This is a genomic window from Paenibacillus sp. 23TSA30-6 (assembly GCF_014858585.1).
In the GTDB taxonomy this organism is placed as follows: domain Bacteria; phylum Bacillota; class Bacilli; order Paenibacillales; family Paenibacillaceae; genus Paenibacillus.
In genome coordinates this window covers 57,672-173,014 of sequence record NZ_SLTL01000006.1, presented here as the reverse complement: position 1 = coordinate 173,014, position 115,343 = coordinate 57,672, and the positions used below count along the sequence as shown (strand labels likewise).

General features: G+C 46.6%; 93 protein-coding genes, 1 pseudogene and 3 riboswitches (2 of these 97 cut by a window edge). Of the genes and pseudogenes, 79 read left to right on the top strand and 15 right to left on the bottom strand.

All coding sequences use genetic code 11. The features are described 5' to 3' along the window. The 25 genes from rnz to E0698_RS07530 all read left to right on the top strand — a co-directional run. Window positions 1-167, top strand: the end of a protein-coding gene (gene rnz / locus E0698_RS07650) for a ribonuclease Z (RefSeq protein WP_192511155.1). It extends 766 nt beyond the left edge of the window; 167 of the gene's 933 nt are visible here — the last part of the coding sequence; the start codon falls outside the window, past its left edge; its stop codon occupies window positions 165-167. Between the two features lie 508 nt (window positions 168-675). Further along, a complete protein-coding gene (locus E0698_RS07645) occupies window positions 676-1,482 on the top strand; it encodes a TIGR01457 family HAD-type hydrolase (RefSeq protein ID WP_192511154.1) in 807 nt (268 codons plus the stop codon). 73 nt (window positions 1,483-1,555) lie between these two features. Further along, the gene (locus E0698_RS07640; RefSeq protein WP_192511153.1) at window positions 1,556-2,374 is read left to right on the top strand and encodes an Fpg/Nei family DNA glycosylase; all 819 of its coding nucleotides are present in this window, start codon (window positions 1,556-1,558) and stop codon (window positions 2,372-2,374) included. After that, window positions 2,364-3,212, top strand: a complete 849-nt coding sequence (locus tag E0698_RS07635; protein WP_192511190.1) for a deoxyribonuclease IV — start codon at window positions 2,364-2,366, stop codon at window positions 3,210-3,212. The genes E0698_RS07640 and E0698_RS07635 overlap by 11 nt, the downstream gene beginning before the upstream one ends. A 74-nt stretch (window positions 3,213-3,286) precedes the next feature. Further along, window positions 3,287-3,625 (top strand): cyclic-phosphate processing receiver domain-containing protein, encoded by a 339-nt coding sequence (locus E0698_RS07630; RefSeq protein ID WP_025685273.1) that lies wholly within the window; start codon window positions 3,287-3,289, stop codon window positions 3,623-3,625. Continuing rightward, window positions 3,622-3,936: a thioredoxin family protein gene (locus tag E0698_RS07625; protein WP_149095112.1), complete on the top strand. Its 315-nt coding sequence runs from the start codon at window positions 3,622-3,624 to the stop codon at window positions 3,934-3,936. Before E0698_RS07630 ends, E0698_RS07625 begins: the two co-directional genes overlap by 4 nt. Beyond that, window positions 3,933-4,706, top strand: coding sequence for an ABC transporter ATP-binding protein (locus tag E0698_RS07620; RefSeq protein WP_134914747.1), 774 nt, complete (start codon window positions 3,933-3,935; stop codon window positions 4,704-4,706). The genes E0698_RS07625 and E0698_RS07620 overlap by 4 nt, the downstream gene beginning before the upstream one ends. Window positions 4,707-4,728: 22 nt before the next feature. After that, window positions 4,729-5,787, top strand: a complete 1,059-nt coding sequence (locus tag E0698_RS07615) for an SAM-dependent methyltransferase (protein WP_192511152.1) — start codon at window positions 4,729-4,731, stop codon at window positions 5,785-5,787. Window positions 5,788-5,973: 186 nt separating this feature from the next. After that, complete coding sequence (locus E0698_RS07610; protein WP_192511151.1) at window positions 5,974-7,467, top strand: serine/threonine protein kinase; 1,494 nt, start codon at window positions 5,974-5,976, stop codon at window positions 7,465-7,467. A gap of 38 nt (window positions 7,468-7,505) precedes the next feature. After that, the gene (locus E0698_RS07605; RefSeq protein WP_192511150.1) at window positions 7,506-8,492 is read left to right on the top strand and encodes an SAF domain-containing protein; all 987 of its coding nucleotides are present in this window, start codon (window positions 7,506-7,508) and stop codon (window positions 8,490-8,492) included. Between the two features lie 22 nt (window positions 8,493-8,514). Next, window positions 8,515-9,228, top strand: coding sequence for a hypothetical protein (locus E0698_RS07600; RefSeq protein ID WP_192511149.1), 714 nt, complete (start codon window positions 8,515-8,517; stop codon window positions 9,226-9,228). Continuing rightward, window positions 9,225-10,082 (top strand): hypothetical protein, encoded by an 858-nt coding sequence (locus E0698_RS07595; RefSeq protein WP_192511148.1) that lies wholly within the window; start codon window positions 9,225-9,227, stop codon window positions 10,080-10,082. Before E0698_RS07600 ends, E0698_RS07595 begins: the two co-directional genes overlap by 4 nt. After that, entirely contained in the window at window positions 10,083-11,918 is a 1,836-nt protein-coding gene (locus E0698_RS07590; protein WP_192511147.1) for an ATPase, T2SS/T4P/T4SS family, read from the top strand. Next, window positions 11,908-13,992, top strand: a complete 2,085-nt coding sequence (locus E0698_RS07585) for a hypothetical protein (protein ID WP_192511146.1) — start codon at window positions 11,908-11,910, stop codon at window positions 13,990-13,992. Before E0698_RS07590 ends, E0698_RS07585 begins: the two co-directional genes overlap by 11 nt. A gap of 49 nt (window positions 13,993-14,041) precedes the next feature. Then, complete coding sequence (locus tag E0698_RS07580; protein WP_023988985.1) at window positions 14,042-14,521, top strand: hypothetical protein; 480 nt, start codon at window positions 14,042-14,044, stop codon at window positions 14,519-14,521. A 41-nt stretch (window positions 14,522-14,562) separates the two neighbouring features. Beyond that, complete coding sequence (locus tag E0698_RS07575; RefSeq protein ID WP_192511145.1) at window positions 14,563-14,958, top strand: hypothetical protein; 396 nt, start codon at window positions 14,563-14,565, stop codon at window positions 14,956-14,958. A gap of 1 nt (window position 14,959) precedes the next feature. Next, window positions 14,960-15,514 carry a hypothetical protein gene (locus E0698_RS07570; protein ID WP_192511144.1) on the top strand — a complete coding sequence of 185 codons (555 nt, stop codon included), beginning with the start codon at window positions 14,960-14,962 and terminating at the stop codon, window positions 15,512-15,514. Then, window positions 15,501-16,490, top strand: a complete 990-nt coding sequence (locus tag E0698_RS07565; protein ID WP_192511143.1) for a hypothetical protein — start codon at window positions 15,501-15,503, stop codon at window positions 16,488-16,490. Before E0698_RS07570 ends, E0698_RS07565 begins: the two co-directional genes overlap by 14 nt. Before the next feature lie 204 nt (window positions 16,491-16,694). Further along, window positions 16,695-18,248 (top strand): ribosomal protection-like ABC-F family protein, encoded by a 1,554-nt coding sequence (gene abc-f, locus E0698_RS07560; protein ID WP_149095101.1) that lies wholly within the window; start codon window positions 16,695-16,697, stop codon window positions 18,246-18,248. An 88-nt stretch (window positions 18,249-18,336) separates the two neighbouring features. Beyond that, window positions 18,337-18,445: riboswitch (TPP riboswitch) on the top strand. Between the two features lie 282 nt (window positions 18,446-18,727). Continuing rightward, on the top strand, window positions 18,728-19,342 hold the full coding sequence (locus tag E0698_RS07555) for a thiamine phosphate synthase (protein ID WP_273041444.1): 615 nt from the start codon (window positions 18,728-18,730) through the stop codon (window positions 19,340-19,342). 65 nt (window positions 19,343-19,407) lie between these two features. Beyond that, on the top strand, window positions 19,408-20,556 hold the full coding sequence (gene thiO / locus E0698_RS07550; protein WP_192511142.1) for a glycine oxidase ThiO: 1,149 nt from the start codon (window positions 19,408-19,410) through the stop codon (window positions 20,554-20,556). Then, window positions 20,553-20,756: a sulfur carrier protein ThiS gene (gene thiS / locus E0698_RS07545; protein WP_014281483.1), complete on the top strand. Its 204-nt coding sequence runs from the start codon at window positions 20,553-20,555 to the stop codon at window positions 20,754-20,756. The genes thiO and thiS overlap by 4 nt, the downstream gene beginning before the upstream one ends. 2 nt (window positions 20,757-20,758) lie before the next feature. Next, entirely contained in the window at window positions 20,759-21,526 is a 768-nt protein-coding gene (locus E0698_RS07540) for a thiazole synthase (RefSeq protein WP_134914788.1), read from the top strand. Beyond that, complete coding sequence (locus E0698_RS07535; RefSeq protein WP_192511141.1) at window positions 21,523-22,581, top strand: thiazole biosynthesis adenylyltransferase ThiF; 1,059 nt, start codon at window positions 21,523-21,525, stop codon at window positions 22,579-22,581. The genes E0698_RS07540 and E0698_RS07535 overlap by 4 nt, the downstream gene beginning before the upstream one ends. A gap of 144 nt (window positions 22,582-22,725) precedes the next feature. Continuing rightward, window positions 22,726-23,421 carry a response regulator transcription factor gene (locus E0698_RS07530; RefSeq protein ID WP_192511140.1) on the top strand — a complete coding sequence of 232 codons (696 nt, stop codon included), beginning with the start codon at window positions 22,726-22,728 and terminating at the stop codon, window positions 23,419-23,421. Between the two features lie 70 nt (window positions 23,422-23,491). Here E0698_RS07530 and E0698_RS07525 read toward each other — a convergent pair whose 3' ends face one another. Beyond that, complete coding sequence (locus tag E0698_RS07525; RefSeq protein WP_149095096.1) at window positions 23,492-23,989, bottom strand: C40 family peptidase; 498 nt, start codon at window positions 23,987-23,989, stop codon at window positions 23,492-23,494. 280 nt (window positions 23,990-24,269) lie between these two features. Further along, entirely contained in the window at window positions 24,270-24,911 is a 642-nt protein-coding gene (locus tag E0698_RS07520; protein ID WP_134914784.1) for a thiamine diphosphokinase, read from the bottom strand. 149 nt (window positions 24,912-25,060) lie between these two features. Here E0698_RS07520 and E0698_RS07515 point away from each other — a divergent pair, with 149 nt between their 5' ends. Beyond that, window positions 25,061-25,525 carry a low molecular weight protein-tyrosine-phosphatase gene (locus tag E0698_RS07515; protein WP_134914791.1) on the top strand — a complete coding sequence of 155 codons (465 nt, stop codon included), beginning with the start codon at window positions 25,061-25,063 and terminating at the stop codon, window positions 25,523-25,525. Window positions 25,526-25,679: 154 nt separating this feature from the next. On the opposite strand, the gene E0698_RS07510 is transcribed toward E0698_RS07515, so the two are convergent. Beyond that, a complete protein-coding gene (locus E0698_RS07510; RefSeq protein WP_134914783.1) occupies window positions 25,680-26,414 on the bottom strand; it encodes an alpha/beta hydrolase in 735 nt (244 codons plus the stop codon). A gap of 255 nt (window positions 26,415-26,669) precedes the next feature. On the opposite strand from E0698_RS07510, the gene pdhA reads away from it, so the two are divergent. The 11 genes from pdhA to E0698_RS07455 all read left to right on the top strand — a co-directional run bounded on the left by pdhA (window position 26,670) and on the right by E0698_RS07455 (window position 51,021). Continuing rightward, window positions 26,670-27,737, top strand: coding sequence for a pyruvate dehydrogenase (acetyl-transferring) E1 component subunit alpha (pdhA, locus tag E0698_RS07505; protein ID WP_134914782.1), 1,068 nt, complete (start codon window positions 26,670-26,672; stop codon window positions 27,735-27,737). A 110-nt stretch (window positions 27,738-27,847) separates the two neighbouring features. Further along, window positions 27,848-28,828 (top strand): alpha-ketoacid dehydrogenase subunit beta, encoded by a 981-nt coding sequence (locus tag E0698_RS07500; protein ID WP_014281492.1) that lies wholly within the window; start codon window positions 27,848-27,850, stop codon window positions 28,826-28,828. Window positions 28,829-28,862: 34 nt separating this feature from the next. Then, window positions 28,863-30,476, top strand: a complete 1,614-nt coding sequence (locus E0698_RS07495) for a 2-oxo acid dehydrogenase subunit E2 (RefSeq protein WP_192511139.1) — start codon at window positions 28,863-28,865, stop codon at window positions 30,474-30,476. A gap of 3 nt (window positions 30,477-30,479) precedes the next feature. After that, window positions 30,480-31,901 carry a dihydrolipoyl dehydrogenase gene (lpdA, locus tag E0698_RS07490; RefSeq protein WP_134914780.1) on the top strand — a complete coding sequence of 474 codons (1,422 nt, stop codon included), beginning with the start codon at window positions 30,480-30,482 and terminating at the stop codon, window positions 31,899-31,901. Window positions 31,902-32,229: 328 nt separating this feature from the next. After that, a complete protein-coding gene (gene thyA, locus E0698_RS07485) occupies window positions 32,230-33,024 on the top strand; it encodes a thymidylate synthase (RefSeq protein ID WP_134914779.1) in 795 nt (264 codons plus the stop codon). A 19-nt stretch (window positions 33,025-33,043) separates the two neighbouring features. Then, complete coding sequence (locus E0698_RS07480) at window positions 33,044-33,532, top strand: dihydrofolate reductase (RefSeq protein ID WP_044648484.1); 489 nt, start codon at window positions 33,044-33,046, stop codon at window positions 33,530-33,532. Between the two features lie 237 nt (window positions 33,533-33,769). After that, complete coding sequence (locus E0698_RS07475; RefSeq protein WP_192511138.1) at window positions 33,770-35,257, top strand: glutamate synthase subunit beta; 1,488 nt, start codon at window positions 33,770-33,772, stop codon at window positions 35,255-35,257. Between the two features lie 794 nt (window positions 35,258-36,051). Continuing rightward, window positions 36,052-38,439 carry a type IA DNA topoisomerase gene (locus E0698_RS07470; protein ID WP_192511137.1) on the top strand — a complete coding sequence of 796 codons (2,388 nt, stop codon included), beginning with the start codon at window positions 36,052-36,054 and terminating at the stop codon, window positions 38,437-38,439. Between the two features lie 362 nt (window positions 38,440-38,801). Further along, complete coding sequence (locus tag E0698_RS07465; protein WP_192511188.1) at window positions 38,802-39,812, top strand: aldo/keto reductase; 1,011 nt, start codon at window positions 38,802-38,804, stop codon at window positions 39,810-39,812. Between the two features lie 743 nt (window positions 39,813-40,555). Next, a riboswitch (cyclic di-GMP riboswitch) is annotated at window positions 40,556-40,645 on the top strand. A 131-nt stretch (window positions 40,646-40,776) separates the two neighbouring features. Then, on the top strand, window positions 40,777-49,695 hold the full coding sequence (locus E0698_RS07460) for a non-ribosomal peptide synthetase (protein WP_192511136.1): 8,919 nt from the start codon (window positions 40,777-40,779) through the stop codon (window positions 49,693-49,695). Window positions 49,696-49,722: 27 nt separating this feature from the next. Then, the gene (locus tag E0698_RS07455) at window positions 49,723-51,021 is read left to right on the top strand and encodes a hypothetical protein (protein ID WP_192511135.1); all 1,299 of its coding nucleotides are present in this window, start codon (window positions 49,723-49,725) and stop codon (window positions 51,019-51,021) included. Between the two features lie 190 nt (window positions 51,022-51,211). Here E0698_RS07455 and E0698_RS07450 read toward each other — a convergent pair whose 3' ends face one another. Both E0698_RS07450 and E0698_RS07445 read right to left on the bottom strand, forming a co-directional pair. Next, a complete protein-coding gene (locus E0698_RS07450) occupies window positions 51,212-51,976 on the bottom strand; it encodes an HAD family hydrolase (RefSeq protein WP_192511134.1) in 765 nt (254 codons plus the stop codon). Between the two features lie 64 nt (window positions 51,977-52,040). Then, entirely contained in the window at window positions 52,041-52,958 is a 918-nt protein-coding gene (locus tag E0698_RS07445) for an ArsR family transcriptional regulator (protein WP_134914773.1), read from the bottom strand. A 440-nt stretch (window positions 52,959-53,398) separates the two neighbouring features. Here E0698_RS07445 and E0698_RS07440 point away from each other — a divergent pair, with 440 nt between their 5' ends. From E0698_RS07440 to E0698_RS07420, 5 genes are all read left to right on the top strand, one after another. Further along, window positions 53,399-54,556 (top strand): MFS transporter, encoded by a 1,158-nt coding sequence (locus E0698_RS07440; RefSeq protein WP_192511133.1) that lies wholly within the window; start codon window positions 53,399-53,401, stop codon window positions 54,554-54,556. A gap of 82 nt (window positions 54,557-54,638) precedes the next feature. Beyond that, a complete protein-coding gene (locus E0698_RS07435) occupies window positions 54,639-55,364 on the top strand; it encodes a phosphonate ABC transporter ATP-binding protein (protein ID WP_134914771.1) in 726 nt (241 codons plus the stop codon). Continuing rightward, complete coding sequence (locus E0698_RS07430) at window positions 55,361-56,695, top strand: hypothetical protein (RefSeq protein ID WP_134914770.1); 1,335 nt, start codon at window positions 55,361-55,363, stop codon at window positions 56,693-56,695. Before E0698_RS07435 ends, E0698_RS07430 begins: the two co-directional genes overlap by 4 nt. 1 nt (window position 56,696) lies before the next feature. Continuing rightward, on the top strand, window positions 56,697-57,395 hold the full coding sequence (locus E0698_RS07425) for a response regulator transcription factor (RefSeq protein WP_025682710.1): 699 nt from the start codon (window positions 56,697-56,699) through the stop codon (window positions 57,393-57,395). Beyond that, window positions 57,392-58,816, top strand: a complete 1,425-nt coding sequence (locus E0698_RS07420) for a sensor histidine kinase (protein WP_192511132.1) — start codon at window positions 57,392-57,394, stop codon at window positions 58,814-58,816. Before E0698_RS07425 ends, E0698_RS07420 begins: the two co-directional genes overlap by 4 nt. Window positions 58,817-58,913: 97 nt before the next feature. On the opposite strand, the gene E0698_RS07415 is transcribed toward E0698_RS07420, so the two are convergent. Then, window positions 58,914-60,140 (bottom strand): glucose-1-phosphate adenylyltransferase, encoded by a 1,227-nt coding sequence (locus tag E0698_RS07415; protein WP_192511131.1) that lies wholly within the window; start codon window positions 60,138-60,140, stop codon window positions 58,914-58,916. Between the two features lie 238 nt (window positions 60,141-60,378). Here E0698_RS07415 and glgB point away from each other — a divergent pair, with 238 nt between their 5' ends. Continuing rightward, window positions 60,379-62,301: a 1,4-alpha-glucan branching protein GlgB gene (gene glgB / locus E0698_RS07410; protein ID WP_192511130.1), complete on the top strand. Its 1,923-nt coding sequence runs from the start codon at window positions 60,379-60,381 to the stop codon at window positions 62,299-62,301. 54 nt (window positions 62,302-62,355) lie between these two features. Next, a complete protein-coding gene (glgA, locus tag E0698_RS07405; protein WP_192511129.1) occupies window positions 62,356-63,798 on the top strand; it encodes a glycogen synthase GlgA in 1,443 nt (480 codons plus the stop codon). 115 nt (window positions 63,799-63,913) lie between these two features. Here glgA and E0698_RS07400 read toward each other — a convergent pair whose 3' ends face one another. Next, entirely contained in the window at window positions 63,914-64,990 is a 1,077-nt protein-coding gene (locus E0698_RS07400) for a hypothetical protein (protein ID WP_192511128.1), read from the bottom strand. A gap of 42 nt (window positions 64,991-65,032) precedes the next feature. Next, complete coding sequence (locus E0698_RS07395; protein ID WP_192511127.1) at window positions 65,033-66,211, bottom strand: M20 family metallopeptidase; 1,179 nt, start codon at window positions 66,209-66,211, stop codon at window positions 65,033-65,035. A gap of 147 nt (window positions 66,212-66,358) precedes the next feature. On the opposite strand from E0698_RS07395, the gene E0698_RS07390 reads away from it, so the two are divergent. The 3 genes from E0698_RS07390 (at window position 66,359) to E0698_RS07380 (ending at window position 69,626) form a co-directional block, all read left to right on the top strand. Next, window positions 66,359-67,822: an ABC transporter substrate-binding protein/permease gene (locus E0698_RS07390; protein WP_192511126.1), complete on the top strand. Its 1,464-nt coding sequence runs from the start codon at window positions 66,359-66,361 to the stop codon at window positions 67,820-67,822. Continuing rightward, window positions 67,809-68,531 (top strand): ATP-binding cassette domain-containing protein, encoded by a 723-nt coding sequence (locus tag E0698_RS07385; RefSeq protein ID WP_192511125.1) that lies wholly within the window; start codon window positions 67,809-67,811, stop codon window positions 68,529-68,531. The genes E0698_RS07390 and E0698_RS07385 overlap by 14 nt, the downstream gene beginning before the upstream one ends. Window positions 68,532-68,777: 246 nt before the next feature. Beyond that, window positions 68,778-68,950: riboswitch (cyclic di-AMP (ydaO/yuaA leader) on the top strand. A 7-nt stretch (window positions 68,951-68,957) separates the two neighbouring features. After that, window positions 68,958-69,626: a 3D domain-containing protein gene (locus E0698_RS07380; protein ID WP_192511124.1), complete on the top strand. Its 669-nt coding sequence runs from the start codon at window positions 68,958-68,960 to the stop codon at window positions 69,624-69,626. Window positions 69,627-69,783: 157 nt separating this feature from the next. Here the strand turns inward: E0698_RS07380 and E0698_RS07375 are convergent, their stop codons facing one another. Then, a complete protein-coding gene (locus E0698_RS07375) occupies window positions 69,784-70,590 on the bottom strand; it encodes a polysaccharide deacetylase family protein (RefSeq protein WP_134914761.1) in 807 nt (268 codons plus the stop codon). Window positions 70,591-70,892: 302 nt separating this feature from the next. Here E0698_RS07375 and E0698_RS07370 point away from each other — a divergent pair, with 302 nt between their 5' ends. From E0698_RS07370 to mobB, 7 genes are all read left to right on the top strand, one after another. Next, window positions 70,893-71,915: an NADH:flavin oxidoreductase/NADH oxidase gene (locus E0698_RS07370; RefSeq protein ID WP_149095077.1), complete on the top strand. Its 1,023-nt coding sequence runs from the start codon at window positions 70,893-70,895 to the stop codon at window positions 71,913-71,915. A 116-nt stretch (window positions 71,916-72,031) separates the two neighbouring features. After that, on the top strand, window positions 72,032-72,700 hold the full coding sequence (locus E0698_RS07365; protein ID WP_192511123.1) for a PspA/IM30 family protein: 669 nt from the start codon (window positions 72,032-72,034) through the stop codon (window positions 72,698-72,700). Window positions 72,701-72,830: 130 nt separating this feature from the next. Further along, a complete protein-coding gene (locus E0698_RS07360) occupies window positions 72,831-73,238 on the top strand; it encodes a DUF350 domain-containing protein (protein WP_025682698.1) in 408 nt (135 codons plus the stop codon). 26 nt (window positions 73,239-73,264) lie between these two features. Then, window positions 73,265-73,771: a DUF4178 domain-containing protein gene (locus E0698_RS07355; protein WP_134914759.1), complete on the top strand. Its 507-nt coding sequence runs from the start codon at window positions 73,265-73,267 to the stop codon at window positions 73,769-73,771. 13 nt (window positions 73,772-73,784) lie between these two features. Beyond that, window positions 73,785-74,543, top strand: a complete 759-nt coding sequence (locus E0698_RS07350; protein ID WP_192511122.1) for a DUF4247 domain-containing protein — start codon at window positions 73,785-73,787, stop codon at window positions 74,541-74,543. A gap of 193 nt (window positions 74,544-74,736) precedes the next feature. After that, window positions 74,737-76,014, top strand: a complete 1,278-nt coding sequence (locus E0698_RS07345) for a molybdopterin molybdotransferase MoeA (protein ID WP_192511121.1) — start codon at window positions 74,737-74,739, stop codon at window positions 76,012-76,014. Next, window positions 76,011-76,553, top strand: a complete 543-nt coding sequence (gene mobB, locus E0698_RS07340; RefSeq protein WP_192511120.1) for a molybdopterin-guanine dinucleotide biosynthesis protein B — start codon at window positions 76,011-76,013, stop codon at window positions 76,551-76,553. The genes E0698_RS07345 and mobB overlap by 4 nt, the downstream gene beginning before the upstream one ends. A 10-nt stretch (window positions 76,554-76,563) precedes the next feature. On the opposite strand, the gene xerS is transcribed toward mobB, so the two are convergent. After that, window positions 76,564-77,664, bottom strand: a complete 1,101-nt coding sequence (gene xerS / locus E0698_RS07335) for a tyrosine recombinase XerS (protein ID WP_192511119.1) — start codon at window positions 77,662-77,664, stop codon at window positions 76,564-76,566. Window positions 77,665-77,789: 125 nt separating this feature from the next. Here xerS and E0698_RS07330 point away from each other — a divergent pair, with 125 nt between their 5' ends. The 7 genes from E0698_RS07330 (at window position 77,790) to E0698_RS07300 (ending at window position 89,126) form a co-directional block, all read left to right on the top strand. Continuing rightward, window positions 77,790-78,299, top strand: a complete 510-nt coding sequence (locus E0698_RS07330) for a GNAT family N-acetyltransferase (protein WP_134914640.1) — start codon at window positions 77,790-77,792, stop codon at window positions 78,297-78,299. Window positions 78,300-78,586: 287 nt separating this feature from the next. Next, window positions 78,587-80,203 carry an ABC transporter substrate-binding protein gene (locus E0698_RS07325; RefSeq protein ID WP_202894818.1) on the top strand — a complete coding sequence of 539 codons (1,617 nt, stop codon included), beginning with the start codon at window positions 78,587-78,589 and terminating at the stop codon, window positions 80,201-80,203. Window positions 80,204-80,254: 51 nt separating this feature from the next. Further along, window positions 80,255-81,181 carry an ABC transporter permease gene (locus E0698_RS07320; protein WP_134914641.1) on the top strand — a complete coding sequence of 309 codons (927 nt, stop codon included), beginning with the start codon at window positions 80,255-80,257 and terminating at the stop codon, window positions 81,179-81,181. A gap of 30 nt (window positions 81,182-81,211) precedes the next feature. Further along, entirely contained in the window at window positions 81,212-82,108 is an 897-nt protein-coding gene (locus E0698_RS07315) for an ABC transporter permease (protein WP_192511117.1), read from the top strand. A 46-nt stretch (window positions 82,109-82,154) separates the two neighbouring features. Beyond that, entirely contained in the window at window positions 82,155-84,287 is a 2,133-nt protein-coding gene (locus E0698_RS07310; RefSeq protein WP_192511116.1) for an ABC transporter ATP-binding protein, read from the top strand. A gap of 111 nt (window positions 84,288-84,398) precedes the next feature. After that, on the top strand, window positions 84,399-85,571 hold the full coding sequence (locus E0698_RS07305) for a M20 metallopeptidase family protein (protein ID WP_192511115.1): 1,173 nt from the start codon (window positions 84,399-84,401) through the stop codon (window positions 85,569-85,571). A 483-nt stretch (window positions 85,572-86,054) separates the two neighbouring features. Further along, window positions 86,055-89,126 (top strand): X2-like carbohydrate binding domain-containing protein, encoded by a 3,072-nt coding sequence (locus E0698_RS07300; RefSeq protein ID WP_192511114.1) that lies wholly within the window; start codon window positions 86,055-86,057, stop codon window positions 89,124-89,126. Window positions 89,127-89,637: 511 nt separating this feature from the next. Here E0698_RS07300 and E0698_RS07295 read toward each other — a convergent pair. Then, complete coding sequence (locus E0698_RS07295; protein WP_134914645.1) at window positions 89,638-90,555, bottom strand: AEC family transporter; 918 nt, start codon at window positions 90,553-90,555, stop codon at window positions 89,638-89,640. Between the two features lie 248 nt (window positions 90,556-90,803). Here E0698_RS07295 and E0698_RS07290 point away from each other — a divergent pair, with 248 nt between their 5' ends. Together E0698_RS07290 and E0698_RS07285 are read left to right on the top strand one after the other, a co-directional pair. After that, entirely contained in the window at window positions 90,804-91,805 is a 1,002-nt protein-coding gene (locus E0698_RS07290; RefSeq protein ID WP_192511113.1) for a copper amine oxidase N-terminal domain-containing protein, read from the top strand. Between the two features lie 125 nt (window positions 91,806-91,930). Continuing rightward, window positions 91,931-92,719 carry an SDR family oxidoreductase gene (locus E0698_RS07285; RefSeq protein ID WP_192511112.1) on the top strand — a complete coding sequence of 263 codons (789 nt, stop codon included), beginning with the start codon at window positions 91,931-91,933 and terminating at the stop codon, window positions 92,717-92,719. 102 nt (window positions 92,720-92,821) lie between these two features. Here the strand turns inward: E0698_RS07285 and E0698_RS07280 are convergent, their stop codons facing one another. Then, window positions 92,822-93,550: a DsbA family oxidoreductase gene (locus E0698_RS07280; protein ID WP_134914647.1), complete on the bottom strand. Its 729-nt coding sequence runs from the start codon at window positions 93,548-93,550 to the stop codon at window positions 92,822-92,824. 208 nt (window positions 93,551-93,758) lie between these two features. On the opposite strand from E0698_RS07280, the gene E0698_RS07275 reads away from it, so the two are divergent. From E0698_RS07275 to E0698_RS07225, 11 genes are all read left to right on the top strand, one after another. After that, on the top strand, window positions 93,759-94,787 hold the full coding sequence (locus E0698_RS07275) for a LacI family DNA-binding transcriptional regulator (protein WP_192511111.1): 1,029 nt from the start codon (window positions 93,759-93,761) through the stop codon (window positions 94,785-94,787). Then, entirely contained in the window at window positions 94,780-95,658 is an 879-nt protein-coding gene (gene rbsK / locus E0698_RS07270; protein ID WP_192511110.1) for a ribokinase, read from the top strand. Before E0698_RS07275 ends, rbsK begins: the two co-directional genes overlap by 8 nt. A gap of 1 nt (window position 95,659) precedes the next feature. Then, entirely contained in the window at window positions 95,660-96,094 is a 435-nt protein-coding gene (gene rbsD / locus E0698_RS07265) for a D-ribose pyranase (RefSeq protein WP_192511109.1), read from the top strand. A gap of 53 nt (window positions 96,095-96,147) precedes the next feature. After that, the gene (locus tag E0698_RS07260) at window positions 96,148-97,629 is read left to right on the top strand and encodes a sugar ABC transporter ATP-binding protein (protein ID WP_192511108.1); all 1,482 of its coding nucleotides are present in this window, start codon (window positions 96,148-96,150) and stop codon (window positions 97,627-97,629) included. Between the two features lies 1 nt (window position 97,630). Beyond that, window positions 97,631-98,599, top strand: coding sequence for a ribose ABC transporter permease RbsC (gene rbsC / locus E0698_RS07255; protein WP_192511107.1), 969 nt, complete (start codon window positions 97,631-97,633; stop codon window positions 98,597-98,599). A 33-nt stretch (window positions 98,600-98,632) separates the two neighbouring features. Beyond that, window positions 98,633-99,553 (top strand): ribose ABC transporter substrate-binding protein RbsB, encoded by a 921-nt coding sequence (rbsB, locus tag E0698_RS07250; protein ID WP_192511106.1) that lies wholly within the window; start codon window positions 98,633-98,635, stop codon window positions 99,551-99,553. Window positions 99,554-99,769: 216 nt separating this feature from the next. Next, window positions 99,770-100,777 (top strand): ABC transporter substrate-binding protein, encoded by a 1,008-nt coding sequence (locus E0698_RS07245; RefSeq protein WP_192511105.1) that lies wholly within the window; start codon window positions 99,770-99,772, stop codon window positions 100,775-100,777. Window positions 100,778-100,809: 32 nt separating this feature from the next. Further along, window positions 100,810-102,525 (top strand): ABC transporter ATP-binding protein, encoded by a 1,716-nt coding sequence (locus E0698_RS07240; RefSeq protein WP_192511104.1) that lies wholly within the window; start codon window positions 100,810-100,812, stop codon window positions 102,523-102,525. Between the two features lie 33 nt (window positions 102,526-102,558). Beyond that, a complete protein-coding gene (locus E0698_RS07235) occupies window positions 102,559-103,542 on the top strand; it encodes an ABC transporter substrate-binding protein (RefSeq protein WP_443146903.1) in 984 nt (327 codons plus the stop codon). A 233-nt stretch (window positions 103,543-103,775) separates the two neighbouring features. After that, window positions 103,776-104,840, top strand: coding sequence for a FecCD family ABC transporter permease (locus tag E0698_RS07230; protein WP_134914654.1), 1,065 nt, complete (start codon window positions 103,776-103,778; stop codon window positions 104,838-104,840). Between the two features lies 1 nt (window position 104,841). Further along, entirely contained in the window at window positions 104,842-105,888 is a 1,047-nt protein-coding gene (locus E0698_RS07225; RefSeq protein ID WP_192511103.1) for a FecCD family ABC transporter permease, read from the top strand. A 126-nt stretch (window positions 105,889-106,014) separates the two neighbouring features. Here E0698_RS07225 and E0698_RS07220 read toward each other — a convergent pair whose 3' ends face one another. Beyond that, window positions 106,015-106,182, bottom strand: a complete 168-nt coding sequence (locus E0698_RS07220; RefSeq protein ID WP_007432475.1) for a hypothetical protein — start codon at window positions 106,180-106,182, stop codon at window positions 106,015-106,017. Window positions 106,183-106,598: 416 nt separating this feature from the next. Here E0698_RS07220 and E0698_RS07215 point away from each other — a divergent pair, with 416 nt between their 5' ends. Then, window positions 106,599-107,504 (top strand): ROK family protein, encoded by a 906-nt coding sequence (locus tag E0698_RS07215; protein WP_134914657.1) that lies wholly within the window; start codon window positions 106,599-106,601, stop codon window positions 107,502-107,504. Between the two features lie 222 nt (window positions 107,505-107,726). After that, entirely contained in the window at window positions 107,727-108,689 is a 963-nt protein-coding gene (locus tag E0698_RS07210) for a tyrosine-type recombinase/integrase (protein WP_192511102.1), read from the top strand. Window positions 108,690-109,010: 321 nt separating this feature from the next. Here the strand turns inward: E0698_RS07210 and E0698_RS07205 are convergent, their stop codons facing one another. Further along, window positions 109,011-109,460 (bottom strand): DinB family protein, encoded by a 450-nt coding sequence (locus E0698_RS07205; RefSeq protein ID WP_202894810.1) that lies wholly within the window; start codon window positions 109,458-109,460, stop codon window positions 109,011-109,013. Window positions 109,461-109,860: 400 nt separating this feature from the next. Beyond that, the gene (locus E0698_RS07200) at window positions 109,861-111,819 is read right to left on the bottom strand and encodes an endonuclease MutS2 (protein WP_192511101.1); all 1,959 of its coding nucleotides are present in this window, start codon (window positions 111,817-111,819) and stop codon (window positions 109,861-109,863) included. A 722-nt stretch (window positions 111,820-112,541) separates the two neighbouring features. On the opposite strand from E0698_RS07200, the gene E0698_RS07195 reads away from it, so the two are divergent. The 3 genes and pseudogenes from E0698_RS07195 to E0698_RS07185 form a co-directional block, all read left to right on the top strand. Further along, window positions 112,542-113,333, top strand: coding sequence for a hypothetical protein (locus E0698_RS07195; RefSeq protein ID WP_238353901.1), 792 nt, complete (start codon window positions 112,542-112,544; stop codon window positions 113,331-113,333). 67 nt (window positions 113,334-113,400) lie between these two features. Beyond that, a pseudogene (locus E0698_RS07190) lies at window positions 113,401-114,225 on the top strand (ABC transporter ATP-binding protein); the annotation flags it as partial. A gap of 253 nt (window positions 114,226-114,478) precedes the next feature. Beyond that, a protein-coding gene (locus E0698_RS07185; protein ID WP_025684297.1) for a DUF3900 domain-containing protein crosses the window boundary here: on the top strand, window positions 114,479-115,343 show its 5' portion. Its footprint extends 239 nt past the window's final position; only the first 865 of its 1,104 coding nucleotides appear in the window; it begins with the start codon at window positions 114,479-114,481; its stop codon lies off the right edge, out of view.

The window sequence follows — 115,343 nt, the reverse complement described above, 5'->3', positions numbered from 1 at the left end:
CAGCTAAAGCGGCAGGTGCGGGCCAATTGATCATGACGCATTTTAGTTCCAGATATAAAGATCAGGAGCAGCTTCAGCCGTTGCTGGAGGAAGCACGGAGTATATTCCCCAATTCATTGCTGGCGGAGCAGCATGTGCTGTTACCGGTACCCGATATCGGTTCATAAACGGTAGTTATAAAAGATAGACGTGTATGGGTGCCGGGGCTTGCTCCGGTGCCTTTGTTTTTCCTGCAAAATTATTTTCCGGGAAAGCGCAGGATGCGACAAGAGATGAGGACGACATATGGGCGGGGTCGAATGAATTTGTACTACCACATATGGAGGCGTGTCATATTCGGTTTTCTATATATCGAATTTTAAGCATTTTATATTTTGAGCAGGGCCAGGAAATACAGGAAATTTTCCTTGTAGAAAAGGCATCTTCGATGGATTTCGACGGAGATGCAAGCTTATTCCCTGGGAAAGCGACGGCTTTTAGCGAGGAATGGCATTATTTTGAACGGTTTATCAGCAATTCATGGACTTCATACGTATTTTTGACTTAAGATAGATAAGATGAAATGGGGAGGCCAACTTATTTTATGACCTGAATGATTAAGGTGATTAAATAAGAGGGTGAACATCATTCATGGGATGAATTATAATTTCAATGTTTATGATGAATTGATTTGAAGTGCGGGAGGGAATTACGATAAAATCGTTACTAATTGATCTGGATGGAACATTGTACCATGGGAACCGGATGATCAAGGGTGCGGATCTGCTCATATCCCAATTGCGCACGAACCAGATACCTTATGCTTATGTTACGAACAATGCTTCACGCACACCTGAGTCGGTGGCGGAGCATTTGGTCGGTATGGGAATTGATGCAGTTAGCGATGAAGTATGTACTTCGGCGCTGGCGGCTGCACAATATGTTGCACAGCAAAGCCCTGGAGCACGTGTATATTGTATTGGTGAAACGGGATTACGTCAGGCGCTTACGGATGCCGGATTGCAGCTTGTGGAGGATCACCCTGATTATGTGGTGCAGGGGATAGATCGCCAATTTACATATGATAAGCTGGTTGCTGCCATGCGCTGGATTCGGGAAGGGGCCATTTTTGTTTTGACAAACCCGGATCTACAATTGCCTTCACAGGATGGACTCACGCCGGGGGCTGGAACGATTGGAGCTGCGATTGAAGCGGCATCACAGGTAAAACCGGTAGTCATTGGCAAGCCTTCAAGTGTGTTAATGAACTATGCGCTGGATCGCTTGAACATTAGAGCGGATGAAGCTCTGGTTGTGGGCGATAATATGCTTACCGATATTGCGGCAGGTGCGGCGGCAGGTTGCAAAACAGCTCTCATACTATCGGGTGTTTCGACCCGCATTAACATGGACGAACATATACGTGTCGTTGGAGTAAAGCCTGACCTGATTTTTGACAATCTGGATGAATTGTGGGATTGGCTCCAGGAAGAGTGTAAGTAATAGTAAATATACATTTTAAAATAATCTGCAAGAATCAAAAGTGATTTGCAGCTACGAAAGGAAAGATATTGACATGCCGGAACTTCCTGAGATGGAGAATTATAGAACGCTATTGTCAAAACAAATTTTGGACATTCCGATTACTGGGGTGACGGTTAACCGTGTAAAGTCCATTAATACCGATGTGGAAACGTTTGAGAAGCAATTGTTGGGAACTACCGTTGTATATATGGAGCGTCGAGGCAAGCACTTGATTTTTCATCTGAACACGGGCGGGCGGCTTGTGCTGCATCTGATGCTGGGAGGACTGCTGTATCTGGGAACGGAGGAGCAGCGTCCTGACCGTACGGTTCAGATTGAACTGGATTTCAGTGGAGTAAAGCTTTATTTTATCGGGCTGCGCTTGGGTTACCTGCACCTGCTGACGGCTAAAGAAACAGAAGAGGCGATGTCTGAACTCGGACCTGACCCGCTGGATCGTCGTATGACACTGGAAAAGTTCACTGCACGTTTGAAGGGACGTCGGGGTATTTTGAAAACAACGCTGGTAAACCAGCATGTTTTTTCCGGTATCGGGAATTGTTATTCAGACGAAATTGCTTATATCGCTGGATTTACACCAGGTTCCAAAGTACAAAACATTGTACAGTCGCCAGAAAAAGTGGAAAAGCTGTATCATGCTATGCAATCCGTGCTTCGTGAAGCTACTGCGGAAGGCGGTTATATGGAAATGCCTTTGATGGAGGGGGATACACTAACGGGCGGTTTTGACCATCAGTGCCGGGTGTATGACCGTGAAGGAGAAGAATCGCCAAGTGGCGGGAAAATTGTACGGGTGGAGCTGGCGGGAAAAAAAGCATTTTATTGCCCGGTACAGCAGCATGATGCCTAAATTGCTGATCGGTTCTCATGTTAGTACGCGTGGCGGTTTTTCCAAAGCAGCTGCGCGTGCACGAGAGCAGGGAGGGCGTTCTTTTCAATATTTTCCGAAAAACCCGCGTAGTCTCAGGCTAAAGGAATGGAATGAGGCTGATGCAGCCGCTTGCAAAGCTTACTGTGTAAAGCACGAACTCCAATCTATTGCCCACTCGCCATATCCCGTTAATCCAGCCCACGGACGCGAACGCGGTCAGGAGCTTTATGATCTGACAGTTGCTTCGTTGCGGAATGATCTGGATATTGCTGAAGCCTGTGGCTCCAAGGGGATTGTCGTTCATTTTGGCCACACTCATACGTCTGATCCGCTGGAGGGCTACCGGAATATCATTGGTTGCCTTGATGATGTGCTGGAAGGATGGAAAGGAAATGCTAAAATATTGATTGAAAATCAGGCGGGGGATCACGGTTTGATGGGAACGACGCTGGAGGAATTGGTGCAAATTCGCCAGTTGTGTCAATACCCTGACAGCATCGGCTTTTGTCTGGATACCTGTCATGCCTATGCAGCAGGATTGTGGAACGGTGGAAGTGATGAGGCGTTGATCGAAAAAGGGGATCGTCTTGGCTATTGGCCAGCCCTGTGCGGAGTTCATCTGAACGATTCCAAATACCCGTATGGCTCAAGAAAAGACAGACATGCGCGTGTTGCGCAGGGATGTATTGGTCTGGAGGGCATGCGTTGGATGACGGAACAGGAGCCTGTAAGGGGCATTCCAGTCGTTTTGGAAAGTGAAACGGGACCTGATGGGACCCATCGCGAAGATATTCAATTAATCCTAAGCTGGCAGTAAATACAGTTTGGCGGATGTTCTTCATCTTTAAGGCTTAGGAAGCTTGCATCCTTGGGAAAAAGGAGGAGACGTTAATGCATTTGTTTATGGACGATTATCGGCCTTGTCCTCCGGGCTTTAAGCTGGCAAGGGATGCGGAGGAGTGTTTGTTATTGCTTCATGAATACCCGATTTCGGTGTTATCGCTGGATTATGATTTGGGGCCGGGTCAGCCAACGGGGAAAGATGTGGCTGCTGCTATTGCAGGGAAGCAGTTGTATCCGCGTGAAATTTATTTGCATTCCTCCAGTGCCGAGGGCAGACGCGCCATGTATGAGCTGCTGTATGCCAACAAGCCGGAAGGAGTCACCGTGTATAACGGCCCGGTACCAGAGGAACGTATGCGTGAGATCAGAAAAGAGTTGGAACGATGAAGGAACTGGGACAAAAGGAGGTACGTCGTGCCATATGGGAGGGATGCAAGCTGGCTTTGTTTGTGTACACTCCCATGTGCGGAACCTGCGCGGCGACCCGGCGGATGCTGGAGGTGGCAGAGCATTTGCTCCCCGAAGGAGTCGTAGTGCAGAGCAACATTAACTATATTCCCGAACTGGTACAGGAGTACCGAATTTCCAGTGTCCCTGCGCTGCTTTTATATAACGGTGAGAACGAAATTCCTGAGATTATCTACAAAATGGAATCTGTGGAACGCTTGCTGAGCAGGATAAGGAGCGTGGTGGAATGATATCCATGAAGAACATCACATTGCAGCGGGAAGAAAGCCGAATATTGGACGATGTGAATCTTGAAATACGGGAAAATGAGCATTGGGCCATTCTGGGGCGTAACGGCTCTGGTAAAACGACATTGCTGGAAATGATGACAGGCTATATGTTTCCAAGTCGCGGAACGGTCAAAGTGCTTGGGCAAACATATGGTCAATGTGACGTACGGGAAGTGCGCAAGCAGATTGGATATATCAGCCAGACGTTGCTGGAAAAATTGGCTTTAAAAGATCCGGTATGGGAAGTAGTTGCTACTGGAGCGTATGCTTTTTTGCGTTTTTATCAGGAGATTCCGACAGAGACAAAGGAAAAAGCCGTATCTCTGCTGGAGGGGATGAATTTAGGTTCGCTGATGAATCATCCGTTGGGTACTTTATCTCAGGGGGAACGCAAAAAGGTAATGCTCGCCCGTTCGTTGATGGCGGAGCCTCGTTTGCTGATTATGGATGAGCCTTGCGCCGGGCTGGATCTATTTGAGCGGGAAAAAATGCTGGTTGAAATTGATCGGCTTCGCAAAAGGGATTTGTCAGTGGTCTATGTAACCCACCATATTGAGGAGATTGTTCCCCTCTTTACCCATGTGGCACTTATCCGTGATGGCAAGGTGGCAGCAGCCGGACCGAAAAAAGAGGTTTTAACGAAAGAATTGATTATGCATACCTATGAAGTTCCAGTTGAGCTGGATTGGGATGGAGACCGTCCCTGGATTCGGGTGTGCACTGGAGGGTAACGTTATTTTGGAGGAAACATATATGAGTACAGATGAACAGGGCGGAACCGCTTTGTCATCATCAAGATTTGTTTGCACGGCTAACCATGGGTTTGCACCTTATGCCCAGGAAGAGCTTAGAAGAATGTTTGGCTCGGTGAAAAGCACAATACTTTTACCTGGTGAAATTTTTCTGGCTACATTACCTGCGGATGCAAGTGAGGTTGTGGGAACGATTACGGGTCAGCCGCCAATGTTTTTGCGTCACTTATTTCCTGTGCATTTTCAGGAGGAAGGAACGAACTTGGCTCAGGTGCTGGAACGTTTGGTTTCTTTTATCCGTAACCGCCGAGAACTGATAGATCAGCGCGTTTCTTTGCAGGTGCGCAAAGGAGCTGACAGTAGTTGGGCTGAAAGCGCAGGTGCGCTCAAGCAGGCTTTAAGTGAGCAATTAAGTGATCTTCCTATGGAGCTTACGGTGCAGGGAGCAGAGGTTATTGTGTCCGTTTTTGCGGATACGGATACATGGTATGCAGGTGTGTCGCATCCTCAGGATAATCTATCGGATTGGAGCGGAGGCGCAGTTCGTTTTCAAAAAGAGGACGGGCAAATCTCTCGTGCCAAATTCAAGCTGCTGGAAGCAGAAGCGACGTTTGGCATTGATTTTAGCGCTTTTCATCAAGGACTGGATATCGGGGCGGCGCCGGGTGGATGGACTTCCTTTTTGCTGGAGCGTGGACTCAAAGTAACGGCGGTTGATCCGGCAAAGATGGAGCCTTCGTTGATGAAGTATGCCAATCTGACTTTTTTGCGTAAAAATGCGAGTGAGGTCAAATTCAAAGAAAATACATTTGATCTGCTGGTCTGTGATATGAGTTGGAGTCCAAAGCAGATGGCAAGGCTTGTCACTGATTTGCTGTATAGTTTACGCAGCGGCGGTACTGCCATCGTAACGGTCAAGCTAATGCATAAAAAGCCTTTGGCGCTTATTCATGATGTGATCGCTTCGTTCGAGCAGTCCGGCATGCAGATCCAGCGGGCCAAGCAGCTATTCCATAACCGGGATGAGATTACATTGTATATGATCAAGTATGGAAAATAATGCTTTACAATCGGTATAGGTGTGCTATATAATAAACCCAAATTGTTCCTTAAAAATACAATAACCACGTTTAAATAAAGGGAAAGCATCCCGCGAACATCGTTTTCATGGTGACATGAAGATTGTGTTTTTGCGGTAGGCTTTCCCTTTTTTGCGTTGTTTGCTTATAGAAAGGAGGCAAGAGAGATGAAAAAACAATCGCATTTGGAATACGGTTCGGTTGTGGGTGAGCGTTACCGGATTGTCCGCACGTTGGGTACGGGAGGGATGAGTAGCGTGTTTATGGCAGAGGATCTGAAGCTGCCAGGTAAGCAATGGGCTGTGAAGGAGTCCGTTGCCAACCCGCAAATGATGAAGATTGTACGCGCGGAGGCTGAGATGCTGATTTCGCTGAGCCACCCACGATTACCGAGAATTGTTGACTTCTTCGAGCATCTGCCATCCGGGGCGGTATATCTGGTTATGGACTATATTGAAGGAATTACGCTGGAAGCGTACATGAAGGGTTACCAAGGCCATATTCCGCAGGAGCAAATTGTTCCATTAGCTTTGCAGTTGCTGGATGTGCTGGATTACTTGCACACTCGCCAGTCCCCTGTCATCTACCGGGATCTGAAACCAACGAATATTATGCTGACACCGGAAATGGAATTTAAGCTGATTGATTTTGGCATAGCGCGGAGCTATAAGGCTGAGATGAATCAGGATACGGTAAAGCTGGGCACAGTGGGCTTCGCAGCCCCGGAGCAATATGGAGCAGGCCAAACGGATGCCCGTTCGGACTTGTACAGTTTGGGAGCGTTGTTGTTGTATCTCTGTACTGGTGGCAAATATAGCGAGTGGACGGCCGGAGTAGAAGGATATATTCGTGGAGAATTACCTCGTCATTTGATCCCGGTGATTCGTAAGCTGCTGCGTCATCATCCAGGGGAGCGATTTCAGTCTGCCGGAGAGGTGATTGGGGAGCTTCGACGCAGTGCAGATTTTCAGCCTGCTCAACAAGGAGTGTTCGTTGGCGATGCTTCTATCGAATATGGAGGTACAAGGGTTGTAGCTGTACTGGGCGTGTCTTCTGGTTCCGGTGCAACGCACACAGCGATTGCGGTGAGCCACTATCTGGCCCGAAGGTCCCGTTCAGTGGCATTGGTCGAACTGCATAGTACAGCCAAAGCATTTGCCCGGCTTCAAGAAGTGGTAGACGGAGTACCCGATGGGCGAGCGAGTTCAAGCCGGCGCTTTGAGGTAGACGGAGTACACTATTGGCGCCAAACATCCCGTGCCGATGTCATTGCGTTACTGGGGGGCTCTTACCAATTTATTGTGCTGGATTTGGGGAGCGGGCAGGATAATGAGCGCTTGGAAGAATTTTTGAGAGCCGATTACCCGTTAGTGGTCGGTTCTGGAGCTGAGTGGAGAATTCAAGATATAGCAGGACTGGCTCGTTCTCTCCAGCGCCATCCGCAGCATAAATGGAATTACTGTTTGCCGCTGGCAGCAACGGAGGCTATACGCAGGCTGCGTAAGGAATTGGATCACGACAAAGTGTTTGCTTTACCATTCCATTCCGATCCATTTGAGCAAGAGGACGAGATGGATCAAGTGCTGGATGAACTGTTTCGTGGGGCCATTCCCGATACGCGAAAGAAACGCTTTGGATTCCTCAAACGCAGTCAGCGCTAGATAAAAGGTATATATCAAAAAGGCAGGGGAGAAGTTGTGTGTCCAAGCTAAGAAAAAGCAGTAAGCAAAAGCTTTACGCCGGTTTTATTGGTGCGGGTATTGTTGGCGTTGTCTTCGCGAGCTACCTTATAATTAACACCCATCAATTGAATGATGTCAGGAAGCAGGCCGAAGCAGAGGCAGCACAAAAATGGAAAGGCTATGAGCAAGAACAACGAACGGCGAAAAAAGGATGGGTTGTCGTTCGTGATATTTCTCCGGGTGAGCAGATTACACCTAGTGATTTGAAGGGAATTACGGTCCCTGGCTCTCAGGCTCCAGCCAATTTGGTTGCGGGTAAAAATGAAGCTTCCGGCAGCACGGCTAAAATTGAGCTGAAAAAAGGGTCCGTGCTTACATCAGCTATGATTACTGCCGAAGAACCTACATCTAAAGACTTACGTAATCGGGAGCTGAAGGTGGTGGTCCTCCCAAACAGCCTCAAAGCCGGAGACGAAGTAGATATTCGTATTCAATTTCCAACGGGTCAGGATTATATTCTGCTAGCCAAAAAGAAAATTTCCAAGCTGGAAGGTCCGGTCATCTGGGTTACGTTGAATGAGCAGGAAATATTATCGCTTTCGAGTGGGATTGTTGACGCCTATCTGCATAAAGCATCGATCTATGCATTAACGTATGTCGATCCGCAATTCCAGCCGAAGGCGATTCCAACCTATCCACCCAATTCGAAGGTGATAGAGTTAATGAATAGTGATCCTAATTTGATCCGCGTTGCTGAACAAAAGCTGTCCAAGCAGTTGCGTGGTTCTCTTGAAAATGCACTTAGTGCGTCAAACAATGTCATATCGACACCTATAGAAAGGAGCCTGAGTGAGGAAGTTGCGGCACAGCATGCGGGAACGAATGCTGGTGGAGCTTTGAATGAGAGTACAGGTACAGGGGACGGATATGAAAACGGGCAGGATGCCAAAGAACAAGCAGACATCTTGACGCAGAGCGGAAGCTCTGATCCATATGGTAAATAAATCAGAGAAAAGGGACAAACGTATGAAAACTTGGATATTTGCCGGGCTATGTGATAAAAGCGATACCTTGTTATACATCAGCAGTATATTGGCAGCATCCGGTCAACAGGTATTACTTGTGGATGCTACGCTGCGAGGACAGTATCGATACAGCATAGGGATGCTCGACAAACCACTTCCCATTGTGCAGTTTGGCGATTTTGATGTCGCCACGGGTTTTACATCTTGGGATGATCTGCATATCGCTATGATGGCAGATCGGAAAGCAGGTTTGACTTATGACATTGTTCTTCTGGATGTAGAGTCACCTGATTTCTGCCCCGTATCTGTTTGGCAAGAGGCAGAACAGCGGGTTTGGGTCAGTGACTATAGCCGGATGTTAATGGACAACGGACAGGTGTGGCTTGAGCGTTTGTTTAGTCAACCTGAATTTCCGAAGAATCTTGTATTTCTCAAGTTATTTATACAGGCTGTAGATTGTGGCGTGGAGGAGCCGTATTTATGGGAATACATGAACCGCTTTCCGGCCTCTTGGCAGCAGGAGCCGTATATACTGCCATGGGATGAAGGGCATCTTGCCCTGAAGCTGGAAAATGAGCACAAACAACAGCTCAAGCTTAAGCCATTGTCCAGAATGTATAAGAAAGAACTGAGTCGTTGCATTGGAGAATTAATGGGTTGGGAACCCAGAGAGAGCCGTCATGCGTTAAAGCGTGCGGAAAGGAGGAAAGCATGAGTACTATTTTGTTTTGGAGCCCGGTTAAGGGAGCGAGTGGAAGCAGTTCTTTGGCGGCATCCATAGCTGTTACTATAGGTAATCTTTATAGAGGGCGACTGCTGCTGACCCATTTGGGGCGCAGACATAGCGGGATTGAGTCGGGATTTCCCATACAAGAACATCGGATGGACGATCCAAGCTTACAGCTTCAGGAGGGAGGTTGGGATGCTCTTGCACGATTAGCTCTGCGAGGGACATTATCCAGAGAAAATATTCGCAATTATACGACGCCTATACTGGAGCAGACTCTCGATGTGCTTGAGGGAACCTCAAGCTTTGGAGCCGCGCCGCCATTGTTATCCTCTGCTCTTGTACGAGCAGTTATGGATACGGCAGATCAGTATTATGATTTGACGCTGGTCGATGCAGGGAGCGGGGCAGGATGGGGAGCTGTACAGCATGAAGCATGTGTGCGAGCCAAGCTGGCAGTCCTTTCGCTGACTCAAAATATGAGAGAACTGGATGCCTACTTTGAATCTGTGTCTCCATTATCCACTTACTTAGAATTGCCGCTATTGATCGTACTTGGAAAATATGATGTGCACTCTCAAGCAAATGTGGCTAATATTCGCAGGAGATATGGCTACAAGGGAGCACTCCATACCGTTCCTTATAGCACCGAATTTATGGATGCGTGGAACCGCAGAGACGTGATAGGTCATGTGCAGCGGGATGTACGAAGCGGGAAAGAGAAGGACCGTAAGCTTTTTATGCCAGTGGGATGGGCACAGAGCATACGGCAGATTAGCAAGGCTATTCTGGAGGCGGCAGAGTCCGATCTTCGGCTCAAGGCTTTGGAGAGGGGCGCTTAAATGCTCTCCCCTCAAATGATCAACGGGCTAATTCTTACTTGCATCATTCTGTTGTGTATCATACTGGTTATCGTTAAATACCGAGGGAGCCTTCGCTTGCGGCATTCAACTATTCGAGTAGCTCCAGAGAGTGAAGATGCCACATTGGAGGTGCTGATGGAGTATATCAAAAATGCGCTGCACGAGCTAAGTCATAGTCAGATGGCGGATGCCGGATTACATGAGGAGGAATACAGGCGGCGTATCCATCAAAGGGCCGAACTGCGCAGGGCGTTAAAGGACTGTGCCAATGGCAGCAGTGGAGACAAACGTTTTGTTAAAAATTTGATGGCTGAGCTGCTGATTAACGGTTATGGCTTGAATGAAAAGATCGTTGATACCGTTATGCCATTCTCCAGACCAGAGCTGTTTAGCGTACAGGACCAATTCGAAATTGTATTTTACCAATATCAGCAAAAGTTTGGTGTCGATGCCCTGTCTCGCTTGCTGGATACTTATGATTTGGCGGAAATGAGATATTCGCAGCAAGATGAAGAGGATGGAAGCTATCATATCACGGCAGAGGATATCCGCTATATCTATGACTGTGAGCATCGCCCTCTCTCCTTTCTGGAGAAGGTAGATATTATTGTGCAGCGGATTTATCAGCACTATAAAGGCTTTTCCGTTACTGATGATATTCGTGACCAGCGGATCGACGGTGTCAGTGGGGGCGTTAGCGGTGTGCCGGAAGGCGGAATCCCTGTATCGGCCGATTGGCCTCAGGATCAATATGCATTCGAACCAACATCTGAACCGATAGCGAATGGTTATGAGAGTGTGTGGATTTTTTATAAAGGTAAGACCATCCACCTTTCGTTCCTTTCCTTCGGTTCAGAGCGGGAGCTTAAAAGGGTGTGCCAAAATATTTACAAATACAATTACCCGGGGCAGCTTTCCGAAGCCAATGGTTATAAGGTGAACGAAATGAAGGATGGGTCACGGGTTGTTGTGGTACGACCTCCTTTTTCAGAATCGTGGGCTTTCTTTGTCCGTAAATTCGATATTCAAAGCGCATCGCTTGAGCAATTAATTAAGGGAGAAAATGCCGAGTTTCCGATACAGTTACTTTCTTATTTAATGAAAGGCAGTCGCATCACAGCAATCACCGGAGCGCAAGGTTCAGGTAAAACGACGTTGCTGATGGCGATGGTCAAGCATATTTACGCTTCGTATACGCTTCGTGTGCAGGAAATGGCCTTTGAGCTGCATCTGCGAAGCATTTACAGCCGCCGTAACATTCTGACCTTTCGGGAAACGGATCATATTTCAGGGCAACAAGGGCTCGATTTGCAGAAAAAGACAGATGGAACCGTCAATATCCTTGGTGAAGTAGCCAGTGACGAGGTAGCCGCATGGATGATTCAAATGTCGCAGGTCGCCAGTCTGTTCACCATTTTTACCCATCACGCCAAAACCTTTCGTGATCTTGTGTTCTCCCTTCGTAATTCACTGCTCAAAACAGGAGTGTTTCAGCATGAAGGTATTGCTGAGGAACAGGTCGTTCATGTCATTAACTTTGATGTGCATCTCAAGCGTGATGCTGAGGGACGGCGATTTATTGAACGGATTACGGAATGTGTGCCGCGCGATCCCGATCATACAGGTTCAGGCTCCAGCTCTGCATCGAGTTATAGCTACCGTCATGTTATGGAATATCGGAATGGGAGATATATGGCGATGGAGCCCCTGACTGTCAAAAGTACAGAAGAAATGTGTGAACAGATGAACGTCAAGGATGCCGGAGATTTTCGCAGATTCCTGACTCGCTATTGGGAGGAAGCCTATGAGTCTTAAAGAAATTTCACTGTGGGTTTTGCTCATTTCGGGTGGGTGCTTCGCGCTTCTCTATGTGACTTTGTGGTGGCTGCGCAAGCGTAATGGTCATGCAATCCGAAGAGGGCGAATTCATTCTGTGCGAGAGGGACGGAAGGGAAAGGCAGTACTGCAACGGCAAATGCAATCTGCAATGCACAGGTTGTACACGATAGGCATGAGATTTCCTGTTACATCCGGGTATATCACGAGTGTACGTAAACGATTATCCGGTTTGCACGCCTACGATGAATATAAGCTTCGCCTTGAGACGATGAAGATGACGTTGTTCATTTGGGGGGCTTTTGCTTGCAGCGGCGTTGTGTTGCTTATGATGAAACCGGGGATAGAGTTTGCCATACTGGCTCTGTTATGCGGAGTGGTGATTAACAGTCTCATCTTGGATATGGCGATTAGCCGGATGGAAAAAAGGCTGCATGCACAGATGATCGAATTGTTCGCCAATGTACGCCATCATTATCATCAGCACGGCATGGTGGAGGAGGCAATATCCGAGGCGGCCGATTTGGCAGGGGCTGAGGCTGGAAGGCATGCGCGACTTATTCATGAGGCGCTGACGGACGCTGATCCGCACGAAGCGCTGGAAAGATACTATGAGTCCGCTCCTAATCGGTTTTTAAAAGCATTTGCCGGTATTTCATATATGGTAATGGAGTTTGGTGACCGGATTGAAGAGGGAGGCTCCATTTATTTAAAGGGACTTGGCAGTCTTGCGCGCGAAATCCAACTGGAACTGCTGCGGAGAAATAAACTGGACTACCTGCTCAAAAGTTTAAATGTGATCGCACTTGCACCTGTTTTCTTTACAATGCCAATCGAAAGATGGGCAAGGTCCAGCTTTCCATCTATGGATGAGTTTTATCAGGGGAAATGGGGCTTTATCACGAAATTGTCCGTCTATATTGTAATTATAGTATCTTACTTCCTGCTCCAAAAGCTGCAACAGACCGACGAGACTGGATATCGTGCGGGCAAAGGAAAACGGGTCTGGGAGCAAAAGCTGTATCGTTTCCCCATTATTCGTAATGTGGTGGATGCTTTAATTCCGCGACAGCATATGCCCTCTTATTTCCAACTGACCCGGCTGCTTAAGGAAAGCGGTGCAGAGGTCAAGCTGGAGTGGCTGTACATACGCAGAATCACTCTTTTTATCGCAGGATTGGTGTTCAGCATCAGTACGGTATTTATTTTACATCAAGCTGAGAAAACACATATCCTTCACGCTCCGGTTCAATCGGGACAAATGTTTGGGCGTTTGGGTCCAGCGGAGAAAAAAGAAGCTTTCAAGCAGAGTGAGATTGACCGCAAAATGATGCATGCGCTAAACATGAGGGCAGACAGCACCTATGAGCAGACGTATGCAGCATTGAAGCAGGTTTCTGGTGGCAGATATACTCCAGAGCAGCTTTCCGAAAATACGCGTCGTATCCTGCAAAAGCTGGAAGCGTGGAACGAGGAATACATCAAGTGGTGGGAAGTGCTGATCAGTTTGGTTGCCGGGTATGTAGCCTATCAGATGCCTATGCTTTTATTGTACTTGCAGCGAAAAATGCGGCGCTTGGATATGAGGCATGAGGTTTACCAGTTTCAGACGGTTATTTCGATTTTGCGAGCCATGGAACGAATGTCTGTTGAGGAAATATTGGAATGGCTAAACCGTTTTTCGGTTATTTTCAAAAGACCTTTACAAAAATGCTTGCTTCATTATGAGCACGGGCCTGAGGCAGCACTTGACTTGTTGAAAGAAGAAGCGCCACTGCCCGAATTTCAACGCTTGGTGGACAAGCTGCATCTGTCTTTGGGCAAAATTACGATTCGAGAGGCTTTCGACGATTTGGATTCCCATATGTCCTACTATTTTGAACAAAGAAAACAGGAGTATGAAAAAATTATAGATAGCAAGGCCATTTGGGGAAGGTTGATCGGTTTTGCTCCGATGTACGGTCTTATCTTTTTGTATTTGGTCATTCCTTTGATCGGTATGAGCTTTGTCCAAATGGATAGCTATTACGAGCAAATACAAAAGATTCAATAGCAGTTCTAATACGAATATTACGATATTACAAGCTAAGGAGAGAAAAATAATGAATAACGCATCAACAGCCTTAAAAGTAGCTGCTGGCATATTTTTGACCATTGCACTGATCACAATTGTAGTTATTTTGTTTATTTCAGCACAGGAGGCAACCAAAACGGCACAAAACAATTTTGCCGATATCCAGACCGAGTTGTCTCAAGCCTCTTTTACGGTGTATGACGGTACAACGATCAGCGGGTCCCAGGTGACCAATGCACTGCGGAAATTTCAGGGCAAGGACCAATTCGGGATTCAGATTAAAACTGGAAAAAACATGGCAGGTCAGTGGTATGGAAATGCGCTGAACATTAGCCCTGACAGTGAACAGTATGGAGCGGTGAACGGTGGAAGTGATAAGACCGGAAAAATAACGAATACGCTGAATGAGAAAGAAAACGAATACGTAAATCCAAGTGGTAAATTCAAGGCTGAAATCGTCAAGGATAAATCGAATGTTGTACGCGGGCTATTGTTCACTCAATCCTAAGCACCACAGTAAGGATATCAATTGTAAGGGAGATGGGTAGCATGTCTGATCACGCTTCAAGTATGCTGCGGCTTGGTGTGTCAGTTACGCTGTTTATAACCGCATGTGTAGCGGCAGCAGAGTTGTCCAGTCAGATGGGTACTACACTGGAATTAAGATCGCAGCAGGAGGAACATTCCGAGGGCCGTATCAATCGTATTTTAGAGGTGAGTATGCCAGAACGGATCAAAGGCACTCAAGTTATGCAGGCAATCCGTATGAACTTGCAGGACGGCATTCCTGTCCAGGTCGATGGTACAGTGTACGATATGTATTCTGAACCGTTTGAGCCCGATGTAATAGCCCTTGATGCTTCCTCTTTATATTCCATGCATCCACAGCGTGATCAGTATGGAGATATACAATCCATACGTTTTGAGAAATTGGGGGAGGATTGAAGTGGTTCAATCAATATCCAAGCTGTTGGGGGCATTGCTCGCTGTCCTGCTCTTGTATATAGTGCCCGCAGCCCAAGCCGCTGAACGGCAGGACGATATATCCGGGTTAAATACATATCATTCAACCGTACGTTTTGTTGATATGGTGAGGACCAAGGGATATATTACACCAACGATGTACGACGATTTTATGCGCGAGCTGGATCTGACGGGAAATACGTATGAGGTTGAATTGGAGCATATGCACAAAAAATATGTACCTGACTATGCAGATTATGCGAAGCCGGACACCTTTCTTGGCTACTATTCCTCCGTATATGATGGATACTATAACCCGCAAATCTTGCCTGTACTGTTTCCTGACAATCAGCAGCCAAAGTCAGATCAAACACGTCGGTATACCATGATGTCAGGAGATTATTTTACAGTGCGGGTGCACAATACGAATCGCACCCCTGCGGATTTGTACAAATCATGGCTTCTTGGTGGGGCAGATAGCGGCAAACCGGCGGTTACAGCTTCTTACGGGGGCATGGTACTGAATGAAGATTACTGATTTTGCAGTTATATTTATCCTGCTGTTTTTGCCCTTTGGCGTAGTTAGTGACCTGCGGGTGCAGAATCAGCGCGAAGTACAACAACTGGAAATGAAATATACCTCGGCCCTCCGTACCGCAGTTCAGGATGCTGGTGTCGTGCTTTCACAGAATGAACGTCAGGAACGAGAGGCTGGGTATGGCTCGGACAAGTTTTTTCGTGTAGATAAAGAAGAAGCGCTGCACACCTTTCTGCGTAGCCTTTTTCTTAACATGGGAATTGATGGGGATACAGTGGCACAACGTGCACTATTGGATTATATGCCTGCTCTTATGGTTCTGGACTATGACGGCTATTATGCGTTTGCTTCCGTATCTTACACAGATGAGCATGGACAAGCTGTCCAAGGACCCAAATGGAGTGAAAAAAAACCTTATGCCTATGTTGATTCAGTAGGTAACAGTGTTGGATTTACTTTGGACAATTATGTACACGCCTATGATGCTCGGAATCACAGGTGGGTAGAGGGCTTTCAAAAGGAACTTCAGGGACAGACAACGATCTCGTTGCTTAATGACCCGGAAGCTTTTGAGCAAGTACGACGTTCCACCATTGTCCACAGCATTCAGGAGGATCTGGGCCGACTTATTAATCTCCATAACGAAAAGGCAGCACATAATGGTGTATCCTATACTTTCACGCTACCGCTCATCTCACAAGAGGAATGGTATAACACGGTAGATGATGTGGGGCTGATGGCGTTTATCCAGGGAATCCCGGTTGGAGACAGGTACTATAATAACTATGGGTTTGGTGGCGGAAGAGTCGTGAGGAAGCAAGCCATTATCGGCGGCGTAGAGCCGGATACCGGAATGAAATATTTTTACAGAGATTCTTGTCCAGCTCCATTTAAAGCGACAGAGCGTTTTACGGATGAAAAATCTGCGGCGGCCGCAGGGTATTTTGAATATAAATGTTATAATGAATATAAATAAATCTTTAAACAATCTTTAAATAAATCACTCCTACGAGTGGTTTTTCTTTTTTTATAAGCAGACAATATCAAAATCCTTCAAATTCACCCATTTTCAATATTCCGATAAGGCTGCTGAATGTGCTACAATAAGGCTTTGAAAGAAATGCATATGAAATAAGAACAGTCGGCATTGCCGATGACAATAAGGAGCCAAAAACAGCTTATGAGTTTATTGACTGTAGAAAATGTATCCCATAACTTTGGGGACCGCGCATTGTTTAAAAATGTATCCTTCCGATTGCTCGGAGGGGAACGTGTAGGTTTGGTGGGAGCCAATGGTGTTGGTAAATCGACACTGATGAACATTCTGACCGGAAAATTGCTTAAGGATGAAGGCAAAGTGGAATGGACTCCACGTGTACGTTATGGGTATCTGGATCAGCACACCAAGCTGACACCTGGCAAAACAGTGCGGGATGTACTGAAGGATGCCTTTCTCCCGTTGTTGGAATTGGAAAAGGAAATGATGCAGATCACTGACAAGATGGGTGAAGCTTCTCCCGAAGAACTGGAAGTGCTGCTGGAAGAGATGGGTGAAATTCAGGAACAACTGGATATGGGGGATTTTTACCTCATCGATGTGAAAGTTGAAGAAATGGCGAATGGATTGGGCCTTTCCGCGATAGGACTGGATCGGGATGTATCCGCACTTAGCGGTGGACAACGGACCAAGGTGCTCCTTGCCAAGCTGCTGCTGGAAAAGCCGAATGTGCTGCTGCTGGATGAGCCTACCAACTATTTGGATGTAGAGCATATTGAATGGCTTACACGTTATCTGAAGGATTATCCATATGCATTTATTCTTATTTCTCATGATACTGAGTTTATGAATCAGGTCGTTAATGTCATCTATCATCTTGAATTTGCCAAAATGACCCGTTATTCAGCCAACTATGAAAAGTTCCTTGAAATGGCGGACCTGAACAAAAGCCAGCATATTGAAGCTTATGAGAAGCAGCAGGATTTTATTAAGAAACAGGAAGATTTCATTCAACGCAATAAGGCTCGCGCCTCTACGTCAGGTCGGGCGAAGAGTCGTGAGAAGCAGCTTGATCGAATCGAGCGCATCGATAAACCGGAAGAAGCGGCTAAGCCAACATTCCAATTTAAAGAAGCGCGTGCGAGTGGGAAAACGGTATTTGAGGGTATTGATTTTGAAATTGGCTACACCCATGCCCTGTTGCCTAAAATGTCCATGACGATTGAACGTGGCGATAAAATTGCGATTGTGGGCTACAATGGTGTCGGTAAATCGACATTGCTCAAAACCATTCTGGGAAAAATTCCGCCGATCAGCGGCAAGACCTATCAAGGGGATTTCTTGCAGCCGGCTTATTTTGAGCAAGAAGTACGCGCAGAGAAAGTTACACCGATTGAGGATGTGTGGAATGAATTCCCGCACTTGAACCAGCATGAGGTACGGGCGCATTTGGCGCGTTGCGGTTTGAAAAATGAGCATATCACCCGTCCGCTATCCGCGCTCAGTGGTGGTGAGCAGGCCAAAGTCCGCCTATGCAAACTGCTAATGCGGGAAAGCAATTGGGTGCTTTTCGATGAGCCTACTAATCACTTGGACATCAAAGCGAAGGATGAGCTGAAACGTGCCTTGAAGGAATACAAAGGAACGGTATTGCTCGTATCTCACGAACCGGACTTTTACGAGGATTGGGTAACCAAAACGTGGAATGTGGAAGAATGGTCAAGTAAAGTCAACTAAATATCCAGTTCTGTACCAAGCTTCACAAGAAGCGGGGTTTGCAGGATTAGGAAAATATGCTAAGCTATCTTTAGCTGATACAATAAAATAGTTACACTAGGGGAGCCGCCCATGCGGCTGAGACGGAATAAACGGATTTCGGACCCTTTGCACCTGATCTGGGTTATGCCAGCGTAGGGAAGTGAGCGCCGTACAAACGAGGTAACGAAAATCATTACTTTGTTTGTTCGTGGGACAATATACGTATACGGATATGATGGTCCGTTCGGTTATTGGACGTACGTTAAACCACTTCCTTTGGGAAGTGGTTTTTTTGCGTTTTCGTTTGTGTTCATATGTTCGTATTCATATATCGTACCCCTTCATTTTTTTGCTGGTAAACGTGGCTAGTCCATACCGTATAGCACGATATGAGACTGTAAAGATACAGGGTCAGCTTACAACCATTTAGTCCATTGTGAGGTGAGAATGAGATCGAATTGCACGTAATTACGATGGAAGGCGATTCCAGTGCACATGCACATACTGCCCAAGTGGCTGCTGCTATTCATCCGTATGTTCATTATGTACACGTGCGCTTGAAGCAGAAGGGCGCATTTGAATTGCTTGCTTTAACCCGCAGTATGGTGAATCGAGGAGTTCCTTTACAGCAAATTGCAGTAAATGACCGAGTGGATGTTGCTTTGCTTACCTCCGTTGGAGCTATCCAGCTACCGGCTAACGGATTACCTGTTGAGGATGTCAAAAGTATACTTCCAGAGGGTACGCACTGCGGGGTGTCGGTGCATTCTTTGGAGGAGGCACAGGCTGCCGAACAGGCAGGAGCGGATTATGTACTCTATGGTCATGTGTATGAGACTCACTGCAAGCCGGGGGTCACTCCGCGAGGTATAGTACAGCTTGAGCGCATATGCAGGCTGCTGAGCATCCCTGTAATTGCTCTAGGCGGCATACAACCACGCCATATTCACGAGCTGTATACTGTGGGTGCAAGCGGAATTGCGGTGATGTCTGGCATCTGGGAGGCTGAGTCCCCCGTTGCGGCTGCGATGGCGTACAAGCGAATGGCGGATCGGGTAGTGCACAGCCTGTAGTGGTGAAACGAAAGTAGGAGATCGCTGCAAGCAGAATCGTTTAGGGGAGAGGAGAGATGGAACATATGCCAGAGATAAAAACAGAGGCACAAGCTATTGGACACGCTGAATGCTTGGTGATTGGTGGAGGTGTCATCGGTAGCTCCATTGCTTATCATGTGGCCAAGGAGGGTCGCAGTACGATATTGGTGGAACGATTCATTCCGGGCGGGGGAGCCTCAGGGGCTGCGGTAGGGATGCTGGCAGCAGAGAGTGAAGAATTCACCGACCCGGAGTTGGCACAGTTCGCCCGCACAAGCCGGGATGCACTTCCCGAGCTGGTTCGTGACCTGGAGCGTTTGTCTGGTGTTGCGGTGGAATTCCGAACAGAAGGATTTGTGACTCCCTTCCGTTCGGAAGCAGAGGGGCAAAAACGCTGGAATGCGGCTATTGCGCGAGAGGGTGATCATCCTGTGTGGTGGGATGCCAGAGAATTGGCCTGCCGAATTCCAGGTTTGGATGGTCAAGTGATCGGGGCTATATACCGATCAAAGGAGACACAGATTTCTCCTGCCCAGCTTTGTCGTGCTTATACGGGGGCAGCTGTCGTACTGGGAGCAACAATATGCTCTGGTACACAGGCGGAGCAACTCGTAATACAGAATGGGCGAGTTTGTGGCGTACAAACAGACAGTGGTTTTTTTTCCTGCGAACAGGTCATTATTGCTGGAGGCTTGGATAGTATGAGACTGCTGGAGCAGGTTGGTTTTGAATATCCGCTTAATCCGGTCAAGGGTGAGGCTGTTGCAGTCTCCTTGAAGGATCATCCATTGGAATATACTGTTTACGCCGATGATATTTACCTGGTGCCCAAGCGGAATAACGAGCTTTGGATTGGGGCGACGAGTCTGCCACATCTGTATGACAAAGAGGTCACCATTGGGAGCCTGGAGGGGCTGCTGGCCCGTGCTTCTGCCTGGCTGCCTCGCGTCCGTGAAGCTTCTTTTATACGCACTTGGGCAGGCTTGCGTCCGCAGGCAGCGGCGGGGCGTCCTTGTATTGGAGCTGTTCCCGGCGTGGACGGAGTATATACTGCGGTCGGACACTACCGGAACGGTGTGCTGCTGAGCGAAGCTACCGGGCGTGCGATTGCAGCGCTGTTAAAAGGGGCTGGTGTGGCTGAGCTTGGAATAAGCAGCTTTTCTCCTGAACGTATAAAGGAGGCGAGCAAATGAAGCTGACGATTAACGGTCAGAACATGACCTTTTCCAATCGGATCATTCATGTGGATCAACTGCTGAAAGAGCTGGATTTGAAAGTGAAAACTGTAGTGGTGGAGCTGAATCGTCACATATTGACTCGTGAAGATCATGATGAAGCGGTACTGAAGGATGGAGATAGCTTGGAAATTGTACATTTTGTGGGAGGCGGTTAATCATGTTAACGATTGGCAAAGCATCTTTTACGTCAAGGCTGCTATTGGGTACAGGAAAATTCCCCGATCTGGATATTCAATCCAAAGCTGTGGAAGCTGCGGAGACCGAAATATTGACGTTTGCCGTGCGGAGATTAAATTTGGAGGAACGGGATAAGCAACATTTTCTGGATACGCTGGATTTGAGTTGTTATACGTTGCTGCCTAATACGGCAGGAGCGACGACAGCGGATGAGGCAGTGCGTATCGCTCAGCTGGCGAGAGCCTCAGGTCTGTGCGATATGATTAAGGTGGAGGTCATTGGGGATAGCAAGACCTTGCTGCCTGATCCTTTTGAAACGCTCAAGGCTAGCGAAAAACTGCTGGAGGAAGGCTTTATCGTGCTGCCTTACATATCGGATGATGTGATTCTTGCCAAAAGGCTGCAAAAGCTTGGTGTACATGCCGTTATGCCTGGAGCTTCACCCATTGGTACCGGACGCGGCTTGCTAAACCCGTTCTCATTGGAGCTCATTATTGAACAAGCGGAGGTTCCGGTTATCGTCGATGCCGGTATTCGCTCACCTGGAGATGCAGCAATGGCGATGCAACTGGGGGCAGATGCCGTGCTGTTGAATACAGCTGTCTCAGGAGCTCAGGACCCTGTAAAAATGGCTGAAGCGATGAAGCTGGCTGTTCGCGCGGGCAGATACGGTTTTGAGGCGGGCATGATTCCTGTAAAACGTTATGCCTCGGCAAGCAGCCCGACAGAAGGCTTGGTTCAGGCATGAAGGCGACTGAAAAAACTGGTGTGCAAGTACAACAAAATGATCGTTATTCCAGACAGGAAAGATTCGCCCCTTTCGGGCCGGAAGGACAACGTCGTCTGGCTTCATCCCACGTACTGATCATAGGTGCTGGAGCGCTGGGTACCGGGATTGCGGAAACGCTCGTTCGTGGAGGCGTAGGCACTGTGACCATTGCAGACCGGGATTATGTGGAATGGAGTAACTTGCAGCGCCAGCAGCTTTTTCAGGAGAGTGACGCCGCAGAGAGGTGCCCCAAAGCAGTAGCTGCCCAGCGAAGACTAAAGGAAATCAATTCGGAAACGATCATACATGCACATGTACTGGATGTTGGGGTAGAGGAATTGGAAGAGCTGATTCAGGGAGTGGACCTCATTATGGATGCCACCGACAACTTTGATACCCGGCTACTTATGAACGATATGGCACAAAAGCATCGCATTCCTTGGATTTATGGGGGATGTGTTGGCAGTTATGGTGTAACCTATACCATTTTACCAGGGAAAACACCTTGTCTTCATTGTCTGCTTGGAGCTGTACCGTTCGGCGGAGAAACCTGTGATACCGCGGGAATTATAGCACAGGCGGTGCAGATGGTCACGGCCAACCAAACCACGGAAGCCTTCAAGCTACTTGGTGGATACCCGGAGGATCTTAGGGGGAAGCTGCTTTCGTTTGATCTGTGGCAAAATGAGTATGTAGCGATAGCAGTAGACAGTATCAAAAAAGCGGATTGTCCTTCTTGTGGCACTCATCCGACCTACCCTTATTTGTCGGCAGCCCATCGCCAGAAAACAGATGTACTGTGCGGCCGGGATACCGTTCAAATTAGACCAGCGAAGCCGATACAGGTGAATCTTAAAGAAACAGCAGACAGACTGGCTTCTTTGGGAGAGGGAAGAGTGGAGCAAAATCCGTTTCTGGTTTCTTTCAGTCAGGGAGCGCACCGTTTAGTTATTTTTGCAGATGGAAGAGCCTTGATACACGGAACGAAGGACGTAACAGAAGCAAGGAAAATCTATCACCGCTATTTAGGCTAAACCGTAAAAGCAGGAAGTCTTCCCCCGGGGAATGATTTCTCTGCTTTTTTGTTACAATATAATAAATAATGCTTAAATCATTTGTATCAAATACGTCTGTATCCATATCGCAGTCCTATGTCCAAACACAGGTGGGTGAGAAGAATGAACCCGTTAATTTTACTCGTGAATGGGAATGAAGCATCTGCTACTACGTACGTGCATCAGTTGAAGCAGGAAGGCTATCAGGTTGTTTACGCCCGCAATGTAGCGGAGGGAGAGTCCTATTTAGACGAAAATTCTGTGAATTTGCTGCTACTCAATATGGAAAATGAGCAGGCCAATACACAAGGCTTGATCCGCATCATGCAGCAAAATGATCCCACTGTTCCCATGTTCGTAATGACCTCATCGGACGATGAAAACCATATTGTTTCCTGTTTTGAGCAGGGAGCACACGATGTGATTGTCCAACCCTTTTCCCCTAAAGTGTTTCAAGCCAGAGTGGCTAATTTATTGCGGATTTTTGGTACTGCATGTGATGTGAAAAGGCCGATACAGGCGGGTGATTTACATATTGATAGTGGAAGTAGACTGGTAAGCAGAGGCGGACAGAAGCTGGAATTAACTCCGAAAGAATTTGATCTTTTGTTTCATCTGGCTATTCATCTAAATCAGGTTTGCAGCAGGCAGCAAATTTTGAAGGATGTCTGGAAGCATGATTATATTGTTGATACGAACGTAGTAGACGTGTATATCAGGCATTTGAGAGTCAAGGTAGACAAAGGACAAAGATTCAAAATGATTCGCACGGAACGAGGCATCGGCTATTCACTCAGAACACCCCCTGAAACAGAGTAGTAAAGTATGGGGAAATATAAAAAAGCCGAGACCCAGAGTCCCGGCTTGAATAGGCTAAATCAAATGAATGCTACAGCACGCGGCGTGCTTTGATGTATGTTCTTTTCCAGTTGCCAGAGTTCAAATCGGAGTAAGTAACCCCAGGTCCGCCATATGTGTGTAAAATTTTACCTCCACCTACATAGACCGCTACATGTGTAATGTTGCGACCTGTGGCGCGGCTACCGCTCGAAAAGAACACGAGGTCACCCTTTTTCAGATTGGACTTGGATACGGCATGTCCAACTTTGGATTGTGCAACAGAGGTACGAGGCAAGTCGACGCCGTATTTCTGAAATATGTGCTTCATGAAGGAAGAGCAATCAAAATTGCGTGTTGTGCTTGTGGAAGCACCAAATCTATAGGGAGTCCCCAGATATTTTTCACCGTAGTTAATTACTTTTTGGCCTACAGAAGTAGCGGTGGCAGCTTGAGCCGTATTTGTTCCCTCTAATGCAAACGTTCCAAAGCCGATAGTGGCTGCCATTCCTGCGATAATTGCCTTTTTTATGATTTTATGCATGTTCATGTTGTAAGTACCTCCAGAAATTGATTTGTGTAATATTTTGCTGAGTTGCTAACTAACTGACAGCGTTGAGTATAACAGCTTTGAAGCCGCCTAATAGTTGGAAAAGCACTCTCAAATCCTTGAGGGACAAGGCTTACACGCCAATTATTAAAAAACGATTAAAAATTACAATTTGTAAAAAATATCGAATTTCACAAATCGGGATAAATGATAAAACTCTTGATTAGCAAGGGTTTTAAGCAGAAAAAATCCTTTTACGAAGGTTACAATAATGTCATAATTAATCTTTACTTTGGATCACAAGCAGCAGTCCACTTTCGATGGAAATCGTCCCTTTTGGAGCGATCAGCTGGTTGCTGACACCGCGTGATTGTCCCATTTTAAGTGTGGCATTGTGCAGTGGATACATAAATCCATCCAGCTCTATACCGGTTACTTCGGCAGTCATAGGAATGAGAGATGTATATGTATAACCCATAGGCTCAATCTCCAGCGTGGATCCAGTGAGTTCAATATAGTTATGGGCGTCCATAATGGCACAGCTTATATGATGTTGCATCGCACGTACCAATATTTGAACATTAGCCAGCGTATGATCCATTCGTGTCCCCGTAACGCCAAGCATAAGCACATGTTCTGCCTGCTCATCCATGGCAATTTCCAGAGCAAGCTCTGTATCTGTCAGGTCCTTGAGCACGGGATCGCACGAAAGCATACGTTTACTTGCGGATTCAACCCGTGACTTTTCCTCAGGTGTTACTGAGTCAAAGTCTCCTACAGATACGTGTGGCGTAATGCCGTGTTCGATCAGGAATAGGGCACCTTTATCTGCACCAATAATGAAATCCCCAGGTTGTATTTGTTGTAGATCTTCCTCGCTAAGACGACCGCCGGAAAATACAATCGCGCGCTTCTTCGTCATATTCAACATCCTTTCTGTCTGTCATACATCTACATAGCTCATCAGCTTTTAAGTATAACGCGTTAAATATGGCTTGCACAATTTTGGAGGGCATAGCTACAATGAAACAGAAAAAAGGAATTGTAACGCGCATTAGGAAGGAGAGACAAATGATTAACGTTTTGTTTGTGTGTTTGGGTAATATTTGCCGTTCCCCGATGGGGGAGGCGGTACTGAGACATAAAGCGGAGGAACGGGGACTGGGTGCAAAAATTCGGGTAGACTCGGCAGGAACAGGAGACTGGCATATTGGGAATCCCCCGCATGAGGGAACGTTAAACCAGCTCAAGCTGCACGGAATTAGTGAACATGGCCTACAGGCGCGGCAAATGAAAGGTCATGATTTTGAAGCGTTTGATTATATCGTGTGCATGGATGACTCCAATGAGCGAAACATACGCAAAATCGCGGGCGGAGCAGAGGCTGACATATTAAAATTCATGGACCTGCTGCCACAAGAAAAGCTGAGAGAGGTGCCGGACCCATATTTCACCGGGAACTTTGAAGAGACATACCGATTAATGGATGCGGGGTGCAATGCCTTGCTGGACAAAATCATAGAAAAAAAGCTATAATGTGAACGACAGAAGACGGCAAAAATTGCCGTTTTTCGTTATCCAGTTTTGAAAGCGTATCCAATATGCAAAAAAGAGGAGAGAGCATAACGACCCACTCTGGTCGACAAATGCCCAATCCCCATTAGTCTCTGTAGCTTTGGAAAAGCTTCACTCAGGCGCGATCTAAAAAATACATTAGCGCGTCAGGCAGCTCATTTTGCCAAAAGCCCCACAAATGCTTGCCATCCTTTTCTCGATAGGAAACATCGGCGTTCCGTTCGCGCAGCAAATCAGCGCATTGGCGGTTAAGCTCTACAAAATTGTAAATGCCGGTGTCGCTCTCAAATGCATCTTCCTGAAGACCAACCGTCATCCACACTCGCAGATGGGACAGATCACGCTCACGAGCGATAATTTCTTGTGAAGCTTCATAGTAAGCACCGGACAGGCTGATAATACGATTGAACAGTTGGGGATATAGCAAGGCTAAATGCAGAGACACACTGCCTCCCAGTGAATCTCCAGCCAGAATCCGGGACGATGCATCTCTTCTTATAGGATACTTCTGTTCCACATAGGGAATAATCTCTTCTGCAAAACAGGCGGTGTACGCCTCAAAGCGATTGCCAAAGGGAGCATACTCCTGAGTTCTGATTTTCGTGTTGACTTCAACGCCGACGATGATGAAAGGCTCAACGCCTTCGTCCAGAATGAGACGGTTTGCCTGTGTTGCTATACGGCCAAAATTGAAAAATTCCTCTCCGTCCTGACAGTACACGACCGGATAGCTCAAAATTTCATTATAGCCGGGCGGTAAATAAATACGGAGTGTTCTGGTTTCGCCAAGAAAGCGGCTGTTTATTTCGTCTTTTAGGATGGTTCGTTTCAAATACCGGGAATCCGTCATTATTTGTCACCTTTCTGGGGTTTAATTTTGCATTCGGGATCACAATAAGTTAAGATTACCCTGATTGCAATAGATGTTTAAAATTTCAATCATGTACTAAGCTGTTATAGTAAAAAATGTTCCCTGTTACACAAACAAAAATGTGGCAAACTCAAAAAAAATAACTAAATCTTTGACGCAAGCAATATAACAGGTGTATAATAATCCTATAACAGCGGAACTTGATATTCAAATTTTTTTGTTGAGGTGAAGAAAATGAGCAAGGTTCCTTATGAAGTGTACACAGAGGAAGTTGAGGCTCTGTCCGTGCTTTCTCCGGATGGTGAAATTATCAATAAAGATAAATTGCCTAAACTTACAGATGATCAGTTGAAAGAAATTATGTATCGTATGGTATTTACACGTACTTGGGATGATCGTGCCGTTAACTTGGGTCGTCAAGGACGTCTCGGTTTCTACGCTCCGGTATCCGGACAAGAAGCAACCATGATTGGTAGTGAATATGCGCTCCAAAAAGAAGATTTTATTGCTCCAGGCTACCGCGATATTCCGCAAATCGTTTGGCATGGCCTGCCATTATACCAAGCTTTCTTGTATTCCCGTGGTCATCAACACGGCGGCCAAGTGCCGGACGGTGTTAATGTACTGATGCCGCAAATCATCATTGGCGCGCAAATCTTGCATGCTATGGGTATTGCAATGGGTTACAAACTGAAAAAACAAAAACAAGTCGCCATTACATATACAGGTGACGGCGGTTCTTCCGAAGGTGACTTCTACGAAGGCCTGAACTATGCCGGTGTTTACAAGCTGCCAGTTATTTTCTTTGTGCAAAACAATGGCTACGCAATTACAACTCCATTTGCGAAGCAAACGGCTGCTCTTTCTATCGCTCACAAAGCCGTTGCTGCCGGTATCAAAGGCGTGAAAATCGACGGAATGGACGTACTCGCAGTTATCAAGGCTGTTCAAGAAGCTGCTGAACGCGGACGTAACGGCGAAGGCGCGACATTGATCGAAGCTGTAACTTACCGTTTCCGTCCACATTCCCTGTCTGACGATGCAAGTAAGTATCGTTCGAAAGAAGAAGAGGGCGAATGGAATGCGAAAGATCCGATTGCCCGTTTTGCGAAATATCTTGAGAAAAAAGGTCTTTGGACTGAAGAAGATACAGCTCGCGTAAAAGAAGAAGCTAAAGCGAAAGTGAACGAAGAGATCAAAAAAGCCGAGAAAACAGAAAAAATGACCATTTCCGGTCTGATCGACAGCATGTTCGAATCTACGCCTAAGCATCTGGAAGAACAAAAAGCTGATTTTAAATAATTGAGCTTGAAATAAATCAGAGAGACCGGGCGGCATCCCGATCCGGTCTGTCTTTCAATTGGACCTGAACTGAAACTGATCTGTCAATGTTTAAGGAGGAAATGAAGCAAATGGCACAAATGAACATGAAAGAAGCGATTCGTGACGCACTGCGCGTAGAGTTGAAACGCGACCCTAACGTCCTGCTTTTCGGTGAAGATGTAGGTCATGTAGGCGGTGTATTCCGCGCAACAGAAGGTCTGCAAAAAGAGTTTGGCGAAGAACGTGTATTTGATACTCCGTTGGCGGAATCCGCAATCGGGGGTCTTGCTGTGGGTCTGGGTGTCCAAGGATTCCGCCCTGTAGCTGAAATCCAGTTCGTAGGCTTTATCTTTGAAGCACTCGACCAAATGGCAATTCAAGCATCCCGTATGCGCTACCGTTCCGGTGGACGCTACAATTCTCCAATCGTATTCCGTACGCCTTTTGGCGGCGGGGTTAAAGCGGCTGAGCTGCATACAGATTCCCTGGAAGGACTTTTGGCTCAAACACCTGGTATCAAGGTTGTTGTTCCTTCCAATCCTTACGATGCAAAAGGTCTGATGATCGCGGCTATTCGCGATAACGATCCAGTATTTTTCATGGAGCATTTGAACTTGTACCATGCATTCCGCGCTGAAGTTCCTGAGGATGATTACACAGTTGAACTGGGTAAAGCGAACGTAGTTCGTGAAGGTTCCGATGTTACAATCATCACTTATGGTTTGATGGTACACACTTCTGTCAAAGCTGCTGATGAACTGGAAAAAACAAAAGGTATTAAAGTCGAAATTATTGACCTGCGTACCGTTAGCCCCATTGACATTGATACAATCGTGGCTTCCATTCAAAAAACAAATCGTGCCATCGTTGTTCAAGAAGCGCAAAAGAGCTCTGGCGTAGCTGCTGAAGTGATTGCACAAATTAACGAAAAAGCAATTCTGCATCTGGAAGCACCAGTTCTGCGTGTGGCAGGTCCAGATACCGTTTATCCTTTTGCTCAAATTGAAGATACTTGGTTGCCAACGCCAACACGTATCATTGATGCGGTTAATAAAGTACTGGAATTTTAATTAAAGCACACCGTAAATTTGGGAGGTTTTAAACGTGGCTAAATTTGAATATAAATTCCCGGAGCTGGGTGAAGGTCTTCACGAAGGCGAAATCATCAAGATGCACATCAAGCCCGGCGACAAAGTAACAGATGAAGATATCATCATGGAAGTACAAAACGACAAGGCTGTAGTTGAAGTTCCATGTCCGGTCAATGGTACGGTTCAAGAAGTATTTGCCAAAGACGGAGACATTTTTAACATAGGTCAAGTCGTAGCTGTAATCGATGCGGAAGGTGAACTTCCTGAACAAGAAGAAGCACCGGAAGCTCCAGCTGCTAGCCCTGAGCCAAGTGCTGCTGCACAAGGTGGAGCTGCAGGTACAGCTAGATTTGAATATAAATTCCCAGAGCTGGGTGAAGGTCTTCACGAAGGCGAAATCATCAAGATGCACATCAAGCCCGGCGATAAAGTAACAGATGAAGATATCATCATGGAAGTACAAAATGACAAGGCTGTAGTTGAAGTTCCATGTCCGGTCAATGGTACGGTTCAAGAAGTATTTGCCAAAGACGGAGACATCTTTAACGTAGGTCAAGTTGTGGCAGTAATTGCTGCAGAGGGTGAGCTTCCTGAACAAGAAGAAGCACCGGCTGCCGCTAAACAAGAACAGGATGCTGCACAAGGCGGAGCTAACACAAAACCAGCTGCAACTCCTGCTGCAACAAACAAAGACGTGCTGGCTACACCTAGCGTACGCAAATTTGCACGTGAGCAAGGTGTAAACATCGCTCAAGTGAGTGGCTCCGGCAAAAATGGTAAAATCACTAAAGAAGATGTAGAAGCTTTCAAAAATGGTGGAGGCCAAGCGGCTGTACCAGCAGCGAAAGAAACTGCAAAAGCACAAGAGCCAGCTAAAAAAGAAGCGAAAGCTGCAGCGCCATCCGCACCAGCAGCAGATCCACGTGCTGAGGAAGAGCGTGTACCATTTAAAGGTATCCGCAAAGCGATTTCCAACGCTATGGTTAAATCGGCTTACACAGCTCCACACGTTACGATTATGGACGAAGTGGACGTAACCGAGTTGGTTGCTTTCCGTACTCGTATGAAACCAATCGCTGAGAAGAAAGGCACGAAAGTAACATACCTGCCATTCATCGTAAAAGCATTGGTTGCAGCTTCCCGTCAATTCCCGGCTCTGAATGCCTCGATCGACGAAGAAGCAAACGAAATCGTCTACAAAAAATACTACAACATCGGTATTGCTACAGATACAGATAACGGTCTGATCGTTCCTGTAATTAAAGATGCTGACCGTAAGAGCATTTGGATGATCGCTGATTCCATTCGTGATCTGGCTGTACGCGGTCGTGATGGTAAACTGGCTGCCAATGAGATGAGAGGAAGCACAATTTCTATCTCTAACATCGGTTCCGCAGGCGGTATGTTCTTTACTCCAATCATCAACTTCCCTGAAGTAGCGATCTTGGGAACTGGCCGTATCAGTGAAAAAGCAGTAGTGAAAAACGGTGAAATTGTTGCCGCTCCTGTAATGGCTCTTTCCTTGAGCTTTGACCACCGTATTATTGACGGTGCAACTGCTCAAAACTTCATGAACTATATCAAACAGCTGCTCGCTAACCCTGAGTTGCTTGTTATGGAGGTGTAATCAATGGTAGTAGGAGACGCTTCTCTGGATATTGACACATTGGTTATCGGTGCGGGTCCTGGCGGCTATGTAGCTGCTATCCGTGCTGCACAATTGGGACAAAACGTATTGATCGTTGACCAATCGGAGCTGGGCGGTGTCTGTCTGAACCGTGGATGTATTCCTTCCAAAGCTTTGATCTCTGCAGCTCATCAATACGAAGCTGCCAAACACGGCGAGTCTTTCGGTATTACGGCTGAGAACGTAAAAGTAGACTTTGCTAAAACACAAGAATTCAAAAACAGTGTTGTTAAGAAAATGACTGGCGGCGTAAGTGGTCTGCTTAAAGGCAACAAAGTTGAAGTTTTCAATGGTGAGTGCATGTTCATCAACGAAAACGAAGCACGTGTATTCAACGAACATGAATCACCACGCTACCGTTTTAAAAATGCGATTATCGCAACAGGTTCCCGTCCAATTGAATTGAAACCATTCCCGTTTGGCGGACGTATTCTGTCTTCTACAGAAGCGTTGAACTTGCCTGAAATTCCGAAAAGCCTGATCGTAATCGGCGGTGGATACATTGGTGCAGAGCTTGGACAAATGTACTCCAAATTCGGTTCCAAAGTAACAATCATTGAAGGTATGGATACCGTTCTTCCTGGCTTCGACAAGGATATGACTTCGATCGTTGCGAAGAGCATGAAGAAAACCGGTATTGAAATCTTCACTGGCGCTAAAGCGGAAAGTGCAGAGCAAACAGATAAAGACGTAACGGTGAAATTCTCCGTTAACGGCGAAAGCAAAGAAGTAACTGCTGATTATCTGCTTGTAACTGTTGGACGTCGTCCAAACACAGACGGTGAACTGGGTCTGGATCTAATCGGCGTAGAACTGGATGAGCGTGGAATGGTGAAAGTTGATCACCAAGGACGTACTAGCATTCCTCACATCTTTGCAATCGGCGATATTGTAGCTGGTCTTGCTCTGGCGCACAAAGCTTCTTACGAAGGTAAAGTAGCTGCTGAAGCAATTGCAGGCGAGCCGTCTGTAGTAGATTACAAGTGTATGCCGGCTGTTGTTTTCACAGATCCAGAATGTTCCAGCGTAGGCTACACTGAGACACAAGCTAAAGAAAAAGGCCACAATGTCAAAGTCGGCAAGTTCTCTTATGGAGCAAACGGCCGTGCCGTTTCCCTGAACGCTACTGAAGGCTTTGTTAAAATCGTAGCTGACGCAGACACAGGTCTGGTACTGGGTACGCAAATCGTAGGTCTGGAAGCTTCCAACCTTATTGCTGAGCTGGGTCTGGCGATTGAAATGGGTGCTACACTCGAAGATATCTCCTTGACTATTCATGCTCACCCTACACTGGGCGAAATCGTTATGGAAGCAGCGGAAGTCGTGCTGGGTCATCCGATCCACGCATTGGCACCACGTCGCTAATCCCAATTCATTATCTCGTTTTTGATTTTCATACATGGAAAGAGAGGCAAGGAGCGCTATATCTGCGTTCTTTGCCTCTTTTTTTCATATTTTAGGATTTTCAGGACGTCTATGAAAATTCACACAGTAGATAGTCAATAAAGCGTAGTCCATGATAAACTAAATATAGATATGGGTGCAGAATAGCAGATCTTTTCTAGATTGGAATTTGACGCTGCGGACATTGAATACTGGATACTGTACGTGAATGTGATACGCTTTTAACGTTCATATACGTTCGGATTTTATTAATGCCGATGTTTATTCATGCTTAAAGGAGAGAAATAAAATGCGCAATTACTTGGATTTGCTGGAGGATATATTGAAAAATGGAGTGAAAAAAGAGGACCGTACTGGAACGGGAACACTCTCTGTTTTCGGAAGACAGCTCCGCTTTGATCTGGCCAAGGGCTTTCCCTTGGTAACAACTAAAAGAGTACACTTGAAATCCGTTATCCATGAGTTGCTGTGGTTCTTGCGGGGAGATACCAACATTTCTTACCTCAAGGAGAACGGGGTTACCATTTGGGATGAATGGGCAGATGAGCAGGGGAATCTGGGCCCTGTATATGGATCGCAATGGCGCGCGTGGGAAACAACAGACGGACAACATATTGACCAGATTACAAATGTCATTGAAGCGATTAAAAACAACCCGGATTCCCGACGACATATCGTCAGCGCTTGGAATGTGGCTGAAATCGATTCAATGAAGCTCCCGCCATGCCATTTCGTATTTCAGTTTTATGTGGCCGGAGGGAAGCTTTCTTGCATGCTGACCATGCGTTCAGTCGATACCTTCCTTGGACTTCCTTTCAATATCGCCAGTTATGCATTGCTAACGCATATGGTTGCACAGCAGTGTGGTTTGGAGCCGGGCGAATTCATTTGGTCAGGCGGCGATGTGCATATTTATTCAAATCATATGCAACAAGTGCATACGCAGCTGGAGCGTGATCCTTATCCGTTGCCTCAGCTCAAAATCCTTCGTAAACCGGATTCAATATTTGATTATACGTACGAGGACTTTGCTTTCGAGAACTATGAATATCATCCGGGTATCAAGGCGCCTGTCGCTATCTGATTTGGGGGAGCTGTGAGTTATGAGCATTTCGATGATATGGGCTATGGCACAAAACGGCGTCATTGGCCGGGATAACAGTCTTCCTTGGCGCCTGCCGAGAGATATGGCATTTTTCAAGGAGCAGACCATCGGTAAAACCGTACTCATGGGGCGCAAGACATGGGAATCCTTTGGCGGAAAAAGCCTGCCTAAGCGGCGTAACGTTATTTTGACCCGTGATCAGAGCTACCTGGCTGAAGGTGCAGAAGTGATCCATTCTCTGGAAGAAGGACTCCAATTGGCGGCGCAGGAAGAACTGATGATCATCGGCGGCGCGGAGATTTATTCACTGTTCTGGACACATGCTGATCGGCTAATTGTCACCAGGATTGATGAGAATTTCGAGGGAGATACGACTTTTCCCGAGCTGGATTGGAACGGCTGGAATGTAGTCAGTGAGACTCCCGGTGTCAAGGATGAAAGAAACCCGTACGACTACCGTTTTGTCGTTTACGAGAGGACGAAGTAAGATTGGGGTACATTTGACCTCGCTCATTTGAAAAATTAATGAACCATATAAAAAATCCTTTTGGCTGTTGATGCAGAAAGTTGCATAAGTTTTCATTACTTTTGCGCTGTATTGTGATACAATAAATCAAATTCAACGAGAATAGACCCTTTCATGATACAAACAGACAAATTCGAATTTGACTTGAGTTCGGATGGATGAACGGGGTTCATAAGCGAAGAGATGGGGGAACGTAACATGTCTACACCAACTGGATTTATGGAATACACACGACAGCTTCCTACAGACCGGGATCCGGCAGAGCGTATTAAGGATTGGGAAGAATTCCATAAGCATATGTCCGAAGAAGAGCTGCGTACCCAAGGGGCACGTTGTATGGACTGCGGAACTCCTTATTGTCATACGGGGATGGACATCATGGGAGCGACTTTGGGCTGCCCAGTTCATAATCTGATTCCGGAATGGAACAATCTCGTATATCGCGGTTTGTGGAAGGAAGCGCTGGATCGGTTGCACAAGACGAATAACTTCCCGGAATTTACCGGGCGTGTCTGTCCTGCGCCATGTGAAGGTTCCTGTACGGTCGGCCTGATCGGGCAATCTGTTACGATCAAGACGATTGAGGAAGCTATTATCGAAAAAGGCTTTGAGGAAGGCTGGGTTGTCCCTAATCCGCCGGAGAAGCGTACAGGCAGACGAGTGGCTATTGTCGGCTCGGGCCCGGCCGGACTGGCTGCTGCTGCACAGCTTAATAAAGCAGGACACAGCGTAACTGTGTACGAGCGCGCGGATCGTGTTGGCGGGTTGCTGATGTACGGCATTCCTTCTATGAAGCTGGACAAAAAGGTTGTTCAGCGTCGTGTGGATTTGCTGGAGGCGGAGGGCATTCAATTCATTACGAATACAGAGATCGGAAAGGATATTCCTACCGATCAGCTGATTGCTGAGTATGATGCGGTTGTACTGTGCGGTGGCTCTACGAAGCCGAGAGAATTCAATATTGAAGGTAGCGATTTGAATGGAGTTCATTATGCGATGGATTATTTGAATGGTACCATCAAGAGCTACCTGGATTCCAATCTGGAAGATGGCAATTATTTGTCCTCCCAAGGTAAGGATGTTATTGTAATCGGTGGTGGTGATACAGGTTCGGACTGTGTGGCTACTTCGTTGCGTCATGGCTGTCGAAGTGTTACACAATTTGGTACACATGTCAAAGCTCCTGTGGAACGTGATCCTATTGCCAATCCTTGGCCACAATTTCCGAATGTGTACACTCTTGATTATGCACAGCAGGAAGCGAAGGCTATATTCGGGGAAGATCCGCGTGAGTTCTCCATCATGACCACCAAGTTTGTAGGTGATGAGAACGGTAATTTGAAAGAGCTGCACACGATTCAAATTCAGCGTATTGTGGATGAAACAGGTCGCAAGATCTATCAGCCTGTTCCGGGTACGGAGCGCGTATTCCCGGCACAGATTGCTCTCATTGCGATTGGATTCGACGGTCCTGAGCAAACAATTGTGGAGCAAATTGGTTTGGAAACCGATCGTCGTTCCAACGTTAAAGCACGTTACGGGAAATATGTTACGAATGTAGATAAGGTTTTTGCTGCTGGTGATATGCGTCGCGGGCAAAGCCTTGTTGTGTGGGCCATTAATGAAGGTCGGGAAGCTGCACGTGAGGTCGATAAATACCTGATGGGCGCTACCGTTTTGGTGTAAATATAGCACTATATTAGTTACCAGTCAAAGCTCCATCCTCGGATGGGGCTTTGTTGCGTTCACAGGATTGTCATGATCAGGGCTGTAAAATGCGAATGGATAACCATTGAGTTAAGAATTTTTTTCGAAACAGCATTTGTTGTCATTGTATGTAAAGTATTGTGAATTTAATGTTAAATAATATGACTTTATATGATTTTAAAATCTCTATTTCTATTTTCTACAGCGATCATAACATAAAAACAGGAGTGAAGTGTAGCTTTTTTATTGAATAATGAAATTATTTTGCAAAGATAAAGATAAAACTCAATTTTAATGTAATATAAAATAACATAAATATAACTCATATTGATATGTGAAGAGTGATTTTAAATGAAACTTCATCTAAATTATCCATATAAGTCAAACTGAAAAAGGTATAGGGAAAACCGAGTAGGTGGAAGGGGGCTATACAAGCGAAGTGGTGGCGATGGGAAGTATCATCCCTCCGTGTAATGGCACTATAGTAACTTTTAAGTTCAGTTTATAAAGCTCTTTTACGTGGCCTTATAGATAATGACAGTAACTATTATCGTTACAAGGTTTCGTAAATCATCACCTGAGAGAATGATGCTATCTATGGTATAATACACGTATATTGTTGGAGCGCTAGACCAAGTGAATGGACAAAGGAGCTTTCGCCGGGAGAAGGCTCCTTTTGCATGAGGCCCTGCTTGTATTTCATTTACCTTTCGTTTATTACGTGTGAGTCAGGGAAGGGAAGCAGAGGGCCGTCAGGAAGGAATGGAATATGAATGAAGACGTTAATTATTGCTGAAAAACCGGATATGGGGCGCACCATTGCGGCTGTTATGGAGCCGAGGGCTAAAAATAACCGTACCTATCTGGAGGGGGAGAAATATATTGTAACTTGGGCGATCGGTCATTTGCTGGGTCTTGCTGAGCCGGATGCATACGATGCCAAGTACAAACGCTGGAATATTAAAGATCTTCCCATTATCCCTGAGCAGTTTAAAATCGTACCGAATCCGAAAACAAAAGATCAGTTAAAAATAATTGGTGAGTTGGCCAAACGCTGCAATGCAATCGTGAATGCTTGTGATGCAGGGCGAGAAGGGCAATATATTTTTGCGTTGATTCAACAGCAGTTAAAGCTGCGTCAGCCGGTCAAGCGACTGTGGATCTCAGATTTAACGGCAGAGAGTATTGCGTCAGGCTTCGAGCGCTTGCGAGATGCTTCGGAGTTTGAATTTCTGACTCAGGCTGCGCGGGCACGAAGTGAAGCAGACTGGTTGATTGGTATGAATGCCTCCAGAGCCTTTACAACACGGCATAATGCGTTGTTGTCAGTCGGACGGGTGCAGACCCCTGTGCTGGCATTGATTCATGATCGTGAAAAGGAAATTGAGGCGTTTCAGTCTCAAACGTTTTATGACGTGTGGGCCGAGTTTAAGCAAGATCAGATCAAGTACAAAGGTGCGTGGCAGGGAGATCGGCTCACCAAACCGGAAGAAGCTGAGGCGATAGCAGCCGCAGTTCGCGGAAAAACAGGTAAAATCATCAAATACGATGTGAAGCAGACCAAGGAATATCCGTTCAAGCTGTACGATTTGACGCTGCTTCAACGCGAGGCGAATGCCAAGTATAGTTATTCAGCCAAAAAAACACTGGATGTAGCACAAGCGCTTTATGAGCGGCATAAGGTCATTTCCTATCCGCGTACTAATTCCAACTATGTAACGGAGCAAAATATAGACGGTATGCACAAGGCGCTTCGTATGCTGGGCACAGGTCCTTATGCTGATCTGGTACAGCAAGCGAACCCCAATTTGGTCCATAAACAGAATAAAGCTGTCTGCAATCCATCCCGTGTTGAGGATCACCATGCTATATTGCCGACGCTGAAAAGACCGGGAACACTCAGCAAAGAGGAACAAAATGTATATGACCTGATAATCCGCAGGTTTTTGTCACATTTCTTCCCGCCTGCCGAATATAAAATGCATACCGTGATGACTCAGGTGGACAAGCATCTGTTCAAAACAAACATTAAGGAACTTCTGTCCTTGGGCTGGAAGGTAGTTCTGAGCAAGGCAGATCAGGATAAAGGAAAAAAGAGCAAAGCACCGAAGAAAGAGGAAGAAGAGGAAACGGACGAATGGACGGACAAGAAGTTTGAGATTGATGCAGGTCGTCCGGTGGATTGCACTCGTGCCGAGATGAAAGAGAAGGCCACGCAGCCGCCTAAAAGCTACACAGAGGGCACGTTGCTTAAAGCCATGGAGAGCGCAGGAAAGCAGATGGAGAACGAGGAGCTGCGCGAGGTCATGAAGGATGCGGGACTGGGTACGCCGGCGACACGTGCTGCTACGATTGAACGCTTGAAGAAGGTTGGCTACATTGAAATGAAGGGTAAAAAGATCCTCATTACGGATAAGGGGAAAATGGCTATTGATCTGATTCGTCATGCGGGGGTTGACCTGCTTGCCTCGCCGGAAATGACAGGCCAATGGGAACGCCGTTTGCATCAAATTTCCAAGGGGGAAGCTGCCCAGGAAAAGTTTATGGATAACGTTAAAAAGTTCACCTTATCCATCATTGACAAGGTGAGGCAGCAACCACCGGCTCCAGCGAACGCTTTTGGCGAGGAAGCAAGAGGCAAACGCTCGGGTAGTAAGGGAGCCACCCGTAGTGGAGGCGCAAGCGGAAGCATCACCACCCAAGGGGCTGCACGCGCTCCGTCACGGCGTACCAACAACTCGGGCGGAGCATCGTCACTGGAGCAAGTGCCATCGGGCGCAGGAGGGCGTACTGCGGCTGCATCGGGTTCAGCTGGGAGTAGCTCAAGCGCGAGGGCAGCACGAGCTTCGTCCGCCGAGCCGTCGGGCACTTCGCCGGGCCAAAGGCAGACTTTAGGTAGCTGCCCGCGGTCGAATTGCGGCGGGAGCATCATCGAAGGCCGCAAAGGATATGGATGCAGCCACTACAAGCAGGGCTGCGGCTTTGTCGTCTGGAAGGAATATGCTGGCAAGCAGATTACGGAAACGATGCTCAAGTCTCTGTTGACGAAGGGACAGACACAGCTGCTATCTTTTAAGCGTAAAGATGGTTCGACCGTCAAAGCAAGAATTGTTCTGAATGAACCAGGTACAGGGCAACTTAGCGTTCGTGAGGAAAACTGATACAGGTACAGAGTATGATTTTCGACAGATTGAAAAAGAAGGCCTTTTCTAGCTGCCATCAGATGATTTCTGAATTCATCAGGAGTCATCTTTTTTTATGTCTCGTACACCAAAATTCCCCATAAGAGATGCTTTTATAACATTTTATTAAACATTTGTAAGCTTCCAACCGATAAAACAAATAAGGGTTATGCAAAAGCATTTTTTTAAGGTAGTTTATAAAGCAGACTCTATGCATAGTGTTCAAAAAACTTTCCATAGCGGACTGTGCAAATCAGGAAGAAAAGTTGTGTTATGTGCTTTAAAACGTGAAGGCAATCGTTTCACATGAAAACTTTTTTACGGGAGATGATGGAAGGATCGTGGAAGAGAAAACGGTAAATGTGGCAGGCTCACTGCAATTACGTAAGCTGGGCAACTCGGATTTAAAGCTGTCACCGCTGGGGCTTGGGTGTTGGCAGTTCAGCAATGGAAAAGGAATAGTCGGGAAATTCTGGCCAGTGCTGCGGCGGGAGGATATACGGCAAATCGTTCAGACCAGTTTAGAAGGTGGAGTTAATTGGTTTGATACCGCCGAAGCATACGGTGGCGGACAGTCTGAGCAGCTACTGGCCGGCACGCTGAATGAGATCGGAGGACCGCTCGCGGAACAGGCGAATATCGCTACGAAATGGTGGCCGGCCTTTCGGACCGCAGGCAGTATCACAGCAACGATTGATGAACGTATTCGCCATTTGGATCAACGGACGATTCACCTCTACCAGGTGCATTCGCCTTACTCCTTTGCTTCGGTTGGCGCCGTGATGAATGCGATGGCTAAACTGGTTGGGCAAGGAAAGATTAAATATGTGGGCGTAAGCAACTTTTCCGCGCAACAAATACGTGAAGCCGATCGTGTGCTGCGTGAACACGGTCTTCGCCTAGTTTCGAATCAAGTGAAATACAGCCTACTCGACCGGAGAATCGAACAGAACGGAATTCTGGACACGGCAAAAGAGCTTGGCGTGGCGATCATCGCATACTCTCCACTAATGCAGGGGATCTTAAGTGGAAAATTCCATAATAATCCTTCTCTGGTCAAGTCGATCAAGGGTCCGCGCAAGTGGACGACGGCATTCCGGGATTCGGGGCTGCGGAGATCGAAGCCACTGATTGAAACACTGGAACAGTTGGCTCAACAATATAACGTGACGCCAACGCAGATTGCCCTGAATTGGCTGATTAACGCTCACGGAGAGAACGTATTTGCGATACCTGGGGCTTCAAAAGTACATCATGCCGTGGAAAATGTGAAGGCGATGCAGTTTACCTTGACAGCCGGTGAGATTGAGATGGTCAGCCACGTTTCCAACCAAGTGCTGAGATCAAAGTGATCATGGCTCAAATAGTGGAATATTCCGTTGGAAAATGAACTTCGCCGGTATGCTGTCTAACACCTCCATGACTAGGACGATATTGTCCATGTGCGCTCCTTGACGCTTGGTTGACATTAATGCTTCGTTCGCAGGCGGAAGAATGGCATGCTTCTTCCTTGCTAAAGGTTAGGCGCGACATTTCTTGCAAGGACATTCTTTTCTTCGGGGTGCTACGCTTTGTGACTAGACCTTGGATATATCCTCCGCAGTAAGCTTACTTGTTCTTAATCAGTTGTGGAGGGGGTTCCCTCTTGTTTTCCTGGTTTGATTTTGGCTTTCTCCTAAAAATGTTGGAAAAAGCACGTTTTACTCTTCCGAAGTTGCACTCCAACTGTCCTTCACTCCCCGTGTACACTCACGTCGCTATTTTCGGCGAAACATCGAATGCGAGAGAAGCTTTGGAACGTCATTTTTTAGGTGGATCACAAATCCATCATTTTAAAAAAAGCTAAGCCGCTAAAGTTGTGCAGGTTGTTATTTCTGAATCTTGGGGGGGTGAGAGAAATTAAGTAAAATGAACTGGAGTTGTCGGATGACAGGAATTTAGTGGCTTGCTAAAGTATTTTAATCTGCAGCTAACAACGTATTTTAAAACTATATGAAGGTAAATGTTTTGAGAACTCAAGGTCAGCTCCTACTGAATGTAGGAGGAAGAAGTGTAAGAGCATGCTCAAAGATGTAAAAAATATACGAATGTATTTTCCCGTTAATCGTAAACACCTCGAAAGTGGTGGACACAAAGCCATGGGTCTAAAGCTGGATTAAACAGCCATGATTGCCAGGTTGCCGAAGGAAACCGAGCGAAGTCTGCTGTCTGTTCCTGTGCTTTTTATATGGGAGCAGGCTTCTTTTATTTGTAGCAGAAATGATTTGGGCATACGGAGTAGAACGCATGAAATGATTAACAACAGGAGGGGATTTTATGCAAACAAGTGTAATAAGTGTCAAGGAGTATCCGTTAAGTTCCTATCAGAAAGATATATGGTTCGAACAGTGCATGTACCCTGGAAAACCTATTTACAATATCGGTGGGCATGTTGAGGTTAAAGGAAACCTGAATACGGCTATCATTAGGCAGTCCATGCAGTTATTAATCAGGCAAAATGATTCCCTCAGTGCCCGTTTTATTGATAAAAAGGGAGAGCCTTATTTAACATTTTTGCCGGAAACGGACTATGAAGTTCCGTTTCATGATTTTTCGATAAAGGAAAATCCAAACTCTTTTTGCATCAACTGGATGAAAAAAGAGTTTTTAAAACCTTTTCAACCAGAGGACCTCTATTTTCAATTTGTTTTGTTGAAAGGTGCCCCGAACACATACTTCATTTTACTTAAAGTTCATCATTTGGTGATCGACGGATGGGGATTTGCTCTCTTAATCAGTCAAATGTTTGACAATTACAATAAATTGGTGCAAGGAATTGGCGAAATGAACAGAACGGTCTATTCCTATGCTGATTTTATTTCCGATAATCAGAATTATCTGAATTCTCCGGCCTTTTTAAAAGACAGGGCGTTCTGGCAGAACAAATATCTGACCATTCCCGAGCCTCTGTTGAGCAGAGGCATGGATACCGATGATGGTGACGGCGATTCCGTTTGGAGTGATCGGCGAACCTTAACTATAAACAAGGCGTTATACAATCAAATGATTGAATTTTGCAAAGAGGAAGGATGCTCGTCGTTCCACTATTTTTTAGGCATACTGTTCCTGTATTTCAGCAAGATTTGCAATCGGAACGAAATGGTGATCGGCGTCCCGGTTTTTAATCGGAGCAAAGCGAAATATAAGCAGACTATGGGACATTTCGCCAACGTGCTGCCGCTGCGGATCAGCCCCGAGAAAGATATAAGCTTCAAAGAACTGATTAAGAGCATTAAACGTGAGCTTATGCAATGCTATCGACATCAGAAAATGTCTTTCGGTGAAATTTACCGGGCGGTTTACCAGAATAGCAATGAGAAAGGCAAACTGTTTGATATATCGCTTTCTTTCGAAGAACAGGAAACGAGAGAAGCATTGATCGGCGCAGCAAGCCGGATTGTAAGTATGCCGCATCATCATGAAAGAAATGCACTCAATCTCCTGATATGGGGACAAGAAGGTGAAGCGGATGTAGCCGTTAATTTTGACTATCAGATACAGGCTTTTGAAAGATTCATCCCCATTGAGAACGTTATCTCCCACTTTGAATATTTATTTGCTCAAGTCATGGAGCAAAGTGAAACTCTTATTTCGCAAATCGAAATCGTGCCAGAGGAAGAAAGGAGTACGCTAGTTCGCGGCTTTAACCATACGGAGGTGGAATATCCGAAGGATCAAACGATCCACGGGTTGTTTGAGGAACAAGCGGAGCAAAGAGCAGATCACCTGGCTTTGGTCTGGGGAGAGCAAACGCTGACCTACCGGGAGCTGAACGAGCAGGCGAATCGGCTGGCCATTGTCTTGAGAGAGCGTGGAGTGAAGCCGAACGATATCATCGCCATCATGGCGGAGCGTTCCATGGAAATGGTCATAGGCATCCTGGGAACACTTAAAGCGGGCGGCGCCTACCTGCCGATAGATCCGAATTATCCGGAGGAACGGATTCACTACATGCTGGAGGACAGCGGCGCGTCCATTGTACTGACGCAAAAGCATCTCCGGGACAAGCTCACCTACCACGGGGCAATCATGGACTTGGATGACGAAAGCCTGAGGTATATAGAGCTAGACCGTGCCAATCCGGAGCCTGTTAACAATCCGGAGGATTTGGCTTATATCATTTATACCTCGGGATCTACGGGGAAACCCAAAGGGGTCATGGTAGAACACCGGGGAATCATCAATCTCCAGCATTTCTTCCAGGAACAATGGGGCGTGGATGGATCGGACCGGATGCTGCAATTTGCCAGCAGTTCGTTTGATGCCTCGGTTTGGGAAATGTTCACGATTTTGCTGGGAGGTGGAACGCTGTATCTGGTTTCGCGGGATATTATTAATAACCTGAATGAGTTTGCACGCTTCGTAAACGAAAACCAAATTACGATTGCGCTGCTACCGCCTACCTATCTGGCGGGGATGGAACCGGACAAGCTGCCAGCACTGAAAAAACTGGTGACAGGCGGATCAGCGATTACCAAAGAGCTGGTTATGCGGTGGAAGGACAGCGTGAAGTATATGAACGCCTATGGTCCGAGCGAATCGAGCGTAATTGCAACCGCGTGGACGTACCGGGAAGAGGACATGGGGTATCCATCGGTACCGATTGGTAAACCGATTGCCAATACTCGAATTTATATTATGGATACACATCAAAAGCTGCTGCCGCTGGGAGCAGCCGGGGAAATGTGCATTGCGGGAGACGGATTGGCCAGGGGGTATCTGCACCGGCCGGAGCTGACGGCGGAGAAGTTTGTGGCGAATCCTTACGAAGCTGGAGAGAAGCTGTACCGAACAGGCGATCTGGTGCGTTGGCTGCCGGACGGGAATATCGTTTTTTTGGGAAGAATCGACGATCAGGTGAAAATTCGCGGCTTCCGCATTGAGCTGGGGGAAATCGAAGCGCAGCTAATGAAGCATCCGCTTGTCCGGGAAGTGGCGGTGATCGCGAGGGAAGACAAGCAAGGCGAGAAGTATCTGGCGACGTATTTTACAGCAGAGGGCGAACCGGGAGCGGAAGAGTTGCGGGAACAGCTTATGCAGGAGCTGCCTGATTATATGGTGCCGTCCAGCTTTATGAAGCTGGATGACATGCCGATGACTCCGAGCGGAAAAATTGACCGAAAGGCATTGCCCGAGCCCGATCTGAGCGTGAATGCAACGGAGGAATACGCGGCACCGAGAGACAAAATAGAGGAGATATTGGCTGAAATATGGGAAAAAGTCCTGAAAGTCGAACGGGTAGGCATTAAGGATCACTTTCTGAATCTGGGGGGAGATTCTATTAAAGCCATCCAGATCGTGTCCAAGCTTCACGATTATAAGCTAAAGCTGCAACTAAAGGATCTTTTTGACCATCCTGTGATTGAACAATTGAGTGCCTATGTACAATCTGTCGAACATACTGCTTTTCAAGGAATGGTAACAGGGGAAATTATGCTCACTCCCATCCAAAGCTGGTTTTTCGAGCAGCCTTTTGCAGCAAAACATCACTTCAACCAGTCTGTTCTGTTACATAGGAAACAGGGCTTTGACGAAAAGGTGTTAAGAAAAGTGTTCGATGGCTTGGTGGAACACCATGATGCTTTGCGTATTGTAGTGCGTGAGAAGGCGGGACAGGTGGTTCTGTTCAACCGGGGCACGGAAGGCGAACTATATTCGCTGGAGGTAAAGGATCTTACAAATGATGATATATATGATAGCTCCGTAAAGGAAGAAGCCGCCCAGCTTCAGTCCCGCATGGATTTAGAATGTGGACCTCTGATGCAAGCGGGCTTGTTCAAAACGAAAGACGGTGACTATCTGTGCGTAAGTATTCACCACCTGGTGGTTGACGGGATTTCTTGGCGGATTCTTTTTGAGGATATTTCTACAGGATACCGACAGGCGGAGAAGGGGGAAGAAGTCATATTCAGAGGGAAAACGGACTCTTTCCTGGCATGGTCTGAACAACTTTATACGTATGCCGGCAGCGGGGAGCTTCTGCAAGAAATCACGTATTGGTCCGAGCTGGAGCAGAATGAAATCAAGCCAATTCCCAAGGATCATTCCGTTCATGGCAGAAGATATATGGATAGCGATCATATCGAAATCGTGCTGGATGAAGTCCAAACCGCCAAGCTGCTTAGAGAAGTGAATAAGGCTTACAATACTGAAATCAACGATGTTCTTTTGACGGCATTGGGAGAGGCTATTCGGGAATGGACAGGAGAAGATAAGGTGCTTGTTAACCTGGAAGGACACGGACGCGAAGAAATCATTCAGGATATGGATATCAGCAGAACCGTAGGCTGGTTTACCGCCCAATACCCTGTGATTTTGGATATGGCAGGCGTCAAGAACGTGTCTTCCCGGCTTAAAGCCGTTAAAGAAAGCCTCCGGCGCATTCCGCAAAAAGGCATCGGCTACGGCATTTTAAAATACCAGACGTTCCCTCGGGACGAGGAAATCTTAAGGTTTAATTTGCACCCTGAGATCAGCTTCAATTACCTGGGGCAGTTTGACCAGGATATTGATACCGATATATTTACCATCTCCGATGTTCTTGCCGATGAGACGGTTTCACCCGACATGCAAAGATCTTACTGCTTGGACATTAACGGAAGGGTGACTGATGGAAAGCTGCGGCTGAGTTTCGCCTATCACAAGCACGAATATGAAAAGGCCACGCTGATCACAGTGGCAGAAGGCTTTAAGCGCAATCTGGAGCAAATTATCGAGCATTGCGTATCACAGGAATATACGGAACTGACAGCCAGTGATGTAAGTTCAAGCAACATTACAACGGCGGAGGTAGAAGAGGTATATCACGCGCTGGGGGATTCTAAGCCCAATATCACGGATATTTATACACTGACCCCTATGCAGTCGGGAATGCTCTACCACTTCCTCAGAGAACAAAACTCTCATGCGTATTTTGAGCAAGCCGTAATCAGTTTGCAGGGTAAGATCGATAGAAGCTTGTTTGAGCGTGCTTTCCAGCAGGTGATTCAAAGACACGATATTTTGCGGACCGCCTTTGTTTATGAGAAGGTGGAAAAACCGGTTCAGGTCGTTTTAAAGGACAGACCGGCTGAAATGTTTTTCGAGTATATTTCCTTCTTGACGGAGGAAGAGAAAGAAAACTATCTCCAAGCCTATTTGGACAAGGATAGAGAAAAGGGCTTTGACCTCACCCGGGAGCCGCTGATCAGATTTGCCTTGATTAGAGTGAGTGCCGACAGCTACCGTTTCATTTTGAGTTTTCATCATATCATTATGGATGGATGGTGTCTTGGCATTGTATTTAAAGAGCTGCTGGAAATTTACAGTGCGCTTCATAAAGGAAGCATACCGCAATTAGACACGGTGTATCCTTATCGTCAATATATCCAGTGGCTGGAACAAAGGAATGACCGGGAGACGGGGGCTTACTGGGAGAATTATCTGACAGAGTACGAACAGCCAGCGCTGCTGCCTAAAATCAAAAGTGGTATAGCTAATCCGGGATACATTCAGGAGGAATACGATTTTACGATAAATAAGGAAATGAAGGCGAGTTTGGAGAGAATCGCAAGAGAAAACGGCGCCACGTTAAGTACGGTGATACAGGCCGTATGGGGAATTCTGCTGCAACGGTACAACAATACCCAGGATGTGGTGTTCGGAACGGTTGTCTCGGGAAGACCGGCAGAAATTCAAGGCGTTGAACAGATGGTAGGGCTGTTTATCAATACGATTCCTGTCAGAGTCCGGGCAGAAAAGGAAGAAAGCTTTTCAGCCCTGGTTGCCAAACTGCAGCAGGAGGCATGGGCATCGGAGCAGCATCACTATTATCCGCTGGCGGAAATTCAGTCACGGACCGCCCATGGAGGCGGATTGGTGCAAAACCTGCTGGCCTTTGAAAACTATCCGATAGAGGAAGCTGACAAAGGACAGGGCGACCACGGAACAGATTTGAGGATTCTGTCCACGAAGGTCTCCGAACAGACGAATTTTGATTTTAATTTTATTGTTGTGCCTGAGAACGATTTGCAGATCAAATTCCGCTACAATAGCTTGGCCTATGACAGAGGCTTTATGGAGCGGGTAGCCGGGCAGATTAAAATGATCATCCGTGAAATCATCCGTTGTCCAAAGATAAGGATCGAAGATATCGAAATCGTACCGGAGAAAGAGAGCAGTGTGCAGCTCCGCGATTTTAACCGCACGGAGGCGGAATATCCGAAGGATCAAACGATCCACGGGTTGTTTGAGGAACAAGCGGAGCAAAGAGCAGATCACCTGGCTTTGGTCTGGGGAGAGCAAACGCTGACCTACCGGGAGCTGAACGAGCAGGCGAATCGGCTGGCCATTGTCTTGAGAGAGCGTGGAGTGAAGCCGAACGATATCATCGCCATCATGGCGGAGCGTTCCATGGAAATGGTCATAGGCATCCTGGGAACACTTAAAGCGGGCGGCGCCTACCTGCCGATAGATCCGAATTATCCGGAGGAACGGATTCACTACATGCTGGAGGACAGCGGCGCGTCCATTGTACTGACGCAAAAGCATCTCCGGGACAAGCTCACCTACCACGGGGCAATCATGGACTTGGATGACGAAAGCCTGAGGTATATAGAGCTAGACCGTGCCAATCCGGAGCCTGTTAACAATCCGGAGGATTTGGCTTATATCATTTATACCTCGGGATCTACGGGGAAACCCAAAGGGGTCATGGTAGAACACCGGGGAATCATCAATCTCCAGCATTTCTTCCAGGAACAATGGGGCGTGGATGGATCGGACCGGATGCTGCAATTTGCCAGCAGTTCGTTTGATGCCTCGGTTTGGGAAATGTTCACGATTTTGCTGGGAGGTGGAACGCTGTATCTGGTTTCGCGGGATATTATTAATAACCTGAATGAGTTTGCACGCTTCGTAAACGAAAACCAAATTACGATTGCGCTGCTACCGCCTACCTATCTGGCGGGGATGGAACCGGACAAGCTGCCAGCACTGAAAAAACTGGTGACAGGCGGATCAGCGATTACCAAAGAGCTGGTTATGCGGTGGAAGGACAGCGTGAAGTATATGAACGCCTATGGTCCGAGCGAATCGAGCGTAATTGCAACCGCGTGGACGTACCGGGAAGAGGACATGGGGTATCCATCGGTACCGATTGGTAAACCGATTGCCAATACTCGAATTTATATTATGGATACACATCAAAAGCTGCTGCCGCTGGGAGCAGCCGGGGAAATGTGCATTGCGGGAGACGGATTGGCCAGGGGGTATCTGCACCGGCCGGAGCTGACGGCGGAGAAGTTTGTGGCGAATCCTTACGAAGCTGGAGAGAAGCTGTACCGAACAGGCGATCTGGTGCGTTGGCTGCCGGACGGGAATATCGTTTTTTTGGGAAGAATCGACGATCAGGTGAAAATTCGCGGCTTCCGCATTGAGCTGGGGGAAATCGAAGCGCAGCTAATGAAGCATCCGCTTGTCCGGGAAGTGGCGGTGATCGCGAGGGAAGACAAGCAAGGCGAGAAGTATCTGGCGGCGTATTTTACAGCAGAGGGCGAACCGGAAGCAGATGAGCTGCGGGAACAGCTTATGCAGGAGCTACCTGATTATATGGTGCCGTCCAGCTTTATGAAACTGGATGACATGCCGATGACTCCGAGCGGAAAAATTGACCGGAAGGCATTACCCGAGCCTGAATGGCAGGGAAGCGACCACACAGTCAGCAGCCCTAGAAATGACGTTGATTTGAAAATCCAGAAGGTATGGCAGGAGATTCTCGGCATGGAGTCAATCGGAATTGATGAGCATTTCTTTAGACTGGGTGGCAATTCGATCAAGGCGATTCAGGTGGTTTCGAGGCTGGCGCTGGATTTTGAAGTGGGCATTAACGACATCTTTCAATATCCGACGATTCGGGCCTTGGCGGATAACATTAAGTATTCCAAAGACAGATTAAAACAATTCGTGTACGCCTTACGGGAAGCGGCAGCTTCCGGGGAAAACGGCGTACCTGGTGTTGTCTGGAAAATGCGCGAGAGTCTCAAAGAATACCGGAAGAAAAATCAGGGTTATGAAAATATCGATCTTTCTGAACGGGCTGACTACCGTAATGTTCTGCTGGTGGGAGGAACAGGGTATCTGGGAATCCATATTTTGTTTCAACTGCTGCAAAATACGGAATATAAGGTGTATGTACCTGTTCGGGGAACGAGTGACGATGAGGCGCTGGAAAGACTGTGGGCGAAGCTGAAGTTCCATTTTGGTCTTGAGCTTGGGGAGAATGCCTGGGAAGACAGAGTGTGCGTGTTTTGCGGAGACTTAACCCAGGACTACTTTGGACTGAGCCGGGAGCGCTATGAGGATTTGGCCGGAAGCATTGATGCGATCATTAACTCGGCGGCAAATGTGAAGCATTTTGGGCATTACTCGGAATTTCAGGCGGTCAATGTGGAAGGGAACGAAAGACTGATCGAATTTGCTGGTACAGGGAAGAAAAAGACCTATAATTTCGTTTCCACCACCAGCGTAGGTAGTGGCTGGATAGAAGACCAGAGCAGCATCATGTTCACTGAATATGATTGCAATGTCGAACAAAGCTCTGATAACTATTACGTTATGACAAAGCTCGAAGCCGAGAAAGAGATTGTTAAAGCAAGGCAACAAGGGCTTGATTCCAATGTGTTCAGAGTCGGGAACCTCGTGTTTGATTCCAATTCGGGGATCTTCCAGGAAAATATCTCGGATAATGCATTTTATTCGTTGGTAAAGTCGATGATCACACTTGGCCGGGTCCCCGCAATTCAAGATAAAACCATGAACTTCTCCTTTGTGGATGAGGTGGCCAAGGCAGTTGTACTCCTGTTCGACCGGAAAAATTTAATCAACGAAACCTATCATCTGTTTAACAGCCATCAGGTTAGCATGATATCTTTTTCCAAGATTTTGAAGCAAACGGATATAAATGTAAAGCCAATGCCAGTGGAGGATTTTACCGAATACATGTTTGAAAAATACGATGAACCAGAGACGGAGCAGGAGGTTGCCCGGATTCTTGTTCATTCCAACGTCTTCTTTGAGGGAGCAAGCAAAACGTTGTTCATGACGATGAACAAAAAGACTGACGGTATTTTGCAGGCGCTGGGGTTTGAGTGGTCCAGGCTGGACGGTCAAAAAGTGAAGCTGATGATGGATCATGTCAAAAAAGTAGGGTTTATGTAAAAGAATAGAAGGGAGGGAGGGAGAAAAATGGATGCGATTAAACTGGCGAGCACCTACTTTTTCGGAACTGAAGATTATATTTTATCCAATAGCATGATCGCAACGGTTACTTTTAAAAGAAGAATCGACGCTGAAAAATTGTTTTTCAGCTACCGTTCGCTCATCATGGACAATCCTTTGCTGCAAGCCAAAAGGGTGGAACAATTCGAAAAAGACACGTTTGTATGGGGGCGTTTTTCTCGGGAAGAGCTGGAACAATTTCTGGAGGCTGAAAAGGTGAAGCTTTCCCAATATTTTACGGAGGAGGAGGTACTGGCTCAGTACAGACCGACCAATGTCAGACTTCCGTTTCGTATTTACCCTATAAATGAATATACAATGATATTTGCGATGAACCATGCAGTGGCTAATGGGCTAAGCTTGGTTTTCTGGATCAAGAGATGGCTGGAATATTACTCAGGCGAACCAGATTCCGAGCCGGAAAATAAGGCGGCAAAGGGCGACGTCTCCAAAGACAGGCTGTTGCGTATGAAAAGAAGATTTTCCGCTTTTATGTGGATGCCGGTTTTTGTTGCAGGTTTTATGACCAGGGTTAGGGGAAAAGGGACAGGCGCTGGCGAAACCGTTGATTTGAGTTACGGCAGAAGGCCGGAGCAAGGCGGCGGTTATGTCAAAAAATCGTATAGATTCAGCAAAGAGGAGACTGGTGAGATTTTACGGCGATGCCGGAGCCTAAAAATGACATTAACCGAATACATCTGTTATCGAATGACTGAAGGACTACTACAGCATGCTCCCGGCAAGCAACGCGTGTTTGTCTCCATGCCTATGGATTTGAAGTTTCTGCATAACTACTCGCCGGAAACTATGCACGGCAATTACGTCGCAAGCCTTCCAATGCAATTTTTCCGGGATGGAAATTTGGAAAAACAGGTGAAATCCGCGTTCAAATGGTTCAAAAGAGGGGTTCCTTATGCGTTGTCGCTCTTTTTTGCTTCGTTTTCCAATTCATATCGGAAATATAAACAACAGTGTCTTGAATTGGTTATGAAAACAATGCCTGAAAGATTCCCCCTGTGGAATTTTACCATCACCTTGTCCAATCTGGGAGTCATATCGTATCCGATTATGGAGGAATGGGTGGATACCATCTATTTTTCCATCAAAAACCAGTCGTTATTGCTCACAACGGCTACGCTTTCGGGACGTTTAATGATGGAGGTCAGCGTATTGGAGAATCTTTACGATTCGGAAGAAGTCTTTGGTCTTTTTGCCCGAATTTTATCTGTGGAACATTTGTTGAATGGTTATCCCCCTGTCAAGTAGATAAATAAAAAAAGACTAAGCAGCCAGCGCGTGCCGATCGATACTTAATCGGCGCGCGCTGTTTGAATTTGACTGAAATCGTTGGCAGTTTTAAAAGTAAAAAAATATCCCCTCCAAGTTCTCTCTAGCCTCATGATACCATGTGGACCTTTTTTGAGTGTCTACTTGAAGGGGATATTAGCGGTGCTATCTAGCCGAGAGTCCTTTTTTGTTGATGCAATTGAATGCTTTCGTGTATCACTCGGGGTACTTCTGTTAGCTTCTGTATCGTATACATCACGGAGTTAACGTTTTTTTGCAGCTCTACCATATTGTAAACCCATTCCTTGGCCTGCTTGAGATATACAGCATGAATGCCTGCCGCAAGGGCGGGTGATACATCGGTGCGCAGAGAGTTACCAATCATCCAGGTGATGCTTCGATCAAAGCTATTCATCTGGATAATTTCCTCCAGAGCCTCGACATTTTTATGCTGACGAATGTAGATGCGATCATCAAAATAGTTAGCCAGCTTCATCTGTTCAATCTTCTTTTCCTGAATGACCTGCTCACCGCCGGTGTACAGATGCAGGGAATGTCCAGCTTTTTGGAGCGAATTTAACGTTTCGACCATCCCGGGATACGGTTCGATTTCCTGCTCGTACACACTTCGCCCAAGCGAGCGAAGCTCCTGCTCTTCCCGCGGATTGGTACGGCGTCCAAACAGTTCCGAAAAAAAGTGGTACGTATCAATCAAGGACTGTGGAAAATGCTCGCTGGCAAAGCCCACCTGATGCACTCCAGCTACATCAATTTCGATTTGCTTTTCACGAATTGTATTTTTCGTCAGGTTATGGGCTGCAAACCATTCCTGAAGCAAATCGAAAAAGTGGTTGAGAATAAGGTCGAAATACTTGTTACAGTGGACCAAAGTGTCATCAAGATCAAATAAAATATGCTGCTTCGGATACGACATGTTGCATACTCCTTCCAAGCCAACGCTTTAACGATGTTCGTTATAACTGAGGGTGCAGTTTAAATTACAGTCCGATATAGGATTCCAAAAATACCTGTAAATCAGCCGCTCCGTCGGGGCGAATGCTGAATTTTTCCTTGTGATAACGTCCAATGTGGATACGGAGCAGACCAGCTACTCGTAAAATCATCATATCAGACATGAGTGTGTCTTCCAATCGGCTCAAATCATGACGCATATCTTCGAGGGATTTAGGGCCTTGAGCCACATAACGCAGAATCCGCAGACGTTGTGGGTCATTTACCGCCCGGGTCAGCCGAAGCAGGAGTGTAGGAGGTTCTTCCTCACTTTCTTCGGGAACGTCTACCGGATACTGTATCAGCAGCATACGGGTATAAAAACAGTACGAATTAATCGGACGATTATGGACGACTGGAAATAGAACAACGGTATCCAAATCTTCCATATGAGGCACGATCAGTCCGGCTGTAGCGTATTCAACCAGTGCTTCCGGCTCCATTTTGCTCAGCAGCATGCGTTTTTCTGCAGCGTCTTCCTCTGCCAGCACACGCAGTTCGCTTTCCATGGCCCGAAAATAGTCCCGATCCCATAATTTGAGGAGAGGGGCATACACCTTGCGAATGCGTAAAGATTCTTCAAAGGTTAAAAAAGGAACATGCGGTACAATCAGCTCGAACATGTCTTCATCCGGGCCGTTGTCCAAATAAGCGATATAATCGGATATTTCATCCGATTCCGGTCGAAGCAAAGCCCAAACATAAAGCGCGTCATAATCGCTAAAAGGGCAATCCTGCGCCGTAGCAAGCTCGGAGCGCACTTCGTTTTGCAGCCGTGCATCCACCTTGTCGATCCACTCATGACCCAAATCCATGTCGTGTACCCATTTTTTGGTTACATAGGCCATAAAGCTGCCGAGTAATTCGTAAATTGGAGAAGTGTCTATTTTAATTTGATAACTCATGGAATCAAATGCCTCCTATTCTGTCTTCGAGCCCAGAGCGGTGAACGTAATTAAGCCCGTCCATAAGCACAACATGAGCATTTTGAAATTGCTCACTTATTTATTATGGCTTGTTCTGCCGGGCATTGTCCACTATAATATAAAATAGTGCGCTGTGACGTGATTCGGTTCGGATTGAACATACAAGGCTCCCTAACGATGCGGAGTTGGCTACTTATCAGACATGCTTTCCGTAAAATCGTCATCTTAGATGGCGATTTTTTTCATCCTTTCTTTTATACACTAAAAATACCGGAATTTGCATGTAGCTTGGTTGTGTTTGCGTGACCGCTATACATAGTAATAAGAATATCTATTGATTATGGAATCAAATGCAAATCATTCCTTAACATTCATTTTACGATATTGATATTTTATATGTTATATCTGGAGGAAGCATAATGTCGTCGTCCATGCGGGTGCATTACTTTATCTTAATTGCGGTTATTGTTGTGGCCGGACTGTGTCAAGGGCTACTGCTGCCGATTTTGTCTATATCTTTGGAACAGATGGGAGTTTCTTCTTCGCTGAACGGAATGAATGCCGCAGCGTTGTATATTGGTTCATTTGCTATGACGCTGGTAGCTGAACGGACATTGGGATGGTTGGGCTTCAAAAAGCTGATGGCTGGAGGGCTTGTGCTTGTGCTTTTTACGCTGCTGCTATTCCCTCTAATCCCCGATATCCGGGTGTGGTTCATACTGCGATTGCTAGTCGGAATCGGGGACAGTGCATTGCATTATTCTGCCCAACTGTGGATACTGCTGGTGACTCCGGCAGAGAATCGTGGGCGCAACATTTCTTTTTATGGCATGTCCTACGGTCTGGGGTTTGCATTGGGACCGCTTGGATTGTGGTTACTTGATTACGGGATGCTGGTTCCATTTGCAGCGCTGGCCTTGCTGTGCTTGCTCGTTCTGCTGCTGGTGCTCATCAAGCTGCCGGATTCCAGACCGGAAAAGCTGGAAACCGAGGCGCGTCCAGCACAAAGATTCCGGTGCAGCTATAGATGGGCATGGTACGCGCTGCTGCCTGCATTTTTGTACGGTTATATGGAAGCCAGCCTGAACAGCAACTTTCCGGTATATGGTCTTCGCATTGGCTTTCATACCGATGAGATTGCCGCGTTGCTGCCCTTTGTCAGCTTAGGTGGATTAGTACTTCAACTGCCGCTAGGTATATGGAGTGATCGTTGGGGCCGTAAAAAGGTGCTTATAAGCGTAGGGATAGCGGGTGGATTGATCTTTATGTTGATACCGTGGAGCGGCAATCATTTTATGCTGACATTAGTATTGTTGGCGGTGGCAGGCGGTTTGGTCGGCTCCTTTTTCTCCCTGGGTCTGGCCTATGCTGCTGATATGCTACCCAAATCGTTATTAGCCGCCGCCAATGTGCTGGCATCCTTTCATTTTAATCTGGGAAGTGTGATTGGACCTAACATTGGCGGGGCGCTACTGGACTATGGAACCCAAGGCAGCATGTTTCTGGTTCTCGGGGGCAGCTACATCGTTTTCGGGTTGTTGGGATTGTTATTCCGAAAAAGAATATCGACGGCATAAAACTGCGGTTTGCATGGTATTTGTTTCACATTTACTATAAACTATAGACAGTATTGATGGCGGACAAAGGGGAATCACAAAGATGATCAGAATACAGAAGCTGACCAAGCAAGTGGGGCCAGAACGGACCCCGTTACTTCGCGGGATTAATGCTGAAATTCACCCGGGCGAACTGATAGCCGTAGTGGGACCGAGCGGAAGTGGAAAAACCACACTGCTGCGCTGCCTTGCTTTGCAAGAGCCATGGGAGGAAGGCAGTCTGATGGTGGACGGCCATGATGTGCTGAAATCTGGATGGACGGGCAAAATGAAAATAAAGCGGGAATGGGCATACCTGGAGCAAAATCCGCATTTAAATATGAATCGGACCGCTCTCAAAAATGTGCTGATCGGCAGATCGGGTCAGACTCCATTATGGAGAATGGTGACCGGAATGGTGCGTTCTGACGATTATATGGGAGCAATGGACGTGTTGGAGGAACTGGGCTTGCTGGATAAGGCCCATGACAAATGCGACAAGCTTAGTGGTGGTGAGCGGCAAAGGGTAGCGACTGCACGAGCGCTCGTTCACGGAGCCAAGGTCATTTTGGCTGATGAGCCTGTAAATGGACTTGACCCGACTTCAGCAGCTCATGTGATGGATACCTTCCGAAAGCTGTGCTCAGACGAACGGGTGACCGTAATCACCGTACTGCCGCTGGAAATGGCTGAACGCTTTGCTTCACGCATATGGGGATTGAACGGCGGCGAACTCGTATTTGATATTCAGGGCAGACGACTGACACAGGTGGAAAAGAACAAATTGTGAAGGGGACGGCAAGTGGAGTGAAAATGATGTTGTTGAGAATATTAACCGGTTGCTGTGTATCACTGCTCCTTGTTGGATTTTTAAGCGGCTGTAATGTCATTAGTGACCCGATTTCGCTGATGCAGTCACCGATGATGTCTGACGAGAAACAGCAGTTGAATGGTGCAGTGGTTACGCAGCTTGGAATGGTGCAGCCTCTGCGCCCAAATGACCCCGATGACCCGACGCCGATTCGTACGGGGGATCTGAACAATGATGGTACAGACGAAGCGGTACTTTTTTATGAAACGCCAGATGAAAGTGTAAAAATACATGGAGCGTTGTTCGAGGATCAGAACGGAACGTGGGTAAAGAAGCTGACGTTTGACGGAGAAGGTACTGTACTGGAATCGTTCAAACTGGTTGATGTAACGAATGATGGTACGCTAGATATTGTAGCAGGCTTTTCCAGCGGGGATAGCGGTGATGGTAACGATCAGAAGGGACTCATCGTGTATTCTTATACCGGAGGAACTTTGGAGAAAATATATGCTACTGGTTATACGGACTTCGTCGTAGACGATTTTAATCATAACAAGATGGACTTGAACGGGGACAATTTGAATGACTTGACGATTATCACGCTGCGCCGTAATGAATTTTTCACGGTTAAAACATTTCAATTCAGCGGGGGAACGTTTAAGGAAATCGGATCGCTGGATTTGGACAGTCAGACGCTTAGTATCTACAATGTCGTTGCTGGTAAGGTAGCCGAGGGCAGGCAGGGTATCATTATAGATACCAAGATTGCCCAGACAACTACGGTGTCCAACGTCATTGTGATGGACCATAGCAAGCTCAAAAAACTTGATCTCATGGATGTGACCTTTAAGGATGCTACCATTACAAGCGGTGATGTGGATGGTGATGGCATTCTGGAATTTGGCAATCTGGAGAAGCCGAAAGGATGGTCCAACAGGCCGCTGGATGAAGTCCCGTATTTTGTCTCGTTCTATCAGTGGGATGGTGCAAAGGGGACGATTTTCAAACAGCAACAGTATCGCGACTCCAATGATCAGATCTATTTCAGACTGCCGAAGGAACTGCACGGCAAGGTAACCATTGATCCGAAAGTATCAAAGAAGGACAGCTATTTGCGGTTCATTCTGGACAATACAGACAAAACGATTGCAGAAATTAAATATTTCTCGTTGTCGCAATGGGAGCGAAACAATGAAGGATATAGCCAGTTATGGCGAACCAATGCACAGGTGATTGGAATCAAGCGATCCAGTGAGCTGGAACCACGTAAAACCATTAAAAACAAGTTGGGGGAAAGGCAGGTAGAATAGAGTGAGTAAAGTTTTAATCATGGAAGACGAGGAATCCATTCGCAGCTTTATCGTTATAAATTTGAAACGAAACGGTTTCGAGGTGTTGGAGGCGTCGGATGGGCATGAGGCTCTTAATATTTTGAACACGGTACGGGATATTGATATCGCATTGCTCGATGTAATGGTGCCGGGCATGGACGGTTTCGAGGTCTGTCGAAGAATTCGAGAAACGAATGAGCGAATTGGTATTATTTTCCTCACGGCGAAGGTTCAGGAGCAAGATAAAGTATATGCCCTGTCGGTAGGGGCTGATGATCATGTCAGCAAGCCCTTCAGCCCGACGGAGCTCATTGCCCGTATTCAATCGCTGCTGCGGAGGGTAAATGTACACCGCGAGACGGCAGCCAAAGTATCCTTTCAGTCCGGTCCGTTCACGCTGGATCTGATTGCCAAGCAATTTAAGAAAAACGGGCAGCTGATTGAGCTGACGCCAACAGAGTTTTCTCTGATTCAATTTTTTCTTGAAAAAGAAAATACACCGCTCAGCCGGGATGTTTTGCTTGACCACGTGTGGGGCAAGGAATATATGGGCGATCCAAAAATCGTGGATGTGAACATCCGGCGGTTGCGTCAAAAAATTGAAAACAATCCTTCTGAGCCCGCCTTTTTGCAAACGGTTTGGGGACATGGATATAAATGGAAAGGTCAGGCTCAATGATTAAAAAAGGAATTCGCAGACAGATTGTGCTTCACTATTTTTTTGTGGTGTTCTTGGCGCTTCTGTTGGTAGAAACCATTTTCATGTTTGCAATCCGGGGGTACTACTACGACACGATTTATAAACACATCGAAAGCCGTATTGAATCAGTAGGTGAGTTTGCACCTAAATTCAAAGACCCAGAACAGTCTTTGCAATCGTATTTGTTGAATACATTTTCTTTGCCCAACACGGAATTTCAATTACTCGATGAACAGGGAAATGTAATTGATAACTCGACGAACTTCGCGGCAGATATAAGTGTGCAAACGAGCGATGTGCCACAAGCGTTAGCGGGGGATACGGGTAGCTGGATCGGGAAGCAACCGGGTACGGGACAACAGGTGATGGCGGTATCCAAAAAACTGGACAATATTGTCGGAGATCAGGTCTACATTGTACGGTTTACCACCTCTCTGGAAAAGGTCAACGACAAGCTGTTTACGATTACGCTGTTTTCCCTTGGTATCATGGCAGCTGTACTAATTATTGTATTTGTGGTCAGTACAGGTCTCGCTAATTCCATCGTTAGGCCGATTAACAATATCCGCGATGTATCAGCTCAAATGGCGCAAGGACGATTCGATGCACGTATTAAAGGCGATTATCGTTATGAGTTGGGTGAGCTGGCTTCGACACTAAACTACATGGCGCAAGAAATTGTCAGAACGAATCAAATCAAAGATGATTTTATTTCATCCATATCTCATGAACTGCGCACGCCGTTGACTTCCATTAAAGGCTGGAGTGAAACGTTAGATTCCGGCAGCTTTGACCCAGAGGAGACGAAGATTGGGATGCGAATTATTTCCAAAGAAACTGACAGGTTAATCGGTCTGGTGGAGGAAATTCTCGATTTTTCCAAGCTGGAGCAAAACGCAATGAAGCTTGTCATGGGAACAGTGGATCTACGGGAGCTTTTACAGGAAGTTATGCTGAACGTATGGGCCAAGGCGGAAATGAAGCAAATTAAACTCCAACTGGACTCGGAGAAAACAGCATATCTGGTTCATGGCGACGGCAACCGTCTGAAACAGGTGTTTTTAAACATTGTGGACAATGCCATCAAGTTTTCGCATGAAAGCTCTATTATTTTTCTGTCTCTGCAACGGATCGCAGACAACATTGAGGTATCTGTGCAAGACACAGGAATCGGGATTAGCGCGGAGAATCTTGCCAGAGTAAGAGACCGCTTTTTCCAGGTAGATCATCAGAATGGTGGTACGGGATTGGGATTGGCAATCTCACAGCAGTTTGTGGAGCGCCATCAAGGGCAAATGCTCATCAAGAGTGAATTGGGAGCAGGCGCCACCATTACAGTTTCATTGCCTGCATTGCAAGCCGAGCAACCCGTAGAGCCACCGCAACTCACTCAAGGCTAGTTATGTAACCTAAAAGTTAGTTAAACAGATTTAAATTAGAAAAACAGCCAGCACCTCACTATAGCGGGGTGCTGGCTGTTTGACGTTTTTCGTTCCATTATGAAGTAAAACCTTCAGCTCGCAAGCGTGTGTTGCGCTCATAAGCTTCTTTCAGCATGCGGGCCGTTTGTGGGCGTACCGCCATTTTGCCGAACACTGTTTCATTCGGTCCGATAACCAAAATTTCACTCGGGCTACCCTTGATGACTGCACCGTCACGAATTACAGCACCTTCCCCGATAATCGCGTGCTCAATATGCACATTACGTCCGATACGGGTGTTAGGCATAACGATACTTTCTTTAATAGCTGATCCTTTACCTACCTCGACGCCGCTAAATACGACGGAACGTTCGATTTGACCTTCTACTTGGCAAGAATCATGTAGGAGGCTATCCAATGAATCTGTTTTGCGGTTAGATAGCTTGTGTGCGCTCAACCTTGTACGTCGTTCACGCGTATACATAGGCCAGTCCTTCCGTTGAAGGTCAATGGCGCAATCCTCTTGCAACAGATCCATATGGGAATCCCACAGGCTTTTAACAGTACCTACATCCTTCCAGTAGCCCTGGAATTCATAAACGAATAGGGATTCTTGATCCGCCAGCATTTTTGGAATGATGTCTTTACCAAAATCATGGCTGGATTGGGCATCTTCTGCGTCCTCAAGTAGATATTTTCTCAGATAATCCCACTTGAATAGGTAAATGCCCATGGAGGCCAGGTTACTTTCCGGTTTTTCTGGCTTCTCGGCAAATTCTGTGACACGCAAATCCTCATCGGCACTCATGACTCCGAATCGGTGCGCCTCATCCCAAGGCACTTCCATAACGGAAATCGTAGCCACTGTACCTTTTTCTTTATGGTAGTTCAGCATTTCACGATAATTCATATAGTAAATATGATCACCGGATAAAATAAGCACATGCTCCGGGTTTTGGCTGTCAATATATTCGATATTTTTATGAATGGCGTCTGCCGTTCCCAAATATTCAGCGTTGTCTGTATTATAAGATGGAAGTAAGGTAACTCCCTTGTCGTTCGTTTTGGTAAGACCCCAAGGAGTTCCATCCCCAATATGCTCGTGCAAGGATTCCGCCTCATATTGCGTCAGCACACCTACAGTATCGATGTCTGAATTAACACAGTTGCTGAGAGGAAAATCGATAATTCGGTAATGACCGCCAAAGGGTACGGCGGGTTTTGCAATCGTTGAAGTAAGGGGAGCAAGACGGCGTCCCTCTCCGCCTGCCAGCAGCATGGCAATGCATTCTTTATTAAACATTTTGTTTCCCTCCCGGTTTAGTTGTCTGTTGTAGTACATACATAAACGGTATGGGGTGCTCTTGAAACCATCAGGTGTATAAGATCCCCCAAAATTTAAGGTTTATTTTTTTCATAGTCATTTTTCTGTTCATTGTGGCTAGAATGGGGTAATAACTCAAGTCAGCTTTGACCGGAATGTAAATGCATTTCCGAATCATACATTTTGTACGAAACAAACATATAAAGGTGGTGACGTGATGACAGACCAAACTCTCCCGCAACAGGCTGTATCGCCGGAAGATATTTATTTGTTTCACGAAGGAACGCTTTATCACAGCTACCGATCTTTGGGTTCCCGCCTTACTGTGGAGAACGGAGAACAGGGCGTCCGTTTTACGGTCTGGGCTCCTCATGCTCTCCATGTCGGGCTTGCTACAGATCGTAACAACTGGAATGGGGAACAGGATTCCTTATATAGAGTTCCCGAATCCGGCTTTTGGAGTCGTTTTTTTCCGGGTATATCCCAAGGAACTTTTTACAAATATCATATTACGGGTGCAAATGGTGAATGTTTTCTAAAAGCAGACCCTTACGCGGTACGCGCAGAATTAAGGCCGGCAACGGCTTCCGTGGTCGCTTCACTGGAGGGCTATGTTTGGAACGACGTGGCTTGGCGGCGTAAACGGAGAGAGCCTTATGGAAAACCTCTTCATATATACGAGCTGCATTTGGGCACCTGGAGACAAAAAGAAGACGGTACATTTTATACATACAGGGAAATGGCTGAGCTTCTTGTGCCCTATGTAACGGAAATGGGTTATACGCATATCGAGCTTATGCCGCTCAGTGAGCATCCGTATGATCTTTCCTGGGGATACCAGCTTACGGGATATTTTGCGCTGACAAGCCGTTATGGGGAACCGCATGATTTTATGTACTTGGTGGATCGTTGTCATCAGGCGGGCATTGGGGTGCTTATGGATTGGGTTCCGGCTCATTTCGCCAAGGATGCTCATGGTTTGAGACTGTTTGATGGATCGCCGCTGTTCGAATACGCGGACCCGCTAATTGCAGAAAAGCCCGGCTGGGGAACGCTGACGTTCGATTACAGCAAGCCGGAGGTGCGTTCTTTCCTGATATCCAATGCGTTGTTCTGGATGGACGTGTACCACATTGACGGCCTGCGCGTAGATGCTGTGACGAGTATGCTGCGGCTGGATTTTGAAAAGCCGGAGGGTCAATATCGTTTTAACTCCAAGGGAGGTATTGAAAATGAGGAGGCTATTGCCTTCCTTCAACAACTGAATGAAACAGTCTTCCGCTATTATCCGTATGCGTTGATGATGGCAGAGGAGTCCAGTGCATGGCCGATGGTGACTTCCCCGGTAAGTGATGGAGGACTCGGCTTCAATTACAAATGGAATATGGGCTGGATGAACGATACGCTTGATTATATCGAAACGGATTTCGATCAGAGACCCGAGCGCCATAATTTGCTGACGTTCCCCATAGCCTATGCATACAGCGAGAATTTTACACTGCCGTTGTCGCACGATGAGGTCGTTCATGGTAAAAAGTCGCTGCTTGATAAAATGCCGGGTAGCTATGAACAAAAATTTGCCGGGCTTCGAGCACTTCTCGGTTACCAAATCACCTCACCGGGTAAAAAGCTGTTATTTATGGGAGGGGAATTCGGCCAATTCATCGAATGGAAAGATGAGGAGCAGCTTGACTGGTTTCTGCTGGAATATGACAGCCACCGTGAGCTGCACGCTTTTACGAAAGCGCTGAATCATTTGTATATACAGGAAAAAGCATTATGGGAGCTGGATCATTCGTGGGATGGCTATCAGTGGATTGAGGCAGAGGACCGTGGGCAGAGCGTAATTACGTATCTGCGTAAAGGTAAAAAACCGGGAGATACACTGGTCATTCTCATCAATTTTCAGCCTGTGGCAAGAGAGCACTACCGAATTGGTCTGGAAAAATCAGGCAGCTATATCGAGTTGCTGAACAGTGATCATTCGGACTTCGGTGGTAGTGGTCAGTTGAACACCGAAGTGTTGCGCACGACCAAGATCCCTTGCCATGGACAACTGCACAGCCTGGAGGTGACCATTCCGCCGCTGAGCGTCGTTATATTGAAGAAAGCATCCCGGAGGGCTAAAAAGGTGGATTAATCCATGTTACAACTGGTTTAAAATAGGGTTGAGGTCATTAAGGAGGAAGCATATATGAAGATTCTATTTGCAGCAGCAGAAGCACATCCATTTATTAAAACAGGCGGGTTGGCTGATGTCATTGGTGCACTGCCGAAGGCCCTTCTTCAGGCAGGGTGCGACGTTCGAATCATTTTGCCTAAATATGCGGGGATTCCCGATACTTATAAGAAATCACTGCGTCCGGTAACGGTCAAGCATGTCGCTGTAGGCTGGCGTGATCAGTATTGTGGAGTAGAGGAACTGACGCTGGACGGAATTAAGGTTTATTTTATAGATAATGAATATTACTTCGGTCGTGACGGGATTTACGGTTATATGGATGATGGCGAACGCTTCTCCTTTTTCAACCGGGCGATTTTGGAAGTATTGTCTGATTTGAATTTCCAACCGGATATTTTGCATTGTCATGATTGGCATACCGCGATGGTGCCGTTGCTATTGAATGCCAATTACCGTCATTTGCCCTTTTACAGTGATATTCGCACCGTGTTTACGATACATAACCTACTGTATCAGGGGGATTTTCCATATGAGGTCTTAACGGAACTGCTGAATCTCGACAGTAGCTATTTTACCCCTGAGGGTGTGGAGTATCATGGCAGACTGAATTTTATGAAGGGCGGGCTGACCTACTCGGATCATGTCACCACAGTAAGTCCTACCTATGCAGAGGAGATTCAGACAGAATTTTACGGGTATGGGCTGGAAGGGCTGCTGCGTAAGCTGGGAGAGCAGGGGCGTTTATCGGGTATAGTGAACGGAATTGATACCAAAAGCTACAATCCTGCTACGGACAATCGTATTTATACGAAGTACCGCACCAGTCTGGTCAAGAAAAAGGAAAACAAGATCGGTCTGCAAAAGGAACTGGGTTTGCCGGTACGACCGGATGTGCCTTTAATTGCGATGGTAACCCGACTTGTGGATATGAAGGGACTGGATCTGGTAACAAGGATACTTGATGAGATCATGTACTATGATGATATTCAGTTTGTCGTGCTAGGCACGGGAGATCCGGCCTTTGAGCACTGGTTCCGGGAAGCGGCCGGACGTTATCCCTTGAAAATGTCGGCACAGCTGGCATTCAGTGAACCTTTGTCCCGTAAAATTTATGCTGCAAGCGATATGTACCTTATGCCGTCGAGGTTTGAGCCTTGCGGGATCAGCCAGTTGCTGGCGCTTCGCTATGGTAGCATTCCCATTGTACGGGAAACGGGCGGTCTGAACGATACCGTACATGCCTACAACGAGTCTACAGGCGAAGGGAACGGTTTTAGCTTTAAAAACTACAATGCACATGATATGCTGCATACGATTCGTCGTGCGGTTGATTTTTATCGCCAGCCTGAGCATTGGTCCAAGCTTACACACACTGCTTTTGCAGGAGAGTACAGCTGGGATGTGTCGGCGGGAGCGTATCTGGATATTTACCGTTCACTGATTGGAAACGAATGAACTGAGTGTACTGGGTAAAAGTGTTCAAATGATGCAGAATTGACAATGTACAATGGAAAAAGGGCATTCCTCATGAAGCCAATAGTGGCGGGGGAATGCCCTTTTTTTGATGTGATCAGTCGCCTCCGCCTCCACCACAGCTGCTTCCGCATGAGGAGCTACTACTGCACGAGGAATGGCTGCCGCCGGAATCACCTGAATCGTGGTGAGATGAGCCTCCATCATGGGAGCTACCGTGGGAAGAGTGATGGTGCGAGTGGTACGTATCCCAGTTGGAGCAGCCACTTGCTGAACTACAGCCTGATGAGCTTGCTAATGCGGCACTTCCTGTAGTATCCGGATGCATGTGCAAGGCAAACTGTTGGGGTTGATACCAGGAATACCATACGACGGCCAGCAGTAGATAATCACTTTGCAAATAGTTGACCTTCGGCAGTCGCTTGCCATCTGGATCATCTACAGCTTCATTTACCCGGATACGTAGATGGTCCACGATCCTCTGAACCGCTTGCTGTGCTTGCTGAGAGATGGCCATACCCTCTTGCGTATTCCAACGGTCGCCTGCTGGCTGCCCGGAAGTTGCCAGCTTGTAATAGTGTGCAAGCTCGTTATTCGGTAATGGATGATTAAAAAAAGCCCCCCATAAGCTCGCACTATAGCGGTTCCAGCCAAAGCATTCTACATACAGCCAGTCAAACCATGCCCTTTCATCCGGCATCGGCTGTGAGCCGGAATGAGGGGCGTGGTGCAGCATGCGACCAAAGAAGGCTTCCGAGAATTGCTGGTACTCCCGCGTAAACATCAGCATTTCGTGCCACAGTTCATCTACATCCGGACTAAACATCGGCACCCGATTCATAATGGCGCATAGCATAAAATATCGTTTTAGCTCATTCCAGCGCCAATCGTATTCCTGCTCCGTCAGGTGAGGATGGGCTTTTATTACACGCTGCCTGACACTATGAGCGTAGGAGGCTGGAATAGATCGTTCCAAAAGCTGCATCAGTTCTACAATTTCTTTATGGCGCCCCTGTTCAAGGGAAGAGGGGGACGGGGAGCTAAGAAAAAATGCATTACGTCGACGTGTCTTTCGGTTTCCACGGTTCCTTCGGTATAATGCTCGGAAAAAAAACCACAAAATAATGATGTCGATCACAATAAACAACGCCCAAAAGCTGCTCATATTATTCATTTTGAATGCTCCTTTCTGGAAAGAAGGCGTAATTAAAAAAAATTAACGTTCGCTTTTCAGCAGAGCGAATTCTTCCTTGATTTGAGCCAGCAATTCAGGTTTCGTAATTACATCACAGGCGGTCCATGCCAGGGTTCTGGCGGCTAACAACATTCCTTCCAGCGCCCGATCCTGCATCGCTAAATCGCGGAATTCAGGTGTATGCAAGGCGTGCTTCTCGTCAATAACTTGAATGTAAGGATGAATGGCAGGACAGTGCAGCGACACATTTCCAATATCCATAGAGCCGTGATCTTCACCCTCTGTTATGTTCTCCTGCACAATGCCCGCCAGCACCAGGTTAGCGGTAAAGGCATCGGAAAGCGCGCAGTTGGTTACCATTTCATCATAAGATGTTTCATAATTCGAGGTTTCCAGACGACACCCAGCTTGTAAGGCAGCACCTTCAGCAATTTGAATGACACGGCGAGTCAATGAATTCAGTTCATGACGTGTAGCAGCCCGTATATAAAATTGAGCGGAAGCATAATCAGGAATAATGTTCGCTGCCTGGCCTCCTTGATTAATAATGCCGTGAATACGTACCGTACTCTTCACCTGCTGGCGGAACGCATTAATGCCGTTGAACGTTTGAATCACTGCGTCCAGCGCGTTAATACCTTCGTGGGGACTGGCAGCGGCGTGAGCGGATTTCCCAAAGAATTCGAACTGTACAGCATCAATTGCCAGCGATTTGCCGGATTTTTCATAGCGGTCATAAGGATGTGTCATGAGCGCTATATCGCAATCATCGAACAAACCGGCAGCCGCCATGGGAACCTTGGCACCGCGCGTTTCCTCGGCAGGTGTGCCGTATACTCGTATTTCTCCGCCGATCTCGTCAATGACTGATTTGAGGCCGACAGCAGCTCCTGTACTCATCATACAGATCAAATGATGTCCACATGCGTGTCCCAAGCCTTTCAGAGCGTCATATTCCGCCAGAAAAGCGATGACTGGCCCGGGTTTGGCTGCTTTATAAGTCGCAATAAAAGCCGTTTCTATATCCATAACAGGGGACTGAACTTCAAATCCGTGAAAAGCCAATTCCTCTTTTAGACGGGCAGAGGCCAAAAATTCCTCATTTCCCAGTTCAGGGTTGGCACCAATATATAAAGAAATGTCCTTGAAACGTGCTGCATGCTGCTCAATGGTGCGTTGGATCGTATTTTTGTTATTCATGGAAAAACTCCTTTGTAAAAGCTGAAATGTAGGTATTACGTCAGGTATGCTGAAATTGTACTATAACATTCATTGCATATTCATGCATATTCATTTATAATGACACAATCTTATTTATTATAAAGAATTTAAGGAGAGAAAAAAAGATTGAAAAAGGCATATCGTTTTACCGCCCTGATTTTGACGGCGGTTATCTTGCTGCTGGCTGGTCTTCCTATGCTCACTGCATACGGAACGGAAGCGAAGACACAGCAAAAACTTGTACTCGGCATGAGTGCCGATTTTCCGCCGTATGAGTTTCATAAAGTAATTAACGGTAAGGATACCATTGTAGGCTTTGACGTTGATATTGCCAATGAAATTGCCAAGGATCTGGGTGCAGAGCTGGTTATTGAGGACATGAGCTTTGACTCGTTGCTGCCTGCACTGCAAAGTGGTCGTGTAGACCTGGTACTGTCTGGTATGACACCAACGGATGAACGCAGAAAGAGCATTGATTTTTCGGATGTATACTACCACTCCAAGCAAGTCATTATGGTACGTCCGGAGGATAAGGACAAATATCCGACGATGGCTGCTTTGAAAGGCGAGAAGATCGGCGCACAAAAGGGCAGTATTCAGGAAGAGATTGCTCAAAAAGTGCCCAATGTCTCTGTAACTTCGCTGGATAAAATCTCCGACCTGGTGCTCCAGCTTCGGACACAGCGTATTAACGCTGTCGTGATTGAAGACACTGTCGCTAAAGGATACACATTGGATGGCACTGTAACACTTGCCAAGGCGGTGCCTGAGGAAGCAGGAGCAGAAACGGCTGTAGGTATTCGTAAAGGAAATACTGAACTGCTGGCATCTGTAAATAAAACGTTGGCTCGCCTGAAAGCAGACGGGTCTATTGAAAAGTTTTCCACGGAAGCGAGTGCGCTCTCTGCGGATCGACAGGCTTCTTCCCATAACATCGTGGATATATTTTGGAAATATCGCAGCTTTTACGTTACGGGTATCGGCTACACGTTGTTGCTGTCTGCGCTCGGGGTACTGTTCGGATTTATCATTGGTCTGATCATCTCTCTGCTGCGGATGAGTGGTGTACGTATCATTGAATGGTTGGGTACGGCCTACGTAGAGGTACTACGTGGTACACCTATGCTGGTACAGCTTATGATCATCCATTATGGGGTTGCTTTGACGCTGGGCGTTAATTTTACGCCACTTCAGTCCGGTATTATTACGTTATCTCTGAATAGCTCGGCATATCTGGCTGAAATTTTCCGTGCAGGTATCCAGGCAGTGGACCGTGGTCAGATGGAAGCAGCCCGTTCACTCGGTATGGGACGAGGCAAAGCTATGCGTCACGTCATTTTACCGCAAGCGTTCAAGTCTGTACTGCCTGCGATCGGCAATGAGTTTATTACGATTATTAAAGAGTCCTCCATCATTTCTACCATCGGTATGGTGGATATTATGTATCAGGCTCAAGTCATTAAGAACATCACCTACGAAGGATTAAGTCCGTTCGTCATCGCGGCTGCTATTTATTTTGTAATGACATTCAGCTTGTCGAAGCTGTTGGGTTTATGGGAAAGGAAGTTGAGAGCCAGTGATCACCGTTAAACAACTGCGTAAATCGTTCGGCAAAAATGAAATTTTAAAAGGCATTGATATAGATATTGCCAAAGGCGAGGTTGTTGTCGTCATTGGCCCGAGTGGTTCGGGGAAAAGTACATTTTTACGTTGTATGAATCTGCTGGAGCAGCCGACCGTTGGGGAGATTTTGTTTGAGGGCGAGCCGATTACAGCCCGTGGTCATAATATTAATGCGACTCGTGAGAAAATGGGGATGGTGTTCCAGCATTTCAACCTGTTCCCGCACAAAACGGTGCTGCAAAATTTGACGCTTGCGCCGACTCAGGTTAGAGGCCAGTCAGCAAAGGAAGCAGAGAAAATTGCGCTGGAGCTGCTGCGCACCGTTGGACTTGAAGACAAAAAGGACACCTATCCCAATCAGCTATCCGGTGGACAGAAGCAGCGGATTGCGATTGCACGCGCCTTGGCGATGCAGCCGCATGTGATGCTCTTCGATGAGCCGACTTCCGCTTTGGACCCTGAAATGGTCGGAGAGGTGCTGGACGTGATGAAGAAGCTGGCTGAGGGTGGCATGACGATGGTCATCGTAACGCATGAGATGGGCTTTGCCCGCGAGGTAGGAGACCGCATTATCTTTATGGATAACGGTCAAATTGTGGAGCAAGGTACACCGGAGCAGGTTTTTGGCACTCCAAGCCATGATCGTACCCGGGATTTTCTTGCCAAGGTTTTGTAAGAAATGAGCTTGTAAAGGCTATGAAGCAAGCCCTCCACGGTGAAAGTTTGACGGGAGGGCTTTTTCTTTTTTTGTCATCCTCGTTCAGATTTTTGTAACTGATTTCGATTTCATAATGACAAAATTGTAACAGATGTAGTATGATGTTCAAGGTTCCCAACATTTTCATGCAGATAAGGTTACAAAATTGTGATATTATGCAGTGAGCCAAAACTTACCTGGGCAGCAGACAGCAACGACAGACGCTGAATGCGGGACCCAAAACCATGGGAAGTGCGGGGGACGTAACAACGGCAGTCACTTCTGATCCGTCTTCATACGAATGGATGGAAGGTGCCTAGGGGTGAATTGCATTAGCATAGGGCTTCTCCTGAGTCCGAATCCGACAGCTAACTTCGCAGGCATATTAGAGGAGGTACATATCTTTTGAAACATCTGAAACGTATTGGAAAAACAATGAAATTTGCAGTGCTGGCCGCAGCTATCGCAGGATTGGCACAGACAGCAGGGGTAGCCGACGCCGCTTCGCTTCATACCGCCAAGGAAGGTGATACCTTCTTTTTGCTTGCTCAGCGTTACGGGGTATCTGTAGAGGATCTGCAAAAGGAGAACCCGGATGTTGCTGCCAGCAATATATATGCAGGAGTACAAATTAAGGTTCCGGACGAGAACAAGGTAAAAGTCGCTTCGGATTCGAAGCCTCAGCTTTTGTCCGAGAAAGCGCCGGCCGGTGACGGTCAACAGGTTGAAGCATGGGGCAAAACATTTAACTACAGCAAAGTAGTTGATGTGAAGGCCACAGCGTATTCCGCAGCAGCCAGTGAAAATGGAAAATGGGGAGCAGTAGACTATTTCGGAAATCCGCTTAAGCTCGGTACGATTGCCGTAGACCCAAGCGTAATTCCTTTAGGTACGAAAGTGTTGGTTACAGGCTATTCCCATCCAGGGCTGCCGGATCAATCTTTTATAGCGGTAGCTCGCGATAAGGGCAGTGCCATTACGGGGAAACGGATTGATATTTTCATTCCGGGTAGCCCATCTTTTGTGAGTGACTTTGGTTTCCAAAATGTGAAGCTGTACGTCATTGATAAATAGTCTGTATAAACCAATGAATTATATTTACATAATATATATTATGTAAACCAATATCAAATAACTTAATCGCCGGTCCTGATTCATATGGGCTTTGTCGATTAATAAAGGGCTGTCTTGACTAGCAGAATGCATCTGCTCGTAAGACAGCCCTTTACTGTTATTTCCGCTCCGAGGTGTGAAGTAGCCGTGGAACCGTGACAAATTTGTACCCCTTGGCTTTCAGCGCTTGAATAAGACCCGGCAGGGATTGAACAGTGCCTTTCAGGTTGGAGCTTTGACCACCGCCTGCGTGCATTAAAATGATGGAGCCTGGTCCGGTAGCCGGGATCACATTACGCTGAATTTGTGTTTTACTCAGTCCCTTCCAATCGAGGGAGTCTACGTTCCAATTGACAATCATGTAGCCGTGACTACGCGCCCACTGGATCTGAGGCTCCGTAATTTCACCATAAGGCGGGCGAATCAGCTTGGGTCGAAAGCCAACGGTGGCCTCCAAAATATGTTCTGTTTTCTTAATCTGGTTGCGAAAGCGTTCCGGTGAAGCCTTCCTAAAATCCGGATGGGTATAGGAATGGTTGCCTAAGGCATGGCCTTCACGTACGATACGGCGAATCATGCCCGAGTGTTTTTCCGCACGGTGACCGACGATAAAGAAGGTGGCTTTGATACCATTCGCGTGCAAAATGTCCAGAACCTGCGGCGTATACCGTGAATCAGGCACGTCATCAAAAGTCAGGGCAATTTGCTGCGTATGCGGGCCGCACATTTTAAAAATATCCGAATGTTTTTTTCGAAGCATAGCTAATGTGGGAGTGGCTCGTTGTCTGCTCTTTTGTGCTGAAGAAACAACAACCGCTTCCTTGGGATGAGTCGTTCCGGTATCGGGAGGCGCATCCGCGTGAACGGGAAAACTCGAAAATGCTAGTAACAGTGCCATGATTGGCAATATTCCCCTGTACGGCATATGTATCCCCCTTTCCGTGCAGTGGTACCCCTGTTGCTTTCATTTAGTATGTACCTGCCATGTTGAAATTATGCTGCTGAACAGGTTAGACTATTGAATGGTTGAGTGGAAATGCAGCACAATACGGATGTAAGTGCAGATCTCGAAGCTAAACGCACATATTCTATTAAACCTGACCGAAAACAACAGCATTTTCGCAAGTTTTAGCCTTTTAATGGATTCGGTATCCAGTGATAGCTGGTGTATAATGAGATTGCAATTCATATTGTACAGAGTTGGAATTAAAGGAAGGATGGATAAAAGTGACCGACTTGTTTACTCCTTATCAATTAAAGGGACTTTCTTTAAAAAACCGGATTGTAATGCCCCCCATGTGCCAATATAGTGTGGAGGCCAAAGATGGAAAGCCAAATGATTGGCATCATGTCCATTATGTTAGCCGGGCAGTAGGTGGTACCGGGCTGATTATTGTGGAAATGACGGCGGTCCACCCGGATGGACGTATTACAGATCATGATCTGGGCATTTGGAGTGACGAGCATATTCCTGCATACCGTAAAATAGTGGAGGAAGTCCACAAGTACGGTGCCAAAATCGGAATTCAATTAGGTCATGCCGGACGAAAGGCTGAAGATGCCGACTTGCCTGTTGCACCGTCCTCGATAGCCTTTAGCGAACGTTTCAAGGAGCCGCATGCTTTAACGACAGCCGAAGCCAGGGAACTGGTTCAGGCTTATAAGGAAGGCGCGCGCCGCGCGGTGGAAGCCGGGTTTGATACGGTAGAAATTCATGGCGCTCACGGTTATCTGATCCATCAATTTCATTCACCTTTAACGAACACCAGAGAAGATGAGTATGGACAGGATCTATCGCTGTTCGGTGTTGAAGTGATTCAGGCTGTTAAAGAGGTACTTCCGTCTGATATGCCTGTGTTGATGCGGATATCCGCCAAAGAGTATGTCGAAAACGGATATAATGTGGAATACATAGCGGGCATAGGGGAACGATATCGTGATGCAGGTGTGGATATTTTTCACATCTCCTCTGGTGGCGAGGGGCCGATTGGTTCTAACGGCGGTCCATCTGCGCGAGCGGGATATCAGGTGGATTTGGCACATAAAATACGTGAAAAGCTGAATGTACCTGTAATCGCTGTCGGTCTGCTGGACGATTATGAGGATGCCCGGCGGGTGATTCAGCAAAAAGAAGCTGATCTGGTAGCGATAGGGCGCGCCATGCTGCGCGATCCGTATTGGGCGTTGCATGCATCGCGGGATCTGAAAGTACAGGCGGATATCCCGGAGCCATACTTGCGTGGTTTTTAGAATGTACTTTAAATGTACTTTATCGGATAATATTTTTGAAACTCTATTTGCAAAGCTTGCGTAAACATGTGTACAGAGCTTAAAATTTAAGCATTCAACTCTAGGAGGAACTTCACATGTCTATTTTCAAACGTTTAAGAGATCTTACGATGTCCAATATCAACTCCATTATTGACAAGGCCGAAGATCCAGTTAAAATGACGGATCAATACATTCGTGATATGCAAGAGGACTTGGAAGATGCAGAGAAAGCGGTAGCCGCTCAGATTGCCATTGAGAAGAGATTTAAACAGCAATATGAAGAGCAGGCCGCTTTGGTGAAAAAACGTGAAGAGCAGGCTCATACGGCAGCAAAAGCGCAAAATGTGGATCTGGCTCGCCGTGCGTTGGAAGAAAAGAAATCTGCTGAGCAAAAAATGACCGAGTTCAAGACGGGCTACGAGCAGAATAAAGCGGCAGCCGATAACCTGCGTGGTAAGCTGGATGAAATGCGCAGACAACTGATGGAAATGAAGAACAAGCGTGAAACGCTGGTTGCCCGTTATAATGCAGCCAAAGCGCAAACAGAAATTAACAAAGCGATGAACGGTTTTAGCTCCGATACGGCAACTGCTGGGCTGAAGCGTATGGAAGAAAAAATGCTGCAAGCAGAAGCGCGTGCTGAAGCAAGCAACGAAATGTCCTCTAAGGAAAAATCGCTGGATGAGGAATTTAAGGAGCTTGATAAGAAAAGCGCCGTGGACGATGAGCTTGCTGCTTTGTTGAAGCAATACGATAATAAATAAGGTTATAAGCATGGCCGCCTGCGTGGCTGCAAAGGAAGCGAAGGGGAACCGTTTTCTCCTTCGCTTTTCCCTGCCTGGAGGCGTGAATCAACATATATGAAGGTCAAGAAGATGTGGAGGATGGTATGAAATGCATTTTTTAGAAACGATGAAAGCGATGCTTGTATGGACTGGCGCGGGTGCCGTTTTGTTGTTCGTATTGATGTACATTGATTCTTTATTTACGAAGTATAAGGATTTTGCAGAAGTGAAAGCCGGTAATATGGCCGTAACGGTCCGGTTAATTATGAAGCTGTTTGCACAAGGGTATATTTTGTCAAGCTCGATTGCTACAGCTAACAATTTGCTGGAGGCGCTTGTGTATTCTGTGATCGCTTTTGTCATTCTGTTTGTTTTGGAAGTTATCGTTCGTCTCTTGCTTCGGTACTGGGCACAGCTTGATCTGGATAAAGGCACGCAGGAAGGCAAAATTGGCTTTGGTCTGTTTTCAGGTACGCTTCATCTGGTCGGTGCTTTGATCATTGCCGCATGTTTTTAGGCTAAAGAAAAGCAGGGGGAATCATCATGGGTGTATGGAAACGCATTTCAAATCTGTTTGCCAAGCCGGAGCCACCAAAAGCGGAAAAAAGCATGCTTCATTTAAATCCGGGCGATATCTGTGAAGTGTCTCTTGTCACATATGAAGTGGTAGGCCGAGTACACAACCGTGCTCGGAATGCCGTTGTTTTGACGCTTCAGGATGGTAATCAAGTTAGCTACCTTCACATTGAGGAACGGGAAACGCTGCAATTTGGACTGTACCAGGCCATCGACGGCAGACTGGACAACCCGGAGGAAGTGCCAACGATTCTGGAGCTGGATGATACTACATATCATTTGGAAGAGCAGTATTTTGGGCATGTTACGGTTATGGGCCGTGCTCCTTTTCAACAGGGTGGAGAGCAGCACGTTTGGCAGTATCAGTCAGATGATTACCATTTGCTGCGTGTAGAGTGGCAGGATGGTCGCTTTATGCTATATGAAGGAGAAGAAGTAATTACCGGAGACGTCAAGGTTATTCGGGCAAGCTAGGAGAGGGTGACACATGGGCAAACGCACCTGGAAGTATGCATTAAAGGTCATTGTGGCGCTGAGCTTGTTCGTATCCGTGTTAAGCGGCTGCGGTGCGCCAAATGTGAAAGATACGTACCCGCTGGAATCGGTCAGCGGCAGCGGCAATTCGACCTCGTACGTGTATCGCGCCGAAGGCAAAACGGTTCCGGAAGTAGCGGAGGAACTGAAAGAACAGCGTGAACCGGAACAAATGTCGCCGCAGAGCAATGAGCGGATGTTTCTGGTGTACAGCGATGAATGGTACCATTTACAGCAAGATCCAGCCAAGAAGGAAGACACATTAATTGAAATTGACAGCAAGAAGTATGTCGAGCAAAATTACAGTTCCAGCTTTCTAAAAGGATACTTAACGGCAACCGTACTCGATGCTCTGTTTGATTCGTTACGCGGATCTGGCTCTTACCGGGGGTATTCAAGCAGAGATGTATACCGACCTTCTCAGGGCCAGTATCGTGCACCTACGGTGCAGGAGAAGAAAGCGATCCCGCCGATTACGGTGGAGCGGAAGGGTTCCGTTACCCGCAGGGGTAAGGGGTCTGATTCCAGTGTCGGTTCCAGCGGAAGTCTGTTCGACAGAGGCTCCAGCAGCAGTTCACCGAGCAGAGGCTCGATTTCACGTGACCGGGGCAGCAGTGGCGGTTCCAGCATTTTTGATTCGCCGCGGAAATCTTACAGCAAGCCTAAAACACGCAGCGGTTCCGGTAAAATCAGCCGACGAAGCCGACGATGATGGGGTCAAGAAGTGTAATGATGATCAAAATTCTAAAATAGCACCTGCCAAAACAGCCTGGGTATGAGATTCCGGGCTGTTTTTTTGCGCAAAGAGACCGACCACGACCCAATAAATACTGTCCGGATTTGCCAGATAACGGTTTTAGCGTTATAACAGAAAGAGAGCATTTTCAGAAGAACGGAGTGAAGATATGAATCAGGTACAATTAAATTCGGACAAATTTCAGCGCAAAGCGGTTCAAGTGGAAGAAGCGCAAAGCAGAATAGCTACTCATGTCAAACAGGGAGAGCGGGAGGATGTAGGACTCGAGCAGGCCCATGGACGTTATTTGGCGATGGATTTGACCGCACCACACCCATATCCCAGCTTCCGTCGTTCAGGTATGGATGGATACGCCATCCTTGGTTCGGACACTGAAGTCTGTTCGTCCGGTCAGGAAATCTGGCTACGCGTGATTGATGAAATTCCATGCGGCACCGTATCGGACAAGCGGGTGGAGACGGGATTGGCGGCGCGCATCATGACAGGAGCACAATTGCCTGAAGGGGCAGACACGGTTGTTATGCTGGAAGCGACACAGCTATGTGAGGAAGATGGACAGGTATATGTCGGCCTGAAGAAGCGCATGGAAATCGGCAAAAATGTGACACCAATCGGTCATGAGATTCGGGAAGATCAGCTTTTACTCAGCAAAGGAACCTGTCTGGGGGCAGGGCACATCTCGGTGCTGGCTACCTTTGGTGTACATCGGGTACCCGTCTACAGGAAGCCACGGGTGGCCGTTTTTTCCACAGGTTCGGAATTGCTTGCCGTGGATGAGCCGTTGCAGCCGGGGAAAATTCGGAACAGCAATACATATATGCTGGCTTCACAAATCAGGGAGGCAGGGGGGGAGCCGTTCATCTTGCAAGCCATTCAAGATGATTTGGTTCTCGCCCGTGCTTCTGTACGTGAAGCGATAGCTGCCTACGATATCGTCGTCACGAGTGGCGGTGTATCGGTGGGAGATTTTGATATTATGGGCGATCTGGTACGACAGGAAGATGTGGATATGCTGTTTAACAAGGTCACAATGCGTCCGGGCAGTGTGACTACAGCCGCGGTCATTGACGGTAAGCTGTTATTTGCGCTTTCTGGCAATCCCGGTGCGTGCTTTGTAGGCTGTGAGTTGTTTGTGCGACCCACCATCCAAATGATGCTGTCTTCAGAGCAGCCGTATTTGCAAACCTGGACGGCAAGGTTGGGAGCAGATTATACGAAGGTAAATAATTTTACCCGTTTTGTACGCAGCTCCCTGGAAATACGCAATGGGCAAGTATACGCGATTCCTGCACGAGTAGATGAATCCAGCGTCATGGTGACGATTAAGGACACCGACTGTCTGATCGTGATTCCTCCGACAACAGAAGGCTTGCGTGCAGGAGAAGAGGTACGTGTGCTGGTGCTTCTAGGCGGTCATGTGACGTGAATAGGATAAATCCGTATGTATGTCAGGTCGTCGGATTCAAAAATACGGGGAAAACGACCTTCCTCGGAGGGTTGATTCGTTATTTGCGGGAGTCCGGGCTACGCGTAGCTGTGATCAAGCATGATGGACATGAGTTTGAGATGGATCATGAGGGAACAGATACGTACAAGCACCGACAAGCGGGAGCCGAAGGCGTAGCCATTGTTTCAGGTGGAAGAACAGCCATTTTAGAGGAGCATAGTCGGCCTGTCACCGAACTAATCCGGCATTTTCAGGCATACGACTGCGTGTTGCTGGAAGGCTTTAAACAAGAGCATTATCCAAAGCTGGTGATGGTGCGGGAACAATCGGATGCCCAGCTTACCACTGAACTGACAAATGTACAGGGAGTAGCGGTTTGGGAAGATCATACGGGTTGGGCACAGAGCCACTTTTCAGATAAAACGATACAGATATTTCCCGCCGATGCCAACGGCCCGGCAGGCCGCTGGTTACTTGGACAGATTCAGAAGCAGAGAGAAGGAGTCCGGGATGAGTAGGGCTGAGACATCAATCGGCTGAGTCGGTTTGAGTCTCCACCCGTCGTTCAATCGCTTGGGACATGGTCTTGTCGGTCAGATGGGCATAGACTTCCGTCGTTTCCGTCGAAGCATGGCCGAGCTGTTCCTTCGTTTTGTAAATATCGTTTTGCAAATAGTAGTCGGTGGCAAAGGAATGACGGAGCTTGTGAACAGTCAGGTAAGGTTTGCCGAACCGTTTGGCGTACTTGATAATCATCGCCTGAATCGCTCTTTTAGTCATCCGTTTGCCTTCTGTACTGCCGTTGGGACGTGCGACAAAGAGCGCCTTTTCCTTTTTGGGTGCGCGATAACGGATATGCCGCAGGGATAAATAGAGTGCCAGATCATCTTTGGACTGCTCGCGGAAATATACTGGCGTTTTAAAGGTTTCGTCGTTGTTGCCTTTACGATACACATATAGTAATTTATTGTTTACATCCAGATCGTCCATATTCAGATTGACGATTTCAGATACGCGCAGGCCCGAGTTTAGAATGAGACTGGCAATGCAGGCGTCCCGTTCCTTGTTCAGTTCATAGGAGTACAGTGCCTGCTTGTTATCGGCCAAATCCTGTCCATAGCCTTCATAAATATAGCCGATAAATTCAAGCAGCTCTTCCTCCTCCAGTATCTTTCCTTTGAGCTTGGCGGCCGTGTCCTTGGGTTTATGTATGCGCTTGATTTCGACCTTGGCCATAATGTTGCGTTTGAGCAAAGGATAAAAGTTTTCATCCTCAGCGATCTGGCTCAAATAATGAAAAAGGGAACGCAGGGACGATAGCTTACGTGAAATCGTAATACGGGAGTTGGAGCCTTCACGCTTAGTCGATAGGAACAAACGGTAGCCCGTAATACTATCCATATGGAGCGTCTCCAATTCTTCCAGCGTAACCTGGGCGTTCGTCTCTCCGGCAGACAAGCCTTCTGAGCGAAGCCATGTAAAAAAAGCTTCGTAATCCCGTACATATTCCAGCAATGTGGAGGGGGACAGGTCGGGCAGCTTGTAATCCATAAATTGCTGCACATACCATGGTAATCCCGGCATTTTTTCGTCCAGTTTGCGCCGGTCGATAATCTTTTGTATATTCATTGGGTTCCACCTCGTCCGGTCATAATATATGTATTTTAGCATATTTTGAACAGCATCGGATGGAAGGGAAGATGGAGTGCAAATCAAAGTAAAGAACGAACTGATCTGCCAAGAGAGGTGAAAGTATGGGGTATGACATTCAGTCGGAATTGAAGCTGTCCATCAAAAGTGTTCCGGAGTCGCAGAGGGACATTATTGTGCAGCTCATGCAATTTTATTTATATGATTTTACAGCCTATCTTCGAATTGATGTTACTGAAAACGGCACATTTCCGGCTTACCCGGACTTGTATCAATACTGGACAAGCGGTGAACAGAAGCTGCCTTTTCTGATCTGGAGGCAGGACGTTCCCGTAGGTTTTGCGCTGGTTGACCGAATGTCCAGCAATCGGGAGGCTGACTACTACATGGCTGAGTTTTTTGTGCTGCGTCCTTATCGGCATAATGGGGTCGGGACGTGGGCGGCTCATGAGCTGTTTGGACGTTTTGCTGGGCGTTGGAAGGTGACGCAGATGAGCACGAACAGGCCAGCGCAGTCCTTTTGGCGTAAGGTGATTGGCAGTTATACGGATGGGGAGTACAGGGAGCAGACTCATCCGGTACGAGGGAATATAAGTCAGTTTTTCAATACCTGAAAAATTCAAAATTGTAATTAGCAACGAAAAGGAGTCGGGGAGAGCATTCCTGTCGGCTCTTTTTTGCGTTGTCAATTTAAGTCTTCTATCTATCCATAGATCATTCCAATTAGAACTTGCATTGACACTATAAAAACACGGGTATACAGTTATTTGTACAATTCATATATATCTGATTGGAATTATCAACAATGTAACATCGGCCTCAAATATGCAATACATTCATAAAATTACCCACGAGAACGGAGAGTGTTTTACAAGTGAAACGAACAAGTCGATATGCGAAAATGTTAGCTCTAACCCTGTCGCTGGTGCTGGTATTATCGGCATGCTCAGGCAATGGAGGTGCGAATTCTACGAATACCGGGGCAAATGCAGCGGGAGGCGGGCAAGCCGCAGAAGGTGGGGACCTGACCTATGCGCTGGCGACATCGCCGGATTCACTGGACCCGCATAAGAGTGGATTGGCGGTAGCATCCCGGGTGTATCGGGGGATATTCGACAATTTGGTTGTAAAGCTGCCGGACAATACGATTAAGCCTTGGCTGGCGACCGAATGGAGCGTTTCCGAGGATGGCAAAAGCTATACGTTCAAGCTGCGCAAGGACGTTAAGTTCCATGACGGAACTCCGTTTAATGCGGAAGCAGTCAAATTCAGCTATGACCGGATTATTGATCCGCAAGCTGTAGTTGGTAATGCTGCTAACTTGCTGGCCCCGTATGAATCCTCACAAGTGATAGACGAATACACGATTAAGCTGAATCTGAAACGACCATCGCAGGCATTTTTGAGCAATTTAAGTATTCCGGCAGTAGCCATTGTTTCTCCTGCAGGAGTCGAAAAATATGGAGATCAATTCGGCAAGCATCCGGTGGGCACAGGCCCGTTTAAGTTTGTAAAGTGGGACGAAAATGCAGAAATCAAAATCGAACGTAACCCGGATTACAAATGGGCACCGGAAACTGTCGAGAACAAGGGAGCGCCGTATTTGGATAGCGTGACCTTTAAAATCGTGCCGGAGGAAGCGACACGGATCGGCAGTGTGCAGAGCGGGCAGGCATTGGCCGCAGAAACAGTTCCGCCGCAAAATATTTTAACGCTGAAGAGTGACCCTAATTTTCAATTGCTGCAGGTCAATACCCTGGGTTTACCATACACGCTGTTCATTAACCAAAAGAAGGCACCGTGGAATGAATTGAAGGCCAGACAGGCGTTGCAATACGGTGTTGATGTAGGGACGATTGTCAAAACGCTTTACCTGGGTACCTATGAGCAGGCTTGGTCGCCACTCACTCCGGGTATTTTTGGATATGATAAATCACTGGAAAACGGCTTGCAGCCGGATGCTAACAAAGCCAATCAGTTGCTGGATGAACTGGGTTGGGTCAAAGGTGCGGATGGTTTCCGAGTGAAGGATGGAAAACGTCTGACGCTGCATTATGTAGACGGCACGCCGAACCGTGAAAAACGCAACGACATTGCAGCCATTATTCAGCAGCAGCTGAAGAAAATCGGTGTTGATGTCAAGATTGAAATTACCAAGGATGTTGCAACGGTTGTATATACGAACGGAAACTATGATTTCTACGGGAATAGCCAGGTCAATGTGGACCCGAACGCGTTATATGCTTTTTACCACACAGCGGCTCCGAATCAGCGGCCTACACTGCCTAACTTCTCCAATCCTGAGGTCGATAAGCTGTTAGAGCAGGGCGCTATTGAAAAGGATGATGCCAAGCGGGAGGGAATTTACAAAAAGGTACAACAATTGATCCGTGATCAGGCCGTTATCATTCCGATTTATGTATTCCCTTATACCGTTGGAGCCGCCAAGTCGGTGCAAGGTCTCAAATTCGATTTAGTGGGTTATCCGCTGTTCAACGATGTGCGCATTCAAAAATAGTATGGCTAAATTATTTCTGGCGAGCCATCCAGACGGAAAGGAGTGTGCTTCATGATCAGAGCTGTTGCAGAACGACTGGTTACCTCTTTGTTGGTGATTGTGGGTTCTTGTATTCTGGTGTTCAGTATTTTATATCTGCTTCCGGGGGACCCGGTGGATTCTATTCTGGACCCTTCGACGGCCACGCCAGAAATGATCGCCAATTTGCGTCATAAGTTGGGAGTGGATCAGCCTTTTCATGTTCAGTTTTTGAACTATTTCGGAAATCTGCTACAAGGTGATTTTGGAAAATCACTCCTCAATGCTGATCCGGTGCTACCTAAAATATGGGTCAATCTCCCGCCTACATTGGCGTTGACGCTTGCCGGTTCTGCTATTTCGGTCATCATCGGTGTTCTGCTTGGAGTGCTGTCGGCCATTCATCGGAATAAGCCAATAGATATCATCGCGCGAATCGTCGGATTGTTCGGCATTTCCATGCCCACATTCTGGTCAGGAATTCTGCTGTTGCTCATTTTCTCCATTCATTTGGGGTGGCTGCCTGCAATGGGCTCGGACGGCTGGAAAACACTTGTGCTTCCGTCTCTCACTTTGGGCATTGTCGGTGCGGGGTTCATTGTCAGAATGGTACGCAACAGTATGCTGGAGGTCATTAATGAGCAGTTTATCGTTACGCTCCGTTCCAAAGGTTTATCGGAGAAGGTCATTATGTATCGCCATGCACTGCGTAATGCGTTGATTCCTGCGATAACGATGATCGGGATGCTGATGGGAGAAATGCTGGCCGGAGCAGTTGTGAGTGAGACGGTATTTTCGCGACAAGGTATTGGGCGTTTAATTGCGGATGCGATAATGGCTAAGGATTTACCAGTTGTGCAGGGAGTTGTGTTGTTCTCTGCCATCATGTACGTGATCGTAAATCTATTGGTGGATATATCTTATACATTCATTGATCCGAGGGTTAGACGCTCTGCGTAAGTCGGTAGGAATCAGGGAGGAGGAAGACAGTTGAGAGAAACGATGGCGGCCAAAACAGTCTGGAAGGAAAGAAAGCAGCGGGTAGCTCGGAAAACCGGAAGATTGCGGTTTGGGGGAGTGTCGGATGGGTTCGTATATGCGGCAGGACTGATTATTGTGTTCGTGATCGCCTGTACGGCGTTTCCGCAATGGATTGCTTCCTATGAGCCAACAGAAATGTTAAGCGACCAGATTTTACAGAGCCCAAGCGCTGCTCACTGGTTCGGAACCGACTATTTTGGACGGGATGTATTCAGTTTGGTTGTTCATGGAAGTAGGGATTCCCTGTTTATCGGCTTTATGTCGGTGCTCGTCGGTGGCCTGGTTGGTGGAATCATCGGAGCATTGTCAGGCTACATTGGTGGCATCGTGGATACGGTGCTGATGCGATTTATTGATATTTTGATGACTATTCCTGGCATTTTGCTGGCTTTGGCGATTGCGGCGGCTCTAGGGCCGAGCTTGTTTAATATCGTACTGGCGGTAGCCATTTCTGCTGTTCCGGGTTATGCAAGAGTCATGCGGGGACAGATTATGAGTATAAAACGACGATCTTACGTCACGGCTTCACGCTCCATCGGAGTTACACCTTTCGGCATCTTTTGGCGGCATGTGCTTCCTAATTCCCTGTCACCTTTGCTCGTGATGGCGACGCTCGGAATCGGCAACGCTATTTTGGCCGGATCGGGATTAAGCTTTCTGGGGCTTGGCACGGTAAAGGAAATTCCGGATTGGGGAACAGTATTGTCTCAGGGACGCGGGTATTTGACAGTAGCTTGGTGGATATGCACCTTTCCTGGTCTAGCCATTACGTTGTTTGTGCTGTCGGTCAATATTTTGGGCGACAAGCTGAGAGATGAGCTGGACCCGAAAAAGAACGCAAACTAGCATTCAGGAAGCCTATTCGTTAGTGCTATAGAAGGAGGGAGTTCGTTTGTCATCATTGCTGGAGATAGAACATTTGTCGGTCGATTTTCACACTAAAAAAGGTTTGCTGCAAGCACTCGACAACGTATCGCTGACGATCGGGGCGGGGGAAACGGTCTGCCTCGTTGGTGAATCCGGTAGCGGAAAAACGATTACCTCCAAGGCGATTATGCGGCTGATCGATTATGAGAACGGACGAATTGCCCAAGGACAAATACGGTTGAAGGGCATAGATTTGACTGTTTTGTCGCAGCAGGAATTACGCTCACTTCGCGGCAAAAAGATGGCGATGGTATTTCAGGAGCCGATGGCGGCGTTTGATCCGGTGTACACCATTGGATATCAACTGATGGAAATCATTATGGAGCACGATCGGAAGACACGGAAGCAGGCGTGGGCTCATGTGGTTCATTTGCTGAACAGGGTAGGGATTCCTGAGCCGGAAATCCGTATGAAGCAGTATCCAGGAGAGCTGTCCGGCGGGATGCTGCAACGGGCGATGATTGCGATGGCGCTGTCATGTGGCCCTGAACTGCTGATTGCGGATGAACCGACGACAGCGCTGGATGTAACGATTCAATCGCAAATTTTGCAGTTGCTTCAGGAATTAAAGGTGGAATTCAACATGTCGATTCTGCTAATTACGCATGATTTGGGTATTGCAGCGGAGATTGCGGATCGAATTGTTGTGATGTATGCCGGGCGAGTCGTGGAGCAGGCCGTAACGGAAGAGCTGTTCGAGCTGCCGCTGCATCCGTACACAAGAGGATTGCTTCGTTCGGTGGCAACATTGGATACAGATCGCAGCGGCAAGCTGTTTTCGATCCCGGGGGCCATCCCCAGCCTGAGCGCTTTGCCGTCTGGCTGCTTGTTCCACCCGCGTTGCCCGCATGCGACGGATCAATGTAAAAACGAAGCCCCTCCCTTGGCTGCCAAGAATGGACGTGAGGTAGCTTGCTGGCATTCGGAGCAGTTGGCTGCGTCCGGTGATTGGCGTATTTCAGAGGTATCTCTGGAAGGGCGAGTCTCGGCAGATGCTGTTGAAGAAGCGGCAGAAGTAAAGGAAGAAGTGACGTATGTATCTGCTGTTGATGGGGGCAAAGTGAGCGGTGATGGCGTACAGGTAAAGGAATCTGCAAAATCTAATGTAACTGTTGCAGGCACAGGGAATGACAAGCAGAATTTGTTTCGGGTGGATGGACTTCGCAAGTATTATCCGGTGAAAAGAAGCTTTCCCGGTCGGGCAGGTGCTTTCATCCGGGCGGTGGATGATGTATCGTTTTCGATCCGACAGGGTGAAACCTTTGGACTAGTCGGCGAATCCGGCAGTGGTAAGTCTACTTTGGGCCGTCTTCTGATGCAGTTGGAACGCCCAACCTCAGGGCAGGTATGGTTTCAGGATCGGGAGCTGACAAAGTTAGGGAATTCCGAATTACGATCTGCACGCCGTGATATGCAGATGATTTTTCAAGACCCTTATGGATCACTTGATCCGCGTTGGAATGTGGGGGATATTATCGGTGAACCGCTTGCGGTTCATGAAGGGCTGAGTGGTAATGCCAAACGGGAACGGGTCGAGGAACTGCTAAGTGCAGTCGGATTGTCGCCTTCGCTGATCACGCGGTTTCCGCATGAATTTTCGGGAGGCCAGCGCCAGCGGATCGGGATTGCCCGTGCAATTGCGCTGCAACCGCAGTTTATTTTGGCGGATGAGGCAGTGTCGGCTTTGGATGTTTCCGTTCAGGCGCAAATTGTCAATCTGCTTCAGGATTTACAGCGCAAGCTGGATACGACCTATTTGTTTATCGCGCACGGATTGCACATTGTCCGACATATATCGGACCGGATTGGGGTCATGTACTTGGGTAAGCTCGTAGAAATTGCGCCAAGCGAGGAGATTTTCCGGCATCCGGCACATCCCTATACCCGAGGGCTTGTTGCTTCCATACCCAATCCGAATCCGAAAAACCGACGGAAGCTGATTACGGTACAAGGTGAGATTCCTTCGCCTGCGAAGCCACCGTCCGGTTGTCGTTTTCATACTCGTTGTCCGCTGGCGACCTCGCTTTGCCGTGAGGAAGCGCCGGAACTGACAGCGATTGGCACAGGACATTATGCCGCTTGTCACTACCCGGCCTAAATCAAAGACATATCTTCTTTGGCTTGTTATCGGCAGGATGGAAGATTCTACAGTAAATTCATGGTAAGATAAACATATAATTAAATAAATTCAATAGGAAAAGAGGGTATTATGCTAGAGAAATGGGTTCAGGAATTGAAAGATGGTGAGCAAGACCTGATTGCGTGGAGAAGACATCTGCATCAGCATCCCGAGCTTTCTTTTGAAGAAACGAATACGTCTGTATTTATCGCCGATCAATTGCGATCTTTTGGCATTGAGGTGAGAACGAATGTGGGCGGGAACGGCGTGCTCGGGTTTTTGGAGGGCGGCCATCCAGGCAGAACGATCGCATTTCGTGCCGATTTTGATGCGCTTCCTATTCAGGATGAAAAGGATGCGCCCTATAAATCCACGGTTCCCGGTGTTATGCATGCTTGTGGACATGATGGCCATACGGCTGCGCTACTAGGAGTAGCACGTGTATTAAGCTATAACCGGGAGGCTCTGAAGGGCAAGCTCGTGTTTATTTTTCAACATGCGGAAGAAAAACCGCCCGGCGGAGCCAAGTTTATGATTGAGGATGGCTGTTTGGATGGGGTAGAGGCGGTATATGGTATTCACCTCGCATCTGAAATTCCACTTGGTAAAATTGGATTAAAGAGTGGGCCTGCGGTGGCGGCTGTCGACGCATTTACGATCCAGATCAACGGCAAAGGCGGGCATGGCGCGCGACCGCATCAGACGGTAGACTCTATTGTCATCGGTAGCCAAATTGTGAACGGATTGCAGCAGGTGGTCAGTCGCAGGGTTGACCCTATTGAATCAGCGGTGCTGACCATTGGTGTTTTTCAGGCGGGAACCGCCTTCAATGTTATTGCGGATAAGGCTAAAATCGAAGGGACCGTGCGTACGTTCAATAAAGAAGTGCGCAAGGAGGTCGAGAATGAAATCCGCAGTATTGTCAAGGGTTTGACTGAGGCTTATCATGCAGGATATGAAATTGACTATCTGAATGGCTATCCTTCTTTAGTAAATGCTGAAGCCGAAACCGAACGTGTACGCGAGCTTGTCGGCAGGCTGTATGGAGCTGACGCTTTTCTGGATCTGAAGCCGGTCATGGGAGCAGAGGACTTTGCTTATTATTTGGAGCAGCGACCGGGAGCCTTCATTCATGTCGGGGCGCGTAATGAGGATGAACGAACACATTATGCTCACCACCATCCTCATTTTGATTTTGATGAACGTGCATTGCTTGTGTCAGGCCACATATTTTTGGCACTGGCGCTTGAATATTTGCAATAATAAAGGATATATTTAATATTTACCGTTGGCATTCACAGAAGCCGGAACCGCGCATAGCGCGGTTTTTTGGCGTATATCAAAGTATTTTGACGGGGGTTAAAGAATGAGAAATAAAGTAATTATTTCAATATATGAAAAATTCATAATAGTAATATATAAAAGGTATCAACGCCCAGGAGAAGGATCAACCCCACATTGTAAGCCGCGGAGCAAGTGATGATATTAACATAATCTTGATTTTTTACACAAGGAACCAAGAAAAAGATGACGAATCTATTGAGCAAGATAAAATGTAAGCGCTTTATAAAAAGTGATTCCTGTTGCATTTCATTGATAACGACTGGAGGTGAGGCCGAGAGAAGCATTGATCAGACTATGTTGGTTGGAGATACAATGATAGGAACGAATCCGGAATCGGCTGATTTCTTTCATCTGGAAATGACTCGCATATTCAAATGAAAATGGAGAAGGAGGTTAAATTCAATGACGAAGGCAAAAAGCAGGTTTAGGATCGCGTGTCTGGCGTTAGTGGTAGCGGGTGCTTCCTGGACGGGATTGATAACGCCGACACATGCCGCTCCAAGTGATGAGTATACCTGGAAGAGTGTGGTCACGGGTGGAGGTGGCGGTTTTGTACCCGGTATCATTTTTAATGAGAAGGAAAAAAATCTGATCTATGCCCGTACGGATATTGGAGGTGCTTACCGCTGGAACCCCACTGACGAGAGCTGGATTCCGTTGACGGATTCTGTGGGCTGGGAAGACTGGAACAAAAATGGCGTGGATGCGTTGGCGACCGATCCTGTTGATCCAAATCGTGTATATATAGCTACTGGTACGTATACCAATTCATGGGACAAGCAAAACGGACAGATTATACGGTCAACCGACCGGGGCAATACGTGGCAGACAACGAAGCTTCCTTTTAAGGTGGGAGGCAATATGCCAGGACGCTCGATGGGCGAACGTCTGACGATTGATCCTAATAAGAACAATATTTTGTTCTTCGGGGCACGGAGCGGTAATGGATTATGGAAAAGCTCGGATTATGGGGCAACCTGGAGCAAGGTGAGTAGCTTCCCGAATCCGGGCACGTATGTACAGGACCCTTCCAATGAGTACACCAGTGATATTGTCGGTTTGGCCTGGATTACGTTTGACAAAAAGACGGGCTCTTCCAGCAAAGCTACACAGACGATTTATGTGGGGGTAGCTGATAAGAATCAAAGTGTCTATCGCAGTACAGATGGCGGGACAACCTGGTCCGCTGTAGCAGGACAGCCAACGGGCTATTTACCGCATCATGGCGTGTTGTCATCGGACGGCAACCTGTATATCTCTTATAGCGATGGAGCAGGTCCATATGACGGGACAAAGGGTGATGTGTGGAAATTGAATACAGCCAGTGGTCAATGGACCAATATAAGTCCTGTTGCCAGTAGCAGCACGGACAATTATTTTGGATATGGTGGACTGACAGTAGACGCTCAGAAGCCGGGTACTCTGATGGTGGCTACGCTGAATTCCTGGTGGCCGGATGCAACGATTTATCGCAGCACCGACAGCGGGGCAACCTGGAGCCCCATTTGGGAATTCGATGGTTATCCAACTCGCAAGCTGAAATACAATTTGGATATATCAGGTGCGCCTTGGCTGACTTTCAATGCCAACCCTGCTCCGCCGGAAGTATCGCCCAAGCTGGGCTGGATGATCGGGGATCTGGAGATTGATCCATTTAATCCAGACCATATGTTATACGGCACAGGAGCTACGATTTACGGCTCCAAAAATGTGACCAACTGGGACAAAGGCAGCAAGCTGGACATTTCGGTAGCAGCTAAGGGATTAGAGGAAACAGCGATCTTGGATCTCGTAAGCCCTCCAACCGGTGCGCCTTTGGTGAGTGCAGTAGGGGATGTCTCCGGGTTCAGACATGACGATCTGTTCAAGGCTCCAGCTAAAATGCTGGATAATCCCACTTTTACAAGCAGTGAAAGCATCGACTATGCCGAGCTGAATCCAGCTTTTATGGCGCGGGTAGGCAAAGCAGATTACAAAAAAGATCCGAATGCCAAATCCATCGGCTTCTCCAATGATGGGGGAGCGAACTGGTATAAAGCGAACAGTGAGCCTTCCGGCACAGTTGGAGGGGGAAGCATAGCTGTTGCGGCCGATGGTAATGGCTTGCTCTGGAGTACCTCGGACAAAGGCGTATTTTACTCCAAAACAGGCGGCAACTCATGGACCGCAAGTACAGGGATTCCAGCGAATGCGAAGATTGCCTCAGACCGGGTGAATCCTAACAAATACTATGCGTTCGCCGCCGGAAAAATATATATCAGCACCAATGGAGGCGTATCGTTCACAGCCTCGGCGGTATCAGGCTTACCAACAGAAGGTAATGCCGATATTGATGCAGTACGTGGAGCAGAAGGGGATGTATGGTTCGCTGGGGGCTCTGAGGATGGAGGGCCATACGGCTTGTGGCATTCCAAGGATTCCGGCGTTACGTTCACCAAGCTCGCTAATGTGCAGGAGGCAGACTTTGTAGGCTTTGGTAAAGCAGCACAGAATCGTACCAATGCAACTGTATTCATCGTTGGTAAAATCGACGGTACACGCGGATTTTATCGTTCGGACGATGCTGGCGCAAACTGGGTACGCATTAATGACGACAAGCATCAATATGCACGGGTGACGACCATTATCGGTGATCCCCGAGTTTATGGGCGTGCCTATTTGGGAACAAATGGCCGCGGTATTCTGGTGGCAGATCGTGTGAGCGGTGATCAGCCATCTGCGGGTCAGTCTAGTATTACGCCGACGACTGCAACCTATGGACCGGATAATACCAATGCTGATATTTCCGTCAAGCTTACACTGAGCGGTAATACGTTAGACGCCATCCAGCAGGGTAGCGTGGTGCTGAAAAAAGGTGAAGATTATACGATCAATGGAGAAACGGTTACCTTTTCCAATAGTTATTTGTCCAAACTCCCTAAAGGAGACACAGCGCTAACGTTTCATTTTAATGCAGGTAGCGATGTGCTGTTCACGGTGACAGTAAAGGAAAATACACCAAGCGAGCCGGGAACAGAACAGGGTGTTCTCAAGGTACAGACCTTCAACGGTAATGTATCTGAAACAAGTAACACGATCAGCTCCAAGTTTAAAATTACAAATACAGGAACTTCGTCCGTTTCCCTTGCGGATGTGACGCTGCGTTATTATTACACTATAAATGGGGATAAACCCCAAAACTTCTTCGCGGATTGGTCAAGCATTGGTCCTGAGAATGTGGTCGCCAGCTTCAAAACACTATCCAATGTTAAACCGGGAGCAGATTCTTATGTGGAAATCGGCTTTAAGTCCGGTGCGGGTTCTTTAGAACCCGGTCAAAGTGTGGAGCTGCAAACCCGGATATCCAAAGCGGACTGGAGCAATTACACCCAAACCGATGATTATTCCTTTGATGCCACAGCAACCAGCTTAAAAGATTCCACTAAGGTAATCGCTTACTTGGCTGGAAGCAAGCAATGGGGGATAGAGCCTTAAATCCTGATAAGGTAAGGGCAATCGGAACGAAAAGGGCACCATTACCAAAAGGCTGCTAAACTGCTTTGCAGCATTTAGCATGAAACAACCCTAAAGTCAGCCACTCTTGATTGAGTGAGCTGGCTTTAGGGTTGTTGGCCTTGTAGACTCTCAGTCCATTTTCGGTAACAGAGCATCGACAAATTGGAACCAGCAACGAATAGAGCAGCTTTAATAACATCATTTATAATTATTTCACTATATGAAAAATTCATAATAGAAAAGCTATTCTTTCACGCATACAATCTCCATAAAACACACACACCACTTTAAACAGAAAAAGGTGAATTGTTACGAACGTATGTTCTTTTTTTGAGAAAAGAAATGCTCTTGTCCTCAGACAAAAGCATTTCTATATATGCGGAACTCGAAAAATGAACGTTAAAAACGGAGTAGGCGGAATGGTGCTGTACAAGCGAAGCGGTGGCGATGGGAAGCACTATCCGACTGCGCAGTGGCACGATAGGTAACATCAAACAAGGTATCGGGATGCTGAAATCAACAGCGTCATCGTAATGACATTGACAATGGTTGAGAGCAGTACCGTTTGAGCTGCGAAATCGGGTTCATTTTTATATTCCTCAGCCAAAATACTTGTATTAACACCGGTAGGCATACCGGATGCAATCAGCAGGGCTTGTGCTGGAATCCCTTTAAGCCCAAGCAAGAGTACGAGCAGAAAACCGACCGCAGGACCGGCAATCAGACGCAGCACCATACTGATATACACGGCTGTACGCCGCAGACGAAAGGGATATTGCACAATTTGCGCTCCCAAGGTAAGCAGAGCAACGGCAACCATCGACTGGCTGATATAATTCAACGGCTCTGCCAGTAAATTGGGCAATGGACTGTGTAACAGATTTAGCAGCAAGCCCAGCACGAGGGCATAAGGAACCGGCATTTTCAAAAAATTAATCAGAATTTTTCGAGTGTCGGCCTTGCCGTTCTGTACAACAAAGGTACCGTATGTAAAGGTGACAAAGCTTTGAAAGGTCATAATCAGTGCTTGAACGGACGTAGCCAGCGGATCACCTTTGAATACTAACTGATTGATCGGTAGACCGTAATTTCCCGAATTATCAAGCATGACACTGTTTGTAAAAGCTCCCCGCATTCCGGGGCTGTATTTCAGAGATCTGGCGACGGTTGTGCTGATTACGTACAGAATAGCTATGTACAAGGCATAAAAAAGCGAAACCTCACCCATGAGCATTAAGGATATTTCCGAGTTATAAAGACCCGTAAACACAACTGCGGGGGTGATATAGTAAAAATTGATTTTAGCTAAGGTGTACAAGTCCAGTCGGAAAAAATATTGCATGATACAACCAAAACCGATAAGTACAAAAATAGGTAAAACAACGTCCAAAAGAATGGTGCCGAACATGTCTGTTTCATCTTCTTTCTATTATGCGAATGTAAAGGCTGATTCTTAAAAATGCATGTGTAATTCTCATTATACTGTGCAAATAGGTTAGGCGTATAATAAAATTTTATAGTGGTTGGCAATCTGGACTGCAGCTATAGCGGTGTCTCACACATTAGTTAAAGAAAAGATAAAAAATCAGCTTAGAGAAGCCGTTAATACGTCTAGGGACATTTGAGCCCGGCCTTTACTAAAGGAGGAATCGCATCATGAGAAACACTTGGACAGCTTTACTAGCGTGTATACTGGTCTTGGGGTTGGCAGCGGGAACCGCTGAAGCCAAGCAGGGACGCGGAAATGATCAGGAGAACAAACAGGAAGCAAAGACGTCTGTTAAAGACGGGAATGAAAAGAGCGGGGAAGAGCTAACCGATCCCCATGACTCAGACAATGATCAGTCCAAAAAACAAAAGGACAAAGCATCCGGTAAAAAGGATGAAAACAGTAAAAAAGACAAACACGCAGAAATCAGAAAAACTGAACCTGTTGCAGTAACGGATGATACATACGGGGAGTCCAAAGACCATAATGGTCACAAGGGACGCAACGGTTACAAGGGTCTGCTTAACGCGGTAGAAAATACGAAGGATAAGCCGGCGGGAGCGGTTATTGCGAATCTGCTGCTTACGAAATACCCGGACCGTTTGACTCCGGAGCAGGTTGCTGAACTTGAATTGATCCGGAATTCTGGTAAAGCACTGACTGAGGCAGCTGAGCTACTGGCTGAAAACGGAAATGTGACAGATGCCGTTTACATGCAGGAGGAGGCGGTACTGGCTAATGTGTCCGATCTGGACAGCTACAAAAAGCTGGGTGAATTCTCGAAGAAGGCCGGACGGCCGTCGGGTATGAAGCTGTTCGTGAATGGTGAAGAATACGATGCCAAACCGATTAACCGCAATGGGACCACACTTGTTTCGTTTAGAACAGCTTCCGAAGCTTTGGATGCAAAGGTTTCCTGGGATCCGAAAGAAAAGGCTGTTACTGTCACCCGTAACGGCGTGTCCGTCAAATTATTTGTTAACAGTCCGAAAGCATATATTAACGGTCAGCCCTATTCTATCGAGCAGCCAGCATCCATAGTGGATGGAACGACAATGGTACCTGTAAGGGTAATCGGAGAGGCCTTGGGGACAAATGTTAAATGGGAGCCTGAGAGCCAGTCCGTTGTTGTATACGAGCAACCAACAACACCTGCATCAACATCATAACGTGCTGTAAACAAACAAAATTTTGTAAACAAAAAGGGCCCCTGACTGAATGTTAAGCTACTCGCATTACGTGCTGTTCATATGTACAATTAAATAGAGAACACAGAGAAAAGGGAGTGGCATAGATGGATTTAGGATTAACGGGAAAAGCTGCCTTTGTTGCAGGCTCCAGCAAAGGGCTTGGCAAGGCAAGCGCACGGGAACTGGCACGTGAAGGTGCGAATGTCGTGATTTCGGGACGGGACGAAGCGGAGCTTCAACATACACAGGCGGAACTACAGGAAACGGCCAGCGGGCGCGTCGAATATGTGGTTTGCGATGTAACGAAACCTGAACATATTTCCGAAGCTATCCGTCGTACAGCAGATTTGTTCGGCACCGTCAATATTTTAGTTAACAATGCGGGCGGGCCTCCTGCGGGAACCTTTGATGATTTTACGGATGAAGTTTGGCTACAAGCCTTTGAGCAAAATTTGCTTAGTCATATCCGGTTAATTCGTGAAGCTCTACCATATATGAAAAAACAACAAAGCGGCCGAATTTTAAATATTGCATCCTCGTCGGTTAAGCAGCCGATTCCGGGTCTTATTATCTCGAATACACTACGTACGGGTGTCGCTGGATTGGCGAAAACACTGTCTCTGGAATTAGCTCCTTACAATATCCTGGTACATACCGTAGCGCCGGGAAGAATCGCAACCGATCGTGTGCGAAGCTTGGACGAGCATCGGGCCGAGAAGACTCAGCAAACATTAGATCAGGTTCGCAAGCAAGCAGAAGAGGGGATTCCGTTGGGACGATACGGGGAGCCAGAAGAGTTCGGCAGAGTGGTTGCTTTTCTGGCATCCGAAGCCTCATCCTATTTGACGGGCAGTACCATTCTTGTCGATGGCGGGATGATCAAATCATTGTAGCAAATATTAAAAAAGCGCGCCAGCATACGGTCTAATCCGATGTCGGCACGCTTTTTTAATGAAAATTCGTTAAGAGGTTGTGAATCGCTGCTCACTGACCCATCAGTTCTCGCGATGTGGCAGCTCACAACCGTCGTCGGTGCATACGCCACCTGCATCGTCTGCGGAGGAGCTTGCGCTTACCATCGTGAACGGAGAGCGTTCGTCCCATGCTTTTTGCAGGGCATCATGGAATACTTCATCTGGCTGAGCACCTGAAACAGCAAATTTTCGATCAAACACAAAGAAAGGCACACCACGAACACCCAACTCAGCACCTTCGGCTTCATCAGCTCTAACTTCGTCCGTAAAGCGGTCACTGGCCAGCACGGCAGCGGCTTCGTCTCGATCCAAACCAACCTCCGCAGCCAGCGCCGTCAGCACTTCATGATCGCCCGTATGTTTTCCTTCTATGAACACAGCCTGGAATAAGCGCTCGCTCAGCTCCAGCATTTTGCCTTGTGTTTGAGCCCAAAGCGTTAAGCGGTGAGCATCCAGAGAATTGGTTGGCACCATAGCATGAATATTGTACTGCAGACCCGCTGTGCGTGCGTTTTCGTTCATACGATCATTCATGGCCTGAGCCTCTTGCAGACTGACGCCATATTTGGCTGACAGCTCTTCATTGATCGTTTTACCACTATCTTTTACAGCATCCGGGTTCAGCTCAAAGCTCTTAAATGTCAATTGCACCTCATCGTGGTGCGGGAATTGCTTCACTACTTGTTCCAAACGGCGTTTGCCGATATAACAGAACGGACACATATAATCAGACCAAACTTCGATATTCATAAGGTAAAGCCTCCATGTATACGTATTTTATCGAGTAACCGGGAGTAAGTAAGCTCACGTTTAGAATGTCAAAGGTGAAACTTAATCAGTTACAATGAGAATTATAAGACCAAAACCTGCTGTGTGCAAATATTTATGCTTGTCAAAAAATAAATGCTGTGATATTTTATATGTGTAACCGGTTACACATTGGAGTTGAAACTACACAATGACAACAATTAAACAGGTCGCCAGCTTTGCAGGCGTTTCCGTAGCAACCGTATCCAGAGTTATTAATGAAACCGGATATGTGCATGAGGATACACGCCGCAAGGTTGAGGCCGCTGTTAAGCAACTAAATTACAAACCCAACGAAGTTGCTCGTTCTTTGTACAAAAAGAAATCCAGATTGATCGGCCTGCTTCTACCGGATATTACGAATCCTTACTTTCCCTTGCTAGCTCGTGGAGTGGAGGATCGAATGCAAGAAAATGATTTTCGAATTATTTTTGGCAATAGTGATGAGGATCGGCAAAAAGAACTGGATTACATGGATACCTTTATTCAAAATAATGTCGTTGGCGTCATTTCATCTACAAATGATCCCAATGCTGATTGCTACGCCAAGTTGAAAATCCCTGTCGTTTTTCTTGATCGAACTTCCAATGACAGTCCTTCCGTATATGCGGATGGTGCTCATGGCGGTCGACTTGCAGCGAAGGAAATCGTGACCCGTGGTAGCAAACAAATTACGGTCATGCAGGGGCCGGCGCATATTCGTCCGGCACAGGATCGTTTTCGCGGGGCGGTTGAAGAACTTCAGCAATCGAATATTGTCTATCATGTCGTCAAGACGACGTCCTTTTCGTTCAAGGAAGCCGAGCTGTGGGCCAAAGAGCTGTTCAGCAAGCATCCGGATACGGACGGAGTCATTGCGAGTAACGATATTGTGGCTACAGCGGTGATGCATGAGGCACATAGATTAGGAAAAAAAATCCCGGATGATGTTCAGATTATCGGGTTTGATGATATACCGTTAAGCAGCTTGTTATTCCCGCCATTGTCAACTATTCGGCAGCCTGCTTATGAAATGGGATGGGAAGCAGCAGGCTTGCTGATTCAACTGATTGAACAGTCACAAGCAACGAAGTCAAGCGTACCTAATCTTCATTCGAACATACTTACCCATTCAAGCATACAATTGCCCGTCAAATTCATTGAACGGGAAACGACCAGAAAGGTGGATTATCATGGCTAAAATCACGATTATCGGAAGCAGCTCTATGGATCTTGTAGTGACTTCATCCAAGCGCCCCGGTGCAGGAGAAACGGTACTGGGTGAAAGCTTTACAACCGTGCCCGGAGGGAAAGGAGCCAATCAGGCAGTAGCCGCAGCCCGTCTCGGAGCGGACGTTACGATGATTGGACGCGTAGGGGATGATCATTTTGGTCAACAGATTTTACGGAATTTTGAAGAAAATCATGTTCAAGTTGGCTATGTGAAACCGGTTACACATATGGAAAGCGGTACAGCACATATTGTGCTGGCTGAAGGTGATAACAGTATTGTTGTTGTAAAAGCAGCGAATAATGAAATAACTCCAGCCTATGTGGAGGAAGCGATCGATGTGATCCGAAATTCGGATATGGTGCTCATTCAACAGGAAATACCTGAGGAAACGGTCGTATACGTGAGCAAAATTTGCGCCAAGTATCAGGTGCCGCTGTTGCTGAATCCCGCTCCGGCTCGTGAGGTGGAAGCAAGTGTGATTGAGAACGCAACATACATTACGCCAAATGAGCATGAAGCCGCTATTATGTTCAAGGGCCAAAGCCTTCAAGAGGCTCTACGTCAATATCCGAACAAGTTGTTTGTTACAGAAGGCAGCAATGGTGTTCGGTTTTTCGACGGAGAACAGGAGATCGTTGTCCCTACTTATAAAGTAGAAGCCGTGGATACGACAGGTGCAGGGGATACATTTAACGCTGCATTTGCGGTGGCGCTGGCTGAGGGAAAATCGCTGGCAGACAGTGTGAAATTCGCCAATCGTGCTGCATCGCTGTCCGTTACCAAATTTGGGGCACAGGGTGGTATGCCAACGCGGCGTGAAGTGGAGGAGCAATTATAATATGAAAAAACATGGAATCCTGAACAGTCATATATCCAAGGTACTGTCGGATCTCGGTCACACGGACTATATTGTCGTGGCCGATGCCGGCTTACCCATTCCTGAAGGCGTTTCCAAAATTGATTTGGCTCTCAAATTGGGCGTACCGTCCTTTCAGGATGTCGTTGATGTAATCGCAGCAGACATGGTGGTCGAAAAGGTAATGTTGGCTGAAGAAATTAAACAGGGGAATAAGGAAGCTTTACGGTATATTAGCCGCACATTTGCAGGGGAACAGTCAGAAAATTCGCAGATCACGGCGCAAACCGCCGCCATTGAGTTTTGTTCGCATGAACAATTCAAGGAGTTGACCCGTCATGCCAAGGTGGTCATTCGCACAGGAGAAAATAAGCCGTTTGCCAATTGTATTTTGCAGGCCGGGGTTTATTTTGGATAAAGCCTATTTTGGATTTTGGATAAGTTCATTTTGGATATAAAGGAGGGGACAGCATGCAGATTCAAATGAAGGGAATTCACAAAGCCTTTGGAACCAATCAGGTGCTGAGTGGTGTTGATTTTGATCTCCGTGAAGGAGAAGTTCATGCACTCATGGGTGAAAATGGGGCAGGTAAATCAACACTTATGAATATTTTAATCGGACTGCATCGCCGTGATGAAGGGACGATTATCATTGACGGTCAGGAAACCTATTTTGCTAACCCTAAAGAGGCGGAACAAAAGGGGATTGCTTTTATCCACCAGGAGCTGAATGTGTGGCCGGAAATGACCGTGTTGGAAAATCTGTTTATTGGGAAGGAAATGACATCCAAGTGGGGATTGCTGGATAGCACCAAAATGAAAGCGCTAGCAAATGAACAATTTGCTAAGCTTGCCGTGAATCTGCCTTTGAGTGGTGAAGCAGGCGAGTGTTCCGTAGGTCAACAGCAGATGATTGAAATAGCCAAAGCATTGATGACGGATGCCAAAGTAATCGTAATGGATGAGCCGACAGCCGCGCTAACTGAACGGGAAATTCAAAAGCTGTTTGAGGTTATTACTTCCTTGAAAAAAGAAGGCGTTTCCATAGTGTATATTTCACACCGGATGGAGGAAATATTCGCAATCTGCGACCGGATTACCGTCATGCGTGATGGAAAAACAGTGGATACCCAAGCGATTCCCGATACCGGTTTCGATGAGGTTGTCCGGAAAATGGTCGGCAGGGAGCTAACTGAGCGCTATCCGGCGAGAATACCTGCTTTGGGAGAAGTGGTGCTGGAGGTCAAAAATGCCTCGCACAAAGGTTTATTTGAAAATGTGAATTTTACCGTGCGATCCGGGGAAATTGTGGGCTTTTCAGGTTTGATGGGTTCGGGGCGAACAGAAATCATGCGAGCGCTTTTTGGACTGGATGCTTTAGATAGCGGTGAAATCCATGTGCGTGGAAAAAAGGTGACTATCCGCAAGCCGGATGACGCGGTTAAGCTGGGAATTGGCTTTATTACAGAGGACCGCAAGGATGAGGGATTGGTTTTGGATTTTTCGATCCGGGAAAACATGGTGCTGCCCAATCTGTTCAGCTTTACGTCAAAGGGATTTATTTCAGGCAAAAAAGAGCTGGATTTTGTTAATACATTAATTAAGCGCTTACAAATTAAGACACAATCAGGCGAAACGACGGTACGCAGTTTGTCAGGTGGCAATCAGCAAAAGGTGGTTATTGCCAAATGGGTGGGCATTGGCCCAAGCGTACTTATTCTTGACGAACCAACGAGAGGCGTGGATGTAGGTGCCAAACGGGAAATCTACCAGTTGATGAACGAGCTGACCGAGCGTGGAGTAGCGATCATTATGGTATCCTCAGAACTTCCCGAGGTGCTCGGCATGAGCGATCGTATTATCGTTGTGCATGAAGGTAAAATTAGCGGGGAACTGAGCAGGGAAGAAGCCACGCAAGAATACATTATGACGTTAGCTACAGGAGGACAGTAATATGACAACCATGAATGAAACAAAAGGTGGCAAAGGGTTTCAAATGTCGCAAATCACGCAAAAGATCGGCCCGTTACTGGGACTCATTATTTTGGTCATCATCGTATCGGTCTTGAATCCCAGCTTTTTGGAACCACTTAATATTCTAAATCTGTTGCGTCAAGTATCTATTAATGCACTGATTGCGTTTGGTATGACTTTCGTGATTCTCACAGGTGGGATTGATTTGTCTGTCGGCTCGATCCTAGCTCTATCCAGTGCGTTTGTCGCAAATATGATGCTGGCCGGTTTCGATCCGATTTTGGCGATTATCATTGGCTGTGCGCTGGGTGGCGTCATGGGGATGATTAATGGCCTGATGATTACCAAAGGTAAAATGGCTCCTTTTATTGCCACATTGGCGACCATGACTATTTTTAGAGGATTGACGCTGGTCTATACCAACGGTAATCCAATTACAGGACTCGGAGACAGTCTGGTATTTCAATTGTTCGGCCGTGGTTATCAATTTGGCATTCCGGTTCCGGCGATTACGATGCTCATTACCTTTGCAGTATTGTGGATCATTTTGCATAAAACGCCGTTTGGACGCAAAACGTATGCCATCGGTGGTAACGAGAAGGCTTCGATTGTATCCGGTATTAAAGTACCGCGCGTGAAAATTTGGATTTACTCTCTGGCTGGAATGCTCTCTGCTTTGGCGGGTGCTATTTTGACCTCGCGTTTGAACTCGGCGCAGCCGACAGCAGGTACTTCTTATGAACTGGATGCCATTGCGGCTGTCGTACTGGGCGGAACAAGCCTTTCAGGCGGACGGGGGCGAATCGTAGGTACGTTGATCGGTGTACTCATTATCGGGACGCTGAACAATGGCTTGAATTTGCTGGGTGTGAACTCTTTTTATCAAATGGTGGTCAAAGGGATTGTAATCGCCATTGCTGTATTGATTGACCGTAAGAAATCTGCATAAACCACCTAATCTGTATATAAGGAGACCACTTATATGAAAAAGCTTACATTAATTATGACAGCCCTGCTCCTCCTGCTCATGACAGGCTGTTCTCTGGAACCGCCGGAATGGGCGAAACCTAAAGCAGCCGCGAACTTGAAGGACATTAAAATAGGCTTGTCCATCTCTACACTGAATAATCCATTTTTCGTCTCTCTCAAAGATGGAGTTGTTGCAGAAGCCAAAAAACAAGGATTGCAAGTCATTGTCGTCGATGCGCAAAATGATTCGGCGAAGCAAAGCAATGATGTGGACGATTTGATCCAGCAAGGCGTAAATGCGTTGTTAATTAACCCGACAGATTCGTCGGCTATCTCTACGGTGGTTCAATCCGCGAACGCTCTGAACATCCCGGTCATTACGCTGGATCGTTCGGCTGACAAAGGAGAAGTAAAAGCGCTTGTTGCTTCGGATAATGTAGAGGGTGGACGCATGGCTGCCAGATACGTGATCGATCAGGTCGGAAAAGGTGCAAAGGTCATTGAGCTGGAAGGCGTACCAGGTGCATCGGCTACCCGTGAACGGGGCAAAGGCTTCCACGAAGTAGCGGATAAGGAACTGAACGTTATTGCCAAACAGTCGGCCGATTTTGACCGGACCAAAGGTTTGAATGTCATGGAAAACCTGCTGCAAGGCAACCCGGATGTTCAGGCGGTATTTGCCCATAATGATGAAATGGCGCTTGGGGCAATTGAAGCCATTCAAAGCTCGGGTAAAAATATTCCGGTGATCGGCTTTGACGGCAACGAGGATGCACTTAAATCTATTAAGGAGGGCAAACTCACGGCGACCGTGGCTCAGCAACCCGAACTGATTGGACAATTGGCGGTTCGGGCGGCACAGGATGTACTCCAAGGTAAAACTGTGAAAAAATCAATTCCTGCCAAGCTGGAGTTAGTGGATCAGAAAAAATAAACCGAGTGTATAACCCAACTTTATAAATCAATACACCATGAGGCTACCTTATAGCAGGTGGCTTTTTGGTTTTTCTATTGTGATGATACATAAATATTAATGGAAGTTTTTTATTTTTGTATTGTAAGAAGAGACGGTAAAAGATAGAATAACAATTGTATGATAATGAGAATCACTATCATTTTTCGATATATATAACTAAGGAGGACTTATAATATGCAACAAAGTAACAGGGTAAAATCGGGGATCACACTGTGTCTCGTGGTTCTGCTGACGGTTGTACTGGGTGCTTGTGGAAACGCAGATACCCGCAATCAGACCAACGGAAAGACCAGCATTAACAACTCTTCCGGGCAATCCCAAACGGTTGCCATGCGTGAATATACAGATGCCACTGGCAACAAGATCAATATCCCTGTAAATCCGCAACGAGTTATTACGACGCAATATTTGGATGCGATGCTGGCCTTGGGAGTTAAGCCTGCAGGTGCTGCTTCCCATTTGTTGGAAGGCGACTATTTAAAAGGTAAGATTGATGGAGTTGCGGATATTGGGAACCCGACAAATGTAGAAAAGGTGCTGGAGCTACAACCAGACCTGATCATCACAACAGAATATACCACGCCAGAAGTGAAGGAGCAGCTGGAGAAAATTGCTCCAACCGTAGTCGTTTCTTTTGGAGAAGGGGATGTATTCAAACAACTGCGGAACGTCGCAGCCGTACTGGGTAAGGACAAGGAAGCTGAGCAGTGGATCGCTAACTTTGACAAAAAAGCTGCCCAAGGACGGAAAAAGCTGGCTGGAAAATTCAAAAAAGATGAAACGGTTACGATTTATATGGCCTATGATAAGAATGTGTTAAGGGTATACGGAGCGCGGAATGTAGGACATGTTATTTACCGCTCGCTGGAATTGAATCCTCCTGAGTACATACGCCAGAAGCTGGCGAAGGATCCGAGATTTAATTTTGTTTATGAAGTTATTTCAATGGAAAAGTTACCTGAACTGTCAGGAGACCGAATTATTATGCTGGTTTATGATGAAACGAGCAAGGACGGCATGCTGAGGGAGATCGAGCAAAGCGCATTGTGGAGAAATCTCCCCGCGGTCAAAAATCACAAAGTATATTTCATCAAAGCTGACCCGTGGTTTACGTATTCACCGCTTGCTATCGACCAATCGCTGGATGAAGCCATTACCATGCTTTCCACCGATCCTCAATAATCACTCCAAATAAGAAGGGAGAAGCCATATATATGCTGAGACGTTTTTTTGAATACTACCGTCCTTACCGGACTTTGTTTATTATTGATTTCTCTTGCGCCTTGCTGGCTGCACTGCTGGAGCTGGCTTTTCCACTTGCCGTCAACCGGGTGGTCGATGATTTGCTGCCTAGCGGGAACTGGAGGTGGATTTTATATGCCTGCCTAGGACTGCTTGGTATTTATGTAGTTAGTGCCGGTTTAAATTATGTGGTTACCTATTGGGGCCATAAGCTGGGGATTAATATTGAATCGGACATGCGTAAAAAACTGTTTGATCGAGTGCAGAAGCAATCCTTCCGTTTTTTTGATAATAACAAAACAGGGCATCTCGTTTCCCGTATGACCAACGATCTGATGGATATCGGGGAAATTGCTCACCACGGACCCGAAGATTTGTTTATCGCGCTGATGACATTGGGAGGGGCCTTCGGCATCATGCTAGGCATTAACTGGAAGCTGGCTGTGCTGACGTTCATTATTGTGCCGCTCATGATTTACTTGTCCTTATATTTCAGTCGTAAAATGTCTGCGGCTTTCCATCGTATGTTTTCAGATATCGCAGATTACAACGCTCGTATTGAAAATAACGTCAGCGGTATCCGCGTGGTTCAAGCATTTTCGAATGAAGAACATGAAATGGAGCGTTTTGCTGAAAATAACGGACGCTTCCGTAAAACGAAGCTGGTCGCTTATCGCATTATGGCCTGGAATTCTTCAATTAGCTTTATCCTGATGAAGCTGGTTTCGCTGTTTGTACTCGTGTGCGGTACATGGTTTGTTATTGAAGGGCAGATGACGTATGGAGAATTTATCGCGTTTGTGATGCTGTCCAATGTATTTCTTGGGCCGATTAAACAAATTAACTCCGTTATTGAAACGTATCCCAAAGGCATCGCCGGCTTCCGTCGATATCTGGATTTGTTGGAAAGTGAATCGGATGTGGAGGATTTGCCTGGGGCCAAGGCGGTTACCCATCTTAATGGAGAGATCCAATTTACAGGTGTAACGTTTGGCTATGAAAACAAAGACAAGGTATTGCGTAAAGTGGACCTATCCATTCATGCTGGAGAAACTGTAGCACTGGTCGGCCCTTCAGGAGCAGGTAAAACGACGCTTTGCAGTTTGTTGCCACGCTTCTATGATGTGGAGGAAGGCAGTATTACCATTGATGGTATGGATATCCGTGAAATGAAGCTGGAATCGTTACGCTCCATGATTGGTATTGTACAGCAGGATGTATTCCTGTTTGATGGAACGGTTCGTGAAAATATTGCTTATGGCAAGCTCGATGCTTCGGAGGAAGAAATTTGGGATGCTGCCCGTCGGGCTCAGATTGAAGACCTTGTTCGTTCCTATCCGGAAGGTCTAGATACGATGATTGGTGAACGGGGTGTGAAGCTGTCCGGGGGTCAAAAGCAACGTTTGTCTATTGCTCGGATGTTCCTCAAAAATCCGCCTATTCTCATTTTGGATGAAGCGACATCCGCACTGGATACGGAGACGGAAGCCGCGATTCAGCAGGCGTTGACGGAGTTGTCGCAAGGACGCACAACGCTCGTTATTGCGCATCGTCTGGCAACGATCAAAAACGCCGACCGCATTATCGTAGTTGCCGATCAGGGAATCGCCGAGCAAGGTAGACATGAAGAATTGCTAGCGGTAAAAGGTCCATATAGCCGTCTGCATCAAGCCCAGTACAGTACCTAAATAGAATAGTATGAAAGGTAAGTAGAGAGAGGAATGAATGTTTTGAAAAAGAAAATGTGGATTGCAATGATGCTCCTGTCATTCATTCTGGTTCTGACCGCTTGTGGGGGAAAGACGGAGCAGGCTGACGGAAAGCAGAATCAAACTTCTACCGAGCAGAAGCCGGCGGCAACGAAAACAGTCAAAACGATTCACGGTGATATTACGATCCCAACTCATCCTCAACGGATCGTCGTAGATATGTATCAGAATAATTTATTAGCTCTCGGTATTAAACCTGTGGGAAGTGTGAAGTATTATTTGGACAATCCGTTTTCCAGGGATCTTGTACAAGGCATTACAAGCATTGGAGATCGCGATAGCGTGTCCTTTGAAAAGGTACTTACTCTGGAGCCGGATTTGATTCTGATTGGTTCCAAAGATGCTTCTCAATATGAGAATTACAGTAAAATTGCCCCGACCGTCGCTATTCCTTATGGCACGTATAAGGATGTGCATGAGGAATTAACTGCTTTTGGAGAGCTTCTTGGTAAAGAGCAGGAGGCTAAAGCGTGGCTAGCCCAATACGATCAGCGGATGCAGGCAGCACGCGACAAGTTAATGGGAATCATTCAACCTGAGGACACCTTCACTGTCATGGAGGCTTCAACGAAGGAATATTATGTATATGGTGATAACTTTGGCAGAGGAGGACAGGCGGTATACAGAGGACTGGGGCTGACGCCTCCGGCTTTTGTCCAAAAAGAACTATTAGGTGATACTCAATGGAAATCGGTATCGAAAGAAGTTATTAATCAGTATGCTGGCTCTTATATTTTTCTGACGGTTAACAAGGAAACCGCCGGTTATACAGGGGACAGTATATGGAAGTCACTGGATGCCGTCCGAAATGGCAGGGTCTTTGAGTTACAGGAGGATCGCTATTGGTACTTTGACCCGATTGCCATTGTAGGACAAGCAGAAGAAATCGCAGACATGCTCGTCGAGCGGAATAAAGAGAAGGCTTCACAGAAGTAGTTACTCAGGTATTGCTGGCAGCCCTTTGGTATTTATTTATGCCAAAGGGCTTTATTTTTTCACAAAATTGCAGGGCTTCACGGGTTCGTCGAAATTTACTATTGAAGCCATTGTCGCATTAATTTACAATAGTAAAGATTGCATGATAATAATTCTCATTATCAAACGCCTTCATGAGCACAGGTTTGTGTGATAGCCTACATACTATTCAACAGTAAGGGTGAAAAATAGTCATGAAATTATCAGAATCATCGGAGAGTCCCGGCCAGAGTAACCATAGCCAGCCGCCGACTCCATTCCACTCACGGCCATGGGCGGCTTCGCTCATCTTAACAGCCGGGCTAGCCCTTTTGGCGTTCGGTATCGCTTTATCCCTATCTTTTGGTGCAGCTCCTATTAGGCTGTTTGAGGTATGGAACGCAGTCTTTCACTTTAATCCTGAAATACAAAATCATCAAATTATTTGGGAAATCCGGTTACCACGGATTTTGGGTGGTGTGTTGATCGGAGTCTGCTTCGCTGTGGCGGGGGCGATTATGCAGGGGATGACCCGTAATCCGCTTGCTGACTCGGGCTTGCTTGGATTGAATTCGGGAGCCAGTTTGGCGATGGCGATTTGTTTTGCCCTTTTTCCCGGTTCATCCTTTTTACAGCTGATGCTGTACTCCTTTGTTGGTGCAGCCTTAGCTGTTGTGATGGTATATGGTACAAGCTCCATATCCAAGGCTGGACTTACACCAGTACGCCTTGTGCTGGCGGGTGCAGCTGTAACGGCATTGCTGTCAGCCTTGGGTGACGCGATCAGCTTGTATTTTAATGTCGGACAGGATCTGGCCTTCTGGTATGCAGGGGGACTTAGCGGAACCAAGTGGGTGCAACTGGGGATTGTCTTGCCTTGGGTTGTGGCTGCTTTCATCGGTGCGCTTATGCTGTCCCGGTCTATTACGTTGCTCAGTCTCGGGGATGAAATTGCGCTCAGTCTCGGTCAGCGAACAGGGCTGGTGAAGGTAGCCGGGATGATTCTCGTTCTGGTCCTGGCGGGAGCGGCGGTATCGCTAGTAGGGTCTATCGGTTTTGTAGGATTGATCATTCCTCATATGACCCGCAAGCTGGTCGGTGTCGATTATCGATGGATCATTCCTTGTTCGGCCATTATGGGAGCTTTGCTCATCGTGTTTGCCGATCTGGCGGCCCGCATGATTAATGCACCGGAGGAAACACCAGTAGGCGTGCTTATTGCCCTGATTGGGGTGCCATTCTTCCTTTATCTGGCTCGTAAAGAAAGGAGAGCACTGTAAGATGAATAACATCACAACTGGAGCTATTGCCAAAGCAGGTCACCGAAAAAAAATCCATGATTGGATCATTGTTATCGTTCTGCTCATTCTACTCATTGTTGCATTCACCATTAGTGCGAATACAGGAACCATTCGACTTTCGCCAATGGAGCTTTTTAGAACCTTATTTGGGCAAGGGACTCCACAACAGGAATTAATCTTATTTGAATTCCGATTGCCACGAATGGTTATTTCCGTTTTGATCGGTGCAGGTCTGGCTGTTTCTGGCTGTATCATGCAGGGAGTTTCACGTAATGGTTTGGCGGACCCTGGTATTTTGGGGATTAATGCCGGAGCCGGGCTGATGGTTATGCTGTTTGTATTGCTTTTCCCAACGATGCAAACAACGAATTCATTGTTTTTACTACCTGCCCTTGCGCTGATTGGATCGGGAGCGGCTGCTATTCTGATCTACGCGCTTTCTTACAAAAAGGGTGAAGGGATTTCTCCGACAAGGTTACTGTTAAGCGGAATTGGTGTAGCGGCGGGGATCAGTGCTGCGATGATCATCATGACCCTCAAGCTTACGCCTGAAAGTTATACGTTTGTTGCCAGTTGGCTGGCAGGAAGTATATGGGGGTCCAACTGGAAATTTGTAATGGCACTGTTACCTTGGCTTGTTGTGCTGCTGCCTTTTGCATACTACAAGGCCAATGTAATGAATGTGCTTAATCTGGGGGATCAGACGGCATCCGGGTTAGGTACATCAATTGAAAAAGAACGTATCCTTTTGCTCGCTGCAGCGGTTGGATTGGCGAGTTCCAGCGTATCGGTTAGCGGTGGAATCGGCTTCGTCGGTTTAGTCGCTCCGCATTTGGCGAGAAAACTGGTGGGTCCAAAGCATAAGATGCTGCTGGTGGCCTGCGCATTGGTCGGGGCACTGTTAGTGCTTGTGGCCGATACGATCACACGATCCTTACCTTTACAGAAGGAAATCCCGACAGGTTTAATTGTGGCCATCATTGGGGCGCCATACTTCCTGTATCTGCTGAGTCGCTCCAAGGGATAATCTTGCGAAGAAATCATAACTTACTCATTAAAAGCTATTCACGACAAAATAACCTTCAACACCACTAAGGAAGTGGGGCTGAAGGTTATTTTGCATTTAAAATTTAAGCAATCGCATTCTTTCATATCAACGGGAAGTATTCAAGGCGTGAGAAGTTTGATGAAGCTCTCTGATCATTTTGTGCAAAGTGTAATTTTCCTGACGCGTCACGCCGTGTTGATTTTCCTGAACCAGCAACTGATGGATGTTCCGTTTTAGAATTTCACTTCGACGTTCCAGCATTTCGGTACTCATAAATTAAAGAACACTCCCTTTGTCATGAATAACTTGCATTTTTGAAATGAACATAGGCTGAAAATAAGTTTGCCTTTCGACTTCTTTAAGTATAACGTGCTGGATGACGAAGGGAAAACGGAGCCAGACAGCAAAATTCTTTTTCACATTAGCCTTGTTGCTCCGAGAAGTGCTCATCCCGTGTAATCTTAGATATGCTTGCCGATACTGACGATCACGCCAGATTAGGCGGAAATCAATGGGGGTGAACCTGTGTATTATTTGAAATCATGAGCTAATCAAACGAAATCCGAACTTTTTCAATGCAATTTTCGTTGATATGGATCTCGTTAATTGTTAATATTTTAAGTGTAATAGTGTCAATATTTTATAAGCTGGATAAACTTTATTTCCTCAATGAAAGGGACGTTGCTATCATGAAAAATAAAATACTAGTTTTTGATATTGGAGGCTCTTTTATAAAATTTAGTTTATTTTCCCAGAATGGTTTTTTCAAAAAGGGTAAAGTTGTAACACCGATGGACTCACTCGATGACCTTATTGTAACTTTAGAACAAATCCATAGTCAGTTTGTGGATGAAATCGAAGGTGTAGCTATAAGTTTGCCAGGCATTGTGAATTCCACTAGCGGCCATATGGTGCATGGAGGCTCCTTAAAGTATATAAATGATTTGAATATGGTTGAAGTTCTCGAAAAAAGATTTCGTTTACCTGTAACGATTGAAAATGATGGAAAGTGCGCTGCTCTTGGAGAAGCCTGGAGAGGGGCATTACAAGGGGTTAACGATGGGGTTGTCCTAGTGGTTGGCACAGGCATGGGAGGTGGAATCATATCTCAAGGGAAATTATTGAAAGGCCATCATCTATCCGCAGGAGAATTCTCCTTCATTAGAACGAATAATGAAGATGCAGATAATCTTGATTATTTTCTTGGCTTTCAAGGAAGTAGTCTGACCTTAACTAAAAATGTTGCCAAAAATAAAAATCTTCCCGTTGGTTCAGTTACAGGCGAAAAAGTATTTGAATTCATTGAAAAAGATGATCCTGTTGTGCAATCTGTTTTCCGAGGATATTGCAGAAATATAGCTATACAAATCATTAATCTGCAATCAGTGCTTGATCCTGAAAAGTTTGTTATTGGTGGAGGTATATCTGAAAATCCTCTACTCGTGAGTACCATTAGACAAGAATTAGAGAAACTTTATTCGGAGTCTACGTTTAATTTTATTTACGCGCAGATTGAACAAAGTAAATTAGGTAATGAAGCCAATTTGCTAGGTGCTATTTATAATTACAAACAATTACATAATATAGCATTGTAAAAAACTCAAAGAGTGCGGGTTATCTATTGGAGGATAGCCCGCTTTTTTAGTTGAAAAGCGTTCAAAAAACAGCGTATAATATAAATTATACGCTGTTTAGGTTTAAATCGACTTTCATTAGCTCTCACGCACAAGATGTCGATCGAATTGTCGATAAAAAGTAGGCGAAAATGGACGTTTTACAGTATATTGGGAAGATGAATCGGAGCGGAGGGAATCGGGATGAAAAAAGGGGGACGGCAAATGGAGCCGGATATGATAGATGATATTGATGAAGTATATGCTGAGGAGCTGGAAGCTTTTTTGATCTGGATGAAGGATGCGGGATATACGCTACATACACAAAAAAACTATACAGGGGATGTGAAGCAGTTTTTGTGCACACTCCGTGAAAAGCCGCTTGATCAGGTGAAGAAAATTCATGTGATGTCGTATCTGTCTAAAGCACGGGAAGGTGGAGCCGGAGATAGTACACGGAACCGAAAGCATGCAGCAGTGAGTAGTTTTTACAAAGCGTTGCAGGAATTTGAATTGTGCAGCACGAATCCGGCATCCGGAATTAAAAAAGCAAAGACCGAAAAGAATCGTATGCCCGTCTATCTGGATGAAAAGGAAATTCAGCCGTTTTTACTCGCAGTGGAGGGAAAATATGCAAATCGCAACATGGCTATTTTTCTGCTCATGGTATATATGGGATTACGGGTGGGTGAGGTTCATTCTTTGAATGTCTCGGATTTTAGCAGAGAACGGCGCACACTAGATGTATTTGGTAAAGGGCGCAAGTGGCGTACGCTTCCTGTACCTGAGGCTGTGTGTGATATTGTGGAACGTGCGTTGGAGGAAAGATTAACGCCGTGGAGGGGGAAGGAGGACGCGATGTTCGTGTCGCAAAAAGGCCGACGTTTGGCGGTGCGCTCTATTCAGCAGATTGCTACGGAAACGTTCGAACGATTCCAGCAGGATAAGAGTGCGGAACGTCGGGTATCTTACTCCAGTCACAAGCTACGCCATACGTTTGCAACGATGCTTTTGCGTAAGGGTGCCGATCTGCGTACTGTACAGGAGCTGCTGGGACACTCATCCATCCAGACGACCACGGTATATACGCATGTCACAGATCGGGAAAAAGAAAAAGCGATGGACAAGCTGGATATTCAGGTACCTATGATGGAATTAAAGAGGTAGGGGCTAACAAGAGAAAAAGGGGAATAAAGTGTTCAATACTGAAAAGTAAAATATTATAGGAATATGATAAACACATTAGGGAGAGTGAAAAGATTAATTTTACATAATAATTATTATGTAAACTCATTAGAGTGAAATTCAATTTCATAACTTCATATCAACGAAAAATACCAACATATTATATTCGTTTTAACGATTATATAAGCTTAACTAAAAATGTAATTGGAAAACGGAGTAGGCGGAATGGTGCTGTACAAGCGAAGCACCATCCGTCTTGCGAAGTGGCACGATAGGTAACTTTTAAGTTCAGCTTATATAGCTTTACTTTTGATTAATTTGCTCTAAATGATGCCGCATATGTTGAATATAATCGTCAACCAACCACCCTAATGTTTCAGTAGTCTGTTCATTCTTTTGAAACCCTTTTTCAAAATCGAGAGCTGTACAGGAGTTTAATACATTTATAATTTGCTTATTTAATAGTTTCCATAGGTGAATGACATCCACGTGAGTAAACTCTTCCTGATATTGATTAGCAGCAACCCAATCATTTTGCGCGTACGATTCTATTTTAACAGGGGATGTTGAATGCTTGATCATTATAAATCTTCGATGATTGTTAGAGGCTGAGTCGCATAGATGCCCTAGTATTTCTTTTTTAGACCATTTCTCCGGGTTCGGTTTGGCATTAAACTCATGTTCTGAGATTGAAAGGAATTCTTTTTCTTGATTTTCGATGAGCCTAGTGAGTTCTTCAATAGCACTTTTCAATGGTTAGGCCTCCTTGTTTTAGCAATCTTGATAATATAAAACATACCATAACCCGGAATAAGGTGGAAAGCAATAGTGTGTAGCGTTTTAACAGAGATCAATTAGAAACCAGGAGGTATATATATGATAGGGTTTTGGAGTATTTATCAGTTCTCAAAATAACGGAAGCAGATTAAGTTAACATAATATTCGTTATGTTAACTTAATCTGCTTTGCCAATTCTAATTATAAATTTTGAATGACTATATTAGCTGAGCTGAAAAATGTACATGGAAAACGGAGTAGACGGAATGGTGCTGTACAAGCAAAGTGGTGGCTATGGAAACACCATATGTCTGCGCAGTTGCACTGTAGGTAACTTTTAAGTTCAGCTTATATAGAGTTGAATCTACAATTGTTTTTACACTTTATCTTCCGGAGGAGATTCAATCTTCAGGCCTTCGATATGCTTCCGGCCTAGAAGTTTCCGTTTTTTGCGGTTTTCCTTAGTTTCCAAAACGATGTCCAGATCATAGTCGTCGGGATACAACTCGGTAGCTGCAATATGAAGAACAAGCCTCTTTTTGTTTATGGTCAGCTTTTGTCCTTGGATCAAAACCCCGACATTGCCTCGTTCATCTTCGGTTTTGTACACAATTCCAGTCCGGTTCAGGTAGGCTACGTAAACACTGTCACCAAGGGCAAACGGCTTAGGTTCGGCAGTGTGTTCTTGTTTCACCTGTTTTGTGGCTGTATGCTTTAAAGACGCTCTTTTAGGAGAGAGTTCACTTGTGTTCTGCTTTACATCATCAGAAGCTGGGGGAATCACAAATGATTCCTGTGTATTTTGAGACGTCCTACCCGAAGAAATAGCCTGAGAACGGTCAATAATGCGATTCCACATCCCCAGCTTCAAGGCAATCGCGTATGCGTAGCTTTCCCCGGCCTCGCCGATCCGAAGACGATACAAGGGTTGCAGCGTTTCGGTATCAAACTCCATACGAGCATTTTGGAATCCCGGTGTATTTTCAGCAAAATGCTTAATTTCGCTAAAGTGGGTAGTAGCCACTACGGTTGCCCGGCGGCGGTGGAATTCTTCCAGCAGCGCGATAGAAAGGCCTACGCCTTCGCCCGGATCGGTTCCAGATGCCATTTCGTCAATCAGGATCAGAGTGGAGTTGCCTGTCGTTTCCAAAATACCGATCATGTTACGGATATGTGCAGAAAAGGTGCTTAAGGCATGCTCGATGCTTTGTCCGTCTCCGATATCTACCTCAATTTCCTCAAATACAGCCATTCGGCTGCCTTCTGAAACAGGTACCAGCAATCCGGACTGCACCATCAGGGTTAACAGGCCGACACTTTTGAGAGCCATCGTTTTTCCACCTGTATTGGGTCCGGTAATGATGAGTGAGGAGTAGCCTTCACCGATTGAGAAATCAAGTGGAACCATGGAATTTCCCATCAACGGGTGACGTGCCCCTCGAATGTCTATAATTCCGTCAAGGTTAAGCTCGACAGGCACAGCATCCATCGTCAAGGCATATTTGGCTTTGGCTAATAAAAAGTCGAGTATGCCTACCGTCTCTGTGTTGATGCTCAGCTCCCGGTTATATGACTCAGCAAGTGCCGTCAGATCTCCCAGCACTTTCATTTCTTCTTTGGATTCTTCGGCCATGTTCGCACTCTGATCGAATTGCAGACTTACGATCTCGGCAGGCTCGATGTAAACCGTTTGACCACTACCTGATTCATCCAGCACGTTGCCTTTCACCTGTTTGCGAAACTCTTTTTTGATCGGAAGCACGTAACGGCCACCGCGCTGACTGACCATATTTTCCTGCATGATGGATCGGTGACGGCTGGTGAGAGAATCGAGTTTCCTTTTGATTCGTTCTTCCGTGACCGCTATTTTTTTGCGGATTTTAGCCAGTTCTTTACTGGCGGTGTCCGTCACTTTTCCTGAATAAATACATCTTTCAATTTCAGACAGAAGGGGTTCCATACCATACATGGAAGAAGCATAGGCACTGACGCTTGGAGCGGCATTCGACTTGGAGCCCATATATTTTATCAGTTGAATGCAACTTCTGATAAATTGGGCAATGTGAGAAAAATCCCGCTCGCTGAACAAATATCCGGTTCCCAGTAAGTGAAGTATGTGTTCCATCCCTTCCAGCGAGGGAACGGGAACACTTGCACCGTGGCGAATGAGCTGCAAGGCTTCGGTCGCTTCGTCAAGTCTGGTCTTGATCGTACGGATGTCTGTAATTGGTTGCATAGAAGCGGCATGCCGCTTACCAAGGTAAGAAAAAGCACATTCGGAAACTCTTGTTTTGATCCGGTCGTATTCCAAACGCTGCATTGTGGTTTCATTCATGAATAAATCTCTCCTTTAGTGTGTGATTTTAGGATTGTTTAGAGCCTTCTCTGTGAAATAAAAAAAGGGCGGAGAATGAACAAATCGTTCATTCTCCGCCCTGAAGGAAAGAGGGAATTTATCGTCAAATAAGCCTATAATCCAGCTTTTGCAGCTCCAATTTATGTGTCCCCAAATCATCCATGAGTAAACCAATTTGTAAGCTAATTAGTCCATGAATAGGAGGTGTATAAAGGAAGTTCACAAAATCTGAAAACAAAAAAACCGCGCTGAACACAGCACGGAATAAGGCCTAGAAGAAAATAATCCCTGAGGCGATTTATGATATCCGCATGTTCTTAACTAATGTCAGGGTAAAAACACAGTATCAAACAAACCTGTCCCCGGAGGACACAAGCGCCTGAATGGTCTTCCCTGAATATGAAGTTGCTTAGTTAAGAACGTTCACCGACATCAAAATCTCTCCCTTGATTACAGATATATCCACACTATACGATCAGTCAGCACCGAAGTCAAGTCAAGTTTATTTAAAAAACAGCAAATTAGTTACGTAATATATATTATGTTAACTAAAATGTTTCAAGCACTATGAAAGAAATTTTTTATCTTTCAAAAGAGAATGATAATCATTATACTTGTAATCAAGAATGAAACGCGTATGCACTGCGAATCCAGCTAAAGGGGGAAACGAATTACTACAATGAATAGTCGATGCCAACTCTATGAGCCATGAACAAGACCCCATTCAGGCGTCCGCGAAACATGAGCATATTTATCATATACCTGAGCAATGGGGAGAGGGTGTGCATCGAACGCATTTTTTGTGCAAAGGTTTCGAGCTTTCACATAGTCAAATGCTGTTTCATGAGCCAGTCCAAATTGCAAGAAGGTTTGACACCCCGTATCTGGAACTGGCTTTGAACCTGGATTCTTCGGCTAGCTGGTCCGTCGATGGTTTCCGTTCAGATCGTGAACATGGAGGGCATGTGCAGCTCATTTATATGAACGAAGTGAAAATCCAAGCGGAAATGCCGGGGAATAAAGCAATGAATCATATTGAGCTGCGTTTTAATCCTTCGTTATGGGGTGAGCTTTTACAGGAACTGAGTATCCGTCAGGAACAATCGTTCGCTTGTATGGAAACAGTGATTACGCCTGGTATGCGAGCGATTGCTCAGGAACTGTCGTTTCATCCTTATCAGGGCATGACCCGGCAGCTTTTTCTGGAGAGCAAGGCACTGGAACTGATGGCCCTTTTTCTGCAAGAAACACGCAATGCTCCGCCTAAATCGACCATGACGATCAAACCCAATGATATACAGTGTATTCACGAGGCGAAAGATATTTTGCTTCGTACGCTGGTTCAGCCTCCGAGTCTGATTCGGCTGGCACAGATGGTACATATTAATGAACTTCAAGGAGCTATTCGGCACAACGGTATTTGGCTTTGTACGCGAACAAAGATTGGAAAGAGCCAAACAACTGCTGGAAAACGAGCAGATCACCGTCAGTGAAGCGTCAGCGATGGGCCGTTTATGATTCGATGGGGGCTGATCGCGCTCGCAGGTTTATTGGCCAGCAGCTGCTATTGCTTTTATACGCTCCGGCCTGACGTGGATGGTTATGATCGGGGTATATCTATTATTGGCTGGGCAGTTGGATGTGATTGCTTTTGTCTCCTTTTTAATCGTAGGAACACGTATTTATGATCCTCTGACCACTGCGCTTGTTAATTTCGCCGAGTTTCGTTATCACGAGCAGGCAGGGGAGCGTATCGTCCAGTTGCTGAACGAGCTTGTCATGCCCGGTGATCAGATGCCTTCGCAAAGGCATGATATCGAGCTGAGACACGTAAGCTTCCGCTATGGCGAGCAACCTGTACTTGAGGATGTAAGTATGCGCAAGGTATCCAAGGTGTTCCAGGATGTGTATCTTTTTCAGGATACGATTGGAAATAATATTCGACTCGGTAAAAGTGATGCGACGCAGGCAGAGATCGAAGCTGCCGCTTGTCAAGCTTGCTGTCACGATTTTATCTCCAAGCTGCCGAATGGGTATGACACCTGGGTAGGTGAGGGCGGCAGTACGTTGTCAGGTGGGGAAAAGCAACGGATTTCCATCGCACGAGCCATTCTCAAGGATTCTCCGATCGTATTGCTGGATGAGGCTACGTCTTCGCTTGATCCTGAGAATGAAAAGGATATTCAGCAGGCGATTGACCGCCTTGTACAAGGCCGAACCATTATCGCTATTGCTCATCGGCTCAAAACAGTACGAAATGCGGACCGCATCGTTGTACTGGACAAAGGAAGGGTTGTAGAGCAGGGACGACATAATGAACTGCTGGATGACAACGGTCTGTATGCACGATTGTGGAAAAGACAGCATGAAGGAAGAGAGTCATAGTCGTATAAACAACGATGAGATCATAAAAAACCGATCCTTAGCGGATGGCAGGATACACCTCCATTACATAAGGATCGGTTTTTTGCGTTACTTAGATTCCCCGGATACGACAGCTTGCAAAAAGATTACATAATAAATATTATGTTAACTAAAATGTATATCTGAACGATGAGAACTTGAATCCGATGTACGTTTTAAATCCATAGTGATATAATTACGCGTACATGCCTGAAAAGGAGCGTATGAAACGCAAATGAACTTTCAAGTGGACTTTTTATCTTTTTTTGTAATTCAGGTGGACGGAAAAGAAGGACAAGGCGGTAAGTCCTACAAGCATTACGCTACGATGGATGACTATGATTATGACGAGAGCGATGTTAAAAAATTTCTGGACGGGGAATTTGCCCGCATTAGCAAGCGGAAGGTCGAGAAAAATCCGAGCACAGAGCAGGCACCGACCAAAATTGGCCGCTTTATCGTCGAACCAGAGCATGAACTGAGCAGTAATCCCAATTTCAATATGTTCGCCCGGCTGCGGGCAGCAGAGGATAAGGAAGATTTTAAAAATGCCTGCGACGATCTGGTGCGGATGTATCTGGATACGAGCGCGGTACGCGGCGGAGCGCTGATCATTGTACAGGCTACCTTGAATACACACTCCGATGATCCCTTTATTTTTGTACTCAAGTGTGATTTTGAACCTAAAATTGCCCGGATTACCGAAAGCAGTCTGGTCAGTGAGGTCGAAATGGCCATTTCAGCCCGTAATATGAAATCTATCATGTATCCTTACATGCTGGAGGAGGGGATGAACGATGAGTGGGAGCTTAAAATTCACCAGTCCTCGCATGCCCGGTATTTTGAGGATTTTCTGAAATTTGTGACCTATGAGCAATCCATGCCAGAAATCGTCAATGAGCATGTCATGGGCTTCGTCCAGAACTATGTAGAGACGAAATGGCCGGATGCTTCCAATGAGGAAAGACAGCAAGAGGAACGTGATCTGGAGCTGTGGGCTGCCAGTGAAAAACGGGATTTGCAAGGGAAATGGGAACCCCTTCAGGTCGTAGAGGCTGCGCAGCATATTGTTGAGCTAAAGCCGGAAATTGAAGTTCGCT

Coding starts and splice junctions, on each gene's coding strand:
- E0698_RS07240 (WP_192511104.1), top strand. CDS start 100,810: ATGCTGAGACGTTTTTTTGAATACTACCGTCCTTACCGGACTTTGTTT.
- E0698_RS07475 (WP_192511138.1), top strand. CDS start 33,770: ATGTCTACACCAACTGGATTTATGGAATACACACGACAGCTTCCTACA.
- E0698_RS07260 (WP_192511108.1), top strand. CDS start 96,148: ATGCAGATTCAAATGAAGGGAATTCACAAAGCCTTTGGAACCAATCAG.
- E0698_RS07580 (WP_023988985.1), top strand. CDS start 14,042: ATGAATAACGCATCAACAGCCTTAAAAGTAGCTGCTGGCATATTTTTG.
- E0698_RS07530 (WP_192511140.1), top strand. CDS start 22,726: ATGAACCCGTTAATTTTACTCGTGAATGGGAATGAAGCATCTGCTACT.
- E0698_RS07575 (WP_192511145.1), top strand. CDS start 14,563: ATGTCTGATCACGCTTCAAGTATGCTGCGGCTTGGTGTGTCAGTTACG.
- E0698_RS07510 (WP_134914783.1), bottom strand. CDS start 26,414: ATGACGGATTCCCGGTATTTGAAACGAACCATCCTAAAAGACGAAATA.
- glgB (WP_192511130.1), top strand. CDS start 60,379: ATGACAGACCAAACTCTCCCGCAACAGGCTGTATCGCCGGAAGATATT.
- E0698_RS07540 (WP_134914788.1), top strand. CDS start 20,759: ATGTTAACGATTGGCAAAGCATCTTTTACGTCAAGGCTGCTATTGGGT.
- pdhA (WP_134914782.1), top strand. CDS start 26,670: ATGAGCAAGGTTCCTTATGAAGTGTACACAGAGGAAGTTGAGGCTCTG.
- E0698_RS07295 (WP_134914645.1), bottom strand. CDS start 90,555: ATGTTCGGCACCATTCTTTTGGACGTTGTTTTACCTATTTTTGTACTT.
- E0698_RS07215 (WP_134914657.1), top strand. CDS start 106,599: ATGAAAAATAAAATACTAGTTTTTGATATTGGAGGCTCTTTTATAAAA.
- E0698_RS07600 (WP_192511149.1), top strand. CDS start 8,515: ATGAAAACTTGGATATTTGCCGGGCTATGTGATAAAAGCGATACCTTG.
- E0698_RS07460 (WP_192511136.1), top strand. CDS start 40,777: ATGCAAACAAGTGTAATAAGTGTCAAGGAGTATCCGTTAAGTTCCTAT.
- E0698_RS07245 (WP_192511105.1), top strand. CDS start 99,770: ATGCAACAAAGTAACAGGGTAAAATCGGGGATCACACTGTGTCTCGTG.
- E0698_RS07230 (WP_134914654.1), top strand. CDS start 103,776: ATGAAATTATCAGAATCATCGGAGAGTCCCGGCCAGAGTAACCATAGC.
- E0698_RS07415 (WP_192511131.1), bottom strand. CDS start 60,140: ATGTTTAATAAAGAATGCATTGCCATGCTGCTGGCAGGCGGAGAGGGA.
- E0698_RS07235 (WP_443146903.1), top strand. CDS start 102,559: ATGAATGTTTTGAAAAAGAAAATGTGGATTGCAATGATGCTCCTGTCA.
- E0698_RS07610 (WP_192511151.1), top strand. CDS start 5,974: ATGAAAAAACAATCGCATTTGGAATACGGTTCGGTTGTGGGTGAGCGT.
- E0698_RS07595 (WP_192511148.1), top strand. CDS start 9,225: ATGAGTACTATTTTGTTTTGGAGCCCGGTTAAGGGAGCGAGTGGAAGC.
- E0698_RS07320 (WP_134914641.1), top strand. CDS start 80,255: ATGATCAGAGCTGTTGCAGAACGACTGGTTACCTCTTTGTTGGTGATT.
- E0698_RS07345 (WP_192511121.1), top strand. CDS start 74,737: ATGAATCAGGTACAATTAAATTCGGACAAATTTCAGCGCAAAGCGGTT.
- abc-f (WP_149095101.1), top strand. CDS start 16,695: ATGAGTTTATTGACTGTAGAAAATGTATCCCATAACTTTGGGGACCGC.
- rbsK (WP_192511110.1), top strand. CDS start 94,780: ATGGCTAAAATCACGATTATCGGAAGCAGCTCTATGGATCTTGTAGTG.
- E0698_RS07195 (WP_238353901.1), top strand. CDS start 112,542: ATGAGCCATGAACAAGACCCCATTCAGGCGTCCGCGAAACATGAGCAT.
- E0698_RS07280 (WP_134914647.1), bottom strand. CDS start 93,550: ATGAATATCGAAGTTTGGTCTGATTATATGTGTCCGTTCTGTTATATC.
- E0698_RS07330 (WP_134914640.1), top strand. CDS start 77,790: ATGGGGTATGACATTCAGTCGGAATTGAAGCTGTCCATCAAAAGTGTT.
- lpdA (WP_134914780.1), top strand. CDS start 30,480: ATGGTAGTAGGAGACGCTTCTCTGGATATTGACACATTGGTTATCGGT.
- E0698_RS07565 (WP_192511143.1), top strand. CDS start 15,501: ATGAAGATTACTGATTTTGCAGTTATATTTATCCTGCTGTTTTTGCCC.
- E0698_RS07350 (WP_192511122.1), top strand. CDS start 73,785: ATGGGCAAACGCACCTGGAAGTATGCATTAAAGGTCATTGTGGCGCTG.
- E0698_RS07225 (WP_192511103.1), top strand. CDS start 104,842: ATGAATAACATCACAACTGGAGCTATTGCCAAAGCAGGTCACCGAAAA.
- E0698_RS07275 (WP_192511111.1), top strand. CDS start 93,759: ATGACAACAATTAAACAGGTCGCCAGCTTTGCAGGCGTTTCCGTAGCA.
- E0698_RS07450 (WP_192511134.1), bottom strand. CDS start 51,976: ATGTCGTATCCGAAGCAGCATATTTTATTTGATCTTGATGACACTTTG.
- E0698_RS07535 (WP_192511141.1), top strand. CDS start 21,523: ATGAAGGCGACTGAAAAAACTGGTGTGCAAGTACAACAAAATGATCGT.
- E0698_RS07590 (WP_192511147.1), top strand. CDS start 10,083: ATGCTCTCCCCTCAAATGATCAACGGGCTAATTCTTACTTGCATCATT.
- rbsC (WP_192511107.1), top strand. CDS start 97,631: ATGACAACCATGAATGAAACAAAAGGTGGCAAAGGGTTTCAAATGTCG.
- E0698_RS07520 (WP_134914784.1), bottom strand. CDS start 24,911: ATGACGAAGAAGCGCGCGATTGTATTTTCCGGCGGTCGTCTTAGCGAG.
- E0698_RS07290 (WP_192511113.1), top strand. CDS start 90,804: ATGAGAAACACTTGGACAGCTTTACTAGCGTGTATACTGGTCTTGGGG.
- E0698_RS07400 (WP_192511128.1), bottom strand. CDS start 64,990: ATGAATAATATGAGCAGCTTTTGGGCGTTGTTTATTGTGATCGACATC.
- E0698_RS07630 (WP_025685273.1), top strand. CDS start 3,287: ATGCATTTGTTTATGGACGATTATCGGCCTTGTCCTCCGGGCTTTAAG.
- xerS (WP_192511119.1), bottom strand. CDS start 77,664: ATGAATATACAAAAGATTATCGACCGGCGCAAACTGGACGAAAAAATG.
- E0698_RS07300 (WP_192511114.1), top strand. CDS start 86,055: ATGACGAAGGCAAAAAGCAGGTTTAGGATCGCGTGTCTGGCGTTAGTG.
- thyA (WP_134914779.1), top strand. CDS start 32,230: ATGCGCAATTACTTGGATTTGCTGGAGGATATATTGAAAAATGGAGTG.
- E0698_RS07325 (WP_202894818.1), top strand. CDS start 78,587: ATGTTAGCTCTAACCCTGTCGCTGGTGCTGGTATTATCGGCATGCTCA.
- E0698_RS07420 (WP_192511132.1), top strand. CDS start 57,392: ATGATTAAAAAAGGAATTCGCAGACAGATTGTGCTTCACTATTTTTTT.
- E0698_RS07395 (WP_192511127.1), bottom strand. CDS start 66,211: ATGAATAACAAAAATACGATCCAACGCACCATTGAGCAGCATGCAGCA.
- E0698_RS07305 (WP_192511115.1), top strand. CDS start 84,399: ATGCTAGAGAAATGGGTTCAGGAATTGAAAGATGGTGAGCAAGACCTG.
- E0698_RS07200 (WP_192511101.1), bottom strand. CDS start 111,819: ATGAATGAAACCACAATGCAGCGTTTGGAATACGACCGGATCAAAACA.
- E0698_RS07615 (WP_192511152.1), top strand. CDS start 4,729: ATGAGTACAGATGAACAGGGCGGAACCGCTTTGTCATCATCAAGATTT.
- E0698_RS07625 (WP_149095112.1), top strand. CDS start 3,622: ATGAAGGAACTGGGACAAAAGGAGGTACGTCGTGCCATATGGGAGGGA.
- E0698_RS07355 (WP_134914759.1), top strand. CDS start 73,265: ATGGGTGTATGGAAACGCATTTCAAATCTGTTTGCCAAGCCGGAGCCA.
- E0698_RS07515 (WP_134914791.1), top strand. CDS start 25,061: ATGATTAACGTTTTGTTTGTGTGTTTGGGTAATATTTGCCGTTCCCCG.
- glgA (WP_192511129.1), top strand. CDS start 62,356: ATGAAGATTCTATTTGCAGCAGCAGAAGCACATCCATTTATTAAAACA.
- E0698_RS07635 (WP_192511190.1), top strand. CDS start 2,364: ATGATGCCTAAATTGCTGATCGGTTCTCATGTTAGTACGCGTGGCGGT.
- E0698_RS07620 (WP_134914747.1), top strand. CDS start 3,933: ATGATATCCATGAAGAACATCACATTGCAGCGGGAAGAAAGCCGAATA.
- E0698_RS07445 (WP_134914773.1), bottom strand. CDS start 52,958: ATGAGTTATCAAATTAAAATAGACACTTCTCCAATTTACGAATTACTC.
- E0698_RS07365 (WP_192511123.1), top strand. CDS start 72,032: ATGTCTATTTTCAAACGTTTAAGAGATCTTACGATGTCCAATATCAAC.
- E0698_RS07640 (WP_192511153.1), top strand. CDS start 1,556: ATGCCGGAACTTCCTGAGATGGAGAATTATAGAACGCTATTGTCAAAA.
- E0698_RS07440 (WP_192511133.1), top strand. CDS start 53,399: ATGTCGTCGTCCATGCGGGTGCATTACTTTATCTTAATTGCGGTTATT.
- E0698_RS07525 (WP_149095096.1), bottom strand. CDS start 23,989: ATGAACATGCATAAAATCATAAAAAAGGCAATTATCGCAGGAATGGCA.
- E0698_RS07435 (WP_134914771.1), top strand. CDS start 54,639: ATGATCAGAATACAGAAGCTGACCAAGCAAGTGGGGCCAGAACGGACC.
- E0698_RS07285 (WP_192511112.1), top strand. CDS start 91,931: ATGGATTTAGGATTAACGGGAAAAGCTGCCTTTGTTGCAGGCTCCAGC.
- E0698_RS07470 (WP_192511137.1), top strand. CDS start 36,052: ATGAAGACGTTAATTATTGCTGAAAAACCGGATATGGGGCGCACCATT.
- E0698_RS07360 (WP_025682698.1), top strand. CDS start 72,831: ATGCATTTTTTAGAAACGATGAAAGCGATGCTTGTATGGACTGGCGCG.
- E0698_RS07585 (WP_192511146.1), top strand. CDS start 11,908: ATGAGTCTTAAAGAAATTTCACTGTGGGTTTTGCTCATTTCGGGTGGG.
- E0698_RS07375 (WP_134914761.1), bottom strand. CDS start 70,590: ATGCCGTACAGGGGAATATTGCCAATCATGGCACTGTTACTAGCATTT.
- thiS (WP_014281483.1), top strand. CDS start 20,553: ATGAAGCTGACGATTAACGGTCAGAACATGACCTTTTCCAATCGGATC.
- thiO (WP_192511142.1), top strand. CDS start 19,408: ATGCCAGAGATAAAAACAGAGGCACAAGCTATTGGACACGCTGAATGC.
- rbsD (WP_192511109.1), top strand. CDS start 95,660: ATGAAAAAACATGGAATCCTGAACAGTCATATATCCAAGGTACTGTCG.
- E0698_RS07210 (WP_192511102.1), top strand. CDS start 107,727: ATGAAAAAAGGGGGACGGCAAATGGAGCCGGATATGATAGATGATATT.
- E0698_RS07455 (WP_192511135.1), top strand. CDS start 49,723: ATGGATGCGATTAAACTGGCGAGCACCTACTTTTTCGGAACTGAAGAT.
- E0698_RS07500 (WP_014281492.1), top strand. CDS start 27,848: ATGGCACAAATGAACATGAAAGAAGCGATTCGTGACGCACTGCGCGTA.
- E0698_RS07220 (WP_007432475.1), bottom strand. CDS start 106,182: ATGAGTACCGAAATGCTGGAACGTCGAAGTGAAATTCTAAAACGGAAC.
- E0698_RS07480 (WP_044648484.1), top strand. CDS start 33,044: ATGAGCATTTCGATGATATGGGCTATGGCACAAAACGGCGTCATTGGC.
- rbsB (WP_192511106.1), top strand. CDS start 98,633: ATGAAAAAGCTTACATTAATTATGACAGCCCTGCTCCTCCTGCTCATG.